This window comes from Nocardia puris (assembly GCF_003315035.1).
Classification (GTDB): Bacteria; Actinomycetota; Actinomycetes; order Mycobacteriales; family Mycobacteriaceae; genus Nocardia; species Nocardia puris.
Map to the genome: position 1 here is coordinate 57,672 of NZ_QNRE01000015.1, position 115,343 is coordinate 173,014.

Below are 115,343 nucleotides of genomic sequence, written 5' to 3' on the forward strand. Positions count from 1 at the left end.
ACAACTCCGTCACGCGGACCCCCTCGGCCAGGCCCGCCGCCGAGCGCAGGTCGAGCAGGAAAAGGTGCACTCCGTAGTCGGCGCGTCCATCCACCAGGCGCGCGGACACGGTCGCGACCACCGGGGTGTCGCGATCGGCGACGTTGGGCATGTTCTTTGCCGCCGCACCGCCGGTGACGGGGTCGATGTCGGGTGTCCGCAGCACAAATCCACCCCGCCCCCGGTCGCGGATCGCCAACGTCCGCACATCGGTGCGGTTGGTACCGCCGAGTTCGGTGTGGACCCGAACACCCAGCGCGGCACCGGCGTTGAGGGCTGCCAGCAGCCGCTGCTGATAGGGCGAACCGTTGCCGAGCCGTACGATCGCGCCCACGGTGAGATCGACTGTGCCGGTGAACGCCAGCATCGCCGGGACCGCGGCGACCGCCGCAGCGTCGATCGCCGCGCCCGCGAGTTCGGGGTCGGCGAACACTTCTTGCGGGGTGCGCCCGAGCGCGCCGAACAATGCCCGCAACTGCCGTGCGCCGGCGTGGGCGCGTTCATGGAAGGTTCCCGACCCGACCGGCAGATCGTCGACCGCCGCCGCGGCCGTCGCCGCCGCGGCGTGCAACTGGGCGTGCTCGCCGACTATCACCGGGCGCAGTGCTGCCACGATGTCGGGGTCGGCGGCCGCGTCCAGTCGCGGCATCCCGAGCAGGGGTGTCGTATTCATGTCACATCACCTAGCTGGTCGTTCGGTGGGCGAACCGGGTTCGCCGGGACGGGAATGGATCGGGCAGGATTGCGTGTCGGTCATCGATGACGGACCGGAGGGAACGTGACCGGCAGCCCCTGCAGCGCGCGGTGGAAGGGGCCCAGGCGCCATTGCAGCGCGGCAGGGTCGGGGATCGTGATCTCCGGTAGCTTGTCGAGGAGGTAGTCGATGGCGTCGGTGGCCACCATCACGGCGATCTTCTGGGCGGTGTCGGGGCAGCGGTGGATGCCGGTGCCGAACCCGAGTCCCCAGTCCCCGGTAACCCAGGTGCCGGTGCTCAGCGCCGGGTCGGTGCTGCATGCGGCCATGCTGACCACCAACGGCTCGTGGGTCGGCACCTCGTAACCGGCGATCCACTTCGGCGCGACCGGATAGGTGATGCAGAAATTCGCCAGCGGCGGGTCGGTGCTCAGAGTGTGCCGGACGGCATCACGAGTGGTCAGCGCGAATCCTGCTGCGCCGGAACGGCTGTCGTGGGTGAGCATCATCGCCAGCGTGTTCGTGACCAGATTCGTCAGGGGCTCGATTCCGGCGGCGTAGCAGGTGACGAGTGCGTTGATCAACTCGATGTCGTCGAGCCGCGTGTCGTGCTCGACCAAACGGGTGGCGATGTCGTCGGCCGGACGTGCCCGTTTGAGCCGCACCACTCCGATCAGCGCGTCGTCGAGCATCTGATTCACCGCCGCGGTGTCGGTGGATTCGAACATCAGAGCACTCGCCCGCGCTACCTGATGGCCGGTTTCGGCCGGGCACCCGAGCAGGGTGTTGAGTACCGCGAACGTCAGTGGCAGCGCGTAGTCGGTCAGGACGTCGGCGGTGCCGGTGGACGCGACGGCGTCGATCAGCGGGTCGGCCAGGCGCTCGACCATCCGCGAGATGGTGTTGATATCCACGCCGTCCAGAGCGTCGTTGGTCGCCCTGCGGTAGCGCTGGCGGGTCGCGCCGACCGAGCGCAGTGCGTTCGGTCGCCATTCCATCATCGGCAGTAGCGGGCAGCCCGGCGGGACGTGCCGCTGCCACAACCGGGGATCGGCCGGGAACTGGACTTCGTCGTTGAGAATCTCGCGGGCACGGTACAGATCGAGCACGAGCGTGGCCTGTACCTCCGGCGCCAGCCACACCGGCGCCAGCGCGCCCCATCGCCGGCGCATCGCCCGGTAGACCGCGTGCGGGTCGGCGGCGAACTCCTCGGTGTAGAGCGGGACTCGGCCCTCGACCTCACCCACCAGTGACATTCCAGGCCTGGCAGGAGACGAGGTGGACGAGGCGGCGGGACTGTTCAACGGGTTCACAGCAGGTGTCCTTAGGTTTGTGGTGGTGTCGTGGTCACACCGGAGTGACGGGCGGGAACGTCACCGGCAGCGCGACCAGTTCTCGATCGAATCCTTTTCCACGCCAAAGCAATTCGCTCGTTTCGGTGGCCAGCTCGACATCGTGGATGGTGTCGAGGATCTGCTCGAGCGCCGTCTCGGCGATGATCCTGGCCAGTGAGGACGCCGGGCATCCACGACTGCCCAACCCCCACGCGAGGTGCCACCTGCCGCCGATGGAGCGCGGGAGATGTTCGCCGTGAGCGCTGGATCCGGTCACCGCGGGATCGGTGTCGGCGGCCTGGATGCTGACCACCACCGGGATCCCGCGCCCGACCGCCTCACCCTCGAAAAGCTGGTGCTGGGCCGTCCACCGGGTGACCGCGGCCACCGGCGGATCGGTGGCCAGGACTTCTTCCAGTGCCGACGCCACGGTCACCGATCCACCGATCACGTCGATGTCGTCGGCGTCCTCGCCGGTGTCGGCGATCAGCCGAAGCAGCCCAGAGGCGATGACCTTCCAGGTCGGCACCGTTCCCATCAGGTGCATGCGGGCCACGATGGCGGCCACGTCCACATCGCTCAACGCCGCCTGGGTATCGGCGAGCAGTGCCGAGATCACATCGCGGGCCGGGTGCGTGCGCCGGGCCGCGACCACCGCGCCGATCGCCGCGAGCGCCCGCTCGATCCCGGCGCTCGCCGCCGCGAGGTCGGTGGCGGCACGGACCTCAGCGGCCGCGGCGGCCACGTCGCGGCCGACCTCGGGTGTGAATCCCAGCACGCCGTCCATGACATGGGTGACCAGCGGGATCGCGTACTGCCCCAGCAGATCCGCGTGGCCGTCGGCACAGACTCGGCCGATCAGCGCGCGTGCCGCGCGTGCGGTCTCAGCGCGTACCGCATGCTCGTCCACACCGGCGATGGCCACCCGATAGCCGTGCCGGTGCGCCACCGCGGACTCACCGCGCGCCGCGCTGGGCGCGAACGCCGTGGCGGGCAGCATCGGGCACCGTCCGCCGGGCGCGACCATCTGCTCCCACACACCGCTATCGGCCGTGAAAAGGTTCCCGGGGTCGTTCAGCACGGTCACGGCGAGGTCGTAGCCCAGTATCAGCAACCCCGACCCCGACCCCGTCTCGTCGAACTCGAGTGGCGCGACCGCGCCGTAGCCGGCCCGCACCGTCGACAGCACCGCCACCGGATCGCGCGCCGCTCCGAAGGCATCCGCGCTCACCACGGGCCATACCTCCCCTCGACCCGGCCGTCGTGACCCGTGTCGGGGCTGATCGCCGCGCCCGTGCCCGGATCCTGGCGTGCCCAGTGAGTGGCCGGCTCGCTACCGCTGCGCAGATGGCTGGCCTCAGGCATGGTCGGTGATCGCGACACCCTCACCCTCCCGTTCGCGGTGGGTCACCAGGGTGCGTGCGACCGCACACATCGCCGACAACTCACTGTCTTGGCTTGGTGCGCAATGGTTTTGGCGCAGCGGCTGGAGGCCGGTGGTGTCGAGGTGCAGGTCGTCGAACAGCTCGCGCAGCTGGGCGGGCGGCCGCGGAGTGTAGGCGGGTGCGGTGGTGCAGGAGTAGTGGTCCCACATCGTCGCCGCGTCCGGGTCGTCGTCGGTGCCGTCCCACCACACGAGGTAGCTGTCGGCCGCGAGGCCGCCCATCAGCCTCGCCACCGCGTCCCTGGCCTGCGACCAGGGACTAACCTGCCCGAGCACCCCGCCGGCCACGACCGCGACCGGCGCCCCGAGGTCGACGACTCTGCCGGCCGCGGTCAGGATCCGGTCGGTGTCACGCAGATCGGCGTCGAGGACCTCGACGCACGCGCCCGCGCGCACCGGCCGCAGCAGCGCACGCGCGTGGACGAGCACCACCGGATCGACATCGACGTAGACCACCCGCGCGGTCGGGATGATCGCCTGGGCGACCTCGTGAGTGTTGCGGGCGGCGGGCAGCCCCACGCCCACCTCGACGAACTGGTCCACCCCGGCCGCGGCCAGCCGGGCAACAGCGTCGAGCTGGAACGCCCGCCCCGCCGCGCACAGCGCCCCGATCGCGGGGTATATCTGCGCACACGCCAGCGCGGTCGAGCGGTCCGCCGTGACCCAGTCCTTGCCGCCCAGCCAGAAATTCCAGACACCCCGAGCATCCGCCACCGGAACGCAATCACACTGTCTTACAGACTGTTTCGTCACGGCTTGCGCCTTTCGAAGCTCGCGCATTCGGGGGCGGGGGCGGGGGTGAGCGCGGTGGCCAGCGTGCCGAGCAATGCGCCGACCTCGACCCTCGCCAGCCGTGCCGACCGTCCACCCGGATCGCTCACCAGCCGCCCCGCCTCGTCCACGCGCACCGCGATCCGGCTGTGCGTGGTTCCCAGCCCGATCGCTGCGGCCAGCGCAGCGGGCGTGGCCAGCCGCAGCGGCGCGTCCGGGCCTTCGAGTTCACGCCATCGCCGCACGTGCCCGCGCAGTTCCGGCGTTCCGGGCAGCTCGGACTCCGACAAGCGGTGGCCGACCACGCTCGTATCGGTCAGGCAGATCTCCTCCGGCAGCGTCGACGGGTCGACCACCGTCACGTCCCGCACCCGGCGCAGCACCGAGCGGGCGGCACCGGGATCCACGCCGAGATACGGATCGGCCCTGTCCCGCTCACACACCAGGGTCAGCGCGCACCGACTGGCCAAACCCAAACCCGCGCTGGCCGATTCGTCCGCGTCCAGGACGCGCGCGAGGTTCGTCAGCGGTCCAGCGCACACCCAGTGCACACGACGGCCGTAGTCGGGCAGGATCTGCGCGAACTTGCGCCAGGCGGTGGTGCTGACCGGCAGCTCGGTCTCCTGCCCGTGCCCGACGCCGGTCGGGATCCACCGCGACGGCGTGCCTTTCGGCGCGGGGGCGCCCGCCACCAGCACCACGCCGATCCGGCCGACATCGCGGATGATGTGACACGCGGTCTGTGCCCGCGTCCGATACGGCCGCTCCTGGCCCGTGATCACCAGCGCGGCGCCGTCGAATTGGCGCGCGGCCCACCACAGCGTCAGCCACTGATCCGGATCACCACCCAGCCCCGCCAGATCCAACACGATCAACTCCGGTCTCCCGAACCCCCACCGTGAACGTGGCTGGTACGCCAGACGGCGATCCGGCGCGGGCCAGCACACCGGGCTCGCCGCGCCACCGCGAACCCCACCCTCGGCGGGGCCTCGTCCCCTCCGGAATCGAGGCCCCGCCACACTCGTGCCCCCGACCATGCCGGGGATCACGAGTCGTCCCGGCGGGCGCCGGTCAGCGCGTGCACCACCAGCGCATCCAGATCCAGCAGGCCCGACCAGGAGTAGCCCTCGCAGGCCCGCACCGCCACGGCCAGCGCCTCGGTCAGGATCCCGCGCACCGTGTCACCACCGGGCAGCGGATTGAACCGGTAGGAGTGGATCGTCTCGCAAGCCTTGGTGAGGGGAACCCCGCCGAGGTCGACCATGCGGGGCGCCCGCGCGAACTGGCGGTCCTCCCAGCGGCCGCGCAGCCGCCGCAGCAGCGTGTGCTGGTTGGGGCGCATCTCCAAGAGCGGATCCACGCGCGATGGCAGATCGTGCGCGGCGAAAAGCTCGGTGCGGGCCCACAGCGGCCCCAGGGTGACCTCCACCGCGTCGAATACCCCGCCCAGATCACCACTCTCGCCGCATACCGCGATCATGGCGCCGGTCTCGATCCGACGCCCCGGGCTCAGCACCACCGGCGTCGTCGGGGCGGGCACACTCACCACCCCGACACCGAGCAGATCATGGCCATGCCACACCGGATGCACCACAGTCACCAACCGGGTCGCACGGCTCAACGCCGACCACCGGACGACCTCGATACTGCGTGGAAGCTGTTGAATCACTGGAACTCCAAACGGTCAACGTTTCAGGAATGGAATCAAGGCAGAGCGGGGATCACGTTCGCCACGGGCATCGATGACCGCGGGCGGCTGATCACGAGCCGTCGACGCCTCGGACATCGAGCACCGAGGCGACGATCGCGTCCAGATCCAGCCACGGGCTCCACCGGAAGACGTCGGGAACGGCCAGCAGCGCGATCGCCAGGGCGCCGGTGAGCGCCGTGCGCGCCACGTCCCCAGAGTTCTCGTCAGGGCCGATCCATCGCGTGTGCAGGCCGGCCTGTCCGCACACCCCGGCCAGCGACACACCCGTCACCGGGGCCTGCGCGCGGTCGTGCGCGGTATCGACCATTTTCGGTTGCAGCATCGACGGGCGGTTCACCCACCGATCACGCACCATGCGAAGCATGTCGTCGTGCCCGGGATCCGACCGCAGCAGCATCGCCTGATCCAGCACCGGAAGCAGACGGTGGCCGGCCACGATTCGGGTGCGCGGCCACAGTCGGCTCACCGCGGCGTCGGCCCGCGCGAGCATCTCGTCGTATCCCCGATCATCCAGCGCGACATCGCAGCCGAACCGAATCCGCACCCCCGCCACGTCGATGGGGGCGGGCGGGATCGCGACACCGACCACCGCGACCGCCTTCTGCTGAACCGTATGCAGGACGGTCACCAGGTCCGAGGTCGCCGTGCCGGTCGGCACCGGGGCAGGTACATCGACACGCACCACGGCCTACTCGCCCGGCGCCGGCGCTGACGACATCGCGACCGGCGACCAGCTGGTCAGGCGCTGAGACAGCCAGGCCACGAAGTCCGGATAGGTCGCGCCGGTGCTGACGAGGACGGACCGGCCTTCGGAATGATCGTCGGATTCCGTCGCGATCGGCCCGCCCGAAACCTGGTCACCGGACGCCGAATTATTCTGAATCACAAGCGAACTCCTGTGGAAGGGATGGGATGGGCGAGCGCGCAGGCCGGGCTCGATTCATGCGCTGGTTTCGGCCGCTACGCGTGCTCGCTGTGGTGGGCTGCCATACCCGCCCACCACGTGCGCGGGACATCTCGGCGGTCGCAGCCGACCGGAGACGATCGCGTCGAGAAGCCGGTCGTAGCGGACCGCCTGCTCGAGCAGCACCGACGCGCGCGGATTGCCGATCCGCAACCGATCCCCCGGCGCCACGGCGCGGGTGTAGTCGCGCACATGGCGCAGAACCTCGGTGCCGAGGCCCACGTGATGGCGGGCCGCGTGAGGTGTATCCACGGCCAGCGCGCGAATCATGCCCGCGACATACCGATCGAACCGCTCGACCAAGGTGGTGAGGTCGCGTTCGGTGTCAGCGAACACCGCATCCGCCGCCTCCGCCACACCCGGCCACCCGCGCTCGATGCCATCCACCGCCAGCATCTCCCGATAGCAAACGTCGCGCATCTGCGCGAGCACCCCGACCGGCTCCGAGTAGGCGACATCCGACTCCGACAGCTCGCCGTCGAAAACCGACCAGATCGTGCGCGCAGTAGGCATCGACGCCACCCAACCGCGCGCCGCCCGCGGGTGGTCCACGGCGGTCACCGTCGCCCTCCACCCCGTGGCGCGACACTGCGCCCGGACCGCTGGTAGTCCGGCCACCACACATACCGACAAATCGCGTACCCGATAGCCGCGAAGATCAGCAGCGCGACGACGATCAGGGCCGCAACCATCCAAGAACCTCCCGTAGTTGCAGAACACCGGCCCCGCGACGCCGCTTCGCCGATCTACCGTTGTGCCGCAACGGATTCCGTCCGACGCGACCACGAATTCCAGCGCGTGCCGTATATGCCCGCGCGGGGTCTTTCCTTGCTTTCGAGCCTGGTGGGAGATCGGCGTGGCGGGAACTGCCACAAGACTGCCCCGTGCCTCGCTCAGCCCTGCCTTTTGACGCGCACCGCCGGTGAGGGCGGTGTGGGGGCCTGTCACACTGGCCGTATGGATCTGAATGGCTCGCCGGTCACTGCTGCCGATCTCGCCCCACTGGGCTTGGTCGGGTTCGGGCACTTCACCTCTATGCGTGTCGAGACGGGGCCCGCGGTGCGTGGCCTCACTCTGCACCTGGACCGCGTGATCCAGGACTGTCGCACTGTCTTTCACACCGAGCTGGATCCGGACCGCGTCCGCGAACTGTTGCGGCGCGCGCTGACCGAGGTCGAGCTCCCGGTCATCGCGCGAGTGACCGTGTTCGATCCAGCCATCGAACTCGGAAAGACCGGCAGCCCAGCGGATCCGCAAGTACTCATCACGACCAGGCCCGCCACCAACGTCGCGCCGGGGCCGCTGCGCCTGCAGTCGGCGGTCTACGCCCGCGACGTGCCCAACGTGAAACACCTCGGCCTGTTCGGCGCGATGCACCATCGCGCTCAAGCACAACGGGCCGGGTTCGATGACGTGGTGTTCACCACTCCGGACGGCACGGTAAGCGAAATCGCCACCAGCAACATCGCTTTCATCACACCGGAGGGCACGCTCGTCTGGCCGCACGCTGATGTCCTCGCCGGCACCACGATGAGGCTCATCCACCAAGTTCTGGATGAGCCGGTCACCACCGAGCGGGTCACCCTGTCCCAGCTCGGAGTGTTCGCCGGTGCGATCGCGACCAACGCCGCCGTCGGTGTCCGCCCGGTCGCCTCCATCGACGACATCGAGTGGAAGTCCGACCATCCCCTGATCGCTGCCGTGCGTGGCGAGTACGAAGCGATACCGGCACAGCGGATCTGATACCGGAGAGGTCCCCGGAGTCGCTACGCTGAGACCCCTCCAGAGGGGAAAGGGGTCAGTCGGGCGATGATCAGCCTTGTTAGGTCGTGGACGGGATTCGAGGCCCGTGCGCTGCGAGAGGCGCGGCGAATGTCGATCAGAGATTTCGCCGCGCATCTCGGCGTTCACGAAAGGCTGATCTCCAAATGGGAGGCAGGCGGCGCCGCCATCGAACCCAGACAACCCAACCAGGCCGCGTTGGACACGTCGCTGTCCAACCTGAATAACGGCGAACTCGCGCGATTCCTCGACGCAGTGCCCAACGATCGGATACGCACCACGACCGAATCCGGGTCGGATTCGGTCAACATCGCTTTGCCGCAGTACATTCGCCACCCCATCGACGGGAAACTCGTCGTCTGGATCCCCGCAGGCGTATTCCTCGCCGGAGTCCAGAACGAGCCCGAGTACCTTCCCGGATTCCACTGCGACGTCTACCCGACCACCAACGGTGACTACAGCCGTTTTGTCGCCGCGACCGGCCACACGCCACCCCAACACTGGAACGGTGATCGACCACCGAAAGAACTCACGAACCATCCAGTGGTCTGGGTCAGCCACGACGACGCCACAGCGTACGCAGAATGGGCACACAAGACGCTGCCCACCAGCCTCCAATGGGAGAAAGCAGCCCGCGGCAGCACCGGAGCGCGGTGGCCGTGGGGCGACGCCAGCACGCCCGCCAAGGCCAACACCCGAGGCGTCGGCCCCGGCACGACCACCCCGGTCGACCGCTACGCGTCCGGATACTCCCCCTACGGAGTCGCCGACTGCTGCGGCAACGTCTGGGAATGGCAGGCCAGCCCCAGCCCCGTCGGACCCGGACGATACGAACTCAAAGGCTCCGCATTCACCAGCCCGTTCGACCGCACCCCACCGGCAGCCTTCAACGACGCCGACCACGCCATGCGCGACGACGACACCGGATTCCGCTGCGTCACAACGACACTGACCGACCCGGTCGACACCCCAGCGGCCGCGTACCGGCCCCCGCGGTCGAGTTGATGTTCGCTGCCGCATGCTCGTTACAGGTCCGTGGCTGGAGAGGACAGCACCGCTGCGACAACACGGGTCACAGAGGGGCGGAGGTTGTTGCCCGGAAGCTCAATCCACACCCGTAGCGGATCGGCCTCACCTCCGACATGCGGTGTGGGCAAGGCGATCTCGGCTCCGAGCGCTGCGACAGTCACGTTCAGGCCGAACAGCGTCGAGAACTGCCTGTCGAGATCGGCGTAGTCGTCTCTGTCCACCAGGAACGTCCAGCGGCTGGATCGAGGATGGAGGATGATGGGCCCCCGGCCCGGCTCCGTCCGGCGCAATCGGGCGCGCACCTTCATACCCAGCGCCGCGGGCATGGTCACGGCACCGATGGCACCCACAGCCACTGAAATACAGCCTGCCGTGGGGTGAATCACCGCCGGCAGACCGCAGACATCGCGATAGTACCGGCATCGGTCTACAGGGGTGTCAGAAGCTGATTTCAGCACCGCGTCCTCCAACTGCAAGGCAGCTGGGCTGGCACCCGTCCGAACCGGCAACCATGCCCAATCTGCCGCGGTTATCGTCGGCGTCGCGGCCGTCCCTCTCATCACTGATCGGGCGGACGCATCCCCGTGGAGTGGATGAAGCCGCCCCTGCCGCGACGCTGCACCTCACCGTAGGTATCAGCCGGCCACCAAACTGATAAAAAAGTATCAATCCGGCCAGGTACGCTGAGGTAATGAGCCAAAGCGCCCCCCAACTTGCCGAGGGGATCGGCGACCGAGTCCGTATCTACCGCGAAGCTGCCGGACTCACGCAGGTCAGCCTGGCCGAATCGATCGGACGGTCATCCCCCTGGCTGTCCCAAATCGAACGTGGTGTCTCCGGGATCGACCGCTTGACCGACATTGTGGCCATCGCCCAGGCCTGCCGGTGTCGTGTCACCGATATATTGGGGGGCCCACTCGACGCGCTCACACCGGCCCCGACGCCGCGCGGCGAACAAGTCGCCGCTGTTCGGCGCGCGATAATGCGCACTGCGCTGCCGATCGGCAGCGCCACGCGCACACCCCTGGTTTCTCTGCCAGCCGTCGCCGACCGTGTCGCTCAGGCGTGGCAGACCTGGCATTCCTCGCCGACAGCTCACCATGCCGTCGGCCGCGTACTGCCCGATCTCATTGCCGACGCCCACGCGGCCTACCTGGCCGCCGACGACCGGCGTGCAGCGGCCCGTCCGCTGGCGGGCACCTGGCATATCGCCCGGAACTGGCTGCACCACCTGCCGGAAGCCGAACTCGCCTGGGTCGCCGCCGAGCGCTCGGTAGCCGCAGCACAAGAAGCCGACGACCCTCGCCTCCTCGCTCTGGGCGCGTGGGCAATGTCTGCCTCGTATCGCCGCGCGGGACAGCAGGAAGAGGCGACGCGCGTGTGCCTGACCGCCGCTGACGAAGTTCAGCGACAGCTGGCCACCACCCCCTCCGACGACCTGCTCGCCGCCTACGGAATTCTGAATCTCGCCGCTGCCATCAGCGCAGCGCAAAGCGACGAGTCCGGAAAAGCGTGGGCGTTGCATCGTGCCGCGGAGGAAGCCGCGCGCGCGGTGAGCGGAGGCTACGATCCGTGGACGATGTTCGGCGCCGGCAACGTTGACATCCACGGCCTCGCGCTCGCCGCCGAACTCGGCGACCACGACGCCGTCGTCGACCGGATCAGCCGCCTCGACATCGACCGCGTGCCCTCCGTCGAACGCCGCTCCCGCCCACTGATCGACGCCGCCCGCGGCTACGTCCGCCGCAAGGAAGACCTGGCTGCCGTTCTCGCACTCCTCGACGCTGAGAAGATCTCCGCAGACGAAGTCCACGACTCCGGCCTCGTCCGCGAACTGGTCCGCGAGCTACTCGTCCGCGACCACGCCCGAGCGCGCCCGCACGTTCGCGCGCTGGCCCGCCGCTGCCACCTCCTCATCGACTGACCACGCACCCCTGGTGGAATCGAACACATGACGACCTGGAGCGCCTACCGCGCCGCAGACGTACTCGACACTGTCGCAACCGAACTCGCCCGCAAGGGACCACACGACCGGCTACTGCGCCGCGCCGCCGCCGGCCTCGTGACCATCGTCACCGAACTCTTGAACGAGCGCGCCGCAGGTGTGTACGGTCGCCGCGTCGCCCTCCTGGTCGGCACCGGGAACAACGGCGCGGACGCCACGCTCGCAGGTGCCCGATTGCGCCGTCGCGGAGTGCGTGTCGACGCGATCCTCGTCGCCGACAACGCCTATCAACCAGGCGTGGACGAACTCCGCGCGGCAGGCGGCCGCATCATCCCCGTTCACGACACGAAGACAGCCGATATCGCGCTCGCCCGCGCCGACCTCGTCATCGACGGGATCATCGGCGAATCCGGCGCCGGAGCCCTACGTGGACGCGCCGCCGAACTCGCCACCGCCATCCCCGACACCGCCACCGTCGTCGCGGTCGACCTGCCCTCCGGCATCACCCCGGACACCGGCGAGATCACCGGCCCCCACATCAACGCAGATGTCACCGTGACGTTCTCGGCTGCGAAGCCGTGCGTCCTGCTGCCGCCCGGCGCCCACGCAGCCGGAACACTCCGTATGGTCGACGTCGGCCTTCCACCCATCCCAGCCACCCCGCTCGCCCGTCGGCTCGGCGACGCCCAGATCGCCGCCCGCTGGCCCGTCCCCGCCCGAGTCGCGCACAAATACACGCGAGGCGTCCTCGGCATAGTCGCCGGAAGCGACGCCTACCCTGGAGCGGCAGTCCTCGCGGTACTCGGTGCCGTTCGCACGGGCGCGGCAGGAATAGCACGTTTCGTCGGCCCCGCCGGAGTGACCGCGCAAGTGCTCGGAGCAGTTCCCGAGGCGGTCCCCGGGGTCGGGCAGGTGCAGGCGTGGCTGCTCGGTTCCGGCGTCCAAGACGACGCCGATCAGGACGCGGCGATCGACAGGGCGCTGTCATCCGGGCTGCCCACCGTCGTCGACGCGGGCGCCCTCGAAGCTCTGGTACGCCGCCGCGCCGCCGGTGACCGACCGGCCTCCGCCGACCGAGTGCTGCTGACACCACACGCGGGAGAGCTGGCACGCATCATGAGCTGGCTCGGCCGGAACGTACCCCGCGCCGAAATCGAGGCGCGGCCATGGCATTACGGACACGAAGCCGCCCGTGAACTCGACGCGACAATCCTGGTCAAAGGCCCCACCACACTCATCATCCGCCCCGATGGTTACACCGCCAGCCAATCCGAAGCACCGCCCTGGCTCGCCACCGCCGGAGCCGGTGACGTGCTCGCCGGGATCGCGGGCGCGCTCATGGCCGCCGGAATCGATGCGTTCGACGCCGGTGAGATGGCCGCGTTCCTCCACGGCCGCGCCGCCACGCGCGCCCACCATTTAACCGGCGGCCCGATCACCGCGACCATGGTCGCCCAGGAAACACCCGCCACGGTCGGAACGGTTCTGACGGCGCACCCAGCCCGCCTTCTTCCCTAGATCCACCGCAACACAATTGGAGTCCGGTCGCACGATCATCGAGGGCCGCAGCGTGGCCTCCACCGCCGTTTACCAATCGCTGAGGTGTGTGTGTAACCGAGATGGTCGCGCGGATCGTTTGTGGCGGGATGAATCCCGCAGTGGATCTTGTCGCCAGCTGGGTGCGCCCGACATACGTGGGAGTGTGGTTACTCGCAGAGATTAGGGCTTAGAAGTGTAGTTGGGTGCATCCGTGGTGATGGCGACGTCGTGGGGGTGGCTTTCGCGCATTCCGGCCGCCGTGATCCGCATGAGTTGGGCTTGCTGCAGTTCGGGAATCGTGACGGTGCCGGCGAAGCCCATTCCGATCCGTTACCTCGCACACAGGTCGTCGACATCTTGCAGGGTCGCGCCCGGTGCGCAGGTGATGGGGTCGGAGACCATCCCCGACTCGGAGCGTTTCACGATCTCGACCTGTCCGGCTTGTTCTGCGACGGGCAGGTTGCGGTGCAGCACGCCGAGGCCTCCGTTGCGGGCCATCGCGATCGCCATACGTGCTTCGGTGACGGTGTCCATCGCGGCGGACACGATCGGGACGCTCAACGTGACGTTGCGGGAGACCCGAGTTGTGGTGTTCACGCCGCTGGGGATCACATCAGAGGCTGCGGGAACCAGCAGCACGTCGTCGAACGTCAGACCGGTCGGCAGGTCGGCAACCTCAACGCGGGAATTCATAGGGGTGGCCAGCTCCTCAGCAGGGGAATCGAGCGGAACGGTGGTCGGAGTGTAGCTGTGCCGACCACCATGTCGGTCTCGTCGGTGTGGCGCCACACCAGCAGTAACGCACTGGTCAATGACTGTTTCTCGGTGACGGCGTTGGCGCTGGATATGTTGCGCGGAACTCCTGAAAACGTCAGTCGTGACGCATCACCACTGACATTTCGAGGCTGATGGTGCGTCCCGGCGCGCGGACGCAGCGCCGACGCACCGGGCGGTACGCGGCTACTCCCTGGTCGGTCTCGCTCGCTGCCACCAGTCGATGGGCTCGCCGGATTCGTCGAGGTGGTCGATGAGGTGCGCGGTGGTCTCCACGTGCGCGCCGGATTGGTCGCAGAACACCCAGAGCTTCTGGGCGGCGCGGTGGTATCGGTGGATCACGGCGTCGACCTCGAACGCGTCGAGCTCCCCGGCCCGGAATCGGCGAACCGCCTGCTCGAAGTGGGCGATCAGCTCACCCAGTTGCGCCTCGTGATAGGCGGTGACCCGGTCACGCGCGGCCCGCCGTTGCGCGTTCGATGCCACCTGGTCACGGTACCGGCGAGGGTCTGAGCATCGAACGCGCGGCGCGGCCTTGTTCGCCGCGATTCGCGATGTGGCCGAGTTCTCGGCTCGCCGCTAATCGGATTGGGTGATGAATCGGGCGATCGTTTCCAGGCCGGGGTGGTAGCCGTCGGTGGTGTCGACCCGCAGTTCCGGTACCTCCATGCTCACCGGCACGAACGTGGGGGCCGTGTCATCGTCGGCGGTGATGGTGGCCAGGGTGCCCGGCGTCGTTGTGTGCGCGGCGGTGCGGGTTGGTCTCAGCACGGTGCCCGATCCGCTCGCGCAGCAACTTTTGCCGTGCGGTGCAATGGATGATGCGGATCTGGGCGATAGCCGCGAGCGGCATCAAATTCGGTCGCCAGAGCCGATCTTGAAACGCCGCTTCGGCGATGACGGTGACTCCGGCGCGGGCGAGCACGGTCAAGACCTCGAAGAAGGCGTGCAGCGCGGGGATATTGAGATCGTCGTACCCGGTCTCGGCGGGTGCGTCGGTGGCCATGACCATGCCCTGTTTGATCTCGTCGCGAACGATGGCGAGCACGCCGATGTCGGCGGCCAGCGCGTGGGCCAACGTGGACTTGCCGGACCCCGGAGGGCCACTGACGACGGCGAGGACGGGCAACCCCGGGGAATTGCGTTCGATGGTGGCCATGCCGCATTCTGGCACGTCAGACCCCCTCGTCGGTCCCGATGTCCGCTGTGGGCGAGGTGGTGGGTTCGGTGAAGTGGTGGTGCCGGTCGGCCCCGGTGCCGCAAGATCTCGCAGGGGTTGGCGCAGTCATCGAGCGACCGCGGCCGTGGGTCGGTTCGTTACCGGTCCGGTGTCAGGCCGAAGAAGCGACGAGCTGATCGTCGTGACGGTTCGCGCCTTACTGCCACGGGTCGATGGTGGGTACTCCGCCGGCCTCGAACGGCGAGCGGTCGCGGGTGGCGACGGTGTAGCCCGTGGCGGCCGCCGTGGCAGCGATCATGCCGTCGGCTGTGGCGATGGCCAGCCCGGCGGCGCGTGCGGCCGACATCAGGCGGGCGTATTCCGCGGTGGCTTCGAGGTCGTAGGCCAGGATGCGCCCGGCGAACGCGGGCACGGTGTGGTTCTCCAGCCAATCGGTGAACTCGTCGCGGCGCCGGCCGGTGGGCATGGCGGCGATGCCGTATCGGAGTTCGCCGACGGTGACGGCCGACAGGTACAGGGTCTCGATGGCTTGGGCGTCCAACCATGCTGTGACCCGCTCGTGCGGGGCTTTGGTGGTGGGCTCGCTGATGACGTTGGTGTCCAGGATGATCACTGGCCGAACGCCATCGGCTCGGTCGGTGTCTTGTCGCGGCCGAAGTAGGTTTCGCGTTCGTCCTCGGTGAGCCGGTTCTCTTCGCTGATGACGCCGGCGAGGAGCGTGCCGAGCTTGATCCGCTCGGGCGGTTGTACCGCCTCGGTGAGGATCGCGCGCATTTCGGCCTCGATGCTTCGGCCGTGCGCGGCCGCGCGTTGGTGAATCGCGCGGTGTACTTCGTCGCTCAGTTTCCGGATCGTCACGTTCTTCATATGCCATCACATCCCTCATCGAAGCCATCAATGATGGCATCTCATTATATCTGATGTCACCGGTGGTCGACCGGTGGAGTTGAGGGCCAGACTTGCCGCTGTTGCTCAGGTGTTTCTGCCGGGTTCGCACCGGCCTTATCGGTAGGTTGCCCTGCATGAATCCCGCCGCAGCGCTCGACGCCGAGGCCCAGCACACGATCGCATGGGTGGCTTCCCACACCGACCAGCTCAGGCAGCTCCCGAGCCTGCCCGTGCCGATCCGATTCGCCTATGCGATGAACGCCTTCACCGCGATCGGCGTGGCAGCTGGCCTGCTGTACCGAACAACCGATGACGAGACCGAAGAGCGCCAGCACTGGCACATCGTCGAAATCGGCGACGACGCACCCGATCACCTCGCCAACGGCGCAGGAGCGCCGGTCGTTCGCCGCTACTGCTACGCCGAGGATCAGCCGCTGCCGCCAGGGCTGATCACCCCCGACGCCCTCACCGAAGCGGCGCGAACCCAGCTTCGACGAGCGGCACGAGACACCGCGTCCGCGCTGAAAGATCTGCTGCACGCCATCTCATCCGATGCTTCCGTGCCGCCCGACCTTCGCCTGATCGCCACGGATACATTCCACGCCGCGAATCTGGTCTCGGCCATGTACGACGACGATCCCCGCAAGGCGCGGCTCATCTGTGAAACTTTGCCCGCAGCGCAGGAGGCGAGGCACGACGAACTCGAACAGCAATTCCACGCGCTCACCTTCGGTGGCGTCTACGAACCAACCGAGGATCGAATCATGGCGCTGGCCAAGGAATCCGGCTCCCAGCCCTGATGGGTCCGAGGCTGTATCGGTGCGCGGGCCGCGAGCAATCACGTGATTGATGTTCGCCGCCGCCGGGGCGTGGGCTGCCTTCGGCGACGGCGATTGATCCGCCGATCGGGTGGGTTCGGTCAGAGGGCCTGCGCGACTTCCTCGGCGATGGCTCGTGCGGCTTCGGCGGGATCCGGAGCGGCGGTGATCGCTCGACCGAGAACGAGAATGCTTGCGCCACTGCGAATGGCGGCGTCGGGGGTCGCCACTCGCTGCTGGTCGTGCACTGCGCCGCCGGCCGGACGGATGCCGGGGACCACGGTCAGGATGTCGGGTGCTGCGGCGCGGATGACGGGCAGGTCGCTGGCCGCGCAGACGACGCCGCCGCAATCGGCAGCGACGGCCGCAGCCACGCGTTCGTTGAGAAGTTCCGGCGATGCGTCCGGTGCGCTGGTCAGCACGGTGACTGCGAGCACGGTCGGGGCTGCGAATCCGGCGCCGCTCGCGCCTTCGCTGAGTCCCTTCACCGCGGCTTCGAGCATGGCCGTTCCGCCGCCTGCGTGGACGGTCAGGTATTGGACGCCGAGGGCTCCGAGGACGGTGCTGGCTCCGTAGACGGTGTTGGGGATGTCGTGCAGCTTGACGTCGAGGAAGACGTCCATGCCGAGATCCTGGATCGCGCGCACGGCGTCGCGTCCGGCCGCGCTGAACAGTTGAAGGCCGACTTTGGCGATGCCGATGTCGGGCTGCACAGCCTTGGCGATCGACACCGCAGTGTCCAGATCGCTGGTATCGAGCGCGATAGCCAGCCGGCTTCGGACGGTCGTGGTGGTGGGCATCGGGGCTCCTTCTATTCGTTGTCGAGGGGTGCTTCGTAGGTGTCGAAGGTGATGGCGCCACCGTGTGCGGGACGGACATTAATGACGGCTTCGAGGGGTTCGTCTGTGGCGCCGTAGGTTCCGTGGATGTGCTCGATGACGATGCTGTTCGCGCCGATTCCGAACAGTTGCTGTTCGGAGGGGTTGGCGTGCCGGGCACGGATCTCGTTGGCGGTTCGGGTCACGGTGTGTCCGGCGTCTTCGATGAGCGCGACGACCTGGATACGGTCGGCGGTCTCGAGGTCGGGGGCGGCGTGGACGACCTGTTCGGGGAAGAACATCATCGTGTCCTCGGTCGCGACGTCGTCGATGAAGGTGCGGCTGCGGCGGCGGAAGACGCGCGCCCCTTCTTTGACACCGAGCAGGTGAGCGATCGGCAGCGGAGCGCTCACCCATTCACGGCTGACGGTGTCCTTGCGGACGTTGCCGCTGACGTCGCCGGCGAAGACCAGCCCTCGGGCGGCGCGGGCGCGGGCGTAGCGGCCGTTCATCGGCCATCGGGTGCCGCGCAGTTCGGGTGGGGTGGGTACCGCCCGCATTCCGGGCCGGGCGATGACGAGTCCTTCGGCGACCAGTTGTTGGACAGCCCGCCCAGCGGTCTTCATGTTGACGTCGAAGCGTTCGGCGAGATCACCGTTGCCGGGAAATGGCTCGGCGTCGTAGTCCCCGGCGAGCACTTCGGCCCGCAAGGTGGCTGCGATCGAGAGGTATTCGGGCTGTTTGGGCATAGCACAGACGCTACCGGAGTGTTAGCGGACATCCGCACTCCCCCCGCCACCTGGTACCTATCCACCAGGTGGACAACCCCCAGGCGGATAGGTACCGTGTGAGAACCAGTTAGCCCGTGCACCGCCTACAAGCGGGGGCCACCCCAGGGCGGCCGCTGGGTGGGAGGAGAGCCATGCGCACACCGCCGATCACGCAGGAACGCCGCTGCCACTTGCCCGCCCGAAACCGCCTGCTGATCGCGCTGTGTCGCGGCCTCGACGACTCGGACCCGATCTGCTCGTGGGCGCGCGAGCTGGTGCGGTTGCACGGAACGCGCACCGAATCGCCAGATCTGGCAGCCGAATGCGACTGCCGTCGAAGCGAATTCATCACCCGGATCAACGAACTGATCACCGCTGTCGAACCGCTGCTGGCGATCACCTATCCGCCGACGATCGGCGTGCTGATCGATCGGATGGCCGCGGCCGCCGAACAGGCGATGCGTCAGCTGGTGGCGTCCGGAGCGCGCTCGGAGCGGATGCATCAGGCGTGGACTCAGCTCGCCGAGCTCGAACTCGAGTACAGCGACCTGGTCTCGGACCTGTTCTACGTCGACAAACCCATGCCAGCCAAACCCGTCCACTGACACCGGCCACAAGAGGTAGGTACACATGCTCAAGACCAGGGCCGACGCCGATCGACTCGCCACCCGGTGGGGCATCGACGCTGACGACATCATGTTGATCGCGCTCAATGCGTGCGGTCTGGACGCCGATATCGGGGTGTCGCGGTTGCGGTTTCGGCTGCGGCTGAACGCCCGTCCGGATGATCAGCTGTACATGATCTTGTCGCTGGGCCGACGCAGGTCACCGTTCAAGCTGGTCGATACCAAGGTCTTGCTGGGTGGTGAGCAGGTCGCGGTCATCGACGTCGCCGAGGCTGACGACGCGGTGCTCGGGTATTGGCGCAACGAGGGCCGGGTCCTGACGTTGAACTCCAACGCGCGTAGCGCATGCACCGGCTGCGTGTTCTGCCCGAACACCCTCGAAGAAGCCAACGACCCCCGCCTGGCGCTGGACGATCTCAACGCCTACTTCTCCACTCTGTGCGACGACCACACCGGCACAGGGCTGTCGAGTGTGGAGAAGGTGACCGTGTGCACCGGGTGCTTCCGGTTCGAACAGCTCGCGCTGACCCATCTGCGGCAGGTCCGCGAAGCGATGACCACGCACCAGTGCGGCGGGGAGATCCACTTCCTGTCCAGCGTGCCGAGCGCACCCGCCAGTGGCTAGCCCAGGATGGCTGCCTGGCCATCCTGGGTAGCAGCACACCCTGGAGCGGGACCGAGCCGTGGCAAGCCGTCGCCGTCGACGTCGTGGCGCGATTGTCCGGCGAACCCGGACGCCCGGCGAGTGCGGCACCTGTTATAGCAGCGAGCAACACACCAGCGCGGCGTACTCACGAAGACGTGCTGCGCGAAGCGGGGTTCGTCGACGTCGCCGAGTACCAGTTCCCCACACCGCACACCTGGACGGTCGATGAGTTTCTCGGGTTCTTGTGGTCGACCTCCTACACTGCCCGGATTCGCCAGGATCCTGCTCTCGCAGAAGGATTCGAGACCGACCTTCGAGCACAGTTGCTCGCCTGCGAGCCATCCGGGCAGCTGCGGGAGTCGATCGCGCACTACTACATCCTCGGCCGTAACCCAGACCCGGCGCGCTCGTTCTCGTGAGCCGCCCGCACGAAGGCGATCATGCCGGTTCACATGGCCGGCCAACCCGCCGACATCGACGCCATCAACGCCCTCGCCGCCAAGCACGGTCTGCGGGTGATCGAGGACGCCGCCCACGCGTTCGGCGCCGAGTCCGGCGGCAAGATGATCGGCCAAACCGGCGACATGGCCGCGTTCAGCTTCTACCCGACCAAGAATATGACCACCATCGAAGGCGGATTGCTGGTCACTGACGACGACGATCTTGCCGAACGGGCGCGGGTGCTGTCGTTGCACGGCATCAGCCGCGACGCCTGGAACCGGTACGCGCCCAACGGGTCACCGCACTGGGAACTGCTCGAGCCCGGGTTCAAATACAACATCCCCGACGTCTCGGCCGCGGTCGGGCTGCACCAACTCCCACGTCTGGAAGGGTTCATCGCCACCCGCGCCCGCTACGCCGACCTCTACGACCAGCTGCTCGCCGGCGTACCCGGGATCCGGCGCCCGACGCGACTGCCTGGTGTCCGCCACACCCATCACCTGTATGTGATCCAGCTCGACCTCGACGTGCTCACCGTCGACCGTGATCAGTTCATCGAGGCCCTGCGCGCGGAAGGAATCGGTGTCGGTGTGCACTTCATTTCCCTGCACCTTCAGCCGTACCATCAGCGGGTTCGCGGCATCGACCCCGGCGCAGTTCCCAGTTGCGCGGGATGTCTCGGCCCGGATCATCTCGCTGCCGCTGTACCCGAAGATGACCGTCACCGATGTCGGTGACGTCGCCGCCGCGGTGACCAAGCTCGCCACGGCCTACCACCGCTAGCGAAAGGGCGCATCCCGTGAAAAGTGAAGGCACCCAGATCATCCTGCTCAACGATCGCCGCGAAGTCCTCATGTACCTACGCGACGACAAAACCGAGATCGCCTATCCGAACCAGTGGTCTTTGCTGGGCGGGATGATCGAGGCGGGCGAAACACCGTTGGAAACGATCGTGCGCGAGATCGATGAAGAGATCGGTGTCGTGCTCGATCCCAGCGAAGTCGATCACGTCTGTACTCGTGACCTGCATTTCGGGGTCGAGCACACCTTCCACGCCCGCGTGAGTTTCGAAATCGAGGACGTCGTCCTCACCGAAGGCCAAGGGCTGCGTTGGTTCACCGAGCAGGACGCTGCGGCGACCGACCTCGCCTACGAAGACAACGCCATGCTCGCCGACTTCTTTGCGGGCTTGCCAGAGACGACCACTGCGACCCAGTAGCGCCACCGGCTGACGACCGTGGGCCCGGACCGATCAATGCCGTCGTCGCGCGGCGGGATCGGTCCGGGCCTGCCACCGGATCAACACCTCCGCCGGTGGCGGCCGTGCTCGAAGGCGCTGCGCGCGAACAACTTCAGGGTGTCGGTGTCGCGTGCCACACTGGCACAGAGATCGTGAGCGAGACCGGCCACATCAACGACGGCCGGCCAAAGGCGGGGAGGTCGCTGTGCTGTTGTTGGTCAACCAGGACACGGAGTTGTCGACCGCGGAGCAGCGGTTCGCCGAATGGGTCGGGTGGAGCCCGGCTCAGCCCGGGGTGGCGTTGCTCAACGTCGATGTTCCCCATCGTGGTCGCAGTCGCCAGCTCGACGCGCTGATCTGGACCAAGCAGCGCTGTATCGCGGTTGAGATCAAGGGATTCCGCAGTCAACAGCACGGCACGCTCGTCGTGCCGCCGAACGGGCCCTGGTTGATGGAGGACGGGCAGATCGCCGACATCTACGGCAACACCTACAACCACAACCCCATCAGCCAAGTCCGCACGAACACCTTGGCGATGAAGAACTGGGCCAGCCAGGTGACCCACCGGGGATGTTTCGTCTACGGCCTGGTCGTGGTGATGTTGCTTCCTGGGCAGCATGTTCCGTCCCTGGACGTCCACGCTCACCCGGAGAAGACCGACATCGTGGTCGAAGACTTCGACGTGTTCCGCTACTACCTCCACCGGCTGGAAAACCAGAAAGTGCAGTGGAGTGCCGACCAGGTGCACGCGATGCTGACCCGCCTGGGCGTCGCGCACCTCTACGGCGGCCGCCGCGACGTTATCGCCACAGCGCTCGGCGAGTCGACCCGCACCCAACTCACCGGCGATTCCTATCCGTTCTAGCCGCTACGCCACTGAATCGGCCACTTCTGGAACAGATCCTCGATCGGCTCCGAGTTGCCGAGGGCGCGTTCGTATTCCACGAAGCACTGCGCGAGCGCGCTACGTAATGCCCGGATCACCGCAGCGTCTCGCTCCTGCTCCTCGCCGTAATGGCGGCCATGCGAGAACTCCTTGGCCACGTCGACTCCGCTCGGTGGTGTGGCAACCGGGATGGCCAGTGGGTCCGGGCTGATCAGGTCGGGTGGGCCACCCGGGGCCAGGAACCGGCCATGGATGAGGACGTAGAACAGTTCGCCGCGCTCGGTGAACAACACATCCGAACCATGTGACCGGCCGCCGTACGGCGGCACGATCCAGCAGCGCTGTTCGTCGATCACGACGTAGCGCTTCCCGTCGACGTCGGTGACACCGGAGCTCGTACGTTCGAACAGCTTCTTGGGCCGCGCCAGCTGCAACCTCAACCCCTCGGGCAGAGCACGGAACTGCTCGGAGGCCTCGGCCAGGACATGAGTGACCTGTTCAGCGAGTGCATCCTTGGAGCGCTGGTCGGATTGCGCAATGTCGATGCGCCACTCGGCATCTCGGCGCGCCGAGGCGAGCGCATCGTCAAAATTACTCATCGCCGCAGCCTATCCCGACCCACTGACATCCATCCCCTGAGCAGGGACAATACCGCTGAACGGGACTGTTCCTCCACAGGCCCCTGTCCGCGGGCGTTTCAGTTCAGTTCAGCTGACCCAGCCAACACGATCGCGATCCCGCGCCAGATCCGGGAGGTCGAACAGCAGGTCCACTCCCAGCGGCTGCACCAGCTCGGCATCCTGCGCAAAGTCGGTCTCGCCGAGGCGCTGGCCGGAGCGCTCGACACCGAAGTCGCCCGCGCCCTGCACGATCCGCTCATCGCCAGCCAGACGGTGGCACGATCACTTCGCCACACTGGCTGCGGACCGTATTCGCCGCGCCGCGAACACGATGCCCGTCAGCGCGTGGCGGTCCCCGCGCATCGGTCTCACCAGGTGTTGCCGGGGTCATCCGATGACCGCGTTCATGTTGGTGCCCGCGCTGGTCGCGATGACGCCGCCGATCATGGCCCCGGCGACCATCTTCGGCGATTCCAGGCCGGCGGTGCCTCCGGGGACGGATTGCCGATCTGGGCCACCAGGTCGACGGCGAAGTGGGTGATGGTGTCGGGGGTCATGGTTTCCTTCCCGATCGGGCGCGGCGGGCTTGGCGGGGTCCGACGCTGCGGTGGCGGGCGTGGGTCGGTGTCCGGTTTCCGGGGGGTGAGCGCGACGGCGACCGCGGCCAGCAGCGCGACGACGATGACGGCCGTGACCAGCCATGACGTTGCCGACATCACGGGTACTCCTCGAGGTAGTTGGCCGAGAACAGCGGCGCGCGAGGGATGGCGGGTACCGCGAACGCGGTGGTGAGCAGGCGCGCGTGCGCGGCGAGGCGGGTGCGGTGGGCGCGGCGTTGGGTCCGGAACGCGCTCAGGTCTTCCTGTGAGAGGTGACCGTGCTCGTGATGCCACTGCCCGTGGTCGAGGATGGCGGTGAGGGTGACCTCACCGAGCACGTCTTCCAGGAGCTGGCGCGCGGTGGGGTCGGTGGTGTCGGCGAGATCGAGCGCCACCGCCTGCGCGGCCAGCCGGATCGCGGTGGCTTGGGCGGCCATCTCGGCCGCCGCCTCCGGGCCGGCGGCGTCGAGCCGGTCGAGGTCGCCCGCGGTTCGGTCGGCGGCGATTCCGTCTTCGCGGGCGATGAGAATGTCGGCACCCGGCCACGACAACTCGGCTCCGGGCAGCCGTGCGTGACGCAGGTCGGCGCGCGAGCCCGCCACGACGCGCAGGACGCGGTTGGCGCCTTCGGCGGTACGGATGGACCCGACACCGCCGAGCAGGTCGGCGATCCGGTTGGCGCGCAGGTGGGCGTGGGCGCCGGTGTCGTCGTGGACGGTCATGATCGCCGACAGCGCGATGTCCGACAATAACGGCTTGGCCAGCATCACCAACAGTGCGAAATCGGTTGTGCTGGTGGATGATTCACTCATCGTCGCCGCGCGCAGAGTGCGCAGGCGGCGACCGAGCGCGGTCGCGGCGTATACCGGGCCCAGCTGGGTGGCGAGGTCCTCGTCGATCGAGTCGCGGTCGATGAGCCGTACGCCGCCGACCTCGCGCTGGTGGGCGTAGGACACCAGCGCGGCGAGTGCGCCGCGCGCGGCGGCGATCGAGGCGTTACCCAGGTCCAGGCGGCCGTCGGTGAAATCACCGGCGCCGACAGCGAAGTGGGCGGAGTGGCCCTCGGGCAGGACCAGCGTGCCGTCGACGACCCGGGCGCCGGGCACGAGCAGCCCGTCGAACGGGACGAACGCGCCACAGCGCCCACTCATCGCAGCACCTCCCCACGCGCGAATTCTGTTGCGGTGTCAGGGATCTTGTGTGCACCGAGCGGAAGGCACCCCGACATCCAGGTATGGAACGCGATCAGATCGATCCGGGTCGACACCTCGACCGACGCGCCGCGAGGCACCCGATACATGCGCGCGTCCGCCGCGACACGGATCGTCTCCGCCGCGGACTCCACGACGCCAGGCACACCCAGCGCCCACGCCAGTACGAGGGGATCGGCCATCCAGCTGCCCGGCCGCCACGACGAATCACCCACCGTGCTCGACGGCCGACGCGCGAACCACCCCTCGGCGTTCGCCGCGACCACGGCCGTCTCCGTGGGCGCGTCCGGGCCGGTGAGCCATCCCACCAGCGGCGAGTCCAGTGTCAACCGCAGCCGCGAATCGTTGGTGTGGGTCGACAGCAGCAGCTTCGGCGCCGGCACCATCCGCAGGACCAGGCCCGCCGCCGCGGGGTCCAGCCTGAGATTGTGGGAGGCGCGCGACATGTCCCGATACGCGTCAAGCCATCCACCCATCTGAAACAGGGAGCTCGCCTCGGCGAGATCGGGCCTGGCCACCAGCACGCGCGCCACGTCGGTCAACGGCGCCATCCCCACAACGATCGGTGACTGCTCGCACAAGTCGACCAAAGCATCCACCACCGCCGATTCGACAGCGCCAGAAGAGATGTCGGGGACCAGATAGTCAGGCAGAACGAACCGCTGCGGCGATCCCGGCAACTCCGAGCCCGCCACTACCCGGGCGTCCTCACGCCCTAATCCGTCGAGGAAGGCGCGCAGCACACGGGCACGGCGCCCGCCCGGATCATCAGCCGACACCACCACCAGCCGATCGCGGCCCACAACGCGCGCCGCGATCCAGATCGCGATCACGTCATCGAGGTCATACAGCGCGTCGGTCACAATGACCACGACGGCGGTCGACCGGAATGCCCATGGATTCACCACGCTGCTCCTGCATCTCGCACTGGATGTTCGGAACCCGCCGCGGCTGGTTCCGGGAATGGGTTCCTAGTGAAAATCGTGGCCTGTCAGCAGCATCGGGAGGAACGGCACACTGTGGGTGTAGCGTGGGCGTACCGTAGGCATTTCCCAGTTCAGGAGCGGGAATTAGGGGCCGCATGATACGAGGGCAGGCGTGGACCGGCTTCGAAGCTGCCGTGTTGCAGGAGGCGATGAGGCAACCGGTTCGGCAGTTCGCCACGATGCTTGGCGTCGAGACCACCACGATCAGCAATTGGAGGTCGGGACTGAGCGCGGTCAAACTCCGCGCGCACACCCAATCACTCCTCGACACCGCCTACGCCCAACGAGCCACGCCGGAAGACCGGGAACGTTTCGAACAGCTTGTGGCCGAAGGCGAAGCCGCCTGGCGTGCGCGCCACGCGAAAGGCATGCAGCGCAACAACTCCGGCGCAAGCGTTGAGAACGCGCCGAGCGTTGACCCGGACACGGTGCCTGCTGCGACGCTACCCAAGCCAGCAGCGGCCAGCAGCAACGCCCCACTGGCACAGGTCGACGACTTCGCGGCCTTGGTACCTGACGTCGAAGCCGCGTTCTGGGCCGCAGGAAACGGTCCCGACTCGGGGCCATTGCGCTCGATTTCTACGCTCGTAGCCGCAACCCGGGCGGTCACGCAACTCAACATGGCCGGCGAGTACACCACCCTCGCGCTGCTTGTCGGGCCGTTGATCACCGACCTCTACCGGCACGCCCGTGAAGGCGCGGCCGAAGATCAGCGTGTCGCCTGGGACTTGTTGACTCAGGTCGCGTTCGACGCCTCGGTGGTGATGCGTGCCAGCGGACACATCTCGGTCGCCTGGACCGCCGCGCGAGCCGCCGAAGAGGCTGCACGCACCATCAACAGCGGACCGGGAGCCGCTGCTGCGGCCTTCGTCAGCAGCCAGGTCCAACTTGCGCGACCGGCCTCGGCGAAGGCCGCGCTGCATCACGTCGAACACACGGCCGCTGTCCTGAGTGCGCGAACACGCACGGCCAACGAGGTGCAAACGGTAGGGATGCTGCACCTGCAGGCGGCGCTGGCGACCGCCGCCACCGGCGGCGACCCTCGTGACCACCTGGAACACGCCGCCGAGTACGCGGCACGCCTCGACCGCCCTATCACCGCCGACAGCTCAACCATCGTCGCCAACCCCACGTTCGGCTCATCGAACGTTGCCCTGTGGAAGATGTCCATCGCTATGGAAGCCCAGGAACCAGACGTCGTGCTCGACCTGGCCAAGAAACTCCATCCGCAAACCCTGCCGACCCCGGGCAGAACTGCCCAGTACTGGGTCGAAATCGGACGCGCAGCGGCCTCGATCCGGGCTGATGAAGCCGCCCTCGAAGCCTTCTTGCGCGCGGAAAGCACTGCGCCGGAACACTTCCGGAACACCGATGCCGTGCATGATGCCCTTGCCCAGTTGATGCGGGAAGCCAAGCGTGGCCTCACCGCGGGCAAACTGGGCGAACTCGCCCACCGTGTAGGCGTAGTGGTGGCGTAGCCCACGACGGAGCCCGACGTAACTGCCATGATGGCCTCATGACAGAGCGCACTAGGGTGCTGTATGCCATCGTGACCGGCGCGTCACCCGCCGACACGGTCCGCGAACTGGTCAAACTCGCCCAATCCGACGGCTGGGACGTGTGCGTCGTCGCCTCACCGAACGGCGCCCGATTCCTCGACATCGAACAACTGGAAGCGCAGACGACTCACCCAGTGCGCTGGGAGTTCAAACAGCCAGGAACCGAGGACCTCCTGCCTCCGGCCGACGCAATCATCGCAGCGCCACTGACCACGAACTCGATGGCGAAATGGGCAGCCGGTATCGGTGACACCTTGCCGCTCGCGCTGTTGATCGAAGCCGTCGGTGGCGGACTGCCCGTCGTCGCGATCCCCCACGCTAAACAGGAACAGATGAACTTCCCGGCTGTGCGTGAGGCGCGGGTCCGGCTGGCAGAGTGGGGCGTGCGGTTCGTTCGCATCACCGACGACGGCGACACCGGACCACTCCCCTGGACGCAAGCACTGAGCGTGCTGCGTGAATCGTTAGCCGCTAACCTCCATCGGAACTAGTTGTCGCCTGCCAGGGTGCCTGGCAGCAGCCGACATGAAGGTGCGCGCCTGAAGCCGGGCATGAGCTGCTCGACTGCGGGCGTTCCACGAACAGATCACGGTTTGCGAGTCGACGCGGTCGAAGGCGGCTTCGCTGTAGGACTGGCCTGGCGCTGGGGGTGTACGACGCGGAGCCGCGTCCGGGCAGGTCGTGTCGTTGACAGGTCGGTCAGTCGGAGTCGTTCGGTGACTGTGTCGCTGCTTGCTGCGGTCAGCATGGCCCAGACCATGCCTGTGGGGTCGTGATGGTCGGTGAGGCCGCGGGCGGTGGTCGCGATCACCAGGCCGGGGTCGCCGTGGCCGAGGGCGCGATGTAGGGCGGTGCGTAGCCTCCGCAACACGATCCTCGAACACGTGGGCGCTCACAACCGGATATCTCCTCTCGCTTGTCTCGCGGCCGATGCTTGGCTGGACCGGTTCCAGTCCATGATCCAATCCGCAAGCTCATCGTGCGGAACCCGGCACACCTCGCCGGACCGATCACGGACTCGATATTCAGCCGACTTGATTTCTTCGGGTCCGATCAGAACTGACAAGGGGATGTTTAGATCTGCGAAGTCACGAAGGTGGCGGCGAAGTGGCAGGGTCAACTCGCAGTCCCACACCGCGATCCCGCGTCCGCGCAGGTTCGCGACGAGATGATGAGCGTGTTCTGTGGACAGGTGGTCAGGGAAGGACAGGATCGCGAGATCCGCGGCTCTGACCGGTTCGGCCGATGAGTCCGTCAGATCGGTGATGCGCTCGAGTCCGGTGACGGCCGCGTAGGCCGACGTAGGGAAGCCGAGGAACTTCGAGGCGAAGCTGCTGTAGTTTCCGCCGTCGCCCAGCACGACGCCGTTGTGGCGCACGACGAATGCGAGTCCGTCGTGAAACTCGCTGGCGTGTAGTTCGTTGAGGTCCGTGTCGGCGCGAATCCGTTGGCGACGTAGCTGTTCGACGAGTTGTCGCGCGCAATCGATGCCGGAACGAATCGGCTCGGGAACCGTGGTCGTGTCGTCGTGCGGACGGCGTTGCGCCAGGAGATCGGCGACAGCCACAGCGGCGGGGGGAGCGTTGTCGGCGACGAGCATCGCTTGCCGTTCGTCGACGGGCACGCGTCGCAGTCTGTCCACGTAGTCGCCGACCTGTTCGGGGCGCACGAACATTCGCACCAGATCGAACCAGATCGCGGGGTTACTGATGGTGAAGTCTGCTGCGAGGCTCGATGGCAGGAACGCGGTGACGGTGCTTATGAGTCGGCGCAGTGCGGATATCTGGTTGGCCTGTTCGATGGTGGGTCGGGTGAGTTCCATCAGACCCAGGTGGTGGAAGTATCGGCGAGGTTTGCGTTCGTATCGGAAGACCGGACACCGGTAGCTGAGTCGCTGTTCGGGCAGGCGATGAGTGCCTGCGAATCTCAATAGTGCTGGCAGGCTGTCGGATACGAGGGCCAGTTCGCGTCCTCTGCGGTCGGGAAATCGGTAAATGCGGTCACCGGAGGCATAGTGCCCGGTGGTGAAGGTGTCGGCGAATCCGACCGGAGGAACCTCCACGGCCCGGAACCCGGCGAGAGCGCATTTCTCGAACCAGCGATGTTCCACTCGACGCAGCGCGGCCGTTCGCGTGGAATCGGCGTCGCTGAAGCCGCGAGGGAGATCCGTGTGGCGGGAGGTCACGGTCATCGTCCTGGCTCTCTAATCGGTTCCAGGACAATGTATCTGAGAACGAATGTCGAGATACAGGAGGACAGTCGATGGGTACGCGGATTGTTGTCGTGTTCGGCGGTGACACGCCAGAACACGAGGTGAGTCTGTCCAGCGCGCGAGCCGTGCTGGACAACGCCGGTGCGATCGGATGGGATGTCCTGCCCGCCGGAGTGACGAAGTCGGGGCGATGGCTGGTAGGTGATGGTGCGCTGGAACGATTATGGCGCCAATCGGATCCGGATCGACTCACCAGAGGGGCGACTCCGCACGATGACATGCCAGGCGGCGGGGGCGATGCGGAGGAGTTCGACGGCCCACCGGACGCAGCCGTCTTCGATGGCTATCAGCTCGGATTCCCGGTGTCTCACGGGCGGTGGGGTGAGGATGGAACTCTGCAGGGGCTGCTCACCGCCTATGGGCTGACGCTGGTGGGCTGCGGTGCCGCTTCGTCAGCGGTGTGTTTCGACAAATCACTTGCGAAGGGTGTGCTGTCAGCGGCGGGCCTGCCGACAGCGAAAGGCGTATCCGTCCAGCGGAGTCGATACATGCGCTCTCCGCATTCGGCGATCAAGCACCTTCGTGACGTGGTCGGAGCACCCCCGTGGTTCGTCAAGCCGGTCCGTGGCGGGTCCAGTCTGGGTATTGGTCGAGTGGACTCTGAGGGCGACTTGGCGACGGCGTTGAGGGAAGCGTTTCGTTGGGATTCGGCCGCGCTGGTCGAAGAGGCGATTCCTCATCGGGAAATGGTGGTGGGTGTTGTCGGCGATGCTGGCGGGTCGTCGCTGGTGGTGTCCCCGGCCGGGGAGTGCGTGCCGGTGGGTGATCTGTATACGTACGAGGAGAAGGTGCGCTTGGGCAACCCGCTGTTCGCGTGCCCGGCGCCGATCGATCAGGTCACGGCTGCCGGTGCCCGTGAGTTGGCAGTCGGCGCGTTCACGGCGCTGGGGTGTTCGGTGTTCGCTCGGGTTGATCTGTTCCTCGATGAGCGAACCGGCTCCCTGCTGGTGAACGAGGTGAATACCATCCCGGGGCTGACCGAGGTGAGCGTATTTCCCAAGGTCATGGGTGCCGCGGGATGGGATTACCCGAAGTTGCTGACTGAGCTCGCTCGGCTGGCGGCCGACAAGTAGGTCAGCGTCGAGGTACCGCTACGGGCGTTGCCACGTCGCCGGGTCGGCTGTGACCTGCTCGCCGGTCGCGAGGTCCTTGACTTCATGACGGCCGTCGTCGGTGAACGGCGGCAACCACACGAACGGGATCGCTTTGCGGGAGGCGTAGCGAAGCTGTTTGGCGAGCTTGTCCGCTTGGTGGTACACCTCGGTGTTGTAGCCACGCTGCCGCAGCTGTGCCGCGGTAGCCAGGGCGTCGGCGCGGCGTTCGTCGGAAGGAACGACGACCAGCACGTCGGTCGGGCACTTGCGGGAGGTGTCGAGCATGCCTTCGCTCACCAGCTTGGAGAAGATCCGTGTCAACCCGATAGACATCCCGATCCCGGGGAGAGACCGGTTGACGAAGGATCCGACCAGGTTCTCGTACCGGCCGCCCGAGCAGATGCTGGGATAGGTGGGCCACCAGTCGAACCTTCCCTCGTACACGGTGCCGGTGTAGTAGTCGAGCCCGCGGGCGATGGACAGGTCCGCGACGACGAGGCCTTCAGGTAGGTCAGACAGCGAGTCCAGGACGAATGCCAATTCGTCGAGGCCTTCGACCAGAAGCTCCGACTGCACGCCGAGGGACTTGACCGCGTCGATGATCGAAGCATCGTTGCCGTGGATCGCGGCGAGGTCGAGTACCGCCCCGGCCCGGCGGTCATCCAGACCGATCTTGCCGGTCAGGATCTGGCGAACTCCGTCGGGGCCGACCTTGTCCATCTTGTCGGCTGCTTGGATGACAGCGACCGGGTCGGCGATGTCGAGGCCCTGGTAGAAGCCCTGCAGGATCTTGCGGTTGTTGGTGTAGAGGGTCCACTTCGGCAGGTTCAGCGCCGTCATCGTCTCGATGATGATGCGCGGCAGCTCGGCATCGAAGTGCAGCGGCACCCGGTCGACACCGATGACGTCGATATCGCACTGGGTGAACTCGCGGAAGCGGCCCTCTTGCGGGCGCTCACCCCGCCAGGCGCGCTGGATTTGGTACCGCTTGAACGGGAATACCAGGTCGTTGAGGTTAGCGGCGACGTAGCGGGCGAACGGGACTGTGAGGTCGAAGTGCAGGCCCAGGCGCGCGTCGCTGGAATCGTCGGGATCGGCCTGCAGTCGACGCAGGGTGTAGACCTCCTGGGAGGTCTCGCCCTTGGCTTGCAGGGTCTCCAACGCCTCGACGGATGGGGTCTCCACGGAGGCGAACCCGTAGCGTTCGAACGTGGCCCTGATGGTGTCGAGCCAATGCAGTTCGACCATCCGGACCTCGGGCAACCACTCGGGGAAGCCACTGATCGATCCTGGTTTGACGACCTGCGGACGGCTCACGATATTCCTTCGGCATCGAGGTGGGTCGCGACGCCCGGTTTTGCCGCCGAGCGCCGCGTTGACAAGGAGAATGTTACGGGGCTCCTGTAAAGCGATCTCGGTGGGCGAACACGTCACGCGCTTGTGCGAGGACTGTCGAGTACCAATCGGGCCGATCGGCGATCTCTGTGTGATGGCCGACCGCACGGTTCAGGAACAACGTCTCGAGGGTGTCGACGGGTATCTGCTTGTCGTCGTCGGCTGTCAGCCACACGAACAGGCATTCGCGCCACAGCTCCCAGTTCATCCCGAGTTCCGCCTCGCCGAGGGCGTGTTCGACCAGCTGGTCGCGCAGCGGGGCTGGGAAGCAGTCCAGCTGCGCATTTCGGACGTCCTCGCGCAGCTGGTGGGCGGTCGTGCGGGCAAGCCGCTTGATGTCGGGGTCGCGGGCCGGGACGATGAAGGTGGAGTCGATCGGAGTTTCCGCAGGGCTGGGTGTCCATCGGTCAAGGACCACCTCGCGTGCGATGCGGCGGATGTGGTGACGGACCGACGTGCTGGTCTCGGCGAACTTGCCGCCCATGCGGAACTCGCCGGCGGGGCGCGGCCCGAAGCTTCGGAGAGGGTTGCGGCGGCGCACCTCCAGCCGGGCGGCGGTCCAGTTGTTGGCCACCGCTGTCGAGGCGACGAGCACATGGAATCCGAAGCGAAGGTCGTCGGCTGTCCAGTCGGCTTCGAGTACAGCCCGCACTGCGGATGCGGAAAGTGCGAGGTCGCCACACAGCGGCTCACGAAGGTCGACTCCGGAGGCACCGGCCAAGAGCGGGTAGGTCAGCTGGTAGGTGAGGTCGCCACCGTTCCACGTCGGCGGGCGAAGAGGGTAGACGAAGTCCCGGCCGGTGTGCACGCCACCGATCAAGGCATGGACCCACGTGTAGTCGACTGCTGCCAGGTCGGTGTCGACGATCAGCGTCGCGTCCACGCCCTCGCTGTGAGCGGCCTCGAGGATGGCTTTCCCGTTGGCCCCTTGTCCGGACCAGTACCCTGTCTTGATCACTTTCTTGGGGTAGTGGGTGGGTGTCGAGAGGAAGGCGCCGGTGGTGCCGTCGACCGATGAACTGTCGGCGTTGAGGTGCGTCGCTTCCACCGGGAACGGCAAGGTCCGAAGCGCGGCATCGATATCGCTGACGACCTTGCCGATGGTGTCGGCGCCGTTGAAGCTGGGCAGTCCGATGAGAACCCGCAATGTCATTGAGATTCCTCGGTCTGGGATGACGGGATCGACCGGTCGTGCGAGGTATCGAGCCAAATCACCTCGGGCGAATTTGCCAGTTCCCCACCGGTGCGGATGCACAGGCCGTCGAAGTGGGTCAATGATCCATCGGTGATCGCACAGTGCAGGATGAACGGCAATGCGGCCGAGTCGATGGCGTGGAAGTCCGTGGCGTCGACCAGAGTGAGGTACACGATGTCGAAGGTCGACAAGTGCTCTTCGAGATGTGTGCGGACACCGGCCAAGATTGTCCCGGCATCGGTCGTGCCGGCCAGGATTGCGCGGCGGCCTGCTTCGAGCGCGTGGAACACCGAGCCCACTTCGTTCAGGCGTTCCGGTGGCAGAAACCGCAGTCTCGACGAAATCGGGATTCCCGTTCGGCGGTCCCGCACGCATGGAACGTGGCGAATGTCGCAATCGATCAGCAGATCTGTCACGGCTCGCTCGACGAGGAGGGACTGCTCGATGTCTTTCATCCCGAAATAGCTGGCGGTGGGTCGGCACAGGCTGATCCATCGGATCGCGCCGGTCACCTGTCCTCTGGACGCGTAGTCGAATATCGAACTGTTCAGCCGATGTGCCCGCTCACCCTGGTCGATGAATGTCGAGTACCCGGGGGGATACATCTCCGCGTCGTCGGAAGCGATGACCAACGTTGCGCCGCACCGCTGCGCGAGGTCGATATCGACGTCGAGGTCGTACTGGTAGACGCAGCCCTCGAAGAGCTGGATCTTGTTGGGGTAGATGGTCACGATGGTCTGATCGTTCTCCGCCGCCGATCTCTTGATGAGTTCGCCGTGGGCCGCGTGGAGCGCGCCGAGGGTGTGTATCGATCCCACGGTCGCGCCCGAGCGCCAGAGCTTGCGAAGGATCGGCCGCGCTTCGGAGACGGACCGGACCACCCGTACATCAGTCATGGGAACTCCTCATCGAGACGGCGGGGGTCGCGTCGATCACGTGGCCACGCCATTGTCCGGCGAGGTCGATCGCATCAGCCGCGTGGCGTGCGAACCCCGCACGATGTCGTATTCGGATGGCTGTTGGGGCATCGGGCGGAACCCGGGTCGCGGCTGGCGCACGCAAAAGCTCCGTAGCGACAGCGTGAACATTGAAGGCTGTTAGTAGTAGTTCGGCGTCGGGTGCGCCTTCGGCGAGATCGACTCTGGGGAGCAGGGCACTGTCGTAGCGAGCGAGTTCGTGGCACGCGGCACGTACTGTCTCGTCCTGGACCATCGAGGACACGAACTCCGCCAGGAGTTGACCTGCGAGGGTTCGATCGGTGACCAGCGCGCGCCGGACCGAACTGCGGACACGCCGATGGAAGTAGCACTCGGCATCGACGTATGAGAATGCGTCGGCCAACTGCCGAGACAACTCGTCGGTTCGACCGGTGAGGAAGGCATGAAACGCTTCGAGCGCTTTGGTTGGCGGCAGACCGGCCCACACTGCGAGTCCACGCATGGTTGTTCGGGCGTAGCCGGTGCCGGTGAGGATCTCGTCGGCCACGAGCAACTTCAAGCCTGCTCGATTGTCCTCGCGCGGCAGCGTGCTGTGTTCGAGCACTCCCTCGTAGTCGGCTGTCGGGTCCGGCCGTAGTGTGACCAGACCGAACAGGTCGCGGTCGGCGTCGTAGGTCGTGTTCGGCAGCACCCATAACGGGTGCACAAGCAGTTTCGGGAACTGCAGGTACAGCTGATCATAGGCGGCTCGGAAATCGTCGAGGGTCTCTCCGGGGAGTCCGAAGATGAGCTCCGCCCCGACATCCCCGCCCGACTCAACGATGTCACGCGCCAACTGGAACATCTCCGGTCTGCCGCGTTCGTCGCGTCCCGCCAGGGTGAGGGCCTGTTGGCTGAGTGTCTGCAGGGCGAGGTAGACGTTGGTGTGCACACCACCGCAGTGCAGGACGTCGACGATCTCGCCGACTCGGCTCGCGTGGTTCTTGGCCCAGTTGACGTGCAACGTGTGCGGAGCGCCGAATCGCTTGTACATCTCGACCACCATTTCGGCGATCTGGACGTCGTGTGGGAGTATTCCGAAGTTCGCGTCGCACAGGAAGATCGCTGGCGCTCCCGCTTCGGCGATTGTCGTCAGCTCCGCGCGCAGCCTGCCCAACTCGGCGATGCACAGTTTCTGGCCCACGGCGGCGCCCCAGAAGCAGAACGCGCAGTGGTAGGGACAGCCCCGGTTGGTTTCCCACAGCACGACATCGGCGTTGGCCAGTTCGGGTGACGGTCGCAGATACGGTGAGGGGATCTCGTCGAACGATCTGGCCCGTGGCCGAGCCGCGCTGGTCACAAGTCCACCGTCGTCGCGATAGGTGATCCCGGCGATGTCGGCGAGCTGCGGTTGCGTGTCGAGTAGCCAGTGGACCAGGTCCACGATCGTCTTCTCGCCTTCGCCGTTGACAACGATGTCGACCTCAGGGACCTGTGACAGCCAGCGCGCGCCTTGATCGGTCACGTGGTTGCCGCCGAGCACGATGGTCGTGTGTGGCAGGAGTTGCCGGAGGGTGGGAATCAGCTGCCGGTAGGTCGTGATGTTCCACCCTTGGCAGGAGAACCCGACGAGGTCGGGGGCTGTGTCTGCGATCTGCTCGGCCATCGCGACCAGGCTCGTCCCCGATAGGTAGGAGCAGATCGTGGTTCTCACGCGGTCGGCGATTTCGGGGTCCGATTCGATGGCCGCCCGCAGATACATCGCCCCGAGTGGGGTATACCGGACCGAACTCTCACCTGAGAGGTCAACCAGACTGACCTTGATCGAGCCTCGGTCGCGATCGGTTGCGATCATGTCGACTTCCGGTTGTCGCTGGCGATCAGGCCGTCGAAGTCGGTGATGAACTTGGCGATTCGGAGACTCTCGGGGTCAACCGAGGCGTCTAGGGCAGCCGAAAGGCCGATACAGCGATCGGCGAACATCAAGCCGAGCGTGCCGGTGACCCGTGCGCTCGTGAAGTCGGTTTTTACGGCACTGGCCCGGAACATGCTCAGCCCGCTCAAGTCGGCGTCGCTGAAAATCGACTGGTTGACCCTGGCGTAGGTGGCGGTGACATGTCGCAGACTCGCACTGGTGAAATCGGCGGCGAGGTACGCCTGTGTCAGGTTTGCCCCGTCCAGGTTGGCATGTGCCATGCACGCTGAGGAGGGCGGGTCGCCGATGAACGAAGCGCGGTACAGGTACGTGCGCTGCAGATCGGCTGCGGTGAAATCGCAGTTGCGAAACGTCGAGTATCGACCGGCGAACCCACTGAGATCGGCACGGGCGAAACTGCATTCGCTCGCTGTCATGCTCTCGCCGGTCGCCTCCGCGAAGTCGGCGTCGCACACGCTGACGTGCTGCCATGACGAATCGGCCAGCGCAGCGCCGACGAAGACCGCCCCGTCCATGCCGACGCGTGACCACCGTCCTCCGGACAGATCGGCACCGCGGAAACTGGCCTCGGCGAGGTGGCTGTCGAGAACGTCGATGCCTGTGGCGTTGAGCGAATCGGCGGTGATCCCCCTGCCTCGGACTGCTGACAGCCGTAGGCTCGGCAGGTGCGCGCCGGAAAGCCTGAGCCCATCCGCGGTGCTGGGACGCTGGATCACCAGCCCTTGTCCTCGTGCTCGAGCCAGGGTTAGCCCACGCACTCCGCTGCGTGTGATGGTGCAATCCCCCACCACGGCCGAGGTCAGGTCCGCGTCGTCCATCCGGCACTCGTTGAAGACCGCGCCACGTAGGTCGGAGCTTCTGGCCTGCGCGGAAGCGAGGTTGCATTGATAGAAGGTCACGCCAGCCAGTTCGGAATGATCCAGCCGTGCTTGGGACATATTGCAGCCGTGGAACAGTGCACCGGTCGCATCGATCAGCCCGCTCAAATCCGCCCGGACGAACACACTCGCCTGCGCGGCGACTGCATGGACGTAGGCTCCACGAAGGACCGCGTCGGTGAAGTTGGTTCTCTCCAGCCCGGCGCATACCAACGAGGCACCTGTTAGATCAGCGGCCGACAGATCGGTGCCGTACAACGCCGTGCGATTCAACGTCGCCTGCCGAAGGTCGAACCCCGAGAGGTCCAGACCGCTCAAATCCACTGCGGTCAAGTCCAGCCCGCGCCCCGACTCCGCTAAGCATGCTTCTGTCAGCTCGCTGACGACTTTCCGCGCGGCGACTGGGTCGTCCGAGCGCGCCGCGGCGATCACCCGCATTACGCGATCATTGTTCCGCGGCGCCTGAGCTTTTGCTGGTGGAGCGTCGCCCACCAACTCGCGCGAACCTTGTACAGCAGTCCCCTGCAACTTGCACCCCTATGCATCCAATGACCTAGCGAGTGTGCCGAATCAAATGGCCCCTACAGCAATACCTTTCACGGCTTGCTTCACGGGACATCCTACGCGCGAGCGGCATCGACCGCCGAGGTTCTCAAAGTTGCGCAATAGGCCCGGATCCGTTGTGGATCTGCCGAAATGGGGGAGCTGAGTCGACTCCCTGAGCTCAGAGGGCCGGTATCATCGGACCCGCGTGCGTGGCGCGCGGGACGGAGTGGTGCTGTGGTGCACATTGTTGTGATCGGGGCTGGCGGCGTGGGCGGCTACTTCGCTGCGTTGCTGTCAGAGCACGGACACGAGGTCACTGTGGTTGCCCGTGGCGAAACTCTCGAAGCGATCGGCAGATCGGGCATTCGAATCGAAGAGGCCGGCCATGCCCGAGTCGTCAGACCGGCTCGGGTGGTCAACTCCCACGACGAGACGCCGACCGCAGATATCGTGCTGGTGTGTGTCAAGTCGTGGCAAGTGACCGCAGCTGCGAAGGCGATCCGCCCGGTGGTATCAGCGCACACCATGGTCATACCGGTACAGAACGGTGTTGACGCAGCAGCTCGCCTGACTCACGTACTCGGCGCCGACCGTGTCGTCGCAGGAGTGTGCACTGTGTTCGCCCGGCGCACGACGCCCACCACGATCGAACGCTTGGGAGATCCGCCATCACTGCGTATCGGCAGCTTGCCTGGCGCCGCGTCGCAGATGAGCCGACTCGAAACCACCGCGTCAATGCTGGCGGACGCGGGCATCGCGTCCACAGTCTCCGTCGACATCTGGCGGGACTTGTGGCGCAAGCTGATCTTCATCTCTTCCTTCGGCGGAGTGTGCGCACTGGCCAACGCCACTGCCGGTGTCATCCGTGATCAGCCCCGAACGCGCGCACTGTTCCACGCGGCGGTGCATGAGGCAGCCGCTGTTGCCCGCGCGGCCTCGACGAAAATCACCCCCGCCGACGTCGATGACGCGGTGTCACGGCTCGACTACTCCGATCCGCGTTCCACCGCGTCCATGATGCGAGATCTCGCCGCAGGCAAACCATCGGAGTTGTACGAGCAGACCGGCGCGATCGTCCACTACGGAGAATGGCTCAACGTTCCCACACCGACCCATTCCGTAGTCTACGGCGCGCTGTTACCCCACGAACTGCGAGCACGCGGCGATCAGCATGAGCCAGACTGAACACCACCCTCCTCACGAAGGTAACAACCTCAGGCTGGCAGCGTTCTGATCCGGTCAACCTCTCCTGGCACATCAGCCGTGCCTCGACGTACTGGCACGCGAACACCGGCACGGCGGGCTCGTCCGCGCCGATGATCACGTCGAGGAACCCGGCCACGTCCCACGGCTCAACGCCCTGGTCGACTTCGGTGATAGCCGGGGCGGGGGTGTCGCGTGCTGCGGGCTCGCGTGGGGTCATCGGGAGATGCCCTCCTTCTCAGGATCTCGGATGTGCGGCTGAGTGTTCGTGGTGGCGACGACGCGCACGCCGCTACGCCCGACCGCCGCTGGTAGGCCAGGGTGGTGGGTGTCGTCGGGGACGAGGACGACCCAGATCTCGGGTTGGCGGTCCACCCGCCGCGCGAGCCGCGGCCTGCGTCTGCGACAGCAGATCGCAGGGCTCGGAGCGGTCGAGGTAGAGCCCGCCCCCACCGGTAGCCGAGCACCTCAGCCCGGTGGCGCATCGCCACACCGAGGCCCTTGACAGCTGTGGGGTCGAGGGCGGGGAGGCGGATGTAGCCGACCGCGACCGGTTCGAGCAGGATCGCAGGAGTCGCTGGTTTGCGTTGTGGGAGTGTGATTCTCATGGGCGATCGTGATCCTGTGAACGGTGAGCGTTAGGCGCTGGCTAGCAGTGTTGGCGTGGTGGGCAGTCGGTAGGTTCGCCGGTCCAGGCCGGTGACGAGATCGTTGTAGGCGTCGACCAGGACGGCCAGCTGGTCCCAGGCGCCGTGGACGCGGGTGTCGTCGGCGGGGTAGGTCATGAGCAGCCACCACGCGCGGACTTGGGTCGCGGCGATCCGGTCCACCAGCACACCCCCCGTCTCCGGATACGCCCGTGCGGCCCGGTGCGGGCTGGGGAGTCGAGGCTGCAGCCACCTGTCGATCGCCTGAATGACACGGGCTCTGCGGGAACGGGTTTCGTGTCCTGCCGGGTGGTCGAGCAGACGGGTGTGCAGGATGCCGAGTTCATGCGCCCACCCGGCGATGGGGTGCGGGCCGATGTGCTGGCCTCGGATCGCGGCGAGCAGGCCATCCTGGCCCGGCCACGCCAGATCTTCCCCGCGGCCGGGCGAGGACCATGCGGTCACGGCAGCCTCACCTCCCTGTTCGGAATGAGTGGGAGTGCTTGGTAAGAAGCAGATTTCGCCGCGTTCAGGATCTGGTCGCTGGGCGGCAATACCATTACACCCGAACCCGAACCCGAACCGGTGCCGGTGTTCGTGTCGGGGGCGCGGCGTGGTGCGGTGATCCAGTACCAGCCGGTGTGGGACGAGGTGGGCAGCGGCACCCGGCTGTCCGGAGCCAGCGTGATGACACCGCGCTCGGCCAGGGCCCGCGCGGTGAGTTCCCCGATCACCACGCGGCTGGGCCGGACCAGAAACCGCCACTGCCGACGCCGGGGATGCCCGAGTACTGCTGCGGTGGGCAGGTGTCGGGAGACCAGCCGCCCGACTGGTTCGGGCATCTCCACCACACCGAGACGGTCGCTGGTCAGCACCGACAGGTTCACGTCGTTCTGGTCCACCGGAAGCCCGAGTCGCTCACGGTAGACGTAGGCGACCTCGTGCGGGGTGACACAAGAACCGATGAATCCGCTCATCTCGGGCACGGCGTCCCCCTCCGGCTCGCCAACGCCATCCGCACCGATTCGAGCACCACCATCCCCGAGGGCCGGAAAGTGCTGCATGGTGCGGTGATCCACGCCCGCACCTGTGCGCCCCTGTCGGTGGGTGAGGGCAGCACGATCTCGTGACCGCGTCGCAGCACCTGCACGCCGAATCGCCGCAGCTGGGCGATATCCGGTACTTCCCGCAGCGGGATATCCGAGCGGACCAGCATCGTCCACGTGTGGCTGCGTGGGTGGGAGATGATCGGTCCGCCATCGCGCTGGCGGCGCTCCAGATCCAGTTTCACCGCGTGCCCGACATCGGCGGGCATCGAGATCGCCCACACCAAGTTCGTCGTGAAGCTGATCCGCCCGGTCCCATCCCGAACCGCAGCAGGCAGACCGCAGACGGTGCGGTAGTAGCGGCACCGCGAGACCGGGGTGTCGCTGGTGCCGGTCATGACGGCCACCCAGTTCCGGTGGAGCAATCCATGGACGCCTCCCTGCCAGGCTCGTCGGGTCAAAGAGCACCCGGTACCGTGGACGCTCGTGCCCGCCCACCTCCACTCCCGGCGGGCGAGCACGCCGTGCAAGGGGTCACGGCGGATTTCCCCGGTACCGGGTGCCGGGTTTCAGCCTGCCCCGCAGGAGGTTTGGTCCGGAACCGCGTTATGGCGGCGTATCGTGGGCGTATTGTGGGCATTTGCCCAGGTCAAAACGCATGCGCAGAGGTGGGGATCATGGTCAGAGGGCGGGAATGGACCGGATTCGAAGCAGCAGCCCTGCAAGAGGCGATGCGCTGTTCGGTCCGGGATTTCGCGGCGATGCTGGGCATCGAGACGACCACCGTGACCAACTGGCGGACTGGTCTGGGCAGTGTTAGACCGCGTACCAAAGCTCAAGGCATTCTCGACACCACGTATCAGCAGCGCACCACGCCCGAAGATCGGGAGCGGTTCGCCCAGATCGTGGCCGAGGGTGAAGCAGCATGGCGCCGACGGCGTTCATCCGCATCACTGCAGCGCGACTTACCCGAGCCGGTCGCGGCCATCGTGGCAGCAGACCACGACGTTTTCGAGGGGCCGTCCGAGGTGGTCGAGCGGATGCGTCTCCTTCAAACCCGGGAAGTCGATGACGCGGTGCTCGATGTCATCGATCTGGCGCTTGCCGATCTCCTTGACCGCTACGAGCTGGAGGGGCCCGTCCGCCTCGCGGGTGAAGTGCGCGCGTTGCGCCGGGAAGTCGATGCGCTACTCGACCTGTGCCGTCAGCCGCGACAATCGCAACGGCTGTTCCGGCTGGCGGGACAACTCGCCGGCGTGCTCGGCTACATGGCGGTCAACCGCGGTCGCTTCCACCACGCGGACATCTACAGTCGCGAGGCGTTGAGCGTCGCCGAGTTCATCCAGGACACCGACCTGCAAGCCTGGGCCAAGGGGACACAGAGCTTTTGCGCCTACTACAAGGGCGACTACCCCGGGGCCGTTGCGCTGGCCGAAGAGGGCATCCAACTCGCGGCTGGTGGTCCACAAGCGATTCGGCTCTACACCAACGGACTTGCCAGAGCACTGGGCCGGTTCGGCGACAGGACCGGCGTCGAGCGCGCGATCGACGCGGCGATGTCGGTCGCCTCGACAGTCGACACGCCGTCAGGCTTGAGCCCGGCGCTGTCGTTCGCGGCGTACAGCGAGGCTCGATGGAAAGCCAACGCGGCCACCGCGTATCTCACCGTGGGTGAATACGATAAGTCCCTCGCGTACGGCCGACAGGTCGAGGACCTGGTCAATTCATCGGATTCGGCATGGAGCCGTTCGTTGGTGCGATTGGATATGGCCACCGCGTTGGTGCACCAGCCGCACCCGGACATCGAGTACGCCATGGATCTCGGTATCGAAGCACTCGACGCCTCACGCCACCGTCCGATTCGCTCGGTCTGGCAACGATCCCACGACCTCGCGAACGCGGTCGCGACGGTCGACACAGGCAAAGTCGATGACTACATCGGCGAGCTGCGCGAGTGGTCGGCCAGCGCCAAGCCGATCGCTGCTCCCGGAAACCCTACGTCCCCAGCGCAATAGCGGCGCACTCCTCCCAACGATACTGATGGTCGGTCCTCCACAGGCGAACAAGCTTCACGCGATCGACCGACACCGAAACCGGCCCGATGTCGCGCAGTGCCGCGACCATCTCGATCACCGGAGCCGCCGGACGCCGCTGATTGTTGTACGCGATGCCCAAATGCGGGCGAAACCGCGACGTCGGCTTCGGCGCAGGCGTGGGGCGAACGCTGATCACGCTCGTCCGCAGCCGCTCATGGAGATCCACCAGCCGGTCCCACGGCGTCACCGACAGGCGAATTGCGCTGCGCGAGCCCGCCAACGGCCCCACCTCCACCGAGAACGACGCCAGGCCGGCCAGCCGCTGTTCGGCGGCCGTGACGAACTGCGGTAGTTCCGGGTCTGTGATGTCGTCGGCCGCGCCCACCTTCACGAGCGTCACGTGCAAACCATCGGGTGGAATCAGATCCAGATGCGTCGTATCGAGGCGATCCTGACACCGCGCGGCCAGCGCGACGAGTTCAGCTTCGGCGAAAGTCAGATACCAGTAGTACGCCGCGTATCCCGGTACCCACGCCTTGAGACTCCAATGATCCTCGAGCTGCACCAACTCGTTGTACGCGCGCCAATCGTTCACGCGAATCGCCTCGGCATCGGCGAGCGAGTCGGGTACGCCCGGGGGAAACGAAACGCCACCGGCCACCTCGCCGTCCATCCCAGCATCACCGTGCAGCGAGCGGTCAGCAGTGTTGAAGCGACGATTCACAACGCTGAGTCTAGGTGTGCCCGCGCGGCGGAAGGCCGCCTCATCGCATGCCCACATCCTGTCGAGCGCACACCAGCCAACGGCGGCCCCCCACCGCCGTCGAGCGCGGCGAAGATCAGTCGTCTCGCCAATGTGGGACCTGGTCACGAACCCGGCATCGCACGGCAGCCTGGCTGCCGCGCGCCGATCCGGATCGGTCGCCGGGGCGTGGTTCGTCTTGGAGTTGCAGCGGTCAGAATGGTTGCGCCGCATCGTGATCGCCGGGGTTCTGACGTACTTGCGGGTAGTGGGGAGCCGGGCGAACGATGCTCGCGGTAGAAGGGTTGATGGACTCGATGATCTCGAGCAGCCGTTGCTGGGCGGTGTCGAGTTCATCGAGTTCGGCGGCGACGCGGTCTGCCGCGCGGCGGGTTGCTCGTTGCGCTGTCCGGGTGATCATTTCACCGAGTTGGTTTCGGCTGAGTCGTTCGGTGCCGGGGCCGAGAGTGACGTCGAGGAGAGCTCCGCTGGCATTCACGCGCACGCGGACAAGCCGGTCGGTCGTTTCGGCTTCTGCTTCGACGGCCTGGATGCGAACCTTCGCCTGCTCCATCAGCTGGCGTTGCCGTGCGAGCAACTCGGTGAGCGCGGCGTCGGTGGCGTCGGTCATTCTGGGAGCTTCTTCAGGGCTCGGATCGCGGCCTTGCGGACGTCACTGCTGGTGTTCGTGACGAACGGCTCGATGAGGTGGCGAACGCCCTCTGCTTTCATCGTGCCCAGAGCGTTGAGCGCGGCGACGACAGCGCGGCCGTCGAGTTCACGGATCGCGCGTTCGCGGGCTTGGGCGGTCTTTACTTTCCCGAGGTACTCGATCAGGGGATAGCGGCCCGTTGCGTCGGAGGGAAGTTCATCGAGGACCGCAGCTATCTGTGGGAAGTGAGCTGGCGTGGCGATGCGTGCCAGGCCCTGGCACGCCCAGTCGCGTTGGGGCCGTGGCAACGGCGGTTGTCGTCGAAGCTGAGCGATGAGCAGGCTTATGACCTGGTCGCTGCCTCTGGCGGCGGGATCGATGAGGTTACGGATGAGCCCGGACCGGATGGTCGACCGGTGCTCGGTTTCCGATCCCGGAATCTTGGTTTCGAGGTTCGCCAGCCATTCCACGAAGATCGGAATACCTGCGGGGATCGTGCGCGGGCCGTTGGCGAGATCGTCCAGGGTGTAGCAGGGCACCCCGGCCGCGGCGAGTTCTTCCATGAGCCGCCGGTCGAACCCGTCACGTCCGTGAACGTAGCGGGCGGGCAGATCGTTCATCCACTCCGTACCGCCGTTCTCGCTTCCCGGGGGCATGCCGATGTAGCTAACGGTCATCGTGGTCATTTCTTATCGTTGTTGTCATCGAGTTCTTTCCGAATGAGCTGGATCTGTCCGCTGTCGATCAGCGCCTGGATCTCCGGGCTGTTGATCTTGGTTCGGTGGTCGACGACCAAGGTCATCGTGTAACCGTTCTCCTGCGCCCACTGAGCTTCAGTGAGGATCTGCTTCTTGTCAGGGCTAATCTCGTTGGTGTTCTTGACCTCAACCACCTGCTTGTTGACATCATCGACCCGGTCGGGGACCACCTCGGTGGTCTTGATACTGCCGTCAGGTTGGGTGACATCGACGTAGACGGTGCGCTTACGGCCCGCCGGGTTGATCCCGGATCGTCGTTCCCCTTCAACACCGGCAGCCTTGTTCTCGGTTTCGTTGCGGAACTTGACTTCCTCGGTGTTGCGCGGTGTGCGGTCGAGAATGGAGGACAGCACTTTTGTTCCCTCATTGACCATGCTGTAGATGACCGGTCCCCGATGACGGGACCACCCGGTCGTTGAGTCCGGGTTGTATTCGATCCAGTTTCAGTTGATGTTGCAGGCCACGGGGTGGTGGGTGTGGCTGCAGCGGGCAGCGTACTCGGCCGGGGTGAGGTAGCCCAGGGCCGAGTGCCGATGCCGATGGTTGTGCTCGGCCTTGAAGTCGCCGATCACGACACGGGCTTCGAGCACACTCGTCCAGTGGTTGCGGTTGAGGCACTCGGCCCGCAACCGACGGTTGAACGACTCGATGAACCCGTTGTTCCACGGTGTTCCCGGCGGGATGTAGACGATCCCGACACGGTCAGCGCAAAACTGCTGCAACGCATGGGAAATCATTTCCGGACCGTTGTCCATCCGCAGCACCTTCGGCGGGCCACCGCGGGTGGCGAACACCCTCTCGAGTTCGGCGACGAGCTTTTCGGCGGTGATCGACCGCTCGACCAGGTGCAGCAGCGATTCGCGGGTGTGCTCGTCGATCATCGACGCGATCTTCACCGCCCGCCCGTCGACGGTGGAGTCGAACTGGCAATCCAACGCCCACACCACCTTCGGTGCGTCGGCCTCGATCGGCGGCACCGACGAAATCTCGGCCCGCTTGCGGGGATGGTGCTCGCGCACCTGCAGGCCCTCGTCCCGCCACAGCCGGTGCACCTTCTTCAGATTCACCGAGTTGCCCTCGTCGAACCGCAGCGCCGCCCAGGCGCGCCGGAACCCGTGCCCTTGATGTGTGGTGGCGTAGGAACGCAGCCAGGCCCGCAGACCGGCATCCGGATCGGCCGGTGTCTGTGCGATCGGCAGCCGCCGATACGTAGAACGAGACAGCCCGACAACCCTGCACGCGAACCGCTCCGACATGCCCTTCACCACTCGGAGCATGTCAACGGCGCGACGCTTGGTAGCCGGGCCTAAAATTTTCCCTTCGCGATCTCCCGCAGTGCGTCCTTCTCCAGCTCGGCATCGGCCAGCAACCGCTTCAACCGGGCGTTTTGCTCCCGCAGCTCCTTGAGTTCTTTGGCCGCGTCGGTGTCCACGCCCCCGTACTGGCGGCGCCAGTTGTACATCGTCGCCGCCGACACCCCCAGCTCGGCCGCGACTTCCTCCCCGGTCTTGCCCGCCGCGATCAGCTCATCGGCACGGCGCAGCTTCCGCACGATCTCCTCCGCGGAATGCCGCTTGCGTCCTGCCATGTCACTCAGTGTCCCTTCCAGCCCTCACCAGGGCCAACAGGACTCTAATACCGGGCGGTCTCATTCATTGGGGACGGGCCATAGATGCCGGAGTTGGAACTGACTGCGTCAGCGACCTTGGTTTCGATGTTGCCCAGGCGCGCGTCGATGGCGGCGGCGTAGGCGCGCTTGTTCATCTCGATGGCGCGGTCGATGTTGCGCCGAAGGCGCGAGCCGCCGGGCAGGATGTAGGTGGGGACCTTGTCGGCCTCGTAGGAGGCTACGATCGCGGCTAGGAGCTTCAGCGACGTACGGCAATCGTCCTTGGCCGAATCCGCAGTCTGCGCGACATCCCTGCAGGCATACGACAGATACGTCGCCGCATCCGCGGTGGCCGCAATGGCGGTACAGACGTTCACGACATCCTCGACATATGCTTCGAGCACAACATCCTCGGCTTGCGCAGCCGCAGGGAACGCGCCATTTACCTCGTTGTAGAGGGTGGTGGCCAGCTCGGACTTCTTCGTGCCATAGGCGGCGAGTTGTTCACCGACCTTGCCGATGCGCGTTTCGTCGCAGTCGGCCCACACCTTGGCTACGAAATCCTCGACCAGCGACCAGAACGTCGGATTGTCCTCCTTTCCGCCGACCGACAGTTGCTTGATCGGGGGGCTTGTCACCAACGTCGAGCCCTCGGGCGGTTTCGGCGGCGCGGTCTTCGGGCCTTCGTGCGAGTTGCTCTCACTCACGTCCAGGTTGTTGCCAGCCAGGTGGATCAGAAAGCCGAGCTCTCGGGCCGCGATCGCCCCGAGTCCGCCGGCCTCGAACGCATCGGACAGGCTTTGGTCGAAACTCATCGCCCACTGCGGACCGCCATACGGATACCGCCCCGCCGACCGTGAGATATCGAGGCCCTTGTCCAAGTCCAGAAGATCGGTCTCCAGGGTCAGACTCGCCTCAATGAGCTTGCGCGCCACCAGATAGTAGTCATCCGAATCCACCGTGGTCATCGCGGTCCCCCTCGCTACCGGCCCGTCATGGAGCGGTTTGCTTCCTCGGCCTTGATGTAGTTCTCCAGCGCGGTGCTCACCCGATCGCGCAGCGCCCGCAACTGCTCGATCAGCGGACCGGTTCCGGACTGCCAGCCTTGATGCGCGGTGTCGAACGATGTTGCCGCCGCACCAGAGAACCCCAACAGGAGCGCCTCCGCGGTTCTCTTCACCGCATCGCGCTCACCGCTGATTGCGTCGATCTGTTTGTCCAGCACATCGATGAACCGCTGCATCGCCGCTAGATCATAGCTGCGCGCGGTCATGGCAGGTCGAGGCTCGATGTGGTCGAGGTGACGGTATCCGCGTTCTGATCATCCTGCTCGGTCAACGTGTTCGCTGTGGTTGTCAGGCTGGTCGCGAACTCGCTGATTTTGTCGATATGCTGGCCGAGTCTCGGCCGCAACTCCTCCCACACGGCTGAGGCATGGTCAGCGGCCGGGCCTGTCCACAGTTGCGCGAGGTTTTCGTGTTCGGCGCGTATCGCTGACAACGCCTCGTGCAACCGGAAATGATGCCCACGCAGATCCGTGGCAGCCTGCCGCAATGCCGCAGGGTCGGCTTGTAGACTGCCCTCGGCCATCGGCTACCCCCTGTCTCCGCACTGAACGGTAGCCACTGTATATCGCGACCGGCAAGGTGGGGACTCGCATGGACTGGCGGAGCACAGCCTCTCAACAAGCGCAACACGACCTTGACACACTCTTGCGCGACGCTGTCAACGCCGCCGCCCGGACTTTCGAATCCGCCGACACTTTCGATCCGTTCATGCTGGTCATCGACCTCAACGGCAACACCACGATCCGCAGTCTTCCACCCGGCGGGCCTGCCCGAACCGAGCAACAGTTCCTCACCGACGTCCAGCTCCCAGCCGACCGCCAGCAACTGCGTGCTCGCGCCGCCGTCTTCGATGTCACCGCTACAGCGCCCATTACCGGCGACGCGATCAAGGCGATCCTGGAACACCGCGACGGCGTCGTAATCGACGTCCTCGTGCCCTACACTCTCACCCCCGAACGACTCGACATCCGCCTCAACGCCGCCAACGCTGCGGTTGGAACGCCCCGGCTCTGGGCTTGACCCAAGCCCAGGCTCCTTGCCAGCGCACCTCAGACCGCCAGCTGCACTCCGTCGAGAATCGTGGTCACATCAGCGCGGATCGCGTCGGTCGCCGCAGCGTTCACCCGCCCGGTGACCATCACCGGATACACCGCCTCGCCAACCTCTATCGCAACACCCAGGTGGTCGTCACGCACCCCGGCGGGAGAGGTCGACGTCGAAGCTGCACGAATCCCACTGTGCCCGCACACATTGACCCGCTCATAGCCATCCTGCTCCCACCCGTTGTCCGCGCGCGCCAGCAGGTCCAGCCGCGCCCACGCGCCCTCCACGCTTCGCTCTGCCGCCAGTAGCGTGACCGCCACCGTCCCATTCGGATTACCGAACCGCCCTGCCACGACGTCGCTGCGGGACACTGTTAATCCCGAACCACCGCCACTGGCCGTAGTCGCCTCCTCCCACCCCTCAAGCCGAGGAATCGACAACGTGAACGGACGCTCGGACGTCGGCCCCAGAGAGAACGTAGACCCGGAGGCTGCGCCTGCCGCACACGAGTAGACCTGAGCCACTGCGGAGCCGGGCGCATTCGTCGTCGCCGTGCCCGTATCCGATGTTGTCTCCGCCGAACACCCCGCCATCGTGACGGCGCACAACCCAACGACCACCAGCCGCCGAATCCCCAACACGACTCCTTCCGCGCGCCAGCCTGTCAGACGATCACCCTAACGAGCCTCAACCACGTTTCCACTCCGCGCCAATGCCTACCTGCACTGCTTCGCGCCGTGGGCGCAGCGTCGCCCACAGCGCTCCGCAGCCCACATACGGCTCGGTGCTCCCACGCGCCGGGCTCGGGCCGCTGCTGCCGGTGCGGCAGGACCAGGCGGTGCTGGAGTGGCCGCAGGCCGGGGCGGCGAGCGTCGAGGCGCCGCTGGTGTCGTATGTGCCGCTGCGGCTGGCGGGCGGGCCGCGCCCCTACAACCGCGACAACGACGGCGTCACATCCTGCACGCCGCCGCCCAGAATCCGAGTGTCGACTCCGTCCGTGTCCTCCTCCGCGCAGGCAGTGGCTGCGATCCGTGGGCGGGCCGACAAGCACGGCGTCACCGTCGAGGTCGACGCGCGCGGCGACATCACCGACCTGCGGATCTCGCCGGCGGCGATGCCGACCTCGAACACCCAACTCAGCACGGCGATCACCGACACCTACCGGGACGCACGCAGCGAGGCAACGGCGAAGGTGAACCGCGCCCTCCGATCCGCTGACCCGCGCCTGCGCGGCCACTGAGCAACTGAAAACCGCGCGCTCGCAATCGAACACAGCGTCGCCGCGCCCGATGACCGAGGGCGAGCGCCGCTATACCGCACTCCGGCCATCCACCACCACGCGGTCGCGGCCCAGCGGACCGATACCGGTTCCTCCATGCCCAGTACGCTGCTCAGGTGATCAGCGTACGGCCACCGTCGATCTCGATCAGGCATCGGCTAGAACTGGCGCGGCAGGAGTTCGGTGATGCCGTGCTTCATGGCATCTCAGGTGCCGAGCCGACGTCCTCGGTCTGTGCGTCGTCGATTGTGCGGAGTCTGCGTGACTGGTACAGGTACGCGCCGATGAGGCGGATGAACTCGTCGGCGCGATCGTTTTCGCCGGTGAGTGCGCCGGTGAGTTTGCCGAAGGCTCCTTCGTTCAGTACCGCTGCGTCGGTGAGTGTATCTCGCAGATCGGGGGATGCCAGGAACTGGTCGATAGCGTTGTGGTCGATCTGGTCGGCGATGCGGCGGTCTTCCTCGGCCAGGCCGGCGGCGGCGATGACGAACCCCTTGATCTGCGGGTCGGCGAACTCGGCACCGAACAAGGCGTTGATCCGGGCGACCACCTCCGAGAGCAGCTCCTGCTGAGGGTCTTGCCGGGAAACGCCGGAGCCGACCCCGGTGATGCCGCGCAGGCCAGGTGTGTCCTGGTCACCGGACAGCGAGATGTTGGCCTTCCCCTGGTCGATCTGGCGAACCCGTCGCAGCTCCAGCCCGGATACGTCGACGTCGCCTCCTGCCTCCTCCGAGGGCAGCAGACGTGTCAGCTGACGCAGGAACTCCGCGAGCTTCTCCAAATCGCTGGTGCCGTAGTCGACGACCTGGGACATGAAGTCATACAGGCGCACGTAGGAGCCGCAGTCCTTCCGGAAGGTCCGTAGCTCGTCGAGCGCTTGGCTGTCCTGCTGCGACTTCGCATCCGTCCACCGGTTTACGAACTCATCACGCGCCGGAGTGACCGCGGCAGCGAGAGCGGAATGGGACTGGGTCGGCGCCCACCACGCCTGCGCGTAGCGCTCCACGTCCGCAGGGGTGTAGATCCTTGCCTGGGCGAGCTTGGTCGCGACCCGGTGCACGAGGTTCGGGTCTGTCGCCGTCTCGACGTGCGCCTCGAGGTAGTAGGTCAGGAACGCCTGGCGGACGTCTTCGGGGTCGTTGACGAAATCCAGTACGAACGTGCGGTCCTTCACCTCACCCGAACGTGCTCGGTAGGTGCGGTTGAGCCGGGACAGCGTTTGCACCGCGTGCACGTCGGGCAGCCGCTTGTCCACATACATCGCGCACAGCAGCGGCTGATCGAAGCCGGTCTGGAACTTGTCGGCGACCAGCATGAGCCGGTACTCCGGCCGACGGAACTCCCTGGCCAGATCCGAGCCTAGGCCCGGGTTCATCGAGGCCTCCGTCACGTCGGTGAGCCCGTACTCGTCGTCGCTGATCTTGTCGCTGAACGCCACAATGGACTGGTACCCGTACCCCTTCTGGGCAAGGTACTTGTCCGTCTCGATCTTGTAGCGAACGGCAGCCTGCCGCGAGTCGGTCACGACCATGGCCTTCGCGTGCCCGTCGAGCAGGTGGGCGACGTTGGCGCGGAAGTGCTCGACGATGATCTCGACCTTCTGGCCCACATTCGTCGGGTGCAGGTTCGCGAACCGCATGATCTTGCGCGAGGCGACCTTCGGATCGACGAGACGATCCACATCATCATCGACTCCTCCACCTGCGGTGATGCCGGTGGCGACGCCGCCCTCGCCGCGCTGCTCGATCTCGAAGGCGGTCTTGTAGGTCTGATAGCCGCGCAGCACATCGAGGATGAAGCCCTCCTCGATCGCCTGCCGCATCGGGTACACATCGAACGAGACCGGCTTCCCCTCCGCGGTCTCTCGCCCGAAGAGCATCTTCGTCTTGGCCTTTGGCGTCGCCGTGAACGCCAACAAGGACACATTCTTAGCGCCAGCGCGCGCCGCAGTCTCGGCAGCGATCTGCCGTTCACGAGCGGCGTCGGCCTCTACGACCTGGTTGACGATGTCCTGACTGTCGACTTGATCCTCATCGGTGACCTGCCCGCCGCCCTCGGTAAGGACTTTCTTCAGATCCGCGGCCGTCTTGCCCGACTGGGACGTGTGCGCCTCGTCGATGATCACCGCGAAGTTCCGGTCACCCAGCGTCGTGTCCAGCAGACCCTTGACATAGGGGAACGTCTGGATCGTGACGACCACGATCAGAGCCGACCCGGTCAGCGCGTCCAGCAGCGCCCGGGACTTCGAGCCACCAGAGCGGCGCACGGCCGCGGAGTCGATGACCGCGACAGTGCCGACCGTGTCATCGACCTGCTCGACCGCCTGCTGCAACTGTGCGTCGAGGACACGGCGATCGGACACGATCAGAACCTTGTCGAACACCTTCTCATTCGCCTGATCATGAAGCCGAGCGAGACGATGCGCCGTCCAGGCGATCGTGTTCGTCTTGCCCGACCCTGCCGAATGCTCGATCAAGTACCGGCGGCCTGGCCCCTCCTCGATGATCGAGCCGACGAGTTTCGTTACCGCGCGCCACTGGTGGTAGCGCGGGAACATCAGCGCCGTCGACCGCTTGATCTTCCCAGTGGCGGGGTCTTCGTCGGCCTCGGTCTTGAGGAACATCTGCGACCCGAGGATGGCCAGCCAGTTATCGCGCTGCAGGACCTGCTCCCACAGGTACGATGTCGCCGAGCCGTCGGGGTTCGGGGGGTTCCCTGCCGCGCCGGTGTCCTCGTGGCCGCGGTTGAATGGGAGGAAGTAGGTCTTCTCGCTGGCCAGTTTGGTGGTCATGTGGACCTGGTCGTCGTCGACGGCGAAGTGGACCAGGGCGCGGGTGCCGAACCCGAGTAGCGGCTGCCCTGCCGGGTTCCGGTCGTTGCGGTACTGGCTGATCGCGGTGTGCCACCTCTGTTTGAAGAACGACTTCAGCTCACAGGTGGCCACCGGCAGGCCATTGACGAAGAACACCAAGTCGATCGACCGTGTGTCCCCACGCTTCGGGGAGAAGTGCACCTGACGGACCACCCGCAGCCGCACTTTCCGGTACTGCTCGGTGACCTCCCGGTTCAGCGTCGTGGCCGGCTTGAACTGGCACATCCGCAGATGCGCGGTCGCGCCCCTGGTGTGGGAGAACTTCCGGCGCAGCACGTTCAGCGTGCCCCCACCCGAGCCCATCGGCGTGTCCAGACGAGACACGAGAGAGGCCAACAACGCCTCGCGATCCGCAGCCTCAGCAGCGGTGCCGACGCGGACAACCTTGGCGTACTCCTCCGGCTGCGTCTCCGACAGCCACCAGTGCACGTCCTCAGGCCAGATCGCCCGCTCGACGTCATAGCCCTCGTCGGTCTCGCTGTACTCCCAACCGTGCGTGGCAAGGAACTCGGCGATCTCGGTCTCGAACGCCACCTCACGGGTCCCATCCGGTGTCGCCATGGCTTTCACCCCGCCATCCGGGCAGTACGTACGTCGATCTGTCCCGTCACCGCCGCCGTGATCAACGCCGACCGCCGCTCCTTGGCAAGAGCAATGTGCTCCTCAGCCTTGGCGATCAGGGCGTCGATGCGAGACGTTGCGTCGATTAGCTCCGCGACCAGGTGGCGTTGCACTTCCAAGTCAGGCATCGGTACCCTGAGCGCCCGGAGATCCCCAACCGTGAGACCACCCTTGGTTGCACCGTTCTCGCTGCTGACGCGCCGGAGGTGCTCGTACTTCGATCGCATGATCCACAGGAGGTACTCGGGCACCCAGTACCGCTCATCAGGTTCAATGAATGCGAGATGCTGATTGATCGTGGACTTGATCCGCAGGATCGTGGCTGCCCCACGCGTCTTCCCTTGACCAGTAAGAGCGACAACGAGAGAACCTGGGCTCACCATCGGAAGGTGACACTCTTCAACAGCAGCTCGCGTGACGAACTTCGACGGCTCGTATACCTCGGGGCTATTCACGACCGACGAGTTCAGCCAGGGGACATCGCCGTCGAGCCAGTATCGGTCCTCGCCAGCACGCGGTGTGGACCCATTACCCATCCGTGTCCGACGATGCAGCTTGTCGGGACGAAGACCGTCGGGCGTCAGCTTAGACAAGATTGACGGCACCACCATGCGCCGCCGTTCCTGCAACAGCCCAATGAGCTCCTCCTGCTTCGCCACGAGCGCATCGGTCTGGGCCGTCTCACGGTCCAAGAAGTCGGTAATGGCACGCTGCTCGTCGAGAGGAGGGAGGGGGATCGTGACCTTGTTCAGGTCAGTACTCCGAATGCCGACACGGGTCACACCAGCCGCTGTGACGCCCCATTGACGTGCGACGGGTTTGGAGGCGAGCACCCAGTACATGTACTTCGGGACAGCCTTACGAGCGTCCGGCCGGACGATAGCCAAGTGGTAGCCGCAGATCAGGTCGTCCGCCTCGTACTCGACGAAGGCAGGAACGCCGATGTCGGTGGCGGTCTCGGAGTCCTTGGTGATGAGCGTGTCGCCGAGACGGATTCGGAACTTTTTGATCTGCTCGCGCGTCGCTGTGGCCTTCATGAAGTCGAGCGAGTCGACGATGGAATCATTCTTGTAGACGTCCACGTAATTGCAGAGCCTGACACATGGCTGCCCCTCGACAGCGTGTTTGTCTACATTGCTCGTCCAAGCCTGCGCGATCTCGAACAGCCGAGCCCCAGCCCATCCGCACGGGACACCTCCCAGCCATTTCTCGACTCGCTCTGCGACCGGGTCCGCAGTTTCGACGCTCACGCTTCCACCTCGCGCAGCAGCTCCATGATCTCGCCGACGACGCGCTCGAGATCTCTGTCGATCTCCGCGAGCGGTCGGGGGGGTTCGTAGGTGTAGAAGTGGCGGGTGAACGGGATTTCGTAGCCGGTCTTGGTCTTATCCCAGTCGATCCACGCGTTGTCGACGTGTGGCTTCACCTCGGCATCGAAGTAGTCCTGGACGGTCTCGTCGCGAGCCTCGTGTGTCTTGGGGTGCCCGCCCCATCCGAATGGGACGTTCTCGGTGTCTCGCAGTGCGGGGTCGGGTTCCGGCTCGCCCTTGCTCGTGCCTGAGGTGTACCGGCAGATGTCGGCGGCTTCATCGTGGATTCCGATGGTCTGCCACAGTGTCTTGCGCTGCGCGGTGGTCAGTGTTAAACCGTGATCGCCGAGGTGTTTTCCGAGCTCGCGGTTGAACTTTTCGCGGTTGAGGTACGGCTGGTCGCCGAACGACTCCAACGCCTGGCGCAGGCCGGCGATCTGGCCCAGCTTCTTGTGCTCTGTGACCGCCTCGATGGTGTCCGGTGTGCACTCGAAGCGGAGCTGAAGCGGGCGTTCGACCGTGACGGTCCAGTACGCGAAGTCTCTGTTGCTGAAAACCTTGGTCGGTACGGTGATTTCGTCGTCGACGCTCTGTGTCTCAGTGAAGGCGCGCACGATTGCTGTGCGGTGCTTGTCGGCGATCTCGACGCGCTTGGAGCCGATCGACTTGCGTAGCTTCGACCCCAGTCCCGTCGCGTCGATCAGTTGGACGCGGCCTTTGCGGTCGGCCGGTTTGGCGTTGGACAAGATCCACAGGTAGGTGGCGATGCCGGTGTTGTAGAACATGTCGTTGGGCAGCGCGACGATGGCCTCGATAAGGTCGTTCTCCAGCAGGTGGCCGCGGATGTCGGAGGGGCCAGAGCCGGCTCCGCCGGTGAAGAGGGGGGAGCCGTTGAGGACGATGCCGGCCTTGCCGCCCCGGCCGCTCTCATCGACGTCGCGCATCTTCGAGGCCACATGCAGTAGGAACAGCATTGCCGCGTCGCCGACAGCTGGCAGGCCTGGCGCGAAGCGTCCCTGACCGCCGCGGGCGTGTTCGTTCTTCACGTCGGACTCGACGGCCTTCCAATCCGTGCCGAACGGCGGGTTGGACAGGACGTAGTCGAAGCGTCGGTCCTCGAAGCGGTCGACGACGAGGGTGTCTCCTTGGCGGACGTTTGACGCGTCCTGCCCGGTGATGAGGAGGTCCGCCTTGCAGATGGCGTACGTGCGCGGGTTGATCTCTTGGCCGAACAGGGCGGTGGAGGCATCGGGGTTGAGTCCGCGCAGGTGCTCGTCGGCGATGGTGAGCATGCCGCCTGTGCCAACGGTGGGGTCGTAGATCGACCGTACGGTGCCTCGACCGCGCAGGGCTTCGGTGTCTTCCGCGTAGAGCAGGTCGACGAGGAGCCGGACGACGTCGCGTGGTGTGTAGAACTGGCCGGCGCCGTCGTTGGCGGACTCCGCGAACCGGTAGATGAGATTTTCGAACAGGTCACCCATATCGGCGTTGGACACCGCGTCCGGCGAGAGGTCGAGTTTCTCGAAGTGGCGGGTGACCTGGGCGAGCCGCTCGCGTGTGTCGAGCGTGCGGATCACATTCTCGAAGTCGAAGGACTTGAACACGTCAAGGTTCGCGGAGAACCCGCCGACGTAGTCGATGAGATTCGCGGCCAGGTTGTTCGGGTCCTGCAGTGCCTTCTGCAGCGTGAAGTCGCTCGTCGTCCAAAACGACAACCCTGCGCTGTCCGCAGTGCGGGTCTTGCGCTTCAAGTGCGTGCGCCGCTGCTGCTCCCCCGGATACTGCGCCACGATCTCGGCCATCACGTCGCGGTGCGGGGCCATCACGCACTCGAGTCGGCGGAGCACCGTGAACGGGAGGATGACCGAGCCGTACTCGGCCTCGGCGTAGGGGCCCCGCAGAGTGTCGGCGACGCTCCATACGAAGCTGGACAGGACTGACACGACGAATAGTTCTCCTGGTCTGGGAAGAGGCTGAGAGACTCGGCACATCCTATCGGCGGACCCTGACACGTCGGGGAGAACGACCTGCCCGACCTCGATCTTTCCGTGGCTGACGCGGTGGACTGATCCGGTTCGGATAGGTGTTTCCGGGGCCGCGAACGGGCGTGCTGGCCTGGCTTGTTCAGGGGGTTGGCTGCCGGGTTCCACGGCCGGAAGGAGCCGTCCTTTCGTTTCGGGAGGAGGGTTTCTGCTGGTCGGTCGGGTTTCAGACGCGCGAGTGCGGCGAGCATCAGGCTGGCTGGGAATCCGGCGGCGACGCAACCAGTCCTTTTCAGATCCACTACATCGTCGCCTGTAGACCATCGGTTAGATCTGAGTTCACGAGTTCGTCTCGTTCGGCGGCGGTGAGCCAGCGTGCGGTGGATCCGGTGGTCTCGCGTTGAATCCACAAGACGTCATCGACGGCTTCGGCAACGGCGCGGAGGTGGCTGACGACCATGACATGGCGGTCGCTTCCGGCCTGGGTCCGCAGGACGTCCAGGGCTGTGTCGAGGACCTCGGTGTCGAGGGTGGCGAAGCCTTCGTCGAGGAACAGTGATCCCAGGCGGGGGCCGCTGCGCGAGTGGAGTTCGGCGAGGGACAGGGCCAATGCGAGAGACGCGAGGAACTTTTCGCCGCCGGAGAGTCGGTTCGCGCTGTGCACGACACCGCTGCTGCGGCTGACGATGTCGAAATTCTCGGCGAAGCCGAAATCGTCGCCGGTCAGCTCGGCAAGCAGATCGCTGGCGATACTCAGCAGTGCACGGGTGTTGTGGGCGATGAAATGGCTGAGAAATTTGGCGTCGACGAGGTGGACTCGCAGTACCTCGACCGCGTCACGACGGGCTGTTGCTGCGGCGATGGCGAATTCGAGGTCGGCGGCGGGTCGCACGTGGGCCTGGGCGGCCGCCTCCGCGATGCGCAGTTCCTCGGCTTGTCGGCTTGCGGTCGTTTTGGCTTCGACCAGCGGATGCAAGGCGTTGGGAGCGGACAGATCAGCTGACGGGTCGAACCCATCGATATCGCCGAGCGTTTCGGCGATCTGACGCATCTTCGCGGTGGCGGCCTCGGCGGCGTGATGGTGCTTGTTGCTGATTTCGGCCAGCTCGCGGTTCACGGTGTCGGTGAGTTGTGCCAACGCGGCAGCGAATTCCCGGACACCGGTGATGTCCGGTTTCACCGGTCGGTCCGGAACCCGATGATCGAGGTGGTGCTCGGTGAGCGTGGAGGTGACGGTGTCTTCCCACAGGCGCAACCCCCGGTACAGGTCGGCCAATGGATTGTCGATCTGTGCGCGGATTGCCTGATCAATGGTCCTTTGCTCGACCAGGATTCCGTTGATCTCCCGCTGGACGTCGTCCCGTCGCTCGACGAGCTGCTGCACCTGCGACATCTTGTCCGCGATCACCGCCGCCGCCGCGGTCGTCTGCTCGGGGCCGATATCGCTGATCTCGGTGGGGAGCAGGGCACGGATGTGGCCTGGCAGCGCGTCGATGTCTGCTGCGGTGCGTTGGAGAGCCGCCGTGAGTCGCTTCGAATCTGCGGCTGCGGCGCGCACCGCCTCCTTGTGCCGGTCCTTGCGATTGCTCAACGCCGCGCGCTCGGCGTCGAGAATCGCGGTGTGGCTGTCAGCGTGGCGACGTAGCGAGCGGGCGTGCTCGTCGGCAGCTCGTTCGCAATGGGCGACGTCGGTGGCGATGGCGCCAGTCAGCTGATCGAGATCGATGTCGGTTCCCGGCTGGGACAACGCGGTTGTCGCGGACAGCAGGGTTGCCGCGGCGGTGACCGCATCGAAAGTCTCTGCGGCGGTGGCCAATTCAACCATCAGTCGGCTGGCACTGTCGGTGGCGTCGACAACATCGGTCCGTGCCGTCTCGAGGTTCTGTCGCAGCTGGTTCGCCTGTTCCCGGGTGAGGTCTACCGTGGCCTGCGCCCGGGCGCGTTCGTCGGTGAGGCGATTGTGGTCGCGCTGGGCCTCACGGTGCGCGGCCTTCGCCTGGCGCAGGTCGGTTGCGGTGGCTGCGGCGTGCGGGGTGAAGGACTCCGCGAGCTGGCGATGACACACCGGGCAGTCGTCGCCGGGGCGTAGATCGCTGGCGATCGCGGCGGATTGATTGCGCTGCGTCACCGCGGCGACCGCGGCTTCGGCTGCCCGTAGGGCTGTACCCGCGGCGGACTCCGCGGCTGTCAACCCGGCAGCGATCCGCTGCGACTCCGCCAGCTGGTCGAGCGCATCGTGGTGCGCGCGGGAGGTGTCGGCGGCGTGCAGCGCGGCAGCGATTGCGCCGGAGATTCCGGCCCGGAGGGTCTCCGCGCGGTCGTGGACCGATGCGGCTACACGTTCGGCAGCGTCGGCGGCTGCGGTGAGCGGTGCGGCCTGCTCCACACGAGCGGCCAGTTCTTGTTCCGCGGTGGCGATCCGGTCGCTCTCCACGGTGAGCTGAGCCGCACGTGTGCCGGCTGCAGCGCGGGCGTCGCGATGCTCCGTCACGCGCGCAGCCAGACCGTCGATAGTGACCGCGGCCTTGCCGAGCGCGACCAGTCCCTCACCAGCCTTCTCGCAGGCGGCGATCCGGCTCACCAGATCGGACTCCTGGGTCTTCGCTTCGACCGAGCGAGCGCTGAGCCCCGCAGCCTCGGTGGCGAGCTGATCCGCGAGGGGTTGCAGGTCGTCGAGAGCTGCCATGGGGTTGGCCGCAGCGTGGTCGCGGAGGCGCCGCACGGCGTCTGAGGCGCGGCCTTCGGCCAGCTGCGACATCGAGGCCTGTTCGCGTAGATCCGAGATCGAATCGAGGGCGGTGGCCAGATGCGCGGCTCGCGACTCGGACTCTGCTGCTCGCATGCCCGCATCACGCGCGGCCTGCGCCGGATCCTCCGGCATCGCCTTGCGCTTGAAGCAGGCTTGCCCGATCAGGCCGTCGAGTCGTTCCTTCTGCTTCTCGGCGAGTCGACGTGCCTCGGTCAACGAATCCGCGCCGAACAGTTCCCGGAGGCGAGCGGTGCGCTCCTTGGTGGGAGCGGTTAGGAGTTGATCGAATCGGCCCTGCGGCAGCAGTCCGACGCGCAGAAAGGTCTCATAGCCCATCCCCAGGATGGATTCGATCCGGGCGTCGACCGGTTTGGCGCGGTCGACCTCCTCACCGGTGTCGAGATTGATGAGGTGATGGCGCCCGGCATTGGGGTTGCTGGCGTGCATCGTGCGCCTCACCCGCCAGCGCTGCCCGTCGTGCCGGAAGGTGAACTCCACACTCATGGCGTCACAGTCGTCCGCGATGAGCTGGCCGGAACTGCGGGCGTCCCACGTGGTTCCGCGGAACAAAGCGTAGGTGATGGCTTCCAACAGGCTGCTCTTGCCGCCGCCGGTGTTACCCAGCATCGCGGTCAGGCCTTTGCCGGTGAAGTCCACGGTGACCACCGTGGAGTAGCTGCGGAACCCGCTGACCGTCAGAGTCAGTGGCTGCATCACCGCACCGCCGATCCGTCGGTGGCGAATCCGGGCAGCAGTCCGGCCCGGTCCACGTCGTCGAGGCCGTGCCCGTCGATGGCGGCGGTGAGCAGTTTCTCTTCACAACACGGTGCGGGATCTATGGGATCGGGTTCGCTCTGCAAGTGGGCCAGAGCGGCCATGACGTGGTCGAGGCGTCGGCCGGTCACCTCGCGGTCGATCAGATAGTCGTGCAACAGGCTTTCGGCGCTGGGCACTTCAGCGGTCGCGGCGGAACGGTCGAGGATCGGGCTGGCTGTTCCCGCACGACGCTCTTGGATGTCGATGATCGTGGCGTGCGGCAGCATCGCTGCGAGGGTTTCCGACAGCCCGAGGGTGGGGCTGTCGGTATCGACGATCGCTTTGACCCAGGCGTCTCCGACACGCCTTGCGCGCTGGGCGATCTCGTCCAACGTGCCGGTCAGCTTCACCAGCCGACGGCCGGAACTCAGCGGGACCAGTTCGATCCGAGGGTCCTTGCCGGGATCGATCTCGACCAGCACGACGCTCTTGGTGTCCTTGGTCTCGCCGAAGTCCAGCTGCAGCGGGCTGCCGGCGTAGTGGGCAGGGAATCCGACGCTGTCGATGCGTTGCGGCTTGTGAATATGCCCCAGCGCACCGTAGTCGACCAGCGGCAGCCTCGCCGCTGGCACTGCGTAGTCCGACCTCAGCGAGATCGGGCGCTCGGAGTGTGAAGGGGTCGCACCTTCCACGAACAGGTGCGCGGCGTAGACCAGAATGTCGCGAGGCCCCCGTCCGGCGCCGAGCCGCCGGTAGACCTCGCCCTGCACGTGCCGCATCTGCTGGGCGAATGATGTCGTGGCAGTGCCGGGATCGGCGAGGTCGTAGGTGAACCGATTGGGGTGCAGGTACGCCAGCGCGCCTATGCGGATGGTGTGTTCGCCATCGGCGGCGGGGTACTCGGCGACCATGGGACCGCCGGAGCCGGTGTCGGTCACGAACCTCACCCGATGGTCGGGGGTATGCCCAGCCGCATCGAGTACGTACTGCAGGAAGGTGAGGACCGGGCGGGTGTCGTGGTTGCCGGCCACGACCACGGTCGGTGCGATCCGCCCGAGTCGCCGCAGCGTCTCCGACGCCAGACGCAGATCGTCGAGGCTCGGGCGGGACCCGTCGAACAGATCTCCGCTGTGCACAATGAGGTCGGGTGCGAAATTCTCTGCGATCGAGACGATTTCGGCCAGAACGGCCGCGAACTCGATATCGCGTCGGCGGCGTCCGATGTGGCGGCCCAGATGCCAGTCGGAAGTGTGGAAGATGCGTCCGGTCACGAGAGATTCTCCGAGAAGGGGTGGACGGCTCACTATGCGCCGTCGCGGATCGAATGGGAGGCCGAGCGACACCGACCATACCGCATTCCCGGGAGAAAATCTGGAACATTCTGGAACTCTGGTATCGTCCTCGGTATGAGCGAGCCGCTGGACGTGCTGGAGAAGAACATCGCCGAGCTACGTCGGGCGATCCGGGACGCTTCCTCAGCCGGCGATGCCGAACGCGCCGCCGAGTTGCGTGCCCAGCTGCGCCGCGCGGAACGGGCCTGGGACAGCCTCGTCGAAGTAGCGGACTCCGCCCCCGGACTCGTTGCGGCAGAACCTGCGCCAACGGCGGCGGCGTCGCAGGCGACCATGCTGCCCGCGCGCGAGCACGCGCACCGGGCGTTGATGCTGTTGCAGGCACCGGCGGCGCCGAAGCTGATCGTCAGCGTGCACGAGGCGTTCTTTCCCGGCGAGCTGTCGGCATCGAAACTGTCGAGCCTGCGGCGCGACGAGGAACGGTCCTACCGCGCCGCGCCCGGCGCCCGTCCGTACTATCTGTGCCCGGCGCTGACCCACGATCTACTCGGACCTGCCCGCGCGCTTGTCACGATCAGCACCTGGTCGCTGGAACAGCGGATCATCGGCCCGCTGTCGCCGCGAGTCGGCTTCCTCGGCAGCGCGATCAACATCGCCGAGGCGGTTCGACAGGCTCGCACCACCGACACAGGCCCGACCCCGGCCGCGCAACGCCTGCTGTGGCGCTTCGCGGCAAATATTCCCGACGCGACGGACCCGGCCTCCGGCGGCGCCGCAGCCGATCCACGACGCGTCATCGATGCCGCCGCCGCGGAACTGGCCATCCACGCCCCGGCCGATCACGCCACTCGCGTGAGCTCCGCGCGGCGCGCCCGCAAACAGCTCAGCGATGGCCAACAGCTGTTCGGAGCCCAGCTACAGCAGCTCAACCAGGCGCGGTCGAGCAGCTGACGCCGCGCACGCCCACCCCCTCTACCCACCTACCCACCTCGAGGAAACCGAATCCTGTGAAGGTAGCCCCCGACAAGAGGCTCGACGTGCTGCGCGGATCCGCGGCCCGCCTGCCCTACAACGCTCGATCCCTCGCGGCACTCGAGAACAATCCGCGCTGCGCGCTGCGCGCGGTCCTGGACGCGTCGGGCTCGGACAAGAGCGCGATCGCCGCCCACGCCGGATACCCGACCACCTACGGGCAGTCCGTCTTCGCCATCACCCGCGGCAACTCGTTCGAGGCGATGGTCAAGGCGAACGGTGGCGCCGAATTGCTCCGCATTCTGCGCGAGACGCTGGAACTCGACCCGACAGAGGTCGGGCACGCCGACCTCAACGAGGTCGCCGGCGACGCCACGCCCTCTGTCCGCCACGCCAAGACCTGCCAGCAGCTCGTCGGGGTGGCACGCGGTGAGATCGAGGGCACCCTGTTTGACCACCCGATGTTGCGGTTGGTCGTGGGAGGGTACCCGGTCTTCCTCGAACCGGACCTCGTCGCCTTCCGGGTCCGCGGCAAGTTCTACATCGTGGAGATCAAGAGTTTCCCGATCATCGACGGGCAGGCGAACCCGGCGCTGCTGCGCTCGGCGACGACTCAGGCCGCCGCGTACATCATCGCGCTGCGCGCGATGTTCGCCGAGCACGGGATCGAACCGGACGCGGTGGCGGACACGGTCGTGCTGGTGGCGCCGAAGAACTTCAGCAACCGCGCCGTCGGCGCGACGGTCGACGCGTGCAAACAGGTCCGCAACCTCGCTCGCCAGCTGAGGCGGATTGAGAAGGTCGTCGACCTGGTCGACCAGCTCCCGGAAGGCTTGACCTTCGACCTGGGAGTCGGCAGTGACGGTGAGCCGCGACGCCCGGTCGACAAGCTTGTGGAGGCATTGGAGGCAGTCCCGGCGAACTACCGCCCGGAATGCTTAAGCCATTGCGAGATGGCGCGCTTCTGCCGTTCCCGAGCCCGCGAGAGCGCGTCCCTGGATGTCCTGGGCTCGGCTGTGCGTGAACAGTTCGGCGGGATCGATACCGCCACAATGGCATTGGGTCTGGCACGTGGTGAACTGATCCCGGCCCCCGACCAGGTCGAGATCGCCGCTGCGTTGCGGCATGCGGCCCGGCTGCGCGGCGAAGTGACCGCCGCCGACGCCGGAGGTGCGTGATGAGCCGTGTGTCCGCGCTCGCCCGCCTGGAAGCGATGGACAGCATGCGAGCAGTGGCGATCACCAAGTTCCAGCATCGGCGGCTGTCCCCTCGCCCACTGGTGGTGGTGCCGCTGACCATGGCGGGTGAGGCAGGAGCGCCACTGGCCGCGATCGTGGGCGACGCCAAACACGCGCCGACGCTGCTCGTGGTCGGACAACCCCGTGACCGGGTCCAGCGTTTCGTCTTCGCCGCAGACCTGGGCCGAAAAATCATGGGCCACATCAACTTCTGTCGCATTGACCGCCACGACAGCCGCACCCGCAGCGGTGAGACGCGGACGTTCTACACCGACGCCCCGCAGATCCTGGTTCCGAACCGCGGTGGCATCAAGTTCTTGGCCGACCTGGGCCGCGCCTGCAGGTTCCGCGACACCACCGGCGACTACCCGGTTCCCGACGGTGTCCCTGAGCTGGGCCGATGGTTGACCTTCCTGGCCGATTCGGCCGAACAAGCCGGCACCTCGATGCTGATGTCGGTCACCGACCTGCTCACCGAACACTGGGCGACCGGGCAGAGCAGCTTCGAGGACCAGAACCTGGCCGCGCTGATGGCCTGGATAGCGCCACCACCGGGGACGAGCGTCGAACAAGCATTGCTCGACGCGGAGAACCCGACGGTATGCCCGCCCGCCGGGCCGGCGACTGATCCGTACTTCGACAACACGCACCTCGCGCCCGCGATCAAGGACCTCGACACCGCACGCGCCGCCGGTGACACTGTGGCGCTGGCAGCCGCGCAGACAGAGCTGCGGGAACTGATCAACGAACAGATCAAACCGACATGGCGGATGATGTGGGAGGCAATTGCGCTGCTGAGAGGCCTGCCCGAAGCGCCCCGCGCCTCAAAACGATTCGCCGGTGACTGTGCTCGATTCACCAGCTTCTCCGATGCCCAGGACTCCGGCACCGCATTGCCCCAACCGACCCGCGACGGCGCTGTCGCTGCGGCCCGGCGGCTGGCTCGGCTCGAGCGCGCGCTGGCGGACTACCAGACCGATGCCGCCCTGGACGATCCGTTCGTGCTCGCGGACCTCCGCAGCATCGGCGAAGCGTTCGCCGGAGAAGTGATCGATACCGAACCCGACCGTGTCGTCCGCAGCGACAAGGGCCGGCGAGTCCTGAGGCCGCTGGTCACCATCCGTACCTTGGATCCGACGCGGCTCGCCGACGGCACCGAGCTCATCAGCCCCCACATGCCCGCCGGGCACAAAGCCACGATCGTGTCCACCGAACTCGACAGCTCCGCCAGCGTGGTCACTATCGAGGTCATCGCCGGCATGGGCACCGCGAAAACCCCGAAACCAGAGGCTATTCCCGAACTCGGGCGGTCCGTCGCCTACCTGCCCAACCCAGGCTGGCGACCCGACCCGGTGTTCCCGGACTGGGCAGACCTCCCCTGGACCCACACCAACGCCGACCTCTCGGACTCCGACGGCGTAGTTCCCGACGACGCCACCGCGGAGGAGTGGGGCGATGATGACTGACTACACGAACGCGGCAGCCGCCGCCGAGCACGCCACCACATCGATCCTGGCCGACCTGGCCGGCGACCACCGAGCCATCGTCGTGGACTCCCCGCCCGGCGCCGGAAAGAGCACCCTGGTGGTCCGCGCCGCCGGACACCTCCTCGACCACGACGAACGCCCGATCGTGGTGGCACAGACCAACAATCAGGTTGACGACATGATCCTGCGCCTGGCCGACCAACACCCGAACCTGACGATCGGCCGACTGTCCGGCAGCACCTACACCCCGCCGCGTGCTGTGGGTGTGGCGTCGACAGTGGGGAAGACTTTGGCCGACCTGTCCGGCTGCAAAATCGTTGTCGGCACAGCCGCCAAATGGGCGACCGTGCGCGACGGCCGGTTCCGGTGGGCGATTCTCGACGAGTCCTACCAGATGCGTTCGGACACCCTGTTGCAGATCGTGGAACGCTTCGATCGCGGACTGTTCGTCGGCGACCCCGGACAATTGGACCCGTTCACCATGGTCGGCACCGAACGCTGGATCGGCCTCCCGCACGACCCCACCGTGAACGGGGTGACGGTCATGCTCGACCACAACCCGACTACGCCGGTCCATACGTTGCCGGTGTCCTGGCGACTGCCCGCCACCGCCGCCCCGACTATCGCCGATGCGTTCTACCCGTTCACACCCTTCACAGCCGGCACCGGGCCCGGTACCCGATCCATGCACTTCCGCACCAGAGCACTCGGCAACACCGAACTGGACGAAACCCTCGCCACCGCCTTCGCCACCGGGTGGGCCCTCCACGAACTCCCACGTCGCCACGTCCCCCGCACCGACGGCGAAACCATCCAGGCCGCAGCGAATCTCGCCGCCCGCGTCCTCGACCGCGGCGCGGTCGCCACCTGCGAACACCACCCAGACGGCCGCGAACTGTCCGCTACCGACATCGCCATCGGCGTCGCCCACCGCGACCAAGCAGACCTCGTCCGCCTCGCCCTGAATCGCACCGGCAACCCGCACGCAGCCGAGGTCGCGGTCAACACGGCGAACAGGTTGCAGGGCCGCGAATTCGAACTGACGATCGTGGTCCACCCCCTATCCGGACGCCGCGACGCAACCGCATTCCACCTCGAAGCCGGACGGTTGTGCGTGCTCACCTCCCGGCATCGGCAGGCGTGCATCGTTGTCGCGCGGGAAGGGATTGTCGACCTGCTCGACAGTCATCCCTCCGCCGAGCCCGTGCATCTGGGCGTGCCCGCCAAGTTCCCTGATGGCTGGGAGGCGAATCAGGTGATCATGACCAAATTGGCTGGGCACCGAGTCGCGGCATGTACTCCACACTGAAATGGGAAACGACGTCGGCTGGATTCGAAGCCAGCAACACGCCCCTGCCGGAAGACCGGGCTCAACCCACCAAACACCACCGAGAGTCACCGGTGGATCCAGGCTCAGTGGGCTGATGTTGTTCAAGCTATTCATTGCGAGCGTGTCGGCGGTTTCGCCTCCGCGTAGAAGCGATACACAGCTTTACCCTGACGGACGTGGATCTCAATTCTCTCGCTGAGCTCAGCTCGGTCCGCCCGCTCGAACACCGCTGGCTGGGCGCGGGGTTCACGCGCCCGTCCCGTGAGCAGCTGAGCACGATGACACAAAGAACCAGCCCGTATATGTATTGCACAGAACTGACCGGCCTGCGGCGGGCCGGTTCGGCCCTGCTCGGGTTGCGCTACCACAGCGACACCCCACCCGCTCCAGCCGACGCCCGAAACTGGACGACCTTCGCGATACCGACACCTGGCCGACCGTGCCCACCGACTACCCTCATCCACGCGCAGGAGAGCTCCGAATCAGCCCTGATGGCAGCATCATCCGGCGTCTCGCGCCCGATGCGATACAGCCGTGTGTCAATGGCCAGTGGGTTCTCCCCGCGGGCGGCCGGTAATCGTCCCCGCTGGTGGCCAGTTGGTTGTCCCCAACGGTGGCCAGATATTTCCCCACCGGGTCAGCGCAGTGGCTTCACCCCCTCGCCGTTGGTGGCTTGAGCGAGGCGGTAGCTGTCGCCGTCGGTGACGACGACGTGTGCGTGGTGCAGGAGTCGGTCGACCGTGGCGGTGGCGAGCGTTTTCGGCATGATCTCGTCGAAGCCTGAGGGGTGTAGGTTCGACGAGACGGCGAGTGCTCGGCGTTCGTAGGCTGCGTCGACGAGCCGGTAGAACCCCTCGGCGGCATCCGGTGAGACGGGGAGAAGCCCGATATCGTCGATGATGATCAGGTCGGTGCGGATCAAGCGGGTGATCGCGCGGGAGACCGAGTCGTCGACGCGGTGGCGCCGCATCAGCGCCCCGAGGTCTTCGATGGTGAACCAGGCGACAGTGAGCCCGGCCTCGACCGCGGCCTGGCCGAGTGCTTCGCAGAAGTGGCTCTTCCCGGTCCCGGAAGGCCCGCAGATGCAGAGGTTCTCTTTGTTCCGCACCCATTCCAGGGTTTTCAACGCATCCTGGGTCGGCCGCGGGATCGACGAGGCGCCCTCGTCCCAATCCCCGAAGGTCTTGCCGGCCGGGAACCCGGCGCGTTTGCGGCGGGTCCGCAGGTTCGTGGCGTCACGACCTGCGGCTTCCTCGGCGAGAAGGACCCGGACGACTTCAGCGGGGTCCCAGCGTTGCGCTTTCGCGGTCGGGACCAGGTCGGTCAACGCGCGCCGCAGATAGGGCAGTTTCAGGCGTTTGGTGAGCGCGATAGCTTCGGCGAGCGGGTCGCCGGTCGGGCCGGTAACGCGCAAGGGGGCAGACATCAGTGATCGCTTTCGGGGTTCGTAGTGGGCATGCCGAAGTTCGACCAGGCCGAGGTGCCCGGTTGCAGGCTGTGGTTCTCGGTCGCGCGGGTCGGTTCGGCGTGGTCGCGGCCGAGGTTGTGGGTCAGGATCCGGATCAGGTCGTTCTCGGCGAAACGTCCCGCGATCGCAGCGATCCCGAGTGCCCGGTCGACTTCCTCTGGCGGGTGGAGTTTGGCCAGGGTGACCGCTTCGGCCATCTTCGCCCGGATCCTGCGGGTTCCGGCGGCAGCAGCCTCGGTCAGCCAGGCGGCGGCGCCGTCGCCGAGCAGCAGGAACGCGGTTTCCTCGGCGTTGCCCGGCCGGGGTTTGCGGTCCTGGTGATGTTCCGGCCTGGGTGGGTAGTGGTCGGGGTTGATCGACGGATTCCCTGGTGTCGACCGTTGGTGACGGGCGACTTCGGCCGGGCCGGTGTCGCCGACGGTGGTAACGATCAGTTCATCGCCATGGAAACGGACCCAGACACGGGTGTCGACCAGGTGATGCGGCACCGAATACCGCACTCCCTCAACCGAAACCGTCGCATCCCAGTTCACCCGCCGGGTCGTTCCGAACGACACCGTGAACGGTGTCTTCGGCACCGGATGCAGCCGGGTGCGTTCCTCGGCCAACGCCTCGACCGGCCGCCGCCGGGTCTCGCGATGTTCTCGAGCGTTGACCTCGTCGCAGAACTGCCGGCAAGCAGCTTCCAAAGCGCCGAAGGTGCGGTACTCGCCCAACAAGTTCGTCTCGGTCGGCACCAGATCAGCTTTCGCGATCCGCACCGTCGCTTCCGAGCCGCCTTTGGTCTGCGGATCCGCGGGAACGCAGGTCCCGATAGTCATCCCGTAATGCCTAGCGACATCCACGATTTCGGGGTGCCGGACCGCGATCCCAGCAACATGATCGGCAGTGACGGTCTTCTCGTTGTCGGTCAACGCATAGGTCGGGACCCCGCCGATCCGCCGCAGTGTCGTGTCCAGGCACGACACCACCGTCGGCAACGTCTTGTCCATCACCGGAATCACCACCCGGAACCGCGACCATGCCAACCACGCGCACCACAACTGCGTTCGGCGGCCGTCGATCACCGGGCCCGCACCCCAGTCCCACTGCAACCACAAACCCGGCTCGGTGATCCACGGCCGGAACACCCGCCGCTGACCTTCCCGCAACCGCTTCTTGACCTCGGCGACTACCCGCCGAGTGGTTCGCTCACCACCGGTGAACCCCATCGCCGTGATCCGTCGATGCACCACATCGGCTCGGATCCGGCCGTCGGAGCGCACCACCAGCTCCTCGATCTTCGGCAGGTACTCATCGATCGGCCGAGCCCGATGCTGCCGCGCCACCGGCGACTCACCCGCCGCCCGCAACGCGACATACCGGGCGACCGTGTGATGGTCGCAGCCGGCCAGCGCCGCCGCCGCACGGAACGAACCCGTGAGGTCGTACGCCTCCAAGATCTCCATGATCTCCCTACTGCTCTTCACGCCGCACGAGCCTGCCCGCACGGCAACCAGGACAAATCACCTGGGGAGATATCTGGCCATCCACGGGGAATCCGGTGGCCACCAGCGGGGCCCTATATGGCCGCCCATGGGGAGGATGTCATGGCCGCTGACAGCCGTGGCGACCGCTATATGGTGCCGACGACCGACGAGCGGGCCGCGTTGATCGCGGAGTTCGCACGTGAGTTCGCCTACAGCGCTTCCGCTTACGCCCTGCTGGGCGCCGAGCACGAGACGGCGGCCGTCCTCGCCGAGCAGTCCCCGCCCAGCGCCTGACCCGCCTCGCCCGTCACATGCGCATCATCGATGCCGCCGACGCCACCGCGTTTGTCCGCGGCCCCAGACGCGGCAGCATCGCACCACACCAGCTGCGGCACACCATGGTTCGAGGTGACCGATAGCCCGCACCAGCGCGTGTGCCTCCATCGGCGCTGCGCCGACGTCGACCAGCACCGGCATTTCGTGCAGCTGATCGCGGCCGTCCTGACCTGTGACGGCCACCTGCCCCGCGCAGGAACGATGCGGATTCATCGCGCAGGTGGAAGCGAACGTGGTATCAGTTGCGGGCCAGTAGTTCTCGGCGGGTCTCGTGCAGGTGGCGAAGGCGCCGGTCCCGGGTCCGCTGGTGGGCACTGGTGATGGCGGTGGCGAGGTGTTGGGCGCAGCGGGTCGAGGTCACGGTGTCTGTCCCGAGCTGCAGGTACCGGTCCCCGTTGGAGCCCGATGGGCAATGGTTTGGGGCGCCTATGTCCGGCCTGGTGCACGCGGCTCGGGCCTGGCTGATCAGCTGCTCGCATCCGTTCACCGCTGGGCAACCGATGACGCTCAAGTGGATTGGATCGGGCTCGATGTCGTGGAGTCCAACACCCGGGCCGTGACGTTCTACGAGCGCAACGGGTACGTCAAGACCACATTGCGGCGCCCTTACCCGAACGACTCAGCACTGACAGAAGTCGTGATGATGCAACGGCTTGGTAGCGGCCCGCGAACGGACCGCGACTGACCGGGCTCCACTGGCATGGGGGCCGAGACGAACAGGATGCTGCCGCCAGCGGCGGCGAACGCGCTGCAGTTGTCAGGGTTGTCGTCGATCAGCAGCGCGTCTGCGAAGCCGCGCCCGGTGGCGGCGAGCCACTGGCCGAAGTATCCGGTTGGATCGTGTCGTTTGAGTACGCCGAGAGCGCTCGAGCAGAGCAGCTCGTCGAAGGCAGCAGCGGCGGTCTGCAGAGTCGGTACGTCCGCACCTGCCTCCGGTGCAAGCGAGGAGGCGTTGAAGGCGGCGGCGAAGTCGCTGATGTTGTCGGTGGCCAGCACGACAGTTGCTTGTTCGCGAGCCCGGACCAGGGCACACAGGAGAGTTGGGTCGACAGGCGTAGTGGTGAGGTCGTCGGCGAGCTTCGCGCACAGTTCGTCGACGTCGAGGTGGGGATGACGCGCGGTGGCGCGGGTGAGGATCTCGCGGGTGCTCAGGCGCCCGCACATCCAGTCGCGGCCGTCGGAGTTGCCGGTGGTGAAGAGCCGCCCGAGTTCGCTGTTCAGGGCCGAATGCAGTGGATGGTCGCGGTTTTCGGTGATGCTGTGCCAGTAGGGCGCCCGGGACAGCACGCCGTGCCAATCGCAGAACACCACGCGCGGGTGTCGCGGTGCGAGCATCAGCGCGTCGAGTTCCGCGGCGGCCTGCGCAGCCGGGTTCACCGGAGGTAGACGCGGTCGGCGATGGCGCGCTCGAGGCGGTCTGCGGTGAGCAGACCGTCGAGGAGGCGGTGGTCGCCGATGTAGTCGGCGATGATGCGGCGCAGCAGTTCGTCGCCATGCTCGGAGAGGTGGACGCCGTCGCTCCACACGCTCGGCGCCCCGGACGCGGGCGCGGCCGGGGTGTTCGGGTCCCAGCCGAAACAAGTTGCGGTGTAGACGATCTCGTCCCACAGGTCGATGTAGTGCGCGTCGGCGGTCGCGGCGGCGCGGCGGGCGGCGGCGTTGTAGGTGAGCAGGTCGGTGTTGGCGGCGGGTACGTCGATGCCGGGTTCCCAGCCCATCGGCGGTTCCCCGATCACCAGGACCCGGCGCGCTCGCTGGCCGAGCAGGTCGAGCATGGTGGCCAGGTTTGCCTCGTATTCGGGCAGATCGACGGCTTCACTGTGTCGGCCTTGGTGGTGGCGCCAGACGTCGTTGATGCCGACGCCGAGGACGGCCAGGTCCCACCGGCCGCCTTCGTCGATGGCGGCGCGCAGGTTGGCCAGGACGTCGCGGGAGGTCGCGCCCCCTTCGCCGTAGTTGTTGGAGGTGATGGTGACCCAGGGGTAGAGGGTCTGCCAGGTCGTGGTCAAGGCGGTGACGTAGCCGCGGTGACGGCGTTCGGTGACCTCGACGTGTTCGCCGATCTCGGGCAGGTCGGCCTGGGTGTGCAGGCGCGGGTTGTGGGCCTCGAGGTGCTCCATCAGGGAAGTGCCGAACCAGCCGATCCGAAGTTCGGCTCTCGGCTGGCCAGGGTCGAGTGGGCCAGGGTGGCGGGCGGTGACCCGGGCCGGGCTCCCGACCGCAGTTGTGGCTGGCGGCAGGCTGGTGGTGACGACGGCGTTGGCGCCGACGCGGGCGTTCTGACCGATGGTGACTCCGGCGGCGATGGTGACCTTGTTGGAGATGATCGCCCCGGCGCCGATGGTGATGGGTGCGACTTCGAACCCGCTGGCCCACGGGGTGATCGCCGCGCCGGCGGGGACGGTGGCGTGGGTGCGGGGCCGGTGGTTGTGGTCGTGGATGTCGACCATGTTCGAGATCCCGGCGCCGGGCCCGATCTGGATGACGTTCATGGCGGAGATGACGACGTTCTCCCCGATCGCGACGTCGTCGCCGATGATGATGTGCCCGCCGGCGTTGGCCTGCACGGTGGTGCCGCGGCGGATGCTGACCCGGTCACCGACGGTGATCGTGGCGCCGGGGTCGACGAGGAAGTCAACGTCGGCAGCGATGTCACAGCCGACGCCGAGCTGGACGCCCTCGGGCAGGCCGGTGCGATCGGTGGTGGTGATGTCGGTGGTGGTCACGGTGTCATTGTCCTCGCTGCGTGTAGGGGTGTTTCAGGGCAGGTCGGCGGCGGGTGGGGTGATGAGGTAGTCGCCGATGACCACCGCGTCCAGGCCGAGCGCGGCCGCGGTCGTCAAGGCGTCGACCGGGGTTTCCACGATCGGTTGCCCGGGCCCGTTGAAGGAGGTGTTGAGCAGGACGTCGACGCCGGTTTCGTAGGCGAACGCGGTGAGCAGTCGAGCGTAGCCGGGTTGGCGGGCGGGGTCGACGAGTTGCGGGCGCAGGGTGGCGTCAGCGTGGACGACGGCGGGCACATGCTGGCGCGCTGCTTCTGTGGCGTCGTGGGCGACGATCATCGCTTCGGCGGGCCCGTGCGGGGTGATCGTCCATCGGGTGAGGTCGAGCATGCTGGGTGCGAGCGGGCGCCAGGATTCGCGGCGTTTGATCTCGCGGTTGATGCGGTCGCGGCGCAGGGGTGAGCGCGGGTCGGCCAGGATACTGCGGGCGCCCAGGGCGCGGGGGCCTGCTTCGCTGCGGCCTTGATGCCAGCCGATGATCTTGCCTCTGGCCAGCAGTTGTGCGGCGGTCGTTGCGATGTCGTCGGGGGTGGAGTACACCGCGCCGAGCTCGTGCAGCGCGGCCTCGACGTCGTGGTTGCTGTGTTCGGGGCCCAACAGCGGGAAGGTCTGGCGTGCGCCGGGCACGCTCAGGTCGCCGCGGCGGTGTGCGCCGTGCAGGGCGGCGCCGACCGCGCACCCGGAGTCCGAGGCGGCCGGTTGCACGATCAGCTCGCTGATTCCCGGTGTGCGCGCGAGGATCCCGTTGGTGGTGCAGTTGAGGGCGACTCCTCCGGCTAGGCACAGCACGCTCGAGCCGGTGGTGCGCACCGCGGTCTCGGCCAGGCTGAGCATGCATCGCTGCAGCTGCAGCTGCGCGGAGGCTGCCAGGTCGGCGGCGGGTCCGAGGTGGGCCTCGGCGCTGCCGCGCTGGGCGGGGATTCCGGCGTCGGTGAAGGCCTTGGCGTAGGCGGTCTGCAGGTCGCGGTAGTAGCTGAAGTCGCTGTAGCGGTCGGCTTCATCGGTAGCGGGTGCGAGGCCGTAGCGGGACAGGTCGAGGTGGTAGCCGCCGCGTGCTGGGCGCAGGAAGCTCAGGTCGATGACCGGGCGGCCGTAGGCGGCCAAGCCCATGAGCTTGCCGGCGTGGGTCCAGTCGCCGAGCCCGGCGTGGGTGGTTGCGGCCTGGTAGAACCAGCCCAGCGACTGGGTGAAGGGCCATTCGCGTAGCGTGCGCAGCCCGGCCGGGGTGCCGTGGTGGATGCTGGTCGATACCCCGTCGCCGGAGCCGTCGACGACCAGGACCGCTGCGTCGGCGACCCCGGCGGGGAAGAACGCGGAAGCGGCGTGGGCCAAGTGGTGGGCCACGACCGAGCACCGGCGCGGCCGCTCCGGATCGTCGATCGGGCCGAGGAGTTCGGTGATCAGGGCTTCGTCGGTGATCTCCTCGACCGGTTGCGGCCAGGACGGATTCCACGCGACGGCGACCTCGTCGACCTCGGCCCATCCGATGCCGGCACTGCGCAGGCACCACGCGGCGGCCGCGGCCGCGCTGCGGGAGTCGCGGTGGTGTTTGCGCCGGGAGAAGCGTTCCTCCTCGGCGAAGGCGACGATCCGGCCGTCGTGGACCAGGGCGGCCGAGGCGTCGTGGTGGTAGGGGCCGCCGAGGCCGAGCACGAATCCCATAGTCAAAACTCCTGTGGGGCAGTCGAAGTGGCGAGGTGGTCGGTGATTGCGGTGTGCACGTCCGTCACGGTGACGGTGTCCATGCAGCCTCCGACACCGCCGCAGGTGACCTGGTGCGCGCACGGCGAGCACCCCAGGCTCGAGGTCAGTACGGTGACGGTGTCGGCGTGGCGGGGCACCACCTCGGCGGGGTTGCTCGGTCCGAACAGCACGACGACGGGCAGGTCGTGGGCGAGGGCGAGGTGGAAGCCGAAGCTGTCCCCGGTCACCATCACCGCGCACGATTCCGGCACGGCCACGAACTCGGCGAGAGACCAGTGGTCGTGGCGGACCCGACCGACGCCGGTGTCGAGCGCGGACAGGATCTGCGCGCAGACGTGGCGGTCTTCGGGTCCGCCGGTCACCAGCAGCCGGTGCCCGTCGTCGAGCAGCCGGCGCCCCAGCGCGATCCAGCGCTGGACCGGCCACTGTTTGGTGGGTTTGGAGCCGCCGACGTTGAGGCAGATCCAGCCGCCGGTGCCGGCGAGCGCGGCCGCGACGCGGGCGCGGGCGTCTTCGGGCACCTGGAGCTGGTAGGGCTCGCCGGTGTATGGGTAGCCCGCGACCTCGAAATACAGTTCGGTCCAGGTCTTGTCGTTGCCGTGGGTGCGGAAGTCGTTCCAGGTGTTCATGGCGAAGAAGTGCCGCGCCGCCTCGCCGATCGGGTAGAGGGCGTTGTGCGGGGCGCCGTAGGCCAGCCCGGCGCGATGCTCAGCGCTGATACGTGGGACGAGCCCGGCCACAGCCGGGTCGCGTTCGAACGATAGGACCTCGTCGTAGCGTTCGGCCAGCACGGTCTGGGCGGTGTCGGGACCCCAGACCAGGACCCGGTCCACGCAGGCGATCATCTCCACGATGGGCGCGGATTCCGCGCCGACGAGCCAGGTGATGTGTGCGCCGGGGTGCTGGTCTCGGATCCGGGTGGGCAGCGGGGAGGCGATGAGCATGTCGCCGAGGCGTTTGAGCATCACGATCAGCACCCGGTAGGTCATCGGGTCGTAGTGCCCGCAGCCGGGGCAGGCCCGCCAGTGCTGGCAGGGCAGCCCGCCCTGGAAGTGCCGGCAGTCCTCATTCCAATGGAATCCCGTGGTGGACAGTGTCAGGTCGGTGCTCACGAGGTCCTCACGGTGCTGGAGTCAGCGGCGGGCAGGCGTGCGAGGTAGTCCGCTGCGGTGCCCGCGCCGGGGCCGGGCAGGTAGTGGGCGCGCAGGTCGGCGACCCGGACCGCGGCGGCCGCGGCGGGGGTGCGCTGGGTCAGCACGTCGGCCATGAGCGCGGCCAGCTCGCCCATGGCGGCGGTGTCGAACCCGCCGAATGTCAGTTCTTGGACGCCCAGGCGCAGGCCGGGCGCGCGCAGATACGGGATGTCGATGGCGTTGACGACGATCCCGGCTTCCCACAGGCGCGCCGAGGCGGTCTCGGCCGGGCAGATCGGGTCGATGTCGACCCACACCTGATGCGAGGCGGTGTGTCCGGCCTCGCGCGCGCAGACCGGGATCCCCGCGCCGTCCAAGCCTGCGGCGAGGGTGGCGGCGTTGGCGATCACCGCGGCGGCGTAGTCGCGGCCGTGCTCGCTCATCCAGGCCGTCGACACCGCTAGTGCGGCCAGGTCGGCCGGGTGGGAGTGCGAGATCCAGCCGGTGGCGTGCTCATCGATCCGGCGCGCGAGGACCGGGTGGTTGGTGGCCAGGATTCCTTTGCCGGGCGGGCCCGGCCAGGTCTTGTGCACGCTGCCCCCGAGACTGTCAGCGCCCTCGGCCAGAGGGTCCTGGAACTGGCCGCCCGCGATCAGGCCGAGGGTGTGGGAGGCGTCGTAGTGGATCACCGCCCGCTCCCCCACCGCGGCCCGGATCGCGGCCAGGTCGTGGGGGAACAGGGCCATGAACGCGTCGAGGTAGATCAGCACCGGCCCGGCGCCCGCCGCGACGCGGCGCGCGAGGACGTCGGTGTCGATGCGGCCGCCCCAGGTTGGCAGCGGCTGCCAGGTCAGGCCGAGGCGGCGGGTCACGAACTCGGTGGAGCCGTGGCCGCCGTCGGCCTGGGCCAGGCCGAACACCGTGGCGCTGGGCAGGGCCAGCGCCGAGAGCGCCACCGTCATCGCCGAGAGCCCCGACAGCGGTTTCACGCTCACCGCGCTCGCACCCAGCAGCGCGCCGATCCCAGCGCAGGTCGCGTCCTCGAGGGCGGCCAGGGGTTCGCGGCCCGGCCACGCCCAATTCGGTTGTCCCCCACTGCCGAAGCAGTAGCGGGTCAGTGCCGGGGACAGATATGCCGCGCGCGCGGCGGCGGGCAGGTCGTTCTCCGAGGCGATCAGATGCAGTCGCCCTGCGTCCTGCTGCTCGAACCGGGTCAGCGCGTCGGTGATGTCGGCGATGTTCATCGGGTCACCGCCGCGCGGCGGATCTGCGCGTGGACTGGGCCGGCCGGGGTGCGCACGGGCTGCCAGCGGGCCACCGTGGGGCGTTCGGCGCGCTCGAGGGTGACGTGGTGGTCGGCCAGCACGGTGGCGGCCAGCAGCAGGGTCGCGGTCTCGGCGAGCTCGCGGCCTGCGCAGGCGTGCGCGCCGCGCCCGAAGCTCAGCAGCCCGCTCGCGCGCCGCGCCGCCGCGGGCCCGGTGAAGCGGTCCGGATCCAGCCGGTCCGGGTCGGGCCCGGCGACCTCGACCAGGTGGTGGGTGGCTGGGGCACTGTAGGCGACCTGCCAGCCTGCCGGAATGTCGTAGTCGCACAATCGGATTGATGCTTCGGCGCGGCGGGTGGCAACGCTGTTGGGTGGGTGCAGACGCAGGCATTCGGTGAGCAGTCGGCGCAGGCCGGGCGCGGTGTCGCGCGCTTGCAACCGCGCGGGCGCGGCCACGATGGCGCGGGCCTCGTCAGACAGGCCGGCGGCCAGGCGTGGGTGCAGGGCGGTTTCGATCAGCAGCCAGGTGATCGCCGCGGCGGTGGTCTCGCGCGCCGCGATCAGCACCGCGAGCAGATGGTCGGTGAGCTGGCCTGCGGGCGGCACCACCGCGGCGGCCATCAGCTGCGACAGCATCGACGGTTCCACCTGGTGTTGCGCGCGCAACGCACACTGCGCCAGCGCCGCCCGCAGCTCCGTCGCGGCGGCCACGGCGTCGGTGTAGACCAGATCCTCGGCGCCGGACGGGGTCTCGGTACCGGCGACGAACCGCTCGAACAGCTCCCCGATCCGCGCCGCGTCCGGATCGGCGACGTCCACGCCCAGGATCGCCGACACGCAGAGCTCGAGGGTGTAGGCGCGGGCGACCTCGGTCAGCTCGATACGCGGTCTGTCCGCCCACGCGGTGACGTGCCGGCCGGCCATCTGCGCGATGCCGGGCAGATAGGTGGCGACCGCGCTGCGGCGAAGCCCGGCGGCCAGGTAGGCGCGGGTGTCCTCGTGCTCGCGGCCTCGCAGCGTGAACACCGCCCGCCGAAACAGCCGGTGCACTGCAGGGGTGTTGTGCACCGCCAGTATTCCGGCGCGTTCGGCGGCGAAGAGCTCGGCCACCGCAGCCGGGGTGAGCGCATACGCGATCGGCGCCCCGGCCGGGTTGGCCACCGCGACGACCGGGCCGAGCCGGTCAGGTTGTGCGGCAATCCATCCCGGCACCGGCGAGACCGGTATGGGGTGCACGGGTGGCGGGTTCACGGGTGGATCCCGTCGTCGACGAGGGCGGCGGCCGCGCGGGCCAAGATGGTGTCGTGGTCGAGCACCGCCGGGACGATGCGGGGCCGGCAGGTGCAGCCGACCGGCAGATCAGCGATGTCGCCGCTGGTGCTGTAGGCGACGAGGCCGTCGACGATCGTGTCGGCGCACTGCGGGCACGAGTCCGGGTACAGCGATTCGAAGTCGCTGCCGCGCATGTTGATGCACGCCACCCGCACTGCGGCGCGGGTCTGGGCGGCGCGGACCGCGTCGACGACCGCCCACAGGTTCGGCGGCCGGTAGCGGCCGCGTTCGTGCAGCCACCAGGCCACGGTGTGCGGGGCCAGCCGGGTCGGGCACAGTGTCACCCCGCCGATCCCGAGCTTGGCGACGTAGGCGGTGGAGTCGATGACGTCGGTGACCGCCTCGGCTTCGGTGAGTAGCGGCGGTCCGATCATCAGATACACCTTCGGAATTACGCCGTGGGCCTGCATCAATGCCACTGCGGCTTCGAAGCTTTCGCGGGTGACGCGGGTGTTGATCAGGGTCTCGCGCACCAGCCGGTCCGCGGACTGCAATCCGATCCCGACCTCGAGTTGCACCTCGCCGAGCGCCTCGACGAACGGCGGCAACGTCTCGGCGGTGATGAACTGCGGTAGCGACTCCACGACCAGGCGCCGGACTCCCGTCGCGGCGACCCGGGTGGCGATGTCGAGCTGCACCTGCAGGGGGATCTCGCGCGGGGCGAAGAAGCTGCCGTCGTTGTAGAGCGCCAGCATCTGGTAGTGGGGTTCACTGTCGGTGCGCTCGAGCACGGTGGCGACCTGCTCACGCAGACCGAGGTGGTCTCGGCCGTGGCCGTGGTTGTTGTAGTTGGTGAACGGGCACATCGTGCAGGTCGGCACGCTGCAACCGCCTGACATCAGGATGACCTTTTTGCGTGCGTAGGTGGCGCCGTCGCCGGTGCGGACGGTGTCGTAGTCGACGAAGCGCGGCTGCTGGGGGTGCTCGCGGTCCGGGGATTCGCGCAGCTGCCGCGACAGCACGGTGATGCGGTGGCGCAGCAGTTTCTCCCCGGTGAGCAGGTCGAGGTCGATGGGCATGGTGGGGATCTCCGATCAGGGCTGCAGCGCCGGTGCGCGGCGGGCGTCGAGGAACAGTGCGTGGGCGGCGGCGGCGATGTCGGCCACCGTCACCGGGGCCAGCCCGGGCAGCGCGGTGCGTAGGCGGGTCATGTCCGCGCAGGTCCAGTACTGGTAGGCCGACGGAGCCGGGTTCGGGACCCCGATCAGCGGGATCGGCGCGCCCGCCCAGGCGGTACACCAGTCCAGCAGCTGGGCGAAGCTGACCGCGGTCCCGGAGCCGCAGTTGTAGATTCCGTGCACCGCTGGGGCGTCCAGCAGGGCCAGCAGTCGGGTGACGAGGGTCTGCACCGGCAGGTAGTCGCGCGCCGCGGTCAGGGTGTCGTCGAACAGCCGGATCGGTCGGCCGGTCGCGGCGGTGGTGACGACCTGGGACAGGATTGAAGCCATCGAGCCCTTGGTGTGCTCGCCCGGTCCGAACACGTTGGTGTAGCGCAGGGCGACGAAGTCCAGGCTGTGGGTGGCCGCGGCGCGAACCAGCGCCTCGTCAAGGCCCAGTTTGGATCGGGCGTAGGGGTTCAGCGGTCCCGAGCACCGGCGCGCGTCAGCGGGATCGGCTTCGCGGGAAGCGATTCCGTGCGGCACCCGGCCGTAGACGCTGCCCGAGGACGCGTGGATCAGGCGGGCACCCGACAATGCGCAAGCGCGGGCGACGCACACGGGCATCACCCGGTTGATGTAGCGCAGCCGCTGATCGTCGGGGGCACGGGTGTCGCTGATCGCGGCGTTGTGCACCACCACTTTGAACTCGCCGCCCCGGATCCGGTCCAGGATCGGCTCGGCCGCCGCGTCATCGATCACCGATGCCCAGGCGACCCGCTCGATTGGAGGCTGCAGGTCGACACCGGTCACGGTCCACCCGGCCGCGTGCAGCCCTGCGGCGCTGTGGCGGCCGACGAACCCAGCCGATCCGGTCACCAGCACGGTCCGCGTCATGACCGCACCGCCCGTCCGGCCGCCGCTCGCGCGATCAGCTCGCTGGTCGAGACTCCGTCGCGGTAGGGGCCGGTGACGACCAGGCCACCGCCGGCTTCCACCACGGCACGCTCGGGGAGCTCGGCGCCCACGTAGTCACCACCCTTGACCCACACATCTGGGCGCAGAGCGGCGATCGCAGCTTCGGGAGTGTCCTCGTCGAAGACGATGACCGCGTCCACGCACCCGAGTGCGGACAGCATTGCCGCGCGGTCGGGTGCCGAGATCAGTGGTCGGGCCGGGCCTTTGAGCCGTGCCACCGAGGTGTCGGAGTTGAGCAGCACAATCAGGCAATCCCCCATCGCGGCCGCCGATTCCAGCAGCGTGAGGTGCCCGGCGTGCAGCACGTCGAAGCAGCCGCCGGTGGCCACCACGCGGCCGCCGCGGGCACGGACCTGCTCGGCTATGGCCAGCGCGTCGACAGTGCGCGGGCGGCGCGGGCCAGGCAGCGGGCCGCGATGCCCGGCCACGAATGCCGTGGCCGCGGCGACCGCGTCCCGGGCGGCCGCCGACGGGATCTGGCGCCGGATCAGCCCGCCCAGCAGTGCTACCGCCAGCCGGTCACCGGCACCGCAGCTGTCCCCGTGGACCCGACGTGGCGCCGGAATCACCTGCGGGGCTGTCTCGTCAGGACCGACGAGGACCGCACCGCCGGCGCCGCGTGACACCAGCACGTGCTGGCACGCGAACGCGGTCCGGAGCTCCCGTGCCTGCCCGAGCACCGCATCCAGATCACCCGCCCGCACCGGCGCCCCGGTGAACCAGGCGGCCTCGGCCGCGTTGGGGGTGCACACGCTCGCCCCCGGGATCGGCGCCGCGCCGGCGGGATGCGGGTCCCACACCACCGGCACCCGGCCGACGGCGGCCGCGAGCAACTCCCGCACGGCGGGCATGGCCACGACGCCGCGGCCGTAGTCGGCGACCAAGACCCCGTCCGCGTCGACCAGTGCGGCTGCGGCCTGCGGGCCCGGCGCGCTGATCGGTGTGGCCGCGCAGGTGTCGTCGACCATCAGCAGCGTCTGCCCGCCCGCCCGCAGCCTCACCTTCACCGGCATCGGCCCGCCGGTCCCCAGCTCGACCAGCCGGACCCCGGCCGCCCGCAGCAGACCCTGTATCCGGGAGGCGACCTTGTCGGCGGGCCAGGCCGCGATCAGGGTGACCGTCCAACCGTCCTCCGCCGCGAGCACCGCGGCCATCCCGGCCCCGCCAGCGCGCCACTGCCGCGTCGGTGCCGACAGCACCGGCACCGGCGCCTCCGGCGACACCCGGGTGACCTCACCGACCCAGTCGCAGTCGGCCAGCACATCCCCGACCACCACCAAGTGCCCACCACCCGGACGCCGCGGCCGTCGCCGCGCACCCGCGGGCGACGCGAGCGCGGGCTCGCCGCCGAGGTTCACCGGCGTCGGGCCCTGATCGCTCGCGGCGAGCACCGGGGCGCTGGACTTGTCGACCGCCTCGCACAGGATGTGCGCAATCGCCAGATGGCATTCCTGCACCGTCGCGGTCAGCGCCGCGGGCACCGTGATCACCTCGTCGCACATCTGCGACACCGGCGACCCGGCGGGCCCGGTCAGCGCCCAGGTGCTCACGCCCAGGTCCTGCGCGGCGGCGACCGCGGCCACCACGTTGGGACTGCGCCCCGACGTCGACAGCACCAGCAGGATGTCGCCTGGGCGGGCGTGGGCGCGGACCTGGCGCGCGAACACCTCCTCGAACCCCAGATCGTTGCCCGCCGCAGTCGTCACCGCAGAGTCCGCGCACAACGCGATCGCCGGCAGCGGCGCGCGGTCGGTCTCGAACCGGACGACGAGCTCAGCGACCAGATGCTGGGCCTGGGCCGCCGAACCACCGTTGCCGAGGACCAGCAGACGGCCACCGCGGCGCGTCCGGGCCACGATCTCGCTCCCCCAATCACTGACTCGGGCCAGATCGAGGGATTCCAGCGCGGTGATCAAAGCCGCGACACGATCCGGTGTCGACGAGAGCGGTGTATCGGTTTTCAACGAGAATCCTTGCTGATGAGGTTGCGGTTCTGGTGGTGGATGGCGGCACAGGGGACGGCCCTCGTCTCGATGACGAACTCGATCACCCCAGGTCGGTCGAGACCCGCCGCATCGCGGCCTCATACACCGGGCAGCGCGGTTCATGGGTGGCGTGCGCGGTCAGCACCGAGGTCGCCTCGCCGAAACTCAGGTCCACGGTGTCGATGGATGCGCACTCGAAGGTCCTCTCGGTCCGGACCAGCGGCCGAGGCGGTGAGGAATACATCGCGCCCTCCAATGCGGTAAGGGGCGGCTCGGCCCGGGTCGATCGATGAGTACCGGGGGGTGTACTCAGATCCGCTGACGGGAGGATTCGCGCGTCCACCGGGTCCAGAGCCGCCGATATCCAGACTCGTTGCGGGCGCGAGAAGTTGCGAGGGAGTTCCGGACACCTTTCGGTGTAGTTTCACTTCACCGGTGACGGCGGAAAGACGTCGAGACGACCTGCAGGGGTGTAGTTTTCGAGAAACACAGGAATCGAACCGCGGGGGCGCGATGTCGGTTGTTCACGAGTGGAACCATGAATCGGTACGCGCGTTGGCTCGCGCGCTGAATCTGTCGACAGAGAAGTTCGCCCGACGATTGGGCGTCACGAAAAAGACCGTACTGACCTGGACCAATCCACACAGTACGGTCGAAATCCGCGCCGACAACCGCAACGAGCTCGACAAGCTGCTCACCAGCTCACCCCACTGCGTTCAGGCCCGGTTCGACAAGCTGATGGGGTTCGCGTCAGGGGCAGGTGAAACTTCGGTGCCGCAACCGATTCCGGCTACGCTGATCTCCGACACCGCCGGTGTCCACCATGACACCCACCAGGTGCCGGTCCTTGCCGCCTGCACCTCCGACGGAGAGGTCGACGCTGTGGATCTGCCGCGCCGCACCGTCATCACCGGCCTCGGCGCCTCCGCCTTCCTGGTGGTCGTCGGCGGGCCGGCGTCTGCTGCCGACATTTCGACCGCACCCGAGCCTGTTGCGAAAACACCTGCCGATTGGGTCGAACATTTCCGCACCGAATGGCTGGAAATGATCACTCGCGACAACCTTCACGGCAGCGGTTCGGTCTTGCCACGCATGGAAACCGCGCTCGCCGAGATCGGCCGGCTTCGCGACCGAAGGGCCGCTGACAGCCGCGAATTGCAGCGACTGCGCGTGCTCTACGGCGAAAGCGTCTCCTGGCTGCACCAAGACGCACGCGACTGGGACGGGGCCAGAGCATGGGCAGAGAAGGCCACCAACTGGGCGCTCGAACTCAACGACCCCGCCTGCATTTCCCTCGTCTCGATCCGCAAATCACAGATCGCCTGCGACCAGGGCGACGGCCAGGGTGCCGTGGACAGTGCGGCGGCCGCGGTCACCCACGCACCGCCGGGAACACGCTTCGGCGCCGTGGCCACGTTGTTCGCGGCCTGGGGCCACGCCCTGCTGCGTGACGCCTATTCCAGTGCGTGCGGGTTCGAACGGGCACGTGAGCTCGCCGCGGCGGCCGATCCGGACGCGGACTGGGGATTCTTCCTCGACGACGCCTACATCGACATCCACGAAGCCACCGCGCACCTGGTGCTGGGCCGCCCCCGCACCGCGATCTCACGGTTCGAGTCCGCGATCGCCGCGATGTCGGACAGCTACGCCCGCGACCGTGGCCTCTACCGCGGCCGTCTCGGGCTCGCCTATGCCGCCGCCGGTGACTCGGCGGCTGCGGCGAGAGCCAGCCTCGAAGCGATGCGGACCGGCCTGGCCACCCGATCGATGCGGGTCCTGGCACCGGTGCAGCACCTGCGGGAAGCGATGGACCCTGACAGCGTCGACCCCGACATCCAGGCCTTCCTCGGCGCCACTGACCACTGGGCGGTGCGCGCATGACCCGGCCCTACGTCCTGCATTCGGTCGCGACCAGTCTCGATGGATACATCGACGACACCAGCCCCGACCGGCTACTGCTGTCCAACCCCGCCGACTTCGCCCGCGTCGACCGCGTCCGCGCCGGCGTCGACGCGATCATGATCGGCGCGGGAACACTCCGCGCCGACAACCCCCGCCTGATTGTGAAAGACCCAGCCCTGCAGGCCGACCGGCTCGCCGCCGGGAAACCGGCACAACCGCGCAAGGTGACCGTGACCGCCAGCGGAGACCTCGACCCCGACGCGAAGTTCTGGCACCACGGCGTCGAGGACTACCCACCCCTGGTCTTCACCGTGACCTCAGCCGCCACCGCGCTGAAGGAGCGCCTAGGCGATCTGGCAGAGGTCGTCGATCTCGGGCCGGCCATCGACTTCACCGCACTGCTCGATCACCTCGGTGGCCTCGGCATCGAACGGTTGATGGTCGAAGGCGGCACACACCTTCATACGGCTCTGCTGTCGGCGGGCCTGGTCGACGAGCTGCACCTGGCACTCGGCCCCGTCCTCGTCGGCGACCAGGGCGCGCCGCGCTTCGTCAGCCCGGCAGCATTCCCTGGTGGATCCACTCGGCGCTTCCACCTCGCCAGTGTCGAGCAGATCGGCGATGTCGCACTGCTGACCTACCGCCCCAAAGAAACCAGCCTCCCGTGACTGACGTGACCGCCACCGACCACGATCACTGGATGCGGCGCGCGATCGCCCTCGCCGGCCGATGCCCGCAGGTTGCGAGCGCGTTCGCGGTCGGCGCGGTCATCGTGGTCGACAGCGAAGAAGTCGCTACCGGCTACTCCCGCGAGACCGACCCCAAGGTCCACGCCGAGGAAGCCGCACTGAACAAGCTCGACCCCGCCGACCCACGCCTGGCCCAGGCCACGATCTACTCCAGCCTCGAACCATGCTCCACCCGCGGCAGCAAGGACCGGCTCCCCTGCACCGACCGCATCCTGGCCGCCGGGATCCCGACCGTCGTCATCGCATGGCGCGAACCTGCGACCTTCGTCGAGAACTGCATCGGCGTCGAGAAACTCCGCGAGGCTGGTGTCACCGTCATTGAGCTGCCCGAGCTCGCCGACGCGGCGATGGCGATGAACCGACACCTGGACCTGTCCTAGCTTGGCAGGCGAGCAACTTGAAATCTCCTTTGACCTGGGAGGATGTCACGTCCCCTCGGCCATCAGGTGTCATTGCGGCTCGCCGCGTCATTCCCGCCTCGACAGCGCGCGATGCGCGGCCCGACCAGGCGTTCTGCGATGGACAGTGAGTACCACGCAGCGCTGGTCACCTGTGATTCCTGGATGCTGCCGATATCGGCGTGTGCCGTTGTGAAGCAGTAGCCGAGGTCGAGGTGGAAGTGTTCGGGTTCGGCGATCGCAGGGCGCGGGGGGACGCGGCCGAACTCGATGTAGACGGGGTTCTGCGACACCACGGCGATCCGGGCGAGGTCGACGCCAGTCTCTTCGGTCAATTCGCGCGCCGCCGCGCGGATCAGCGTCTGATCTGTCTGCTCTAGATGGCCGCCCTTAGGAACAATTCGCATGTCTCACTCCGCCTTCTGTCTCACTGGATCCCGGAGGGAAGCGCATGAACGGTCCGCCTGCGAACCACGCTGCAACTGTCTCAGAAGAGGCGGGAACCGTTGCCCGTTTGTGATCTTGAGGAAGCCCTGGAGCCGGATTTTTCACTTAGGTGATTCAGGCGTTCTCTCTGGCGTTGGTGACAGCACGATGTCACCCGTCGCTAGCGGATCTATGATCCCGTCCAGGACGAAGCTCTCACATCGAGACATCCTCTCGCCCAGATCAAGTGATCTCATGGGCGGTGACGAGTTCATGACCCATTCGCTGACGTCGAGGCGACTTGTGATGGCATCGGCGACCTCCAGGTGCTCTCGGACCTGCTGTGTGTCCCAGCCCTGCGGGGCCTCGAACGATGTCGCCGAAGCACTGCTTCGGCGTGGATGGACCGCCGCCGTGCAGCCGGTCGACGCCACCTGCGTCGCACTCCTCGCCGACGCCCGCCAGCGCACCGACCTGTCCGCTGTGATCAGGCTCCTGTACGATCACGACGGCCGCCTTGTCCTCGAACTCGACGAACCCCACCATCAGCGAACCGAACTCACCCCGGACTTGACCACCCGCGCGACGACGCGGGTTTCGAGGTCTGGCCGCACCATCACCCGATGCATACTGCCCGGCCGATATCCGGAACCACTTGCGCGCGAAATGATCCCGGCTACCACGGGGAGTGCGACGCTATGAGCGCAACGCGGGACCGCTGCCCAGCCGATCAACAGCAAACTCCGGTCTCCGGGCCCGCCGCGCTGCCGAGTCCGGAATATCTGATGGCCGCCTTCCGCGGTCAACTCGACGACCAGTCGCCGATGGCGCGGTGGGCTCGCGATCTTGCCGACCTGTGGGCCCAGCTCGTTGCCGCAACCCGCGCCCGCCACGACATTGGTGACCTCGAGTCCGTCCTCTGCGAGATTGCCCAGGTGGTCCGCGAGATCAACTCCTGGAGTGTCTTCTGGTTACCGCGACCGCACGGTGCACGCCGCCACACACGCACCTTCGGAGACGAGGTCAGCCATCTCGCTGGCTCATTCGCGGTGGCATTCACCGAACTCATGCGGCCGGCCCCCGACCACGCCCAGTTGCGCGAGGCGTGGTTCCACCTCGCCGAAGCCCGTGACGGCTACTCCGACCTGCTCGCCGCGACCCACGAGCGTCAGGTGCAACTGCCGGTGGTGTCGCTACCTCTGACCATCTTCGCCGCACCCTCGGCGTAGCCGCTCGCCGCACCGCGTCGACCCCGCCGAGCGTATCGACGCCAACATGCCCGAGACATCGGCGCCCACCACACCCGGAGCGGCGAACGCATCCCGCTACACCTGCTGAACGAACGTCCGCACGCCACATCGCAACCCTGCCAAGGAGTCTCATGTCCCACCTCCCACCAGCCCGACGTCGTGCCGTCACCGCACTGCTCGTGATCGAGGTCGTCCTCGTCGCCGTCAATGCCTACCTCGAGCTGAGAAACCTTCGAGCCCAATGGGGCGCACGCCGAGACGGCCAGTTCCCTCGCAGCTGACACATTGCGGGCCCCGGTTCCCCTAACCGGATCCGGAATTCTGCGCAATACCCAGCACAACGACACACGTCCCCAGTCGCCGAGGAGTGGATTCAATGCTGAACCACGAAACCCAGCCGGGCTACCTGCACCCCGGAACACTGCAACACGTCCGACGCAACCTTTACGACTGTGCGAACGATCCCGGTGAACTCGAATCCGCGGAAGTCGACAAGGCCGCATCTCTGCATCGCCACTGCTCCACCGGATGCCGAGTTCGCCAGCGATTGGCAGCGACCCACACCACAGGGCACGCACAGCGCGCAACATAGTCAAGGGCACCGGTACGAAATACCGCCATGACGGTGGCGGGCTGGCCGCATGCCCGCAGTAGGGTTTCCCACTCGAAGGGGTCACAGAGAAGGGGCTTCCACACGTTGGCCGTAACTTGCAGTCTCCGTGGCTTGCCTCTGCGCGGGTGATCAGGTCGAATTTCGCGGTGGGCGGATGCGCCAAGTAGTCGCCCCACCGGCAACCGCTCGGGCGCCCGCAGAGTTCGACCCGTTGTTGCACCAACGGCACAACAGCCTTCGGACCGCGCCGGTGAAGCGATCGTCGTCGATCGCAATTCCCGGCGCGTACCCGCATGCGTGACAATCGGAACAGAATTCGCCTGCAAGCAGCGCACGCATCCGGGCGGGCCCATTTTCGAATCATGGCAGGCGGGCTACCATTTGACCGACTCGTGCAGCGTGCAGCGTTTGCAGTCCTTCCTCGTGAGTGAACGTTCGTCGCCGGCCCGTCGCCGAAACCGCCCGCTACAATCGTAGGTGAGGAATTCTGACGGTGACGATCGACAAGGGGGAACCAATCTCGTGAAACCTGGTGCGTCGCCGGTTCGCCGCAAGCGCCTTGCCCGTTGGTCTTTGCCTATCCGGGTTCGGGACCTGTTTCTGGAGAGCTACGACGAGTCGTTGCTCAATGTGGCTGTCGCCGCGACACGCGAGGACCCCGATGGAGCCGAACTTCCTGTCGCATCCTTGTGGCGGAGTGTTGCTCGGAATCCGCGGTGGAAGCGATGGCGTGTGACTCCACAAAACGCCGAGCAGCGATTGCGGGATTTCCGCGCCGGGCTCCGATACGGTCCCCACGGCGATCGATTCCACTCGCGGCGCACGAGGCGACTGCTCCGCAGCGCGTTGCGAGAGCTGTCGCCGAATGATCCGGCCCACGGCGAGCTCGCGGCCTCCATGGTCGCACTTGCCCCGCCCCCGGACTGGGACGACTCGGTCACGTCGTAGGCGCAGGCGTGCGGTCAGCCCGTGGTCGGGATCGGTCGCAGGTGCCTCCACGGTGTGCGCAAGGCGTGGGCGAACGCGCGTCGGCTGCTGGGCCACGGGTTGGTGAGACGGCCGCTGCTGTGTGTGAACCAGCTGGGTGTGGCGGTCCACACGGTCGTGCTCAGTGCGTGGTCGAGGCGACGCTGGTAGTCCTCGGCGACCTCGACGTCGACCTCGATGGCTTGTGCTCCGATTTCGCGTCGCCACCGCAGTGCTTGGATGATGTAGTCGATCTGGTGTTCTTTCATGGCCGGATTGCTGTGCGCGGGGCTGAACGTGTTGGGGCCCGCGAGCAGAAACAGGTTGGGGTATCCCTCGATGAGCGTGCCCAGGAACGCGGTTGGCCCGCTCCGCCATTGGTGCGCGAGTACGCGGCCGTCTCGGCCATGTACCGTGATCGGCGCCAGAAAATCTGTCGCGTGAAATCCTGTGGCGTAGATGATGACCTCGGCGCGGCGGTGGCGGTCGGTGGTGGCGACGCCGGTGGGTGTGATCGCGGTGATGGGTTCGGTGACGAGTTCGACATTTTCCCGGTTGAGGGTCGGGTAGTACCGGCTGTCGAGGATGATGCGCTTGCCGCCGATCGGGTAATCGGGCGTCAGCTGCTGGCGCAGTCGCGGGTCTGTGATGGTTCGACGCAGATATCGGCGCGCCATGCGCTCGGCGGGTACCGCCGACCAGCCACGGCGCATGATCGGTGCCAGCACCACGTCTGCGGCGAGGTCGAGCGCACAGCGGTAGAGTGCGTGCGCCCCAGGGATTCTCAGCGCAGCCTGCGACATCGGGCCGAAATCGTCGCCCGGTTTGGGCATAACCCAATGCGGATTGCGCTGATACAGTCGCACGCGTTCGGCCCGTTCGGCGACGTGCGGAAGGATCTGCGCCGCACTGGATCCGGTGCCGATGACGGTCACGTCCCGGTCGGTGAGATCGACACGGTGGTCCCATCGTGCTGTGTGGAACGCTGGCCCGGCGAAGGACTCACGTCCGGGAATGTCGGGTAGCTTCGGCCGGTGCAGCTGTCCGACCGCGAACACCACGATATCCGTGCTGATCGCTTCCCCGCTGGCGGTGGTCAGGTCCCAGTACCCGGGTTCGTGGTAGGTCGCGGCGCTGATCGCGGTGTTCAGCCGCAGGACCGGAGCGAGCGAGTTCGCTTCTGCCACTCCTCGCAGGTAGTCCAGGGTGGCGGCCTGGCCGGGGTAGCGCACGGTGGCGTCGCGATAGGGCGAGTGCGAATAGGAGTACAGGTGCGCCGGGACATCGCAGGAGCATCCGGGATAGGTGTTGTCCCGCCATACGCCGCCGATGTCTGACCCGGCGTCGACCAGTAGAAAGTTGTCGTCGATGACTTCGGAGGCCCGCAACGCCGCTGCCATGCCGATCCCGCCGAAACCCGCGCCGACGACCACGAGCTGGTAGCGATGGGATCGCCGCGGTCGGCCGGTCGCGGTCGATGACAGTCGCCCGGTCATAGTGAATACCCACTGTCGAGATCGCTGAATATGACCTGACCTGACCATTCGACGCCGGTGTCGGTGTCGGTGCCTCTCGCGTCGGTCCCGGCGTACGGCACGTAATCTGCAGGAGGCGGTTCACCGGCAGCGGTATTCATCGACGCGGAGTGCTCGGTGGTCTGCGTTGTCGCCAACTTCCATGCGTCTCGGTAGTCCGTCGTGGAAGTCTGCGCCAACCGTTCCGCGATGCTCTCGATGATGTCGTGCGGAGATCGTTTCATTGGGATGAGTTCGAGGAAATAGTCGGCAGGCAGCCCTGCCTTGTTGAGGCCGAAATGTTGACGGCCCACGCGGCCGATGTCCCGCGCAGCGAGCCTTGTCCACAGATCGTGGATCTCAGAAGCGGATTTCTTGACGGCGCGGGCGAACCCGACAGTAACCCAGCGGTGTGCGCTGTGGCCCCAGATCCCCGACATGACCGCTTGTTCGTCAGGGGCATCCGAATGCAGCAGTGCGGTGATGACGACGGCGCGGGCGTGCATCACCGTCACAGCGCGCTCCATTCGTGCCGCCGCCGCAAGATCTTCGGGGGGATGCAGGACCCGGTGAGCGGCCTCGGTTACCATGTATCGACGCAGATCGCGGATATCGCCGAGCAACGCATCCAGCAAACGTTGCCGGTTGTTGGGACCGCTGGCGGTCGGCAACGATTCCGGGTCCCAGCGGTCGCCCTGCTCGCCGAGCAGGCGAGCGTGAGCTATCCAATTCTGCGGGACCCCGCCCGACAAGGCGGCCATTTCCATGCCGCCCACCAGCGACCCCGCACTGGCTTCCGCATGGATTGCCGCAAGAATTTTCATGTGCAGTCGATTCATGGAAATTTCCTTTTGCCGATCTTCCGCGCACGCGGCGACCTGTCGTGGGGCCGACGCTGTGCGGGGCCTATTTTCGTTCGAGGTCCCCGAAATCCAGCCACCCAGCGGGGCGTGGCGGCGGTGTAGGTCGAACTTTCCTGTCCCCGCCCGTCCTGTGGTGTGCGCGGTGGTCGAAGACCGGTTTGTGTGGGCGTGTGGTGTGGTCTGCTGATTGCGGGACGTCACGGTTCTGCTCCGGGTACCGGTGGTTGTGCTGGATCCATCCCGTGGTCATCCATCCCGGGGGCCGGAGTTGGGTCGTGGGTGGTGTCCCATGCGTGGCTGAGTTCGGGGGGCAGCGCCGCCTCGAGCGCGGCACCGACGCCGGGCTGGGTCACGCTGTCGTGTAAGTCGGCGGTGAGTTCGCGTGCGGTGGCGAACAGTTCGTTCACGGGCGCGGTGTGGCCGTCCGGTTCGGTCAATGTCGGGGCTCCGCGCCGACGGCGGAGTCCGATCACCGAGCTGCGGAGGGTGTCGGCGATTCTCGGGGTGGTGTATTCGCGCCATGCCGCCACGACCTCGCCTGTGGGTTCGCCGATATGGTTCTCGATCGCCGCTGCCAGCATCCCGGTGTCGGGCTTCCACGCCGGGACGTCTCGGGTCGGGGGTTTCGACAGCGTTGCCGCGGTGACCTGAGCGCGTACGTAGGCGGCGACGGCGTTTCGGCGTAGTTGCCGTGAGGCGACGGAATCGGGGTCGCCGGCGATGTCGTCGATGCCCAGGTGCCGTTCGCGGACCACCGCGAGGGCGACCATTTCGATCACTGCTGCCCGGTCGGCCCGCACGCGCGGCCACGAGCCGCGCTGCGGCACCCACAGCGGCGTCGGGAACGTCTGCGTCGGCGACCATGGGCGACCCTCGCGGCCGGCGGCGCGAGCGCGAGCCACCCACGCCCGAGGGGCGCCCCGCTCGACGGCATCGCGCTCGACATCGCGGCGGGCGAGGTCGATCCGGTCCGCCGGCCGCTCCGCCGTGGGGTCACCGTGTCCCGGCACGGCGCGGGCGCTGCGCAGCCGACCGGCCTCGGCGGCCAATTCCTGGATCCTCCGCAGATCCAGCACCTGACCTGATGCCAGGTGCGCGGCCTTCACCCACGGCGGCTGCGGTGCGCCCTTCATCGCCATGAGCGCCCCCGCTCGGTGTCGGGGTGGCGTCGTGTACGCGCGGCGCGCCGATCACGCCGGCCGGCCGAGTCCCGGGCCGGCCTCGCACCGGCGGTTCGGCGCTGGATGATGTCCGGATTCATGCGATCGCCTGGCGCTAGAGGCCCATGTCGAAGCCCGCATCCGGCCAGATGGCATCGGTCGGGTCGAAGGTCAGATCCGGGATGACAGCCCCTCGGGCCAGGCTTTTGAGATCCAGTGTCGCGACCGCCCTGCCCACCAGGTGGTGCAGTTCTTCCACGCTGGGGACCAAGACGTCGGTAGGCAGATCTTCCGCCCTCACACCCGCGCTGGCGCGCACTGCGGCCTCGTCGGCGTCGTCGAGCCACGACAGCGTGCGCCATCGTTCACGCAACCGGGTGCGGCTGAAGTTGTACACCGCTGATCTCACGGCGAGTTCCCAGCCGTCCTCGGTGGCGGGAATGAGTTCTGCGAGGTCGGCGGCACCGAGTTGCCCCGAATAGGCGAGCGCGACAATGGTTTCGCGCAGCGTTGTCACGTTCTCGCGGAGTTGGTGGCGCACGTCGGCGGGCAGCCCTGGGGCGAACCATGAATGATCGGCCTGTGCGGCGGTCGACATCTCGACAATGCTCCACATGCGTTCTGCGATGCCGTCGACGGCGCAGCGAGCCACCGGATGCTGCGGAGAATCGCCGGGCGGCAGCCAATCCGCGTTCGTGGCGCCATGGGAGGCTTCCCGATCGATCGTGCGAATCAATTCGACCGGGATTCCCTGTCCTTCGGCGCGGACGTAGAGAGCCAGCCGTGCCGCGCCGCGTTCATGCAGTTCGTCTCGCCAGGCGTGCAGTGCACCGCGATCCCCGCCGGGCCGAGCCCGAGGGAACCCCTCCTCGAGCAGGTAGTAGAACAGGATCGCCTCGCCGAACGCTCGGCGGGCCAGGCGCGCTTGCCAGTCGCGCAACTCAGCCATCAGCACGACCCCCTTCGTTCGGTGCTGTGGCGTAATGGGTTGTGGTAGTTCACTTTTTAGGTCCTGTCGCTGGTGTCATCGGAGACCCGGAGCGTGGGGGTTCCAGCGGTAGCCGTCGGTGGTGTGGTGGGTGATGTGACCGAATTGGGCGTCGGCGAAATGCACGGCGAATCCGAGGGTTCCGGGCGCGGCGAGGTCGTCGATGAGCCGGGCCGCGGTTCTGCGGGAGGCGATCGGGTCGTCGTCGGGGGCGGCGGTCAGGTCGGGGTGGGTCACCTGTAGCGGCGTGGTGAGGGCGTCACCGATCGCGGCCAGCCGCTGCCCTCGGGAGGTGACCAGGTAACCGGTGTGGCCGAGGCTGTGTCCGGGCAGGGCGATCGCTCGCACGCCGGGAAAGATCTCCTCTCCGGCGGTGATGGTCGTGACCTGCCTACTGAATCGATCCAGGAAGACTTGCGCGGTGCCGTCGGCGATCGCGAGATCTGGTCTGGCCCATTCGGTTTCCCCGACTACGACGCGGGTGTGGGCGAAGGGCCCGGGTTCCGGGGTCAGGCACAGCCAGCCGATGTGGTCGAGGTGCAGGTGGGTCACCGCGATCAGCTCGATGTCTGCGGGGTTCTTCCCGGCTGCGGCGAGGCTGTCGAGCAGTCCGCCGCCGTGTAGGGTGCCGACGTCGGTGGGGACGCTGAGTGGCCCGAAGCCGGTGTCGATCAGCATGGCCCGGTCACCGTGTTCGATCAGGAGCGCGCCGAGGCTGGCGGTGAGCCAGCCGTCGGGGTTGAGGAGGTGGGCGTGGTCGATCCACAGGTCCTCACTCGCACCGGGCAGCCACATGCCGGGGTTGAGGAGCCCGACTCCGTCGGGCAGGTAGGTCACGCGCAGATCGCCGATGAAGATCGAGCGCTGAGCGCCCGGTCGGGTGAATTGGGTCGTCGCTGAATGGGATAGCTGAGCCATGAGTGGTTCCTCCGTGATTGTGCGGGTTAGCGGGTTTTCGTGTGGGTTGGGATGGCGAGTGCGCTGTGGGTTCCGGTTCCACGCGGTCGTCGCCTGGGGCGATTTCGGCCCGGGAGGGGCGTGGGGTGCGGCGCGTCGGCTGGTCACGGCCGTTCCGCCGCGTCGAGCCCGGGTGGCGCGGTCCCGAGTCCGGTGTCGGGCACCACCCAGTACGGGTTGTCGTGATCCGGTGCGGTGTCGGCGTCTGCGCGGGCGCCGGTGTGGGGTGCGGTGCCGGTGAGGTTGGCTGCGGCGATCGCTGTCCCCGCATCGGCGGCAGAGGCTGGGCCCGTGACGGATTCGATATCGGCCGCTAGGGCCAGTGCCGTGCGGATATCTCGGGTGAGGTCGGCGTTGCTGGTGCGGACCGTTGTGGCGTCGAGGGGGTGCACTCCCGCGCTGGCGGCGGCGTGGACCCGTCGCCGGTACATGCCGGTGTCGCGTCGCGCGGCGGTGATCCACGCGGTGCGCGCGGTGTCGTCGTCCAGATCGCGCACCATGGCCGCGCCCCGGCCGATCCACTCCCGCGGGCCGCGGGTCCAGACCTGGCGCATCTCGTCGCGATCCAGCCGCAGCAGTCGCGTGATCACCAACGCGTAGGATCTGATGTCGGTCATCGCGTGGTCGAATTGCCGTGCCAACCGGGGATCTTCACGGGCGCCGAGGACACCGTGGCGAGCGTTGAGCGCGGTCATCTCCCGTAGCACGCTCACGTCCGCGCTCACGGCGGTGAGCAGTGAGTCCCGGTACACGCGCCCCACCGGCACCGCCCGATACTGCATCCATCGCCCGCCGCGCTCGGCGTAGGACTGCATCGCGGCGATCCACTCCGGTGCCACGCCCCCAGCGCGCGCGAGCTCCAGGAGGTGGTTGTGTGCGCTGATCGCGGCTTCCAGTGCCGCATACTCGGCTTGATTCATCGGCGCGGAGCCCGATTCAGCCGCGACGAGGATTCCGTGCAGCCGGTGGTGGGCGGCGCGGAGTCGGTTGAGCACTCTGCGCTGCATCGCGGTCGGCGTCACAACCTCGACCTGATGGGTCATCACGACCACCCCGCCCGAATGGTGGCCTTCAGTGTGGTTCTGGCGACTCGACCATCGGGGTCCCGGCGTGCGTTGCGCTCACGGGTTGTCTCGTGGCGGGGCGGGGCGGGGGTCATTGTGGCCCGCCGATCGGATCGGGATCGGGCCCCGGCGTGGCGTGCTCGACGCCGGTCGCGGGCTCGGCCGCTTCGTCGGCGAACAGATCCCGTTCTTGGGTGCCGGTCAGCCCGGCGTCGCGTAGGGCTGTGCTCGCAGTGTCCGGGGTGGGGTTTCGCCAGCGGTGGATGATCGCGGACCGGTCGAGGCGGGTGCGGGTGCCGCGCACCAGATCGGTTGGCTGGGTGGTCACCGGCACGTCGGTGGCGGGATGCACGCCCGCGCTCGCCGCCGCGGCGGTTCGCCGGCGCAACCCGCTGGTGTCGGTGTCGGCGGCGTCATACCATCGTGCGCGCACGACGGCGGGATCCAAGCCCGCGACCCGGGCTGCGGCGTCGGTCTCCCATGCGCCGGGGTCGCTGGTCCAGATCTCGCGTGTTTCCTCCGGTTCCAGGCCCAGGAGTTTGGTGACGATCAGCGCGTCGGCGCGTCTGTCCCGCATGACCGTGTGCAGGCGGCGTGCCGCCTGACGGTTTTCGGCGAGGCCCGCTGGCCCGTACCGCGCATCCAGCCCGGTGATCGTGCGCAACGTCGCGACGTCATGGGTCACGCGGGCGACCAGGTCCGCGCGATCGACGTGTCCGGTCGGTAGTTCGGACAACTCGCGCACGGGCGCGCCCTGGTCCGCTCCTTGCTGGATCGCGGCGATCCATTCCGGCGGGATCCCGCCCGCCAGAGCGACATGGATCAGCGCGTGCTGCCGGTCGATCTCGGTTTCCAGTCTGGCCAGCGTGCGTCGATCGATGTCGCGGGCGCTGGCCAAGGCGTGGTGCAGTCGCTGCTGTTCGGTGTTCAGTCGCCGGATCACGCTGCGCTGCAAGATGTTCAGATGGTCCGGTGACACCGGGTGCGAGACCATCACCGCAACCGCCTCGATACGCGTGCCGCTGCGGTATCAGCGTTGTCGGGCCCCTCCACATGTGCGGGCCGGCGGGGGTTCGGGGTGCTCGATGGGTTCGGTGTCGTGGTGGCAGGGTGCCCGGGAGTCCCGGGCACGGGGGCTGCTGTGCTCACGAATGACCTCCGTCGTGTTGGGTTCGGTCCGAGTCCCTGGGACTCGGCGGGAGGTCCCTTGTGCCTTGTTGGGGCGAGCATCGCGGTCCTTACCCGTGACCGATGCCGGTGCTCGCCTGTCGGGGTTCGAGCGGAGTTCAGTTCAGCCTTGTGTGTCGGTCGTTGGTTCACTCCCTCGTTCGGTGCCGTGGCCGCAAGGCCCGGAGGCGGCGCGGTCCGTCACAGCCAGTACCCGTCATCGGGTTGGATGAATTCCGTTGTTCCAGTGTCATTTTCGAGATTTTCGACGGTGATCGGGGCGTGCGGTGCGGAGGCGTGGCTGAACGTCGCCTGCGAGGTAGGGTCGTTGCCGGGTAGGTCCCGAGCCGCGCCGCCGAGGTCGGCCGCGTCGATCGCCGTGCCGGCTCCCGGTTCTGCGGTGTCCAGTTCGGTGGTGATCAGGGCGACCAATTCGCGGGGTCTCGTCGGTGGTGTGAACGCTCTGGTCCTGGTGAGCCGGATTCCGGCTTCGTCCGCCGCGATCGCCTCCCAGCCGTAGTCCCAGCCGTACGGGGATCGTGCCGCGGACCGCCATTCCGCGCTGATCCGGGCGGGATCGAGGCGGGCGCTGTCGGCGGCGGCCGCGCGGACCCAGGCGCCGGTATCGCCCCACAGCGTCTTCGGCTCAGCTCCGCTGACACCGGCCAGCCGTGCGGCCGCGACGCTGCGGCGCCACATCGCCGCCATGACGAACTCGACCGATTCGGCGGTGGTAGGGTCCTCGGCGTGCAGGCCCAGACGGTGGGCGGCCGCGTCCACTCCGGTGTACCAGCGCAGCTTGCTCCAGTCATCGCGTAGCCCGGCCAGCACGGTGGCGCGATCGGCGCGCACCGCGGGTTTGGGTAGTGCGACGCCGGGGTGCCAGATCAGTCCTGCGCGTGCGCTGTCGGCCACCTCCCGTACCCAGGCTTCGGGCACACCGGCCGCGCTGGCGAGCCGCTCGAGCGCCTCGAGGGTCGAGACGAGGGTGTCGATGTCCTCCGTTGTCTCCACGGACCGGTCTCGGCCACCGCGCCGGCCCGATCGCGAGGCCGGCTCGGCGAGTTCACGCGCCAGGCTGTGCCACTCGCCCAGGGTGCGCAGCACTTTCGTTTGCAGCGGGGTCGGCTTGGCCATCACGCCGCCTCCCTCGCTGAGGCAGTCCCCCGCAGCGCCCGGGGGACGCGGTTTACCGATGCGGTCACCGCGAGCAGCGGGATCGACTGTCGACGCGGCTGGTCGCCCCTGCGTATCGTGTCGGCCTCGAGTTGTTTCGGTCCTGTGACGGCCGGTGGCATGTGCGGCACGGTGTGGTGGCTGTCGCGGGCGCCGGGTGCGGCGCGGTCGGGGCGCAGTCGTGGTGGACTGCCGGTCACGACAGCTCCGGATCGTTGGATCGAGCGGTATCGAGATCGGTTTCGGGCCACGGATTGCATTGGTCACCTCCGGGGTCGGTCGTGGTCGGATCTGGAGAATCTTCCTGTCCTTCGCGGTGGGTGGGGTCGTGCGCGGTGACGTCGGTCACGACCGGCTCGGGCACCGCTCGGATCGGCCAGGGCGAGAGCGGGGCTGGCGATCCGGCAGGGTTGTCGCGGCCGAGTTCGGTTCGCGCGGCGGCGATCAGTGCCCCGGGTTCGGCGTGCACCGGCACGACCGCCCGCCCGTCCTGCGCTCGGATTCCCGCCCTGGTCAGTGCGCGGTATTGCGTGTCGTGATCGGGGTCGATGCTGCGCGCCGCATGGATTCGGCGTCTGGTGAGAGCACCACGATCGAGCACCCGGACGGAGTCGGTGGTGCGGGCGATCCAGTCGGATTCGCCTGTGCCCCAGAGCCGCTGCGCTTCACCAGGTGTCAGCGCGAGCAGGTCGCTCAGCGCCAGGGCACGGTTCATCCCCACCTCGATACCGGCGCTCAGGACCGCGTCCAGTCTCGCGTCCGAGGGCGGCGCCAGGGTCGGGACCACGGCTTCCAGTCTCATCAGTTCGCGCAGCCGGTCGATGTCGCCGTGCAGGGCATCCAGCAGCACCTCCCGATCGACCGGAGCCGCATGCAGGTGGGGCCGCAGCCCGGCAGGCCATCGTCGTCCCAACTCGCCGAGACGCAATGCCCAGGAACGCCACTCTCCGGGAACCCCGCCTCGAGCAGCGAGGGTGCGTCGGTTTCGCTCATCTCGAGTCCTCTGTGTCTGTGTGGAAGGTGCGGAAATCGGGGCGGAAATCGGGGCCGAAGCCGAGGTCTTCGACCGGGGTCGGGGTGCCGGGGAGGTGGAACCAGTCGGTGGGTGGCGGCTGGAACGGCAGTCCCGGCACGGGGACGTGCATGTCGGGTGTACAGCGGTGCAGGGGCCCGGCGGCGGCATCGAGGATCACCCGCATCTCGGGGTCGATGTGACGCAGGATGTAGGTCGACATCGAGGACTTGTCCTCGGCGATGCGAGCCGCTTCGAACCCGCGGTGCAGTGCCGCGAAACGGATGGCCACGCCCCGGTGTTCCCACCAGCGACGGCACCAGGTGTAATTCCCCTCGCGGGAGCTGCCGGTCAGGCGCACCGCGGTGATGGGCAGCAACCACCGCTCGGTGAACTCGGTGAAGTCGGTGAACCGCGGCGGCGGTGGCGTCTTCTGCTCGCTCGCCCCGTCCTCGCCGGTCGCTGGAGGTGGCGGTGGTGGTGGCGGTGTGACCGCGGTGCCGAAGAAGTTGTAGGGCACCGGTTCGAACGCCAGCGAGGCCAGTGGCTGATGCCGGGCCCGCGTGCAGCGATGCAACGGCCCGTTCGCGGCATCGAGAATCACCCGGAAATGCGGATCGACGTGCCCCACCAGGTAGGCGTTCATCGCCGATCCGACCTTGGAGCGGCGTGTCGCCTCGAACCCGCGGTGCAGGTGGGCGATTCGCACCGCCACCGGGCGGTGCGCCCACCATTGCGTGCACCAGGTGTAGGTCTGCTCGCGGTGCGATTCGGCCAGGCGAACCCCGATCATCGGCAGCAGCCATTCCTGCGCGAACTGCACAAAATCCCGGAACCGCGGCGCGGTCGGAGAGGGCGTAGCGCTCACCATGCCCAGACCTCTCTGCCGTCGCCGTCGCCGCCGTTGTCGGTGGGCTTGGTCAGCGTCACCGTCGCCGCGGTGCCGCCGGATCCGCCGAAGCGGGCCAGCGATGCCGCGATGGCCTCGGCGTGCGGGCTCTCGGTCCACCATCGTTTGCGCACCAGCAGCGGCTTGTGACCCGGAAGACGAATCAGCGCACGGTCTTTCGGCAGGGCGGCCAGGTCGGACACGGTCAGGATCGGCTCCGCGCGCCAGGTGAGGGTCTTCTGCGTGCCACCGGGTCCGCGGCTGCGGGACCGGTCTGCCACGTCGTGATCGCCGACGAACCGCGACCACTGCTCCAGGTAGTCGAGCACGGCGATACCGCCGCCGTAAATCTCCACCGACTGGGCGCGCATGGTCCTCAATCCGTTGACGCCCCACAGGTCTTCGCCCTGCTCGAGGACCTGAAGGATCGTGATGATCGCGATCCCGCAACCACCCGCATACGTGTAGTAGGAAGGCAATTCGCCGATCTGCGCGCAATTGGCCGCTTCGTCGAGCACCGCCGTGAGCGGAATCCGCAGCCGCCCATCAGGGCGGGCCCGCGCGATCTCCAGCGCGGCCTCGAGGATCTGCCCCACGAGCGCCGCGGTCAGCGGTGTCGCGCTGTCGGCGCCCTTCATCGACAACGCGTAGAGCGTGTCACCGCGAGACTGCACGAAATCGGCCGGTGTGAACTCCGGGAGATCGTGCACGATCTCGTCGTCGAACTCGTTGTCGACCACGATTCCCGCGCGACCGGTGCCGAGGTTCTCGGCTTCGTGGGCCCGCAGCAGCCGCCGCCGCGGCGGGGTGACCAATCTGGCGTACCCGGAGTCGGTGAGCGCGTTCAGGAACCGGCGTGCCATGTCGTACAAGCCATCGCGCTGACGCGCGTACAGCGCTTGCGATTCCAGGATCCGCTCGCCGGCACGGTCGTGCCCGGCATGACGCAGAATCAGCGCTGGTGTCTGATCCTGGTCTCGCCCAAGCCATTCCGCGACATGCAGCAGATCTCCCCGCCCCACCGCGGCCGCCAACATATATAGTGCCAACAGTTCCTGCGCGCCTCCGTCGAAATAGGAGTCCACTCGGGCGTTCGCGGCCTCTGCGGCGCTCCCTGTGGAGGCGGAGACGAAGAACGAGGCGAGTTTGCGTGCGGAGGGCAAATCTTTGACCTGACCGAGAAGATTCACCCAGAACGTCACTTGCGGTGTGCCCGTGACACCTTGCAGATCGCACAGCCACACCCGGCCGCGGCGCTCCCGCTCGCCGAGGGTGTGGCGGTAGAGGTCCGGTTTGTTGCTGGTGGCCAAGCACGCACCCCACGCCTCCAGCGTGAACGGCACCGCCCACGCCATGGTTTTCCCGGTTCGGGTGCCCGCGCAGATCGTGGCGCCCAATTCCGCGGGCAGGTACAGCCCCACTCCGCCGGAGACGGTTTCCCCCAGGTAAGGTCCCGGATTCGCGCGCACGTCGGGGGGCGCGGCAGCCAGGAGCCGTTCGGCGGCGGCCAGGTTGTCGGCCTCGCGGGCGAGGCTGATCGTGGCCGGGCGCGCCATCGTGCGTGCGGCAGCGTCGATTTCGCTGCGACGGCCTGCCGAGAGCCACCAGCGTCGCCCGGCTCCGAGTGCGCCGATGCTCATCACCAGCGCGAGAACGCTGGATTGCCACGGCCATGCCCGCTCTCCGGCGGCGACCTCGACCAGTCCGGTGAGGGGGCTCGCCACGGTGGGCCGTCCGGCCAGCCAGCCGCCGAGAATCAGCGCCACCCAGCCCACGGCCAGTACGATCACCAGTGCGCCGGTCAGCAGCAGCACCGTTGTCTCTTCGGTGTGTCCGCCGCGGTCGCGGCGGCGGGTTTCGCGTCCGAACATCGCTGTCATCCAGTTCTTGTGTCGAAAGGCAGTGAGGACAGGTGGTTACAGCTCGGCCCCGAAGCCGGACCCGGGAATCTCGACCTCGGGGGGCTCGGGGTCGACAGCGGTGTCGAGCGTGGATGTGCTCGCCGGCAGGGCGGCCTCGATCGCGGCGGCCGTCGACGGCGGGGGTGGTGGTGGATCCGTGCGCGCCGCGACCGTGCTCGCCCCGGGGTGTGGTGGCGAGGCGGTAGGGGTGAGTTGCTCGGACAGCGCCGACCACGGCACCTCTGCCAGCCCGGCGCGGCGCGCCAGATCCACCTCAGCTGGCGTGGCCCCGGCTGCGTAAGCGTGGTGAGCTGCCGCACGCAGGTCGGTGTTCAGCAGCTCGAGCGTCTCGACGTGCGCGCGGACCGTGGCGGGCTCCACACCCAGGTGGTCGGGACGGCGCGGGTCGGGGACGAGTTGCCGGGACTGTCGTGTGTGCGCGGCAGCCAGGTCGCGCAGTTCCCGCAAGGCCGACAGCCGCCTGGCCTGCGATGCGCTGGCGAGTTCGGCCTGGACCGGCGCACTGCGCTCGGGGTCGGCCATCGCCCCAGGCTCGGACGCAGCCGCCGGGTGTTCGGTGGTGAGGATGTCGTCGATCCGGTCCACGATCTGGTCGATGCGACCCGGCGGCGCTAGGGCGGCGGGGTCGGGCCCGAACAGCCGGTCCAGCACAGAGCCGCGAACGTCCGGACCGCTGTCGGCTTCGGTCGCGACGGTCGGTGGCGGGCGCCAGCGGGCTGCGTCCAAGCTGGCGTCGTCGGTGGGTGTGGGCCGCAGTCCGGTCAGTTCGCCGGTGACGTGGAGGCTGTGCCGGATCGATTCGGCGGCGTCAGGGTCGCCGTTGAGCGCGTCGAGGACCGTCTCCGCCAGATGCGCGTGTCCACGCCACAGGTTGAGCGCGGCGATCAGTTCGCGCCACTGCGGGTTTCGGTCGTAGGTGTCCGCCAGTTGCCGCGCTTGGGCGGCGAATGTGTCGGCGTGTTGCGGGCTTTCGGCGTACCGGGCCAGTTCGTGCAGGGAGAGGTACTGCCGCAATGCCGCGGTGACCTCGTCGCGTGAGGCTGCTCGCATCGTTGTGGACGCCGATGGTGTGCTCACGGGATAGACCTCCGTCGTTTCTAACGAAGTCCGGCCCGCGTGGATGCGGGGCGGATGGAGGTCCCTGATGCCGGAACGGTGGTCGGCCCGGCCCCTTACCCGAAGCCGATGACGAGGACGATCACCGCGATACGTACAGTTGAACGTGGGGAATCTGTTGCGCCACTGGCCTTCCTGCGCACGATGACGTGCGGGTGTGGCCGAGGGTTCGTGTCAGGGGCTCATCCCGTGCTCCTGACGTGATGGGGGCTCGACTCCTGGTGGTGGCGTGGGTTCTTCGCCCACAGTGGCCAGTGCGGTATCGGGGCTCAGCGCGGCCGCGATCGCGGTCCCGGCATCCGTGCCGGGCGAGTCGGGGTCGGCGGTCTGTCCGGTGGCGGCGGCGACGAATTCGTTTTGGAAGGTCATCCGCGCGGCCCGCATCCACTCCGCCAGACTCGGCGGCGCCGCATCGGTGGTGCGCGCGGCACCATCGCCGGGGTCGATGTAGGGCGGCACGGATTGCTCCCCGGTGGGCATCGTGAAACTGACATACGCACTGGCCAGGCCGGTTTCGGTCGCGTTCAGCGCCCAGATGGCGTGCTGGCGGCGCACGCCTTCGGCCATGTCACCCCATAGCCGGCGTCCCTCGTCACCGGTGATCTGTACTGCGGCCGCGTGGGCGCACACCCGCTGATGTCGCAGCTGTAGCCGATCGATAAACGTTTGAGTCTTCTCGGGCCCGATGTTCAGTAGCCAGCGTCCGGTCGCCTGCCGGTCCTCGATGGCGGCCGCGATCGCGGTCATCCGGTCGAGGTGGTACAGCTCGACCTGCAGCAGGTCCGCGATCAGTTGCTCACCCTCGGTGGCGCGTATCAGCCGGTCGGGCACCAGCACCGGGGCAGGCAGTGGCGATCCTGCCAGCAACACCGTCCGGACGATGTCGCGGACCCACGCCGGGTCGACTCCGCCTTCGATGGCCAGTTGCTCGGCCAGCTCGCGCTGGGTTTGGATCGCGTCGAGCGCGGCCGCGGCCACCTCCTCCGCAGGGACATCGTCGCTTGCTTCCGCGGCGTATTTGGCTGCGCCCCGTACTCTTTCCTTCCGCTCCAACTGCGCCCAGTGCTCCACCGTTCGCAGTAGCTGGGCCTGCCAGCCGACGACGATCGTAGGTGGGCGCTCGCCTCCTTCTCGGCCGTTCACGGTTCGGAACTCCACCGCCCCGGCGTCGGCCGCTCGAACTCCGCGGTGTCCCTCCCGGGCCCCGAGCTGTGGTGGTCCGGAGTGCTCGCGTCGAGGTCGGCCGCCGGCACCGGGCCACTCGCCGTCGTGAGGGGGGAGGTCAGAGCTTCGGTGTGACCTGGCTCGCCACCCGCGCGCCGCCACGCGTCGGACGCTTGCTCGATCATCGCCAACACCGCTTCGGATTCGCGGGACGGCCCGGTCAGCTCGTCCGGGGGCGCGGCGAGGCCGAGAAGTTCCGGATGGCTGTAGGTGGTCCATGCCGCCTGGCGCTCGGCGCGACCCGACATCGACAGCACCTCCACCGTCGCGGCCCAGCCGGTGCCATCACGACTCCACAGCGAATCTCGTTCGGCCCCAGTCAATCCCCACTCATCCATCGTTCGGTACACCGACATCCATACCCGCCGCGCATTGGTGACCAGCGCTTCGCCGATGCGGGAGCCACCTGCGGGGAAGGGGTCGACGCGATGCTCGGCGGCCAGGGCGGCCATCTGGGTCATGACCCAGATATCCCGGGCGATCTCGTCGACCACCGCGGCGCGTCGCAGCGAGTCCGGCGCTCGCGGTGCCTCCCACACGCGTCGCTTGAGACCGTCGTCTTCGGCTCGGTTCAGGTCGGTGGCAGGGATGCCCACCGCGCATCCGTGGCGCCGGAGGCGTTCCAGCGTCAGCGTCGCCACGTTGAGCTCGGCCATCCAGTCACCGAACGCGCCGCGGGTGGCGTCCTCGCGGGTCGGCTCCGGATACCGGTCGACCAGCACGATGCCGACATGGCGTGCGGTGTCGTAGTAGGTGCGCAGCAACCGCACCTTCCAACCCGGCCACTCTGTATGACCCGCGTTCATCGCCGCCGCTGTGACGGTCGGTTCCGAGTGATTCATGTTGCTGTGCATACGATTTCGCCTCTCGGGTTCACAGTTCGGGCCCCCCGTGCGGTGTGTCGGGGCCAGGTGTTGTCACGGTCGGGTCGATGTCGGGGCCGGTGAGCCACTCTCGCCACTGTCGATCGGGTCCGGGCGCCGCGAACGCCTGCAGCGCCAGATCGGTCCGCCACGGATCCCCACTCGGATGCTGGCTCGCGGCGAGCAGGGCGGACTCCGCGTCGGCGAGCAGCAGCCGCGGCGCGTCGGCCCAGCTCCCGGCGCGTCCCGCTTGTTCGGCGCGTAGACCGAACAGCGCCAACGCCCGGTCGGCCGCCTGTTCCACCGAGGCGCGGGCGGCGCTGGTGTATTCGATCCCCAGATCCAGCTCCGACCGCCCGGTCCGCAGGGCTTCGACGTGGCGGGCCCAGCGGGCGGCACTTCCGTCCCACAGCTGGGTGTGCTCGATCTCGGTCAGCTCCGCGACCGCGCCGATGCCCTCGGCCAGGCGCCACCGAGCCTGCATGTTGCGCCACATTCGCTCCTCCGCGCCCATCAGCCATTCGTCCGCTCTGGTCAGATCGGGTTCGGCGGCGTGACGCCCGTCCACCATCAGGGTCAGCAGCGCCGCGCGCTGCATCCCGTAGACCTGTATGGCGATCGCCTCACGCTGTTGTTCGGCCAGCGGGGCGAGTCTGGACGGATTCATGGCGCGGGCGAGTCGACCGTCTTCCCAGGCGATTCCGGCATGCCCGAGATCGCGCGCCAGGTCGATCAGCGGCAGGGGCACACCGGCGACGTAGGCGTGTTCTTCCAGCTCGCGCCGCTCCGCTCGCAGGTCGGCGAGCCCGGCATGCCAGCGCACCAGCGCGATGTCGGCGTCGGTGTGCGCGGTCAGCGGCACCTCACCCGGTCCTCGGTCGGCCCGCCGTCGGAATTCGGCGGCACGAGTCTGGATCTGTTCCAGCAGCCGCGCCTGCCAGCGCGTGAGCCGTCCAGCGTCCTCACGCGGGGTCATAACCGACCACCTCCATCGATACCTCCGGCGGCGCGATGACCTCCGGTGGCCCGTTCTCGGCCGCCGGGATATCGGCGAACCCGGTGCGGGTGGCCAGCACGGCTTGGCCGACCGAAAGGGCGGTGTCGGGATGCTCTGCCGTGCTGAGGGTTTCGAGCTGGGTGCGAGTGGCGGCGATGATCTGATCCGGGGTCCGGCGCATCACGCGGGTGAGGTCGGAGTGGGTGACGCCGCTCTCGCTCATGACCTGCAGGACCAGGGCGTCGTACTGGTGGTCGCCCTTGGCCACGGGAAGGTACCGGGCACCGAGTTGACTGCCCCGCAGTTCGGCCAGTTCGTTGGTGCGCATGCTGATGTGCCGGTCCGAGCCAGACCAGATCTGCGTGATCTCCTTGTCGGTCAGGCGCAGGCAGTGTCCGGCCGCACCCAGTACCTGCCATCGGACACTCAAGCCGGTGGCCATGTTGCCGCGCAAAGCCGCGCCGTCCGCGCCGGTCATCAGTCCGGTCGACTCGACCACGGCGTGCAGCACCACCAGGTCGTGCAGGGTGCCCAGCCGGGCGCCGAATCGGCGCAGGTGTGCGTCGCGGTCGGCGTAGTCGTCGCTGTGGTAAACGGGATGGTCTCCCCAATCGCGGCCCCGTTCGCCCGCCAAGCGTTCGAAATGCACCGCCGCCGCCGGCACGCCCGCGATCAGCGCGGTATCCGAGAGACGATCGATCACGTAACCGAGGCGTACGTCGGCGCGCGCGTCCATCGCTCCCTCCGCGCGCATCTGCGCCGCCGCGTGGGCAGCGTGATGGATGGCATGCAATAGCTGTTTTTGCAGCGCGGAAGGGTAGTAGACCACGGCTGCTCACCTCCACCTCATGGTTCGAGCTCTGGTCCGATGGGAATGTCGTGCACGGCAAGGGGTTCCACGTCGATCACCAGCCCGGCCGGCTCCGATACCGCCTCGGTCGGCTCGGGCTCCGGGGTAGTGAGCGCGGTCAGTCCGGCGTCGACGATCGATCCCGCAGCTCCCGCGCCCGGCCCGATGTCGGGCTCGTGGTGCGCGGCGGACGTGGCCGTCTCCGCCTGAGTGGCCTGACCGATGAACGACGCCCAGTGGCTCAGATGGCGCAGGACGGTCAGGGCTTCGGCCAGGCCCCCGACGAACTCGCCCACCGCGGCACCCCGCGTCGCCGCGGCTGCCGACCGTGGGTTGGTCTGGGCGAATCCGGTGTCGCGGTAGGATTTTCCGGTGTCCTCGGCGAACCGGGCGCGGAACGCTTCGGCGTCGCGCGTCTGTTCCTCGGACAGGTCCGCACTCGCGTCGGCCGCGGCGAACGCCGCCGCGGACCGCTGCGCCGCGGCCGCTCCGGCCGCCGGATCCTCGCCCGCCTTCGCGCTGAAACCCGCCGCCCGTCTCATCGCCGCTAGACGCAGTTCCTTGATCTCACGCTCGAGTTCGAACAGCTCCCTGTCCTGGCGGAACCGCTGGCGATCGCGCTTCAGGCGCTGCCGATGGCTGGCGCTGTCGCGGCGATCCTTGCTGCGGGATTCGGAGTCTTGGCGCGCGCCCCGGTGTTTGATCTCGGCTTGCCGCAGCGACTCGGTGTCCGCTTGTGCTTCGGTGCGGGTACGAATCTCGACCCCGCGCAACTGGTTCAGATACCGCTCCTCGTCACGCTTCTGCTGTGCGTGGCGGACCCGCTGGAGGTGCTCGAGCTGTGACCGCAGGTCCTTGGCTTCGGCGATCGCCGTCGCTTGGTCGTGTGCGGCGCGGGATCGGCCGTCGGCGCCGTACGATCGCAGTGCCCCCGCGACCATCTGGGCGCTGTGCAGGGCCTGCGTGAAGCTCTGCCCGGCAGCCCGTCCGCTTTCGGCTACGGGGTCGTCGCTGGTCATGACATCACCTGTGGCCTGGACAGCGGGAACGTGGCGAGCAGTGCGTTCTGCCCTGAACACGCCTCCATTGAGGCACGATTTCCGATGAATGTAGCTGCGCAGCAATGAGTTTCGACGTCATGGAGTCCCATGTCGTCGGTGGCCGCCTGCACGCAGGCCGGTGTGACCGCCACGGACGCCACTGCGCGGGCGGTCCGCCGCGGTGTGCCTCGTGCACCCGGGGCGGGGGTCTGTTCGGTGGCGGGTGTGTTCATGTCGATCGTCCGGACCGGTCGACGTGCAGGGTGGTCAGGTCGTAGTGGCGCCAGGGCACGGGGGTGGGGTCCAGGCACGCTGCGGCGGCAGGGCTGCCGTGGGCGTTGGTGTCCAGGTCGAGGACCAGGACCTCGCGCGTCGCGGCGTAGCGCAGGCGGGCGGGCTGGATGCCGCGGCGGCGGGACAGGATCAGTCGCAAGCGCAGCGCACGCAATCCGGCAGCGGCGCGGGCGCGTCCAGCTATCCGGATCGCGTGGTGGGCGACCAGTTCCGACTGCGCGTCGGCCAATGCGGTCGCCATCGCATCCTCGCTGCCGTCGCCTTCGCCACCGACGTCGTGCTCGTCGGGGTCGTGCTCGTCGAGGTCCTCGCCGCGCAGGTGGCGAGGAAGGTGTCCCCGCGAGATCACGGTGCCGTCTTCGGCACACACCGCGAAACGCCCGAATTGCGCTGCGGCCCAGAGAGTAAGGGCCGGTGCGTGGCGTGCTCGGCGGACGAGTCGGTCGTAGGTACGGCCTCGCACCAGCTCCGCTTGCCGGATCGCTTCGTAATCGATGCCGTGCTCGACGAGTAACGCGGTGAGGAAACGCTCGTAGCGGGCGGGGTCCTCATCGAGTGCGTAGCCGCGGGCGATCTCATCGATGCGCGCTGTGCTCGCGTGCTGTTGGAGTTCGCCGGCGTAGTACTGGGCTACCCGCCCCGGCGAGAGCCGGTAGCGCAGCCGCCTCGCCGCGGCGTCTTCGCCGGTGTGGGAGCGGGTCGCAAGCCGATCGTTGCCGGTCACAGCGAGGGCTCCTCGGTAGCGTGCGGAGAGGCCGGTGGCGGCGGGCTGCCGCCGATGGTCTCCGCGGGTCCGGGCTCAGTGGTGGTGGCAGGGTGCGGGGCAGCCCACCCGGCGAACACCTCGGACAGGGCCGTCTCACGGAGCTCGGCGAGACGCCCGCGGGCGGCCGCCAGCAGATCAGCGGTCGCCTGGAAATGCACACCGCGATCGGCCGGAGTATCGAGCAGCGTCGAGGCCACATGCGTGCCGTGCCGTTCGATCCGGGGGTGGCAATGCTCCTCGGCCCAGATCTCGTCGAGCCTGCCCGGGCACTCCCACAGTGTCTGCGACAGCGCGCGCAAGATCTTGTCGCGATCAGTGGTGAGCGTGCTGACCAGCGCTCTGGCCTGATCGGTGCTCGGCTCGGCGAGATCGGTCGTCACGGCGATCAGCGAGCGGACCGCGGCAAGGTTGCGCTCATGTTGGATCACCGACGGGTGCATCCGCGACATGTGCCACGGTCGACCGGCAGGCGGCTGCCAGCGAAGGAACTCGGTCTCGATGACGGCGCCGACAAGGATCATCTGCCGATATCGCACGAATTCGACTGCGGCACACCATCTCAGACCGGCTCGCACCGCAGCGTCGAGATCGCGTGCCTCACCCACACGTTCCCAATCCATGAACAGCATCCCCAGTACCCGGACCTGATCGATCTGGCGGTCCGGCACCCCCGCCGCGCGGGCATCTTGCTCGACTTCCAGACGCATGCGCGTGCGGTCTTCGTCGCCGTAAGCTTCACTCCAGATCGGGTGACCGGCCGAAACAGCCGCGATGGCCAGCAACTCTTGACGGTGACTGTTCATGGTGGTCATCAAGTCCTCCTCACAGGAGCGGCGCGGTCGTCGACCACTGGCGGGCTGGGTCTGCACACGCGGCACCGGCAATTTCGGGCCGCGCGGTAGTGGGCCCGCGGCGGCGCAGGTCCCAGCCCTCCCACGGCGCCCGTGGTGTCACAGTGACGATTCGGCTGGTGGTCGCGGCATGCAGCAACTGCGCGGGCGGCGGCTCCGCTGGAGGTGCGATACATCGGTGTGCTCCTTTGCCGGGTGTGGTCAGCTGATGACGAGGTAGTGCGCCAGCCGCCACCCGTTGCCGGTGTCGCGCATGACGGCGGAGACCGTCATGACCCGGTAGGGCGTGGCGGTGTTGTCGACGTGGTGCACGGTCTGGGTGACGGTCGCGTCGACCTGGCACTCACCATCGGCGACCGTCGTGGTGACGGTCGGTTCGGTGATCGCGGCGCGGATCACGTCGCGGGACTCGCGCCAGGCCTGCCAGTCCGGTAGCGGCCGCACCCCCGAGGTGGCGCCGGGCGAGGAATCGGCGGTGGCCGCGAGTTCGCCGGTCAGCCACGGCCGAGCCCGCACCAGACCCGCGCCGGGGCTCTCGTCGACGACCGGCTGCCAGGAGAACATCGCGGTGAGCGCGTGCACCGCGCCGGTGAGCGCGTCGGCGCCCTCGGGCATCGGGCCCTCGATCCCGTGCTCGGCATCTCCGGGCCCATGCTGTTCGCCGCCGGGAGTGTCGCGGCTGACCGACACCACCACGGTGACGGCCACCGCCACGGCGGACAGCACGCCGAGGACGAGAAGCCAGGTTCTGCGCGTCACGGTCATCTCTCTTTCTCAGCTCAGGGTGGTGGAGTATTCGCGGGCCGTCGCGAGGATGATGTCCGCGTAGGGCCGGGTCTGGACGATGTAGTCGTGGCCGTCGACCGGAAATCCGCGGTTTCGCAGGACTGCTCCGGGCCCGGCGTTGTAGGCGGCGAGGTACAGTTCCTCGCGGCCTCCCGCGTCGATGACTTTGCCGTCGTCGATCCAGCCGTCGACCTGCGCGGCGATCTCGCACATGTACCGGCCCTGCGCCATGATCGCGTCCGCCGGGTCGAACGGGCTGAGTCGGCCGTTGCCGTCCTCATCGGTCAGACCGTAGGTCGGCCAGGTCTCCGGCATGAACTGTGAAATACCTTGCGCACCAGCCGAACTCACCGCGTTCGGGTCGAATCCCGATTCCTGCTTGCCTTGGGCGGCCAGCAGGGACGGGCGGATCTGCGGGCACAGAGTCCCAGCACGCCGGTACATCTCCTCGTATTCCGGCGGCACCCGACCCGGCGCCAGGTCGTCCTCGCCGCCGCCGGGCCCGCACTCCGAACCCGACCCCGGGCCGACGCCGGGACTGGGGGCGGCGGGGCCGGGACCGATCGGGGTGGAACCGTCGGGCAGGCCGCCGCCGCTGACCGAGACGTGGATGTGGTCGTAGTGGTTGGCGGTCGGGCTGCCGCGGTCCTCCATCATCGACGGTGACCCGGTGCCCGGGATGTACAGCTGACGCCAGATCAGGTACTCGATGTGCAGCTCGGCGGCGTGGGCCAGCAGAAATTGGGTGATCCGGTCACCCAATTCTTTGCCGGTACCGCTGCTGTATCCGGGGATCATGACGTCGACCGCGCGGCCAGCCGAGTGCTCGCCGTAGGCATCGGGTGGACGCCACCCTCCGATCGTGGTCACCTCCGGGAACCGGGCCGCGACCAGGCGGGCCACGCGCACAGCGTCGATCTGGAGTTTGTCCTCGCTGCCCACGCTGGCAGGCAGCGGCGGAAGCTCTGCCACCCCGGCGGCCGCCCGCGAGTCAAGCCCAGGAGGAACTGGGCCAGGAGCCGACGGTTCGGGTCCGGCGCTGCCGGGTTCGAGCGCGCCCGCCAGCCAGGGCATCGGGTCGATCGCGCGACCGCCACCGAGCCGGGTGCCCTCCCAGATCTCCAGGTGCAGGTGCGCTCCTCCCGGGCCCGGAGGTGAAACTTCGCCGGCGTAGCCGACTTTCGCGACCTGCTGCCCGGCCCGGACGCTGGCGCCCACCACCACGGCGGGGTCGATATCGTCGGCGAACATATGCCCGTACACCGAGGAATAGCTGGACCCGTTCACGTTGTGGTCGAGGACGATCCACGTGCCGAATCCGGTCGCCGGGCCGACGGCGGCGACCACGCCGTCGGCGACGGCGTAAATCGGCTGGCCCGCGTCGGCACCGAAGTCGGTGCCGAAATGGAATGTGCCCCACCGGGGCCCGTATCCGGAGGTCAGGGTGTAGGTGCCCTGCGCCATCGGCATCGATGTCGAGCCCGCGGGCAACGCCATTCCCGCGCCGGGGCCCGATGGCACCGGCCCGCATCCGGGCGTGTCGATCACGACCAGCAGGAGCAGCAGCGGCACCACCGCGACGACGACCGAAATCAGGGCCGCCCCAATACTTTTCATCGGTGCCCCCGATCCCGCACCATGCCCGCCTCGAATCCCGGTCGGCCCACCGTCAACGACTCCCTGTTCGGTCTGCGAGCTCCCGGGGAGTGATCCAACGGATCCAGTACGATTCGATTGCTCACCATTCGACTGGCCTCCCGCCTCCGGCCACACTTTCGTTAGTCACCATTGGCGGGCCCTCATCTCGTGGTCAAAGCGGCGGTTGGTGTTGTGGACCTCGCGGGTGCGCTCGGTGGGAGTGAAGTGCAGCCGGAATGGGGTTCCCGCGCTGTCGGAGGATTCGCCGGTCAGGAGCAGGAAGCAGCCCATTCCTGGTGGTGTGTCCTCGTCGCCGCTCGGGCTGTCGAGGTGGTCGGTGTCGCTGGCGGGAAGCGGTGCCGCCCAGGAGGTCACGAGCAATTTCGCCGTTTCGGTGATGCCGATCGAGCCTCGGATGCGTTCGATTTCGTCGGGTCCGACCGCGCCGATGATCTTCGCGCGGGCGCGGTCGAAAAGCCCGATTCCCTTCGCTTGGGACGCCGAGCTGTTGAACGAGGTCAGATCTCGTAGGGTGTGGCTGCACATGACGAGCCAGGTGGCGAACTCGCGTTGCAGCCGGGTGAGCGCGTCGACGCGGTCGACCATGTAGTCCCCACCTGCGGACAGCACTCGCCAGATCTCGTCCATCACGACCCCGAACAGTCGGGGTGGTTGCAGTTCGGCGTCGGCGAGGGCGTGCGCGGCGCCGATGGCGCCGAATCCGGCTGACCAGCACACCATCAAGACCGCGGCGAGCAGTTTGGCGTCGCCTTCGGGTACTCCGGAGACATCGATGCACACCGCGGGGCGTGAGAGGTCCAGCGGCGCCGTGGTGGGTCCGTCGAACACCTCACCGAACGGGCCCTCCGTCAGTGCGCGCAGCGAGCGCCGTAGCGGCTTGGTGCTCGCGCGGTAGGCCGCCGCGGTGTCCTCCTCGGCGTAGGCGATGAGGCGGTCGCTGCCGGTGCCGATCACCTCGAGCAGGTCCGACAGGTGTGGGGGACGCTCATGGGTGAACCCGCCGGCGTCGGGGTCGTAGAGCACGCGCACGGCCGCGGCCAGTAACACCTCCTCGAAGTCGGCGACGGGCGCACCGCGAACCAGTTCGATCAGCCCGGCCACGATGGTGACCTGGGCGGCGTGCACGCGGGCGGCGACCTCGCGGCGCTGGGCCGGGTCGGGCAGTTGCGCGACCGCCAAGCCGTAGGCACCGACGTCGAGCGGGTTGATGACCGATTGTCCGTATCCGACCGGGATGACCTGGCCGCCCAATTGCTCTACGAGGTCGCGATAGTCCGGTTTGGTGTCGCCCACCACCAGGACCGTGTCACCGGCGGCGACTCGACCGGTGATGATGCGGCGGATCAGCGAGGACTTGCCGAAACCGTTGAGCGCCAACACGAAAAGGCTCGGCGCGGTGATCAGTTTGCGCAGGAAGGCCGTCATGGGGTCGAAATGGACAGCCGCCCCGGTGATGAGGTGCTCACCGATGGGGGTGCCGAGCATCGGTGCGGCCGCACCGACGGCGAACGGCCACAGCCCGGCGACCTGGGTGGTGGTGGCCCGCCATTCCGGGGTCGCCGCGACCACCCGCGCGCGACCCCCGCCCCGGCCGCGGTAGCCGCGGTCGGACAGGCGGACCGCGCCCGCGTCGGAGTTCGGCAACGCCGGCTGCTCGTCGTCGAGCCCCCCACGACCGGCGTTGACACGTCGGTGGTCGTCGCTGGAGAGGATCCGCCGCGCCCACCATCCGCGCAGACCGCCCTCGCCCGCACGCTTCTCGGTGTCCGCGCGCGCTTGCTCGGTCAGCACCCGCACCCCACCCACCACGGTGGTGCGCGCGGGGCGCATTCGTCGAGGTCTCGGTGTGGGGCTCATATCCCGATCCGCCTCCGCCTCGGTGTGGACGCGTGCTCTGGCAGCACGATCCCCACGCCGAGCGACGCCGCGAAACTCGCGGCCTGAGCCGCGTAGCAGCGCCGCACTCCCAGCCGACTTGCCGCGCTCATCCCCGCCACCGTCGCTTCGATGCCGGGAAGATCGGCGTCGAGCCGGTCGGTGACGGTGATCAGCGCACCGAACCGGGTCAGGCCCGCGCCGCGCGCTTGTTCCTCACGCGAAGCCGCGGTGTTGGTGACCCGGATCCGCGCCGAGGCGCTGGCGATGCCGCGCTCGGTCTGCTCAGCAGCGACCGCATCGCGGAAATCGTTGTCCACCAGCGTGGTTGCCTCGGCCGCTGAGTGAAGCCGGTACACGATCGCGACGCGTTTTCGGGCGACATCCAGGCGCGGCCGGATCAGTTCTTCGAGTACGCGTTCGTTCACCGCGCCGCGGGGTGCCTCGTCCATCTCCCAGGTGATCGAGCAGCCGCCGTCGTGGCGGTAGTGGTCCCACAGGTCGTCGTGGGCGATCGGGCCCACGCTGTCCCAGCCCTGGGTCTCGGTGATCGACTCTGCGGCTGTCTCCACATCGCGTTGGGAGGCCAGGTCGTAGCGGGACCGGACCAGGGCCATCACCTCCCACGCTCGCATCGGCCGCGCGGGCAACCCCGCTCGCGCGAGCTGGGTGACCACCGTTTGCAGGCGGCGCCCGATCTCGCGCGCCTGCTCGGCCTCGTCGCGGCGGATCCGCCCGCGCCCCATCGGGCGGTAGGTGATCGCGATCCGTGCCTCGACCCGCACCCCCGGCCCGCCGGTGTCGGTCACCGCTTCGGCCATCACGTGGCGGGCATAGTCCGGGGCGTCGTCGCGGACCAGCGCCGCCACCTCTCGCTGTGGCCGCAGCCGGGTCTCCACCACGCTCTCCAGCACCGAGGTGATCGCGACCACGTCGCCGCTGCGGCTCTGCGCGGCGAGCATCTGCCCGTATTCCTCCACCCAGGCGTCGATCGTCGACTGGTCCACCAGCTCTTGTCCGCGGGGCATCACGCGCAGCACGACCGCGTAGTGGTCGGTGCGGCGGATGTGTAGCATGGCGAACCGTCGTCCACCGGGCGTCTCGTACTCGCACAGGCGTGAATCCGCCAGCAGTCCAGGTAGTTTCGCTCGCCCGGGCAACCGCGAGAACCGTCCCGCGCGATACAGCGTCTCCCCGGTCGCCGCGGCCAGGACGTACTGCCCGTACAGCAGCGCCAGTTCCCACCCCGTGCGGCCCCGGTAGGTGACCGCCATCGGCGTGAACACCAGTGCCGCGGTCACGATCGCGGTGCCGAGTACGGGCATCGGCGGCGAGGCCATGAACAGGACCATGATCGCGATGATCAGACCGAGCCCGAACATGGACACACCCCACGTGAGTCCGAAAAACCCTGCGCTGCGCGGCTTTTCCCATCTGCCGTACATGCGGATCGTCATCGCCGGACCTCCAGGGGCCCGGGCCGCTGCTGGTCGGCGGCCGAGTCGGGCGGGCGGGCCGGCGATCCTGACCCCGCCACCGAGCCCGCACCTTTGGCCAGCTGCGCGCCCACCAGCGCCGCGGCGCCGGCCTTCGTAGCCGCACCACCACCGGGAGGAACGCTCGGGGCCTGCGGCCCGCCGCCCCCGCCGCCACGTCCACCCCCACCGCCGCCGCTTGCGTTGCCTCCGCCGGGTGGTAGTGCGCGGCGCCCGCCGCCGTTGCCGCCCGGCGGCAGTGCCGGCGGCGGGGGTCCACCACCACCAGGCCCGCCGCCTCCGCCGCCGGGCGCGGATTGCCCGAGGCGGCGGCCTTCGCGGCGGGCTCCCGCCGCCGCCATGGCCACACCCGCCAGGCCGCCGGCCACCGTCGCGGCCGCGCCTCCGCCGCCACCCAGGCTGGCCGTGTCGGGGGCGACGAGCCTGATCAGCGCGGGCAGCACCAGCGCCGACATCGCCAGCAAGATCAGCCCGAGCACAGCGGTCTGCTCGCCCTGCGGATCGCCGACCGCGGTGAACGCGATCGAGTACACCAGCGCGCCGACGGGTTTCCACAGCACGAACGCCAGCGCCCAGCCCAGCAACCGCTTGTAGGATTTCGATCCTGGCCCGGTGCCCGACGCGGCGGCCGCGATCGGCAGGACCGCGACCACGACGATCAGCAGCGCCTGGCGCGCCACCAACATCACCAGCTGCACGAGCATGCTGAGCGCGGACGCCAG

General features: G+C 67.7%; 112 protein-coding genes and 2 pseudogenes (2 of these 114 cut by a window edge). 31 read left to right on the top strand and 83 right to left on the bottom strand.

Annotated elements, in window-relative coordinates; genetic code table 11:
* The 9 genes from DFR74_RS28510 to DFR74_RS28550 form a co-directional block, all read right to left on the bottom strand.
* A protein-coding gene (locus DFR74_RS28510) for an acyl-CoA dehydrogenase family protein (protein WP_067509306.1) crosses the window boundary here: on the bottom strand, positions 1–712 show its 5' portion. It extends 533 nt beyond the left edge of the window; only the first 712 of its 1,245 coding nucleotides appear in the window; the start codon lies at positions 710–712; its stop codon lies off the left edge, out of view.
* 80 nt (positions 713–792) lie between these two features.
* Positions 793–1,989: a cytochrome P450 family protein gene (locus DFR74_RS28515; protein ID WP_067509304.1), complete on the bottom strand. Its 1,197-nt coding sequence runs from the start codon at positions 1,987–1,989 to the stop codon at positions 793–795.
* A gap of 91 nt (positions 1,990–2,080) precedes the next feature.
* Positions 2,081–3,301, bottom strand: coding sequence for a cytochrome P450 family protein (locus DFR74_RS28520; protein ID WP_067509302.1), 1,221 nt, complete (start codon positions 3,299–3,301; stop codon positions 2,081–2,083).
* Positions 3,302–3,424: 123 nt separating this feature from the next.
* The gene (locus DFR74_RS28525; protein WP_067509300.1) at positions 3,425–4,225 is read right to left on the bottom strand and encodes an SAM-dependent methyltransferase; all 801 of its coding nucleotides are present in this window, start codon (positions 4,223–4,225) and stop codon (positions 3,425–3,427) included.
* Positions 4,226–4,260: 35 nt separating this feature from the next.
* Positions 4,261–5,151, bottom strand: coding sequence for a hypothetical protein (locus DFR74_RS28530; protein WP_170160810.1), 891 nt, complete (start codon positions 5,149–5,151; stop codon positions 4,261–4,263).
* A 176-nt stretch (positions 5,152–5,327) separates the two neighbouring features.
* Entirely contained in the window at positions 5,328–5,864 is a 537-nt protein-coding gene (locus tag DFR74_RS28535; RefSeq protein ID WP_147265964.1) for a hypothetical protein, read from the bottom strand.
* A gap of 178 nt (positions 5,865–6,042) precedes the next feature.
* Positions 6,043–6,675 carry a hypothetical protein gene (locus DFR74_RS28540; protein ID WP_147265965.1) on the bottom strand — a complete coding sequence of 211 codons (633 nt, stop codon included), beginning with the start codon at positions 6,673–6,675 and terminating at the stop codon, positions 6,043–6,045.
* Between the two features lie 6 nt (positions 6,676–6,681).
* Complete coding sequence (locus DFR74_RS28545) at positions 6,682–6,879, bottom strand: hypothetical protein (RefSeq protein WP_067509292.1); 198 nt, start codon at positions 6,877–6,879, stop codon at positions 6,682–6,684.
* 54 nt (positions 6,880–6,933) lie between these two features.
* Positions 6,934–7,470: a hypothetical protein gene (locus tag DFR74_RS28550; protein ID WP_147265966.1), complete on the bottom strand. Its 537-nt coding sequence runs from the start codon at positions 7,468–7,470 to the stop codon at positions 6,934–6,936.
* A 393-nt stretch (positions 7,471–7,863) separates the two neighbouring features.
* Between DFR74_RS28550 and DFR74_RS28555 the strand changes: the two genes are divergently transcribed.
* On the top strand, positions 7,864–8,700 hold the full coding sequence (locus DFR74_RS28555) for an aminotransferase class IV family protein (RefSeq protein WP_232331749.1): 837 nt from the start codon (positions 7,864–7,866) through the stop codon (positions 8,698–8,700).
* Positions 8,701–8,766: 66 nt separating this feature from the next.
* The gene (locus tag DFR74_RS28560) at positions 8,767–9,744 is read left to right on the top strand and encodes an SUMF1/EgtB/PvdO family nonheme iron enzyme (RefSeq protein WP_113975336.1); all 978 of its coding nucleotides are present in this window, start codon (positions 8,767–8,769) and stop codon (positions 9,742–9,744) included.
* Between the two features lie 20 nt (positions 9,745–9,764).
* Here the strand turns inward: DFR74_RS28560 and DFR74_RS28565 are convergent, their stop codons facing one another.
* Entirely contained in the window at positions 9,765–10,244 is a 480-nt protein-coding gene (locus DFR74_RS28565; RefSeq protein ID WP_228815761.1) for a DNA-directed RNA polymerase subunit beta, read from the bottom strand.
* Positions 10,245–10,459: 215 nt separating this feature from the next.
* Between DFR74_RS28565 and DFR74_RS28570 the strand changes: the two genes are divergently transcribed.
* Together DFR74_RS28570 and DFR74_RS28575 are read left to right on the top strand one after the other, a co-directional pair.
* Positions 10,460–11,692 (top strand): helix-turn-helix domain-containing protein, encoded by a 1,233-nt coding sequence (locus DFR74_RS28570; protein ID WP_084537641.1) that lies wholly within the window; start codon positions 10,460–10,462, stop codon positions 11,690–11,692.
* Positions 11,693–11,719: 27 nt separating this feature from the next.
* Positions 11,720–13,231: a bifunctional ADP-dependent NAD(P)H-hydrate dehydratase/NAD(P)H-hydrate epimerase gene (locus DFR74_RS28575; protein ID WP_067509281.1), complete on the top strand. Its 1,512-nt coding sequence runs from the start codon at positions 11,720–11,722 to the stop codon at positions 13,229–13,231.
* Between the two features lie 354 nt (positions 13,232–13,585).
* Here the strand turns inward: DFR74_RS28575 and DFR74_RS28580 are convergent.
* Positions 13,586–13,945: pseudogene (locus DFR74_RS28580) on the bottom strand (IMP dehydrogenase); the annotation flags it as partial.
* Between the two features lie 57 nt (positions 13,946–14,002).
* Here DFR74_RS28580 and DFR74_RS36285 point away from each other — a divergent pair.
* Entirely contained in the window at positions 14,003–14,161 is a 159-nt protein-coding gene (locus DFR74_RS36285) for a hypothetical protein (protein ID WP_157115836.1), read from the top strand.
* 51 nt (positions 14,162–14,212) lie between these two features.
* Here DFR74_RS36285 and DFR74_RS28585 read toward each other — a convergent pair whose 3' ends face one another.
* The 4 genes from DFR74_RS28585 to DFR74_RS37680 form a co-directional block, all read right to left on the bottom strand.
* Positions 14,213–14,512, bottom strand: a complete 300-nt coding sequence (locus tag DFR74_RS28585) for a hypothetical protein (protein WP_067509277.1) — start codon at positions 14,510–14,512, stop codon at positions 14,213–14,215.
* Between the two features lie 211 nt (positions 14,513–14,723).
* Complete coding sequence (locus tag DFR74_RS28590) at positions 14,724–15,185, bottom strand: AAA family ATPase (RefSeq protein ID WP_198161740.1); 462 nt, start codon at positions 15,183–15,185, stop codon at positions 14,724–14,726.
* 217 nt (positions 15,186–15,402) lie between these two features.
* Complete coding sequence (locus DFR74_RS28595; RefSeq protein WP_067509274.1) at positions 15,403–15,819, bottom strand: PIN domain-containing protein; 417 nt, start codon at positions 15,817–15,819, stop codon at positions 15,403–15,405.
* Positions 15,816–16,073 (bottom strand): FitA-like ribbon-helix-helix domain-containing protein, encoded by a 258-nt coding sequence (locus DFR74_RS37680; RefSeq protein ID WP_067509272.1) that lies wholly within the window; start codon positions 16,071–16,073, stop codon positions 15,816–15,818. The genes DFR74_RS28595 and DFR74_RS37680 overlap by 4 nt, the downstream gene beginning before the upstream one ends.
* A 155-nt stretch (positions 16,074–16,228) precedes the next feature.
* Between DFR74_RS37680 and DFR74_RS28605 the strand changes: the two genes are divergently transcribed.
* Positions 16,229–16,894 (top strand): hypothetical protein, encoded by a 666-nt coding sequence (locus DFR74_RS28605; protein WP_067509270.1) that lies wholly within the window; start codon positions 16,229–16,231, stop codon positions 16,892–16,894.
* A gap of 119 nt (positions 16,895–17,013) precedes the next feature.
* On the opposite strand, the gene pyrF is transcribed toward DFR74_RS28605, so the two are convergent.
* Entirely contained in the window at positions 17,014–17,712 is a 699-nt protein-coding gene (pyrF, locus tag DFR74_RS28610; RefSeq protein WP_067509268.1) for an orotidine-5'-phosphate decarboxylase, read from the bottom strand.
* A gap of 11 nt (positions 17,713–17,723) precedes the next feature.
* A complete protein-coding gene (locus DFR74_RS28615; RefSeq protein WP_067509266.1) occupies positions 17,724–18,479 on the bottom strand; it encodes a GntR family transcriptional regulator in 756 nt (251 codons plus the stop codon).
* 173 nt (positions 18,480–18,652) lie between these two features.
* On the opposite strand from DFR74_RS28615, the gene DFR74_RS28620 reads away from it, so the two are divergent.
* The 7 genes and pseudogenes from DFR74_RS28620 (at position 18,653) to DFR74_RS28645 (ending at position 22,318) form a co-directional block, all read left to right on the top strand.
* A complete protein-coding gene (locus tag DFR74_RS28620) occupies positions 18,653–19,105 on the top strand; it encodes a hypothetical protein (RefSeq protein ID WP_067509263.1) in 453 nt (150 codons plus the stop codon).
* 25 nt (positions 19,106–19,130) lie between these two features.
* A complete protein-coding gene (locus DFR74_RS28625) occupies positions 19,131–19,751 on the top strand; it encodes a hypothetical protein (RefSeq protein ID WP_198161739.1) in 621 nt (206 codons plus the stop codon).
* A gap of 176 nt (positions 19,752–19,927) precedes the next feature.
* Positions 19,928–20,191 (top strand): hypothetical protein, encoded by a 264-nt coding sequence (locus DFR74_RS36785; RefSeq protein WP_067509261.1) that lies wholly within the window; start codon positions 19,928–19,930, stop codon positions 20,189–20,191.
* Between the two features lie 15 nt (positions 20,192–20,206).
* Positions 20,207–20,836, top strand: a pseudogene (locus DFR74_RS28635) (DegT/DnrJ/EryC1/StrS family aminotransferase); the annotation flags it as partial.
* Positions 20,802–20,996: a DegT/DnrJ/EryC1/StrS family aminotransferase gene (locus tag DFR74_RS38095; RefSeq protein WP_411720243.1), complete on the top strand. Its 195-nt coding sequence runs from the start codon at positions 20,802–20,804 to the stop codon at positions 20,994–20,996. The pseudogene DFR74_RS28635 and the gene DFR74_RS38095, both read left to right, overlap by 35 nt.
* A 16-nt stretch (positions 20,997–21,012) precedes the next feature.
* Positions 21,013–21,432, top strand: a complete 420-nt coding sequence (locus DFR74_RS28640; RefSeq protein ID WP_067509257.1) for an NUDIX hydrolase — start codon at positions 21,013–21,015, stop codon at positions 21,430–21,432.
* Between the two features lie 256 nt (positions 21,433–21,688).
* Entirely contained in the window at positions 21,689–22,318 is a 630-nt protein-coding gene (locus DFR74_RS28645) for a nuclease-related domain-containing protein (protein WP_170160811.1), read from the top strand.
* Here DFR74_RS28645 and DFR74_RS28650 read toward each other — a convergent pair.
* From DFR74_RS28650 to DFR74_RS28660, 5 genes are all read right to left on the bottom strand, one after another.
* Positions 22,315–22,938: a hypothetical protein gene (locus DFR74_RS28650; RefSeq protein ID WP_067509253.1), complete on the bottom strand. Its 624-nt coding sequence runs from the start codon at positions 22,936–22,938 to the stop codon at positions 22,315–22,317. The two genes, DFR74_RS28645 and DFR74_RS28650, sit on opposite strands and share 4 nt — an antisense overlap.
* A gap of 108 nt (positions 22,939–23,046) precedes the next feature.
* On the bottom strand, positions 23,047–23,208 hold the full coding sequence (locus tag DFR74_RS36290) for a hypothetical protein (protein ID WP_157115835.1): 162 nt from the start codon (positions 23,206–23,208) through the stop codon (positions 23,047–23,049).
* Positions 23,209–23,402: 194 nt separating this feature from the next.
* Complete coding sequence (locus DFR74_RS36295; RefSeq protein WP_067509250.1) at positions 23,403–23,675, bottom strand: hypothetical protein; 273 nt, start codon at positions 23,673–23,675, stop codon at positions 23,403–23,405.
* A complete protein-coding gene (locus tag DFR74_RS28655) occupies positions 23,675–24,709 on the bottom strand; it encodes an acyl-CoA dehydrogenase family protein (protein WP_067509247.1) in 1,035 nt (344 codons plus the stop codon). Before DFR74_RS28655 ends, DFR74_RS36295 begins: the two co-directional genes overlap by 1 nt.
* Positions 24,706–25,632, bottom strand: a complete 927-nt coding sequence (locus tag DFR74_RS28660; RefSeq protein WP_067509245.1) for a nucleoside hydrolase — start codon at positions 25,630–25,632, stop codon at positions 24,706–24,708. The genes DFR74_RS28655 and DFR74_RS28660 overlap by 4 nt, the downstream gene beginning before the upstream one ends.
* A 257-nt stretch (positions 25,633–25,889) precedes the next feature.
* On the opposite strand from DFR74_RS28660, the gene DFR74_RS35635 reads away from it, so the two are divergent.
* Entirely contained in the window at positions 25,890–27,233 is a 1,344-nt protein-coding gene (locus tag DFR74_RS35635) for a hypothetical protein (protein ID WP_147265967.1), read from the top strand.
* A gap of 38 nt (positions 27,234–27,271) precedes the next feature.
* The gene (locus DFR74_RS28670; RefSeq protein WP_067509241.1) at positions 27,272–27,805 is read left to right on the top strand and encodes a flavoprotein; all 534 of its coding nucleotides are present in this window, start codon (positions 27,272–27,274) and stop codon (positions 27,803–27,805) included.
* 401 nt (positions 27,806–28,206) lie between these two features.
* Here the strand turns inward: DFR74_RS28670 and DFR74_RS28675 are convergent, their stop codons facing one another.
* Positions 28,207–29,505 carry an ATP phosphoribosyltransferase regulatory subunit gene (locus DFR74_RS28675; RefSeq protein WP_067509239.1) on the bottom strand — a complete coding sequence of 433 codons (1,299 nt, stop codon included), beginning with the start codon at positions 29,503–29,505 and terminating at the stop codon, positions 28,207–28,209.
* Positions 29,506–29,576: 71 nt separating this feature from the next.
* Between DFR74_RS28675 and DFR74_RS28680 the strand changes: the two genes are divergently transcribed.
* Positions 29,577–30,659: a D-alanine--D-alanine ligase gene (locus tag DFR74_RS28680; RefSeq protein ID WP_067509237.1), complete on the top strand. Its 1,083-nt coding sequence runs from the start codon at positions 29,577–29,579 to the stop codon at positions 30,657–30,659.
* 18 nt (positions 30,660–30,677) lie between these two features.
* Here the strand turns inward: DFR74_RS28680 and hisS are convergent, their stop codons facing one another.
* The 5 genes from hisS to DFR74_RS28705 are packed head-to-tail and all read right to left on the bottom strand — an operon-like array spanning position 30,678 to position 37,439.
* Positions 30,678–32,114, bottom strand: a complete 1,437-nt coding sequence (gene hisS, locus DFR74_RS28685; protein WP_198161738.1) for a histidine--tRNA ligase — start codon at positions 32,112–32,114, stop codon at positions 30,678–30,680.
* Positions 32,071–33,285: a hypothetical protein gene (locus DFR74_RS28690; protein ID WP_157115834.1), complete on the bottom strand. Its 1,215-nt coding sequence runs from the start codon at positions 33,283–33,285 to the stop codon at positions 32,071–32,073. The genes hisS and DFR74_RS28690 overlap by 44 nt, the downstream gene beginning before the upstream one ends.
* Positions 33,225–34,166: a pantoate--beta-alanine ligase gene (locus tag DFR74_RS28695; protein WP_067509231.1), complete on the bottom strand. Its 942-nt coding sequence runs from the start codon at positions 34,164–34,166 to the stop codon at positions 33,225–33,227. Before DFR74_RS28695 ends, DFR74_RS28690 begins: the two co-directional genes overlap by 61 nt.
* A complete protein-coding gene (locus tag DFR74_RS28700) occupies positions 34,159–36,042 on the bottom strand; it encodes a B12-binding domain-containing radical SAM protein (protein ID WP_084537631.1) in 1,884 nt (627 codons plus the stop codon). The genes DFR74_RS28695 and DFR74_RS28700 overlap by 8 nt, the downstream gene beginning before the upstream one ends.
* Positions 36,039–37,439 (bottom strand): pentapeptide repeat-containing protein, encoded by a 1,401-nt coding sequence (locus DFR74_RS28705; protein WP_067509227.1) that lies wholly within the window; start codon positions 37,437–37,439, stop codon positions 36,039–36,041. The genes DFR74_RS28700 and DFR74_RS28705 overlap by 4 nt, the downstream gene beginning before the upstream one ends.
* A gap of 342 nt (positions 37,440–37,781) precedes the next feature.
* Here DFR74_RS28705 and DFR74_RS28710 point away from each other — a divergent pair, with 342 nt between their 5' ends.
* Positions 37,782–38,732 (top strand): 2-dehydropantoate 2-reductase, encoded by a 951-nt coding sequence (locus tag DFR74_RS28710; protein ID WP_170160812.1) that lies wholly within the window; start codon positions 37,782–37,784, stop codon positions 38,730–38,732.
* Between the two features lie 656 nt (positions 38,733–39,388).
* Here DFR74_RS28710 and DFR74_RS28715 read toward each other — a convergent pair.
* Genes DFR74_RS28715 through DFR74_RS28725 form a run of 3 tightly spaced genes read right to left on the bottom strand, consistent with a single transcriptional unit; the run spans position 39,389 to position 40,841 of the window.
* Entirely contained in the window at positions 39,389–39,862 is a 474-nt protein-coding gene (locus DFR74_RS28715; protein WP_067509225.1) for a hypothetical protein, read from the bottom strand.
* Positions 39,859–40,383, bottom strand: coding sequence for a hypothetical protein (locus DFR74_RS28720; RefSeq protein ID WP_067509223.1), 525 nt, complete (start codon positions 40,381–40,383; stop codon positions 39,859–39,861). The genes DFR74_RS28715 and DFR74_RS28720 overlap by 4 nt, the downstream gene beginning before the upstream one ends.
* A complete protein-coding gene (locus DFR74_RS28725; RefSeq protein ID WP_067509221.1) occupies positions 40,371–40,841 on the bottom strand; it encodes a hypothetical protein in 471 nt (156 codons plus the stop codon). The genes DFR74_RS28720 and DFR74_RS28725 overlap by 13 nt, the downstream gene beginning before the upstream one ends.
* A 279-nt stretch (positions 40,842–41,120) precedes the next feature.
* On the opposite strand from DFR74_RS28725, the gene DFR74_RS28730 reads away from it, so the two are divergent.
* A complete protein-coding gene (locus DFR74_RS28730; protein ID WP_147265968.1) occupies positions 41,121–42,458 on the top strand; it encodes a transcriptional regulator in 1,338 nt (445 codons plus the stop codon).
* On the opposite strand, the gene DFR74_RS28735 is transcribed toward DFR74_RS28730, so the two are convergent.
* The 8 genes from DFR74_RS28735 to DFR74_RS28770 all read right to left on the bottom strand — a co-directional run bounded on the left by DFR74_RS28735 (position 42,439) and on the right by DFR74_RS28770 (position 47,830).
* On the bottom strand, positions 42,439–43,203 hold the full coding sequence (locus DFR74_RS28735; RefSeq protein WP_170160813.1) for a 2'-5' RNA ligase family protein: 765 nt from the start codon (positions 43,201–43,203) through the stop codon (positions 42,439–42,441). The two genes, DFR74_RS28730 and DFR74_RS28735, sit on opposite strands and share 20 nt — an antisense overlap.
* Before the next feature lie 232 nt (positions 43,204–43,435).
* A complete protein-coding gene (locus tag DFR74_RS28740) occupies positions 43,436–43,852 on the bottom strand; it encodes a YbaB/EbfC family nucleoid-associated protein (RefSeq protein ID WP_067509214.1) in 417 nt (138 codons plus the stop codon).
* Positions 43,849–44,559, bottom strand: a complete 711-nt coding sequence (locus DFR74_RS28745; protein WP_232331747.1) for a HEAT repeat domain-containing protein — start codon at positions 44,557–44,559, stop codon at positions 43,849–43,851. The genes DFR74_RS28740 and DFR74_RS28745 overlap by 4 nt, the downstream gene beginning before the upstream one ends.
* Positions 44,556–45,005, bottom strand: a complete 450-nt coding sequence (locus tag DFR74_RS28750; protein ID WP_084537626.1) for a putative toxin — start codon at positions 45,003–45,005, stop codon at positions 44,556–44,558. Before DFR74_RS28750 ends, DFR74_RS28745 begins: the two co-directional genes overlap by 4 nt.
* 69 nt (positions 45,006–45,074) lie before the next feature.
* A protein-coding gene (locus tag DFR74_RS28755; protein WP_113975338.1) for an IS3 family transposase occupies positions 45,075–46,219 on the bottom strand; the annotation gives its coding sequence in 2 pieces (ribosomal slippage) (positions 45,075–45,952 and positions 45,952–46,219; 1,146 coding nt in all).
* Between the two features lie 44 nt (positions 46,220–46,263).
* Positions 46,264–47,208 (bottom strand): hypothetical protein, encoded by a 945-nt coding sequence (locus DFR74_RS28760; protein WP_067509206.1) that lies wholly within the window; start codon positions 47,206–47,208, stop codon positions 46,264–46,266.
* Positions 47,209–47,222: 14 nt separating this feature from the next.
* Positions 47,223–47,513 (bottom strand): WXG100 family type VII secretion target, encoded by a 291-nt coding sequence (locus DFR74_RS28765; protein ID WP_067509204.1) that lies wholly within the window; start codon positions 47,511–47,513, stop codon positions 47,223–47,225.
* On the bottom strand, positions 47,510–47,830 hold the full coding sequence (locus DFR74_RS28770; protein WP_067509202.1) for a WXG100 family type VII secretion target: 321 nt from the start codon (positions 47,828–47,830) through the stop codon (positions 47,510–47,512). The genes DFR74_RS28765 and DFR74_RS28770 overlap by 4 nt, the downstream gene beginning before the upstream one ends.
* 68 nt (positions 47,831–47,898) lie before the next feature.
* On the opposite strand from DFR74_RS28770, the gene DFR74_RS28775 reads away from it, so the two are divergent.
* Positions 47,899–48,327, top strand: a complete 429-nt coding sequence (locus DFR74_RS28775) for a hypothetical protein (protein WP_067509201.1) — start codon at positions 47,899–47,901, stop codon at positions 48,325–48,327.
* 29 nt (positions 48,328–48,356) lie between these two features.
* Here the strand turns inward: DFR74_RS28775 and DFR74_RS28780 are convergent, their stop codons facing one another.
* Positions 48,357–48,722, bottom strand: a complete 366-nt coding sequence (locus DFR74_RS28780) for a hypothetical protein (RefSeq protein WP_147265969.1) — start codon at positions 48,720–48,722, stop codon at positions 48,357–48,359.
* Positions 48,723–49,135: 413 nt separating this feature from the next.
* On the opposite strand from DFR74_RS28780, the gene DFR74_RS36300 reads away from it, so the two are divergent.
* On the top strand, positions 49,136–49,591 hold the full coding sequence (locus DFR74_RS36300) for a YbaB/EbfC family nucleoid-associated protein (RefSeq protein WP_067509197.1): 456 nt from the start codon (positions 49,136–49,138) through the stop codon (positions 49,589–49,591).
* Between the two features lie 235 nt (positions 49,592–49,826).
* On the opposite strand, the gene DFR74_RS28790 is transcribed toward DFR74_RS36300, so the two are convergent.
* The 5 genes from DFR74_RS28790 to DFR74_RS28810 all read right to left on the bottom strand — a co-directional run bounded on the left by DFR74_RS28790 (position 49,827) and on the right by DFR74_RS28810 (position 61,191).
* Positions 49,827–53,063, bottom strand: coding sequence for a type I restriction endonuclease subunit R (locus DFR74_RS28790; RefSeq protein ID WP_067509195.1), 3,237 nt, complete (start codon positions 53,061–53,063; stop codon positions 49,827–49,829).
* A 5-nt stretch (positions 53,064–53,068) separates the two neighbouring features.
* Positions 53,069–54,373: a restriction endonuclease subunit S gene (locus DFR74_RS28795; protein WP_147265970.1), complete on the bottom strand. Its 1,305-nt coding sequence runs from the start codon at positions 54,371–54,373 to the stop codon at positions 53,069–53,071.
* Positions 54,370–56,376: a type I restriction-modification system subunit M gene (locus tag DFR74_RS28800; RefSeq protein ID WP_067509191.1), complete on the bottom strand. Its 2,007-nt coding sequence runs from the start codon at positions 56,374–56,376 to the stop codon at positions 54,370–54,372. The genes DFR74_RS28795 and DFR74_RS28800 overlap by 4 nt, the downstream gene beginning before the upstream one ends.
* A gap of 340 nt (positions 56,377–56,716) precedes the next feature.
* Positions 56,717–59,878 (bottom strand): AAA family ATPase, encoded by a 3,162-nt coding sequence (locus DFR74_RS28805; protein WP_067509189.1) that lies wholly within the window; start codon positions 59,876–59,878, stop codon positions 56,717–56,719.
* Positions 59,878–61,191, bottom strand: coding sequence for a metallophosphoesterase family protein (locus DFR74_RS28810; RefSeq protein WP_067509187.1), 1,314 nt, complete (start codon positions 61,189–61,191; stop codon positions 59,878–59,880). The genes DFR74_RS28805 and DFR74_RS28810 overlap by 1 nt, the downstream gene beginning before the upstream one ends.
* Before the next feature lie 135 nt (positions 61,192–61,326).
* On the opposite strand from DFR74_RS28810, the gene DFR74_RS28815 reads away from it, so the two are divergent.
* From DFR74_RS28815 to DFR74_RS28830, 4 genes are read left to right on the top strand one after another with little or no spacing between them, the layout of a single operon-like run.
* Positions 61,327–62,163, top strand: coding sequence for a hypothetical protein (locus DFR74_RS28815; protein WP_067509185.1), 837 nt, complete (start codon positions 61,327–61,329; stop codon positions 62,161–62,163).
* A gap of 56 nt (positions 62,164–62,219) precedes the next feature.
* Entirely contained in the window at positions 62,220–63,362 is a 1,143-nt protein-coding gene (locus tag DFR74_RS28820) for a hypothetical protein (protein ID WP_067509182.1), read from the top strand.
* A complete protein-coding gene (locus DFR74_RS28825; protein WP_067509180.1) occupies positions 63,362–64,888 on the top strand; it encodes a hypothetical protein in 1,527 nt (508 codons plus the stop codon). The genes DFR74_RS28820 and DFR74_RS28825 overlap by 1 nt, the downstream gene beginning before the upstream one ends.
* The gene (locus DFR74_RS28830) at positions 64,878–66,218 is read left to right on the top strand and encodes an AAA domain-containing protein (RefSeq protein ID WP_067509177.1); all 1,341 of its coding nucleotides are present in this window, start codon (positions 64,878–64,880) and stop codon (positions 66,216–66,218) included. Before DFR74_RS28825 ends, DFR74_RS28830 begins: the two co-directional genes overlap by 11 nt.
* Positions 66,219–66,876: 658 nt before the next feature.
* On the opposite strand, the gene istB is transcribed toward DFR74_RS28830, so the two are convergent.
* Both istB and istA read right to left on the bottom strand, forming a co-directional pair.
* Positions 66,877–67,665, bottom strand: coding sequence for an IS21-like element helper ATPase IstB (gene istB / locus DFR74_RS28835; RefSeq protein ID WP_067509175.1), 789 nt, complete (start codon positions 67,663–67,665; stop codon positions 66,877–66,879).
* Positions 67,665–69,176, bottom strand: coding sequence for an IS21 family transposase (gene istA / locus DFR74_RS28840; RefSeq protein WP_067509173.1), 1,512 nt, complete (start codon positions 69,174–69,176; stop codon positions 67,665–67,667). Before istA ends, istB begins: the two co-directional genes overlap by 1 nt.
* 120 nt (positions 69,177–69,296) lie before the next feature.
* Here istA and DFR74_RS36305 point away from each other — a divergent pair, with 120 nt between their 5' ends.
* Positions 69,297–69,470, top strand: coding sequence for a hypothetical protein (locus DFR74_RS36305; protein ID WP_157115832.1), 174 nt, complete (start codon positions 69,297–69,299; stop codon positions 69,468–69,470).
* Positions 69,471–69,846: 376 nt separating this feature from the next.
* Positions 69,847–70,197 (top strand): GNAT family N-acetyltransferase, encoded by a 351-nt coding sequence (locus tag DFR74_RS38100; protein WP_411720277.1) that lies wholly within the window; start codon positions 69,847–69,849, stop codon positions 70,195–70,197.
* Here DFR74_RS38100 and DFR74_RS35640 read toward each other — a convergent pair.
* From DFR74_RS35640 to DFR74_RS36310, 10 genes are all read right to left on the bottom strand, one after another.
* On the bottom strand, positions 70,119–70,889 hold the full coding sequence (locus DFR74_RS35640) for a hypothetical protein (RefSeq protein WP_067509169.1): 771 nt from the start codon (positions 70,887–70,889) through the stop codon (positions 70,119–70,121). The genes DFR74_RS38100 and DFR74_RS35640 overlap by 79 nt on opposite strands.
* Positions 70,886–72,238, bottom strand: coding sequence for a DUF459 domain-containing protein (locus DFR74_RS37865; protein WP_067509167.1), 1,353 nt, complete (start codon positions 72,236–72,238; stop codon positions 70,886–70,888). Before DFR74_RS37865 ends, DFR74_RS35640 begins: the two co-directional genes overlap by 4 nt.
* Positions 72,239–72,271: 33 nt before the next feature.
* On the bottom strand, positions 72,272–73,957 hold the full coding sequence (locus tag DFR74_RS28860; protein WP_084537623.1) for a carbamoyltransferase family protein: 1,686 nt from the start codon (positions 73,955–73,957) through the stop codon (positions 72,272–72,274).
* 2 nt (positions 73,958–73,959) lie between these two features.
* The gene (locus DFR74_RS28865; protein WP_113975340.1) at positions 73,960–75,111 is read right to left on the bottom strand and encodes a glycosyltransferase family 9 protein; all 1,152 of its coding nucleotides are present in this window, start codon (positions 75,109–75,111) and stop codon (positions 73,960–73,962) included.
* Complete coding sequence (locus DFR74_RS28870; RefSeq protein ID WP_067509161.1) at positions 75,108–76,376, bottom strand: PLP-dependent aminotransferase family protein; 1,269 nt, start codon at positions 76,374–76,376, stop codon at positions 75,108–75,110. The genes DFR74_RS28865 and DFR74_RS28870 overlap by 4 nt, the downstream gene beginning before the upstream one ends.
* Positions 76,373–77,647 (bottom strand): cytochrome P450, encoded by a 1,275-nt coding sequence (locus DFR74_RS28875; RefSeq protein ID WP_067509158.1) that lies wholly within the window; start codon positions 77,645–77,647, stop codon positions 76,373–76,375. The genes DFR74_RS28870 and DFR74_RS28875 overlap by 4 nt, the downstream gene beginning before the upstream one ends.
* Complete coding sequence (locus DFR74_RS28880) at positions 77,644–78,747, bottom strand: hypothetical protein (RefSeq protein ID WP_067509156.1); 1,104 nt, start codon at positions 78,745–78,747, stop codon at positions 77,644–77,646. The genes DFR74_RS28875 and DFR74_RS28880 overlap by 4 nt, the downstream gene beginning before the upstream one ends.
* A gap of 15 nt (positions 78,748–78,762) precedes the next feature.
* Positions 78,763–79,722: an NAD-dependent epimerase/dehydratase family protein gene (locus DFR74_RS28885; RefSeq protein WP_067509154.1), complete on the bottom strand. Its 960-nt coding sequence runs from the start codon at positions 79,720–79,722 to the stop codon at positions 78,763–78,765.
* The gene (locus DFR74_RS28890; protein ID WP_232331746.1) at positions 79,719–81,767 is read right to left on the bottom strand and encodes a PfkB family carbohydrate kinase; all 2,049 of its coding nucleotides are present in this window, start codon (positions 81,765–81,767) and stop codon (positions 79,719–79,721) included. Before DFR74_RS28890 ends, DFR74_RS28885 begins: the two co-directional genes overlap by 4 nt.
* Positions 81,768–81,849: 82 nt before the next feature.
* Entirely contained in the window at positions 81,850–82,032 is a 183-nt protein-coding gene (locus DFR74_RS36310) for a hypothetical protein (RefSeq protein WP_157115831.1), read from the bottom strand.
* A 191-nt stretch (positions 82,033–82,223) separates the two neighbouring features.
* Here DFR74_RS36310 and DFR74_RS28900 point away from each other — a divergent pair, with 191 nt between their 5' ends.
* From DFR74_RS28900 to DFR74_RS28910, 3 genes are read left to right on the top strand one after another with little or no spacing between them, the layout of a single operon-like run.
* Entirely contained in the window at positions 82,224–83,669 is a 1,446-nt protein-coding gene (locus tag DFR74_RS28900) for a helix-turn-helix domain-containing protein (protein WP_147265971.1), read from the top strand.
* The gene (locus DFR74_RS28905; RefSeq protein WP_067509148.1) at positions 83,666–84,358 is read left to right on the top strand and encodes a RibD family protein; all 693 of its coding nucleotides are present in this window, start codon (positions 83,666–83,668) and stop codon (positions 84,356–84,358) included. Before DFR74_RS28900 ends, DFR74_RS28905 begins: the two co-directional genes overlap by 4 nt.
* 5 nt (positions 84,359–84,363) lie before the next feature.
* Positions 84,364–84,819: a deaminase gene (locus tag DFR74_RS28910; protein WP_232331745.1), complete on the top strand. Its 456-nt coding sequence runs from the start codon at positions 84,364–84,366 to the stop codon at positions 84,817–84,819.
* Between the two features lie 62 nt (positions 84,820–84,881).
* On the opposite strand, the gene DFR74_RS28915 is transcribed toward DFR74_RS28910, so the two are convergent.
* Entirely contained in the window at positions 84,882–85,244 is a 363-nt protein-coding gene (locus DFR74_RS28915; protein WP_084537618.1) for an NUDIX domain-containing protein, read from the bottom strand.
* 433 nt (positions 85,245–85,677) lie between these two features.
* Here DFR74_RS28915 and DFR74_RS35645 point away from each other — a divergent pair, with 433 nt between their 5' ends.
* Together DFR74_RS35645 and DFR74_RS28925 are read left to right on the top strand one after the other, a co-directional pair.
* Entirely contained in the window at positions 85,678–85,965 is a 288-nt protein-coding gene (locus tag DFR74_RS35645) for a hypothetical protein (protein WP_147265972.1), read from the top strand.
* Between the two features lie 83 nt (positions 85,966–86,048).
* Positions 86,049–86,492 (top strand): hypothetical protein, encoded by a 444-nt coding sequence (locus DFR74_RS28925; protein ID WP_067509141.1) that lies wholly within the window; start codon positions 86,049–86,051, stop codon positions 86,490–86,492.
* A 763-nt stretch (positions 86,493–87,255) separates the two neighbouring features.
* On the opposite strand, the gene DFR74_RS38110 is transcribed toward DFR74_RS28925, so the two are convergent.
* The 25 genes from DFR74_RS38110 to DFR74_RS29050 form a co-directional block, all read right to left on the bottom strand.
* Complete coding sequence (locus DFR74_RS38110; protein WP_113975341.1) at positions 87,256–87,465, bottom strand: endonuclease domain-containing protein; 210 nt, start codon at positions 87,463–87,465, stop codon at positions 87,256–87,258.
* Between the two features lie 623 nt (positions 87,466–88,088).
* Entirely contained in the window at positions 88,089–89,588 is a 1,500-nt protein-coding gene (locus DFR74_RS28935; RefSeq protein WP_067509138.1) for a flavin-containing monooxygenase, read from the bottom strand.
* Entirely contained in the window at positions 89,585–90,445 is an 861-nt protein-coding gene (locus DFR74_RS28940) for a hypothetical protein (protein WP_147265973.1), read from the bottom strand. Before DFR74_RS28940 ends, DFR74_RS28935 begins: the two co-directional genes overlap by 4 nt.
* Before the next feature lie 221 nt (positions 90,446–90,666).
* Positions 90,667–91,608 carry a hypothetical protein gene (locus DFR74_RS28945; protein ID WP_067509133.1) on the bottom strand — a complete coding sequence of 314 codons (942 nt, stop codon included), beginning with the start codon at positions 91,606–91,608 and terminating at the stop codon, positions 90,667–90,669.
* A 136-nt stretch (positions 91,609–91,744) separates the two neighbouring features.
* On the bottom strand, positions 91,745–92,578 hold the full coding sequence (locus tag DFR74_RS28950) for a hypothetical protein (RefSeq protein WP_157115830.1): 834 nt from the start codon (positions 92,576–92,578) through the stop codon (positions 91,745–91,747).
* 75 nt (positions 92,579–92,653) lie between these two features.
* Positions 92,654–93,535 carry an MBL fold metallo-hydrolase gene (locus tag DFR74_RS28955; RefSeq protein WP_198161736.1) on the bottom strand — a complete coding sequence of 294 codons (882 nt, stop codon included), beginning with the start codon at positions 93,533–93,535 and terminating at the stop codon, positions 92,654–92,656.
* A gap of 143 nt (positions 93,536–93,678) precedes the next feature.
* Positions 93,679–94,617 carry a hypothetical protein gene (locus DFR74_RS28960; RefSeq protein ID WP_147265974.1) on the bottom strand — a complete coding sequence of 313 codons (939 nt, stop codon included), beginning with the start codon at positions 94,615–94,617 and terminating at the stop codon, positions 93,679–93,681.
* 112 nt (positions 94,618–94,729) lie between these two features.
* On the bottom strand, positions 94,730–95,635 hold the full coding sequence (locus DFR74_RS28965) for a hypothetical protein (protein WP_147265975.1): 906 nt from the start codon (positions 95,633–95,635) through the stop codon (positions 94,730–94,732).
* Between the two features lie 371 nt (positions 95,636–96,006).
* Complete coding sequence (locus DFR74_RS28970; RefSeq protein WP_067509125.1) at positions 96,007–96,942, bottom strand: hypothetical protein; 936 nt, start codon at positions 96,940–96,942, stop codon at positions 96,007–96,009.
* Between the two features lie 235 nt (positions 96,943–97,177).
* Positions 97,178–97,831, bottom strand: a complete 654-nt coding sequence (locus tag DFR74_RS28975) for a hypothetical protein (protein WP_067509123.1) — start codon at positions 97,829–97,831, stop codon at positions 97,178–97,180.
* 139 nt (positions 97,832–97,970) lie between these two features.
* The gene (locus DFR74_RS28980; RefSeq protein WP_170160814.1) at positions 97,971–98,864 is read right to left on the bottom strand and encodes a DUF4913 domain-containing protein; all 894 of its coding nucleotides are present in this window, start codon (positions 98,862–98,864) and stop codon (positions 97,971–97,973) included.
* On the bottom strand, positions 98,858–100,762 hold the full coding sequence (locus DFR74_RS28985) for a type IV secretory system conjugative DNA transfer family protein (protein WP_084537604.1): 1,905 nt from the start codon (positions 100,760–100,762) through the stop codon (positions 98,858–98,860). The genes DFR74_RS28980 and DFR74_RS28985 overlap by 7 nt, the downstream gene beginning before the upstream one ends.
* Before the next feature lie 36 nt (positions 100,763–100,798).
* Positions 100,799–101,881 (bottom strand): hypothetical protein, encoded by a 1,083-nt coding sequence (locus DFR74_RS28990; protein WP_147265976.1) that lies wholly within the window; start codon positions 101,879–101,881, stop codon positions 100,799–100,801.
* A gap of 213 nt (positions 101,882–102,094) precedes the next feature.
* Positions 102,095–102,991 (bottom strand): hypothetical protein, encoded by an 897-nt coding sequence (locus tag DFR74_RS28995; RefSeq protein ID WP_147265977.1) that lies wholly within the window; start codon positions 102,989–102,991, stop codon positions 102,095–102,097.
* A 68-nt stretch (positions 102,992–103,059) separates the two neighbouring features.
* Entirely contained in the window at positions 103,060–103,986 is a 927-nt protein-coding gene (locus tag DFR74_RS29000) for a hypothetical protein (protein ID WP_113975343.1), read from the bottom strand.
* 31 nt (positions 103,987–104,017) lie between these two features.
* Positions 104,018–104,983, bottom strand: coding sequence for a hypothetical protein (locus tag DFR74_RS29005; RefSeq protein ID WP_067509110.1), 966 nt, complete (start codon positions 104,981–104,983; stop codon positions 104,018–104,020).
* Positions 104,970–105,833 (bottom strand): hypothetical protein, encoded by an 864-nt coding sequence (locus DFR74_RS29010; RefSeq protein ID WP_067509108.1) that lies wholly within the window; start codon positions 105,831–105,833, stop codon positions 104,970–104,972. The genes DFR74_RS29005 and DFR74_RS29010 overlap by 14 nt, the downstream gene beginning before the upstream one ends.
* Positions 105,834–105,850: 17 nt before the next feature.
* Complete coding sequence (locus DFR74_RS29015; protein WP_147265978.1) at positions 105,851–106,978, bottom strand: hypothetical protein; 1,128 nt, start codon at positions 106,976–106,978, stop codon at positions 105,851–105,853.
* A gap of 145 nt (positions 106,979–107,123) precedes the next feature.
* Positions 107,124–107,912 (bottom strand): hypothetical protein, encoded by a 789-nt coding sequence (locus tag DFR74_RS29020; RefSeq protein ID WP_067509104.1) that lies wholly within the window; start codon positions 107,910–107,912, stop codon positions 107,124–107,126.
* On the bottom strand, positions 107,909–108,766 hold the full coding sequence (locus DFR74_RS29025) for a hypothetical protein (protein ID WP_067509102.1): 858 nt from the start codon (positions 108,764–108,766) through the stop codon (positions 107,909–107,911). Before DFR74_RS29025 ends, DFR74_RS29020 begins: the two co-directional genes overlap by 4 nt.
* Before the next feature lie 240 nt (positions 108,767–109,006).
* Positions 109,007–109,564: a hypothetical protein gene (locus DFR74_RS29030; protein WP_147265979.1), complete on the bottom strand. Its 558-nt coding sequence runs from the start codon at positions 109,562–109,564 to the stop codon at positions 109,007–109,009.
* Positions 109,565–109,579: 15 nt separating this feature from the next.
* The gene (locus tag DFR74_RS29035; protein ID WP_067509098.1) at positions 109,580–111,208 is read right to left on the bottom strand and encodes a M23 family metallopeptidase; all 1,629 of its coding nucleotides are present in this window, start codon (positions 111,206–111,208) and stop codon (positions 109,580–109,582) included.
* Positions 111,209–111,373: 165 nt separating this feature from the next.
* Positions 111,374–113,080 (bottom strand): hypothetical protein, encoded by a 1,707-nt coding sequence (locus DFR74_RS29040; RefSeq protein ID WP_228815635.1) that lies wholly within the window; start codon positions 113,078–113,080, stop codon positions 111,374–111,376.
* Positions 113,081–113,103: 23 nt separating this feature from the next.
* A complete protein-coding gene (locus DFR74_RS29045) occupies positions 113,104–114,582 on the bottom strand; it encodes an SCO6880 family protein (RefSeq protein WP_067509095.1) in 1,479 nt (492 codons plus the stop codon).
* Positions 114,579–115,343, bottom strand: partial view of a hypothetical protein gene (locus tag DFR74_RS29050; protein WP_147265980.1) — the 3' portion only. 582 nt of this gene lie beyond the right edge of the window; only the last 765 of its 1,347 coding nucleotides appear in the window; its start codon lies beyond the right edge, outside the window — the gene reads right to left on this strand; it ends in the stop codon at positions 114,579–114,581. Before DFR74_RS29050 ends, DFR74_RS29045 begins: the two co-directional genes overlap by 4 nt.

Coding starts and splice junctions, on each gene's coding strand:
- DFR74_RS29025 (WP_067509102.1), bottom strand. CDS start 108,766: ATGACCACCATGAACAGTCACCGTCAAGAGTTGCTGGCCATCGCGGCT.
- DFR74_RS29040 (WP_228815635.1), bottom strand. CDS start 113,080: ATGCGCCCCGCGCGCACCACCGTGGTGGGTGGGGTGCGGGTGCTGACC.
- DFR74_RS28765 (WP_067509204.1), bottom strand. CDS start 47,513: ATGACCGCGCGCAGCTATGATCTAGCGGCGATGCAGCGGTTCATCGAT.
- DFR74_RS28670 (WP_067509241.1), top strand. CDS start 27,272: ATGACAGAGCGCACTAGGGTGCTGTATGCCATCGTGACCGGCGCGTCA.
- DFR74_RS28750 (WP_084537626.1), bottom strand. CDS start 45,005: ATGGTCAATGAGGGAACAAAAGTGCTGTCCTCCATTCTCGACCGCACA.
- DFR74_RS28960 (WP_147265974.1), bottom strand. CDS start 94,617: ATGACCCATCAGGTCGAGGTTGTGACGCCGACCGCGATGCAGCGCAGA.
- DFR74_RS28560 (WP_113975336.1), top strand. CDS start 8,767: ATGATCAGCCTTGTTAGGTCGTGGACGGGATTCGAGGCCCGTGCGCTG.
- DFR74_RS29005 (WP_067509110.1), bottom strand. CDS start 104,983: ATGACCCCGCGTGAGGACGCTGGACGGCTCACGCGCTGGCAGGCGCGG.
- DFR74_RS29035 (WP_067509098.1), bottom strand. CDS start 111,208: ATGAAAAGTATTGGGGCGGCCCTGATTTCGGTCGTCGTCGCGGTGGTG.
- DFR74_RS29000 (WP_113975343.1), bottom strand. CDS start 103,986: ATGAATCACTCGGAACCGACCGTCACAGCGGCGGCGATGAACGCGGGT.
- DFR74_RS28790 (WP_067509195.1), bottom strand. CDS start 53,063: ATGGCGACACCGGATGGGACCCGTGAGGTGGCGTTCGAGACCGAGATC.
- DFR74_RS28885 (WP_067509154.1), bottom strand. CDS start 79,722: ATGACGCGGACCGTGCTGGTGACCGGATCGGCTGGGTTCGTCGGCCGC.
- DFR74_RS28980 (WP_170160814.1), bottom strand. CDS start 98,864: ATGGTGAGCGCTACGCCCTCTCCGACCGCGCCGCGGTTCCGGGATTTT.
- DFR74_RS28925 (WP_067509141.1), top strand. CDS start 86,049: ATGGCCGCCTTCCGCGGTCAACTCGACGACCAGTCGCCGATGGCGCGG.
- DFR74_RS28880 (WP_067509156.1), bottom strand. CDS start 78,747: ATGCCCATCGACCTCGACCTGCTCACCGGGGAGAAACTGCTGCGCCAC.
- DFR74_RS36295 (WP_067509250.1), bottom strand. CDS start 23,675: ATGTCGGCAACGTCATGGCTGGTCACGGCCGTCATCGTCGTCGCGCTG.
- DFR74_RS28825 (WP_067509180.1), top strand. CDS start 63,362: ATGAGCCGTGTGTCCGCGCTCGCCCGCCTGGAAGCGATGGACAGCATG.
- istB (WP_067509175.1), bottom strand. CDS start 67,665: ATGTCTGCCCCCTTGCGCGTTACCGGCCCGACCGGCGACCCGCTCGCC.
- DFR74_RS28915 (WP_084537618.1), bottom strand. CDS start 85,244: ATGCGAATTGTTCCTAAGGGCGGCCATCTAGAGCAGACAGATCAGACG.
- DFR74_RS28615 (WP_067509266.1), bottom strand. CDS start 18,479: ATGCCCAAACAGCCCGAATACCTCTCGATCGCAGCCACCTTGCGGGCC.
- DFR74_RS28935 (WP_067509138.1), bottom strand. CDS start 89,588: ATGACCGGGCGACTGTCATCGACCGCGACCGGCCGACCGCGGCGATCC.
- DFR74_RS28770 (WP_067509202.1), bottom strand. CDS start 47,830: ATGGCCGAGGGCAGTCTACAAGCCGACCCTGCGGCATTGCGGCAGGCT.
- DFR74_RS28605 (WP_067509270.1), top strand. CDS start 16,229: ATGAATCCCGCCGCAGCGCTCGACGCCGAGGCCCAGCACACGATCGCA.
- DFR74_RS28945 (WP_067509133.1), bottom strand. CDS start 91,608: ATGGCGATGAAGGGCGCACCGCAGCCGCCGTGGGTGAAGGCCGCGCAC.
- DFR74_RS28550 (WP_147265966.1), bottom strand. CDS start 7,470: ATGCCTACTGCGCGCACGATCTGGTCGGTTTTCGACGGCGAGCTGTCG.
- DFR74_RS29045 (WP_067509095.1), bottom strand. CDS start 114,582: ATGACGATCCGCATGTACGGCAGATGGGAAAAGCCGCGCAGCGCAGGG.
- DFR74_RS28940 (WP_147265973.1), bottom strand. CDS start 90,445: ATGAATCGACTGCACATGAAAATTCTTGCGGCAATCCATGCGGAAGCC.
- DFR74_RS28985 (WP_084537604.1), bottom strand. CDS start 100,762: ATGACAGCGATGTTCGGACGCGAAACCCGCCGCCGCGACCGCGGCGGA.
- DFR74_RS28725 (WP_067509221.1), bottom strand. CDS start 40,841: ATGACCGGCACCAGCGACACCCCGGTCTCGCGGTGCCGCTACTACCGC.
- DFR74_RS28860 (WP_084537623.1), bottom strand. CDS start 73,957: ATGGGATTCGTGCTCGGCCTCGGCGGCCCCTACCACCACGACGCCTCG.
- DFR74_RS28830 (WP_067509177.1), top strand. CDS start 64,878: ATGATGACTGACTACACGAACGCGGCAGCCGCCGCCGAGCACGCCACC.
- DFR74_RS28590 (WP_198161740.1), bottom strand. CDS start 15,185: ATGGCCACCATCGAACGCAATTCCCCGGGGTTGCCCGTCCTCGCCGTC.
- DFR74_RS28905 (WP_067509148.1), top strand. CDS start 83,666: ATGACCCGGCCCTACGTCCTGCATTCGGTCGCGACCAGTCTCGATGGA.
- DFR74_RS28680 (WP_067509237.1), top strand. CDS start 29,577: ATGGGTACGCGGATTGTTGTCGTGTTCGGCGGTGACACGCCAGAACAC.
- DFR74_RS28805 (WP_067509189.1), bottom strand. CDS start 59,878: ATGCAGCCACTGACTCTGACGGTCAGCGGGTTCCGCAGCTACTCCACG.
- DFR74_RS37680 (WP_067509272.1), bottom strand. CDS start 16,073: ATGAAGAACGTGACGATCCGGAAACTGAGCGACGAAGTACACCGCGCG.
- DFR74_RS28870 (WP_067509161.1), bottom strand. CDS start 76,376: ATGAACATCGCCGACATCACCGACGCGCTGACCCGGTTCGAGCAGCAG.
- DFR74_RS28570 (WP_084537641.1), top strand. CDS start 10,460: ATGAGCCAAAGCGCCCCCCAACTTGCCGAGGGGATCGGCGACCGAGTC.
- DFR74_RS28620 (WP_067509263.1), top strand. CDS start 18,653: ATGCGCACACCGCCGATCACGCAGGAACGCCGCTGCCACTTGCCCGCC.
- DFR74_RS28815 (WP_067509185.1), top strand. CDS start 61,327: ATGAGCGAGCCGCTGGACGTGCTGGAGAAGAACATCGCCGAGCTACGT.
- DFR74_RS28675 (WP_067509239.1), bottom strand. CDS start 29,505: ATGACCGTGACCTCCCGCCACACGGATCTCCCTCGCGGCTTCAGCGAC.
- DFR74_RS38110 (WP_113975341.1), bottom strand. CDS start 87,465: ATGCGTGCGCTGCTTGCAGGCGAATTCTGTTCCGATTGTCACGCATGC.
- DFR74_RS28695 (WP_067509231.1), bottom strand. CDS start 34,166: ATGACTGATGTACGGGTGGTCCGGTCCGTCTCCGAAGCGCGGCCGATC.
- DFR74_RS28650 (WP_067509253.1), bottom strand. CDS start 22,938: ATGAGTAATTTTGACGATGCGCTCGCCTCGGCGCGCCGAGATGCCGAG.
- DFR74_RS28575 (WP_067509281.1), top strand. CDS start 11,720: ATGACGACCTGGAGCGCCTACCGCGCCGCAGACGTACTCGACACTGTC.
- DFR74_RS28730 (WP_147265968.1), top strand. CDS start 41,121: ATGGTCAGAGGGCGGGAATGGACCGGATTCGAAGCAGCAGCCCTGCAA.
- DFR74_RS28745 (WP_232331747.1), bottom strand. CDS start 44,559: ATGACCACGATGACCGTTAGCTACATCGGCATGCCCCCGGGAAGCGAG.
- DFR74_RS28515 (WP_067509304.1), bottom strand. CDS start 1,989: ATGTCACTGGTGGGTGAGGTCGAGGGCCGAGTCCCGCTCTACACCGAG.
- DFR74_RS28955 (WP_198161736.1), bottom strand. CDS start 93,535: ATGGCTCAGCTATCCCATTCAGCGACGACCCAATTCACCCGACCGGGC.
- DFR74_RS28705 (WP_067509227.1), bottom strand. CDS start 37,439: ATGCGGGTGATCGCCGCGGCGCGCTCGGACGACCCAGTCGCCGCGCGG.
- DFR74_RS28760 (WP_067509206.1), bottom strand. CDS start 47,208: ATGACCACGGTGGATTCGGATGACTACTATCTGGTGGCGCGCAAGCTC.
- DFR74_RS28775 (WP_067509201.1), top strand. CDS start 47,899: ATGGACTGGCGGAGCACAGCCTCTCAACAAGCGCAACACGACCTTGAC.
- DFR74_RS28970 (WP_067509125.1), bottom strand. CDS start 96,942: ATGGCCAAGCCGACCCCGCTGCAAACGAAAGTGCTGCGCACCCTGGGC.
- DFR74_RS28950 (WP_157115830.1), bottom strand. CDS start 92,578: ATGGCTGAGTTGCGCGACTGGCAAGCGCGCCTGGCCCGCCGAGCGTTC.
- DFR74_RS28625 (WP_198161739.1), top strand. CDS start 19,131: ATGCTCAAGACCAGGGCCGACGCCGATCGACTCGCCACCCGGTGGGGC.
- DFR74_RS36310 (WP_157115831.1), bottom strand. CDS start 82,032: ATGTATTCCTCACCGCCTCGGCCGCTGGTCCGGACCGAGAGGACCTTC.
- pyrF (WP_067509268.1), bottom strand. CDS start 17,712: ATGCCCACCACCACGACCGTCCGAAGCCGGCTGGCTATCGCGCTCGAT.
- DFR74_RS28740 (WP_067509214.1), bottom strand. CDS start 43,852: ATGACCGACGCCACCGACGCCGCGCTCACCGAGTTGCTCGCACGGCAA.
- DFR74_RS28700 (WP_084537631.1), bottom strand. CDS start 36,042: ATGATCGCAACCGATCGCGACCGAGGCTCGATCAAGGTCAGTCTGGTT.
- DFR74_RS28655 (WP_067509247.1), bottom strand. CDS start 24,709: ATGAGTGGGCGCTGTGGCGCGTTCGTCCCGTTCGACGGGCTGCTCGTG.
- DFR74_RS36305 (WP_157115832.1), top strand. CDS start 69,297: ATGGCCGCTGACAGCCGTGGCGACCGCTATATGGTGCCGACGACCGAC.